The organism is Clostridium sp. SHJSY1 (assembly GCF_031626875.1).
In the GTDB taxonomy this organism is placed as follows: domain Bacteria; phylum Bacillota; class Clostridia; order Clostridiales; family Clostridiaceae; genus Clostridium.
The window spans coordinates 1-96,038 of record NZ_JANDMF010000017.1; the positions used below are offsets into that span (position 1 = coordinate 1).

Below are 96,038 nucleotides of genomic sequence, written 5' to 3' on the forward strand. Positions count from 1 at the left end.
TCTTTGTTAACATTTTTATCACCCAAGAATATTTTATTATAAAAACGAAAGAGTGTCGACTTTGTCGACACTCTGAGCCTTGATATATTTATCAAGGCCAATTTTTATCTTATCTTTATAACTTCATCACTATTAGTTTCAGCAACTATAAAATGAGGTCTTTTTTTGGTTTCCATGTATGTCTTTGCTATATACTGTCCCATAATTCCCATACAAAATAATTGGACACCACCTATAAAAGTGATTATACAAACTAAAGATGTCCAGCCAGTTACTTCATCACCAAACAATATTTTACGAATAATAATAAATATTATCATTATAAATGATATTCCTGTTAAGCTTATACCTCCCCATGAAGCAAGCTTAAGTGGAAATTGAGAAAAATTAATAATTCCCTCTATACTATATTGGAACAACTTCCAAAAGCTCCATTTAGTATTACCTGCAACTCTTTCAACATTCTCATATGGTAGCCAATATGTCTTAAATCCTATCCAACCAAAAATACCTTTTGAAAATCGATTATATTCACTCATACTAATAATAGATTGGACCATTTCTCTCTTCATTAATCTAAAATCTCTAGCACCATCCATCACTGAAGCATCAGAAATTTTATTAATAATTTTATAAAATAATTTTGCAAAAAAAGATCTGATTGGAGGTTCCCCATCTCTATCTAAACGTCTTGTAGCTACGCTGTCATATTCTCTACTTTCTAAGATTTTTATCATTTTAGGTAACAGTGAAGGTGGATCTTGCATATCTGCATCCATAACTGCAATATAATCTCCATGAGCATTACAAAAGCCAGCATACATTGCAGCTTCTTTTCCAAAATTTCTAGACAAAGATAAATATGTAATCCTATCATCATCTTTAGATATTTCTCTTAGACTATGAAGAGTTCCATCATTTGAACCATCATTAACAAATATAATTTCAAATTGGTATTCTGTAAGACTATTCGCTATATCTATGACAGCCGAATAGAAATACGGAAGAGATTCTTGCTCATTATAGCAAGGTATAATTAAAGTAACACATTTTGATTGCATTTATATTCCCCCTCAGTTCTACTCAATAACTTCAACACTAATTGAATTTACATCATAATATTTAGCCATCCAACAATTAAACCAGCAATCTCTTTCTGCAAGATTTGCTGAACCATTAAACGCACTATACTTATTAGTAGTATCATCAAATCTAGTCACAACAACATCTCTTATTCCTTGTTTCTTTTGTTCATTAATTTGATTAATTTCATTAACAATTTGTAAATCTGTTTTCTTTATATCAGCATGCGCTTCACCAAATGTATTAATACATATAATAGACATACAAACAAATAATAATATTCTTTCGAATCTTAGTATCCAATGCTTAAATGAAAGTTTTACCATAATATTTCCTATAGCAATAGTTAAATAACAAACCTCCCATATCCATGATCTTCCTGAAACTGTTGGTGACACAATCAATACAACTACACTTGCCACCCCTGCTATTAAATACATAGAAGGAAAAATCAATTTTTTAGCACTTTCTTTTATAGAAAGATTATTTTGAACAATATACATTGTTGTGAAGACAATTAAAGGAATAAATAGAATTATATTATTATCATAAAAAACTTTTAAAAGCAAATCTAACTGCTGTTTTAGAGCTTCTAACCCTATTACTACCTGTCCTCTTTTACCATTACCAGGAGCAACAATCAGAAAACCAAAACCTATACAAGCAGAAATTATTCCAGTTATGCTCCAAAGAGGAACTTTGATTTTTTTTATATACCAATAAATAATATAAAAGCATACTAATAAAATCATTGCTCCTCCACTATTTTCATTTGTGCAACCTACCAAAATTCCAAAAGGTATAATAATAAGTGCCTTTACAAATTTATTTTTATTTCTATTTTTACTGTACTCATAATGCCTAAAAGGTATTAAAAAAAGTAAAATTCCTACTGTCATCCAAAGATAATTGCAAGCTCCAGATATCCATAATATAGATAGCCCAAATTCAGGTATAAATATCCACATTACCATATATATACCTCCTAAATACAGAGCTTTCCATTTTGAAAGATTCGGTTCAATATGATAATAAATTAATCCTCCAAGAATAACATATATAAAAGAGTTAATTACATTAAATAAACTTTTATCAAACAACATAAAGAACTGAACTATACTATGTGCAACTATTCGTCCTCCCCATAAATTATAATGATTCCACATTGATGAAAATATTTCAAAAACTCCTTTTAATTCATGTGTATATTCATTTGGCATATATGAATCATAAAAAAAATGATATCTATAATCATCACTTGTATATTCTGTATTTGAATTCAATATAAGCATTAAAATAAACACAGATAACATTATAATTATATTTAAAATAGCATTAAAATTTATATGCATGTCTTTCTTTTGTATTCCTTTAGAATTTAAATTTATACGTTTGTCCTTATTTTGTATTTTTTTATAATCTCTCTCTGTCTTAAGATTGTCCATAATGCCCTCCTTATTAGTTAATAGCTTAAATTTTCTTTTTACACAATTTTCAATTATTAATTTTAAATCGTATTAAAAACTATTTTTTACATTTATAACGACTATTGCATTTTACACCATTTTATTTCTAAAAACTATATATCTACAATAATTTTTTTACTTTATTTAATATTTCAGTGATTTATAGAAAATATATGGCTAAAAAATTATCTATAAAATGAAAGGTAAATAATAAAAAACAAACCTTTATGTGAGTAATAAAAACTACTCATATAAAGGTTTGTTTTCATTTTTGCTTTAATCCTAAGTTAAGTTATCTATAAAACTTTTACAATTTCAAACATATTTATTAAAAATTAAACTCTTCCATTCTTAATTTCTTTATTGTTATTGGATCTGTAGTTATTGCTGCTATCTCATCTATTGTTTCATTTTTATCTCCATCAAATAATAAGAAATTATAACTACCTATCATTGCAAATTTGTTGTCACAAATTAATATTTTACTATGGGTTTCTCCTTTTTTGATTTTAAAATTATACCCATATCCTTGAAAATCTCTTTTTAATCTCTGTTCAATTTTCTCTAAATTTTTTCTTATAAGGCTAGCTCTTTCACTATTATTCTTTTCCTTTTCATCTATTCCATATAAAATTTTTACACTAATCCCCTTTCTAATTACATTTTCTATAAAGTTATGAATTCCAGTTTTGTATAATACATGATTATTTATATCTGGTCCAATTATATCAATCTCATTTTCTGCAAGATTAAATGCCTCTTCAAATTTCATCCTTACTTCATTATTTTTAACTATTTGGTAATTTACAATATTAAACTTATTTAACTCTCTTGCAATTTCTAGTGTTCCATCAATACTCTTTTGTAATGAATTATCATATATTTCTTTAAAATCATCTAAAGTTTTTTCTGGTTCTTTATTGATTTCTCCATTATTCACATCTTGTTTTAACTTTTCAAAACCACTGGAAATATTATCAAAAAACATATTTACTTGCTTTTTATTTTGTATTACAAAGTCATTCATAATTTCATTTGTATACTTTTTCAATTTTTTTTCTAAAACTACAATGTTTATATTATTAGCTTCAAACTCTTTATTAGTTAAAACCAATTGTCCACCTATGCTTTTGTCTATTTCCATTTTCAATTCCTTAACTTGATTATACATAAGTTCTTTAATGCTTTTGTAATATATTGACATAGATTTATTCATTGCTTTACTAATTTCATCATTTTCATTTTTATTTATATGAATGGAATCTTTAATCATATTTGATATACTTGTAATAAATTCTTTATTGTTTTTAATTATCCAATCTTTGTTTTCTCTGAGCATATCCTTATAAGCATTGTTAACAAACCAACTTAATGCATTAACAACTTGCTCTTCAGTTATTTTTTCATTTTCTTTCATTAATTTATAAATAATATCATATATATATTTCCTAATAGTACTGCTTTCAATATATTGAAATTCTTTTTTTAATTGTTTTACTTGATAAACCATTTCCTCTTCAATATCTTTTTCAGTAGTAACTATACTATCTAATATATCATCATTTAAATTATTATAATTCATTTTTGTCTCTTTTAAAATTTTCTTTCTCCCTAATTTACAACATATAAAATCAATAAAATCCTTACCCACAAATTCCACCTCAAACACTTCAACAATTTGTAATTTTAGTTACTTACATATTTTACCAGTTTTTACTTAGCTTTATTATTAATAAATTGTAAATTTATTAATAATACAAAAATCTGTACTATGAGTATCACAAAACAATTAGCTTAAATATATGTTTTTATAACTAAAACAAAAATTTAAATTTCTTAAAATTATAAATAAACTTTAACTTAACAATAAATTTAAGATAAACTTAAGATATATTTTAGATTTATAAATTGATTACATGGTATATAATGTTTTAAGAAAGTAATTTATGGTTAAAATACAGAAACATAAGAGGAGAAAATAATGAAAAAATTAGTAAAATACAAAAGAAGGGCACGCTACAAAAAGAAATCCATTGTACTCTATACTTCAATTATAGTATTTATTTTATTAGGCGGACTTATAACTAGTTTAAAATTTAAAGTTGATTATGAAAAAATAACTGCAGCTACAGGAAAAAAAGCTGAAGTTATACAAGCAGAGCAATCAAAAACAGATAACCCAACATCAACTGAAAATCAACTATCAGAAGATAGTCAATCAAAAAGTGATGATAAAGTAACAGAAAATAGCCAATCAGAAACTGATACCGAAGAAGTAAAAGATAATCAAACAAAAACTGATGATTATACAACTAAAAATAATGAAACAAAAAAAGATACTAAATCAACAGAAAATGTTCAATCAGACCTTGAAGAAAATGATTCAGAAACAAAAGAAAAATCTTCAGACCAAGGTGACTACCCTACATTAAATAAAGATCCTAACGCTGATGATGTAATTGAATTATTTAATACTACAGAAAAATTAATTAAAGGCCAATTAAAGTATCCTGTGCGAAAAGATGGTAAAAAAGTTGTATATTTAACATTTGATGATGGCCCATCTACAACAAACACTCCTAAAGTATTGGATACATTAAAAGCTAATAATGTAAAAGCTACATTTTTTATTATGGGTAAACAAATACATAGTTCAAAAGCATCAAGTGAAATATTAAAAAGAACTGTAGCTGAAGGACATGCTATAGGTAATCATACATATAGTCATGATTATAAATACCTATATCCACATAACACGGTAAATGTTGATAACTTTATGGCAGATGTGGAGAAATGTGATAAAGAATTAAAAAGTGTTTTAGGTGAAAACTTTTCTACTAGAACTATTAGATTTCCTGGTGGTTTTTGGTCATGGAAAGGTAGAGATAATATACGAGCTACTCTTGTTTCAAAAAACTATGGAATTATAGATTGGAATACATTATCAGAAGATGCTGAAGGTAAACCAAACAAAACTGCTGAAGAATTAACTCAAATAACAAGAAAAAATTTAAATCTTCTAGGACCAAATGCAGATAGTGTAGTAATATTAATGCATGACACATATGGTAAAGAACAAACTGCAAAATCTCTGCAAGGAATAATAGATATTTTTAAAGAAAAAGGATTTGAATTTAGAACAATGAAATAGAGATATATAATATTTTTAAGGAACTTAGTAAGATAATCACTTTCATAAGTTCCTTATTTTTCTACAGCTAAATTGTTTCTCATGAAATACCCCACTATTATTAAATAAATATGAAAGAACTAATACAAATCTATATCTATATAATCCCTAGGGTTATCTATTGTAAAAATTTCCTCATTAAACTCTACCTCTTGTAAACATTCTATTAATGTTTCAAAAACTCTATATGAAGAATCAAAATTTCTGCTTCTTGCAACCATTATGACTGTTTCTAATAACTCTTTAAATTCACATACCCATTCACTTTGACTATAATCTTCAAATTTTTCTTCATCTTCATAAAGGTAATAATCATGTTCTAATTCAATACAATACTGTCTATCTATGCATTCCTTACAGAGTACTTCCACACTTTTAATAAAAGCCTCTTTATCATATATCCCCACTTCCATAAGTGTTTCCTTAGCATTTATCCAATTTAAAGCAAACTCTAACCTCTCCTTTTCAGGCAATTTATTCATTAATTCTTTAGTTAAATTAATCATTTCTTCTTTTGAACAATTAGTTAAATTGTATTTCATTCTAACCTCCTGGATTTTAATAATTTTATCATTGGCTTAACACAATAACTTTCTTTCCTTCATGAAGATTTTTAAACATCCCCGCTCTACCTTCTATAACCATTTTAGACTTTTTCTGTGGTATTATAATCTTTCCTGGTTTAAGGTTATCTATTTTTTTAACTATTTCCATGTTTTCATTCACAAATAGCACATCAATAGGAAATTTCATAAAATATGTATGAATGCTGTTGCAAGGCTTAATTAAAATGGATTCATAATGTGGTTTTTTACGAAACATAAATCCTAAAAATCTTTTCTTAAAACTATCTGCTATAAAAATTTCTCCTATAACCTCTGATTCATATACTAAAGTTTTAACCATTTTATCACCCTTCCCCAAATATCTTAATCATCCTAATAACAGCTGGTCCAAGTATAATTATAAAAATAGAAGGAAATATAAAAAAGACTAATGGAAATAGCATCTTAATAGGAGCCTTCATCGCTTTTTCTCTAGATACTTGTTTCCTATGTTCTCTCAAATTTGCTGATTCAATTCTTAAAATTCTGCTTAAACTTACACCTAATTCATCTGCCTGAATTAAAGAAGTAACAAACATAGAGAGCTCTTTTACATCACAACGCTCACTCATATTCTTAAGAGCAACCTTACGTTCTATTCCCATTTTAATTTCTTTTAAACTCTTTGCAAATTCATCACAAAGCTCTCCACTTATATTTCCAATAACTCTAGCCATAGCTCCATCAAATGATAAACCTGCCTCAACACTAACTGTAATTAAGTCTAAAGTATATGGTAGTTCCTTTAAAATTTTTTTCTTTCTATTTTCTATTTTCCTTGATAGATAGAAACTAAAAAAAGTATTTATAGCAATTATAATAATCAATACAAGAGTAATAGCTTTAATAACATTAGGTTCAACCATAAAGGACAGTAATCCTATCATAGAGGAAAATGCTAAAATGATTATTATCTTATTAAATAACCATTTTTCCATATTACTATTTTTTAATACTCCTGCTCTTTCCAATCTTTTATTAAGCATTTGAAGTTTTTTTTGTGGAGTTATTTTTATTAATCCTTCACTAAAGCTCTGATATAAAGGTTTTATCAACCTCTCTGAAAAAGATTTATTTTCAATTGCTTCTTCATTTTCTACATGAATTTCTTTTAAATAACTAAGCCTCTTTTCGATTTTCATTTTATCTTTACTTATAATAATTAGCCCACCATACACGAAAGAAAATATGACTATAAAAAAGATAAAAGATACAATATATAGCATAGCTTCTCCTCCTTCCTCTATATATCTATATTAATAATTTTTTTTATCATTAAAAATCCAAACATCTCACTTATAATAGCTGCTCCAACCATAGCTATACCAGTAGAAGTTGTAAACAGCAACATCATATAATCTCTATTAAAAAGATATATTGTCATTCCTAAAAAAATTGGAATAAGCATTAAAATCACACCTGATAATTTTCCTTGTGCAATTAATGTCTTAAGTTCATTTTTTATCTTTTGTCTTTCTCTTATGGTTTCTGATATATTGTCCAATATTTCAGATAGATTTCCACCTATGTCCTTTTGTATTAAAATAGCATTCATTATAAGCCTAAGATCCTCTGATTCCATTCTACTTAACAAGTTTCTCAAAGAATCCTCCTCTGAAATTCCAAGACTCATCTCTTTAAGAAGTTTCTTAAATTCCTTTGAGAAGGGATCATTTGTTTCCTCTGATACCACAGATATGGCTTGTAAAAATGAATATCCAGCTTTTAAAGAATTTGAAATTATGGTTATGCCTTCGTTTAATTGACTGTCAAAGAGTTTGACTCTTTCTTTTTTTCTCTTATTTATAATAAATTTAGGTATATTCCATATTAAGATGAAAGTAAAAATGGTTATTAAATAGTCTTTGAAAACAGCAAATGTTAAAAAAGAAAAAGCAGAAGATGAAAGTATTTTTATAACCAATAGTTCTTCTACAGTAATAGGTAAATCTGCTTTAATAAGTTCAATCTCAAGATTTTTATTTTTCTTTTCACTTAATCTAAACTTAGGGACCAAACTTGATAAATTCTTTATTATGCTTGTACTGTTTCTCTTATCATTTTTGTATTTTTCCTTAATTGCATAATCATCATCAAAATATTTAAGCTTATCAATAGCTTTTTCTCTACTAAATAGAAAAATTAGTAGAGAACTACTAACCATCCATGTTAATAAAAACGTGAATATTACTGTAGCATATATCAAATTTCTCCACCTCCTATAATCTTAATTTAAAATATCTTGTGGGATATTTATCCCTTTCTCCTTAAGTTTTTGTACAAATTTAGGCATTATTCCTGTGGAAACAAACTCTCCTTTTACCTTTCCTTTGTTATCAACACCTTTTTGTTCAAATTTAAATATATCCTGAAGGATAATCACATCTCCTTCCATACCTTGCACCTCTGTTATATGAGTAATTTTTCTGCTTCCATCCATAAGTCGTGATTGTTGAACAATTATATCAATAGCTGAAGCCACTTGATCCCTGATTGCTTTAATAGGGAGATTCATACCTGACATAAGTACCATGGTTTCAATTCTTGATAACATATCTCTTGGTGAATTAGCATGACCTGTTGTTAGAGAACCATCATGTCCAGTATTCATAGCTTGAAGCATGTCCAAAGCTTCACCTGAACGAACTTCCCCTACAATAATTCTATCTGGACGCATTCTTAAACTGTTTTTAACTAAATCTCTTATAGTTACTTCCCCTTTTCCTTCTACATTGGCTGGTCTTGTTTCAAGTCTTACCACATGTTCTTGAGACAATTGAAGTTCTGCTGCATCTTCAATGGTTACTATCCGTTCATCTTCAGGTATAAAAGAAGAAAGAACATTTAATGTAGTGGTTTTTCCACTTCCTGTTCCACCTGAGACAACTATATTTAATCTTCCCTCTACACAATACTTTATAATTTCAGCCATCTTTGAAGTCATTGTTCCAAATCCAACTAAATCTTCTACCTTAAATGGATCTTCTGCAAATTTTCTAATAGTTATTGAAGGTCCGTCTATAGCTAATGGAGATATTACAGCATTAACTCTAGAACCATTAGGCAATCTGGCATCTACCATTGGTGAACTCTCATCTATTCTTCTCCCAATTGGTGCTACAATCTTTTTAATAACATGAAGTACATGATTATCATTTTTAAACTTAGCATCTGTAAGAACTAATTTCCCATTTTTCTCAATATACACATGATCTGCACCATTAACCATAATTTCAGTCACATTATTATCTAAAAGCAATCCTGTAATTGGGCCAAATCCTATAATCTCATCTAACAGCTCTTCTTTAATTTTTTTCTTATCATTGTTAGTCATATTTAATGATTCTTTCTCAATATTATTACTAACAATATAATCAATCTTTTGTTTCAAATCATCATTATGCTCAGAAATTTCATTAAAATCTATATCCAGTTCCTCAATTACTTTATTTTGAATTCTCATCTTCAATTCATAATATGGATCCACTTCTTTTTCATTAGGTTTATTAGTTTTTTTATCTACATTTATTTCTTCTAATCTTTTTATTAGAGACATATCCCTCCCTCCTATCCAATCAAATCTTTGCACATATTATCTATTGCTTTTCCTATTTTTAACTTATAATATTTGTTTGTATCACATAAAGGCAAACCTTTATTTACTGAAATAGCAACATTCTTTTCTTCATCTGGTATGAAAGCAAAGACACCACCTTTAAATGCTTCTTCTACTTCTTTCTTGCTTATTCCATAGTTTGTGTTAAATCTATTTATAACAAGCTTAACCTTGTCTTTGTCATATTCAAGAGAATCCATAACCCCAAGTCCTAATTTTGTATTTTTTAGAGCTACGATTTCCATAGTTGATATCATAAGTATATTTTGTGCTATATCTAAAATATAAAGTGTATTATCATTAAAATTAATGCCTGTATCCACAATTACTACATCATATTGATTTTTAGCTAAATTCATTATATTTTCAATAGCTTCCTTTGTTATATACTCTGCTGACTCTGGTTTTCCTGGAGCAAAGAGTATATCAAAATTCTCATTATATTTGTATAAATAAGGTTTCATATTTTCATAAGAATCTATTTGCCCATCCTCCACTGCATGAAGAATAGTCTTCTGATTATATTGATTTACTAATATAGAGATATCGCCAAACTGCAAATCCATATCTATAAGAAGTACTTTTTTGTCATATTCTTTACTTAAAACTATAGCTGTATTAAGTGATAAAACAGACTTACCTACACCACCTTTTGAACTAAAGAAGGCTATAACCTTTGTATCTCTCATAACATCTAAATTATGTGTAAATTTCACTTGCCTTTCTTTATATTTTTCATAAGTTGTTATTATAGTATTAATTAAAACATCGTGATCAAATGGCTTTATTATATATTCCTTAGCTCCATGAAACATTGCTTTTTTTAAATATTCATTTTCAGCCTGGACTGACATAATTATAACCATTACAGAAGGATACTCCATTGTTATCTTCTCTGTTGCTTCTAAGCCATTTAATATAGGCATATTTATATCCATTAAAACTACATCTGGCTTTACATTTGGTATAAGCTTAAGTACTTCTTCCCCATTACCTGCCTCTCCAACAACTTCAAAGGTCTCCTTATCCAAGCTTAATATTTTTTTTATTACATTTATAGTTTCTTTAATATCATCTGCAATTAATATTCTAATTTTATTCATTGTTTCACTTCCCTATGGTCACAGTGTTGGAATTTTAATTACTTCTCCAATTAATATCAAATTCTCATTCTCTATATTGTTTGCTTCCTTTAAAATTGTATACTTATTTTTATCTCCATAAAATTCTTCACTAATACTTTTCAATGTATCTTTAGCTTTTATTGTATAATTAATGTACTTTTCACCCTTTATATTAATTGAATCATTTTCCTTATTAAAAGGTATCCCATTACTAGTATTAACACTTACAGATAAATCTTCTCTTGTAACTCCATTTGTTTCAGTAATATTTTTATCTTCCAATGCTCTAAGTGCTAATTTAATACTTCCTATACTTTGAGCAAGAACTAATTTTTCTATTTCTGACGTTGGAACTGATAAAGTTACTAAAAAATTTGTTAATGTTTTTTCTTTTACTTCCTCTTTATTATTTACTTTTTCCTCTCTATTAATCTGTTTATCAACTGCTATAAGTTCAATATTTTGCATTATAATCTTTGCTTTATCTGAACTTATTATCTTTGCGCCATCTTTTCTTTCAGCTATATAAGAAATTATGTCAACATAATCTCCTGGTTTTAACAAATCTGAAACTCCAGAATCACCTGTAACACTAATAGAAATTGCTCTATGATTATTATCTATATTTAAGCTAAGTTCATCTCCACCATTCTCTAGAAGTTTGTCAACATGAAAACCTTCATCTTTTAAAACATTTTCCTTGGTATACTTCCCAATAATCTCTGAAGAATCCTTAATATAATTGCTAAATATAGAATCATCTGTTACTTGTACCTCTTTAATCATTTTCTTATCTATACGAGTTCTTGCAGGTATATTTTCAACTGCTACAATTATATTTGATTTTTTAGCTACTTCAACTGATGATTTCAAAGATTTTAAATATGAAAAAACTGTTACTGAAGCAATTAATGCTAAAATTAAAGATAATAATATTAATTTTTGTCCCATACTTTTCATTGTCCCACCACCTTTATTTTGACAACTTTGCACCATATGCACCTGTGTCATTTAAGTTCTCATCAACAGTTCCATTTAACACAAACTTAGTAAATCGTCCACTAATCTCTATCTTCCCAGATCTTTGAGTTACATCCTCTACATAAAAAACGGCAAAACCTACTACTAACACTGATTTTTGTCCATTTACATTTAATGAATCTATTAAAGGTATTGTCCATAACCTTATTGAGTCCCTTGGGAAATTCTCAAAAGTACTATGTTCAGCACTAATATAATTTTTTATATCATTAGAAGTTCCTGCTATATTACCTGTTTCAGTATTTATATAATCGCCTACTGATATCCTTCCGCTATATCCATATAATGCATTTCCTCTAAAAACATTTGCACCACTTCCACCAAGTGCAACTGCACCATAGTTCCCATTATATCCATCTCCTGCCCCTTGTTTAAGAGTTACTAATTGTCCATAAGAAAAATTGTATTTCTCAACAGCAAATGGCTTTACTCCTCCATTTATTGATTTTATAGGTGCAATTATTGCTTTTGTCTTAGCCTGTACATTACTACTATTTATACCTATTATTTGTGCTAATAAGTGATCAACTTTTTTTCCTCCGTCTATTTGAATACTTTTACTATCTGTCCCAATAATTATGTTAGTCTGATTTGAATTTGTACTATTTTTTTCAAGATAATCTATGGCTACATTTTTGGCTTTTGTATCATCTCCAGGTAATTCAAGTGTTGCTGCTAAAGCTGCTGAATCAATTGCATTTGATAATTTTATTTTTTCTACATAAATCATTCCTATATCAATTACGTAAGATGAAAAACCTAATAAAACAGTGATTAATATACATAAAATAATTGCAGCATTTCCTTTATTATTCAATCTATTCATATTTTAATTCCTCACTCAATTCTCATTGATGTTTGGCCATTTAATACTATTACATTATTAAAAAGACTACTTATAATTGGAACAGTAAGTTCATAGTTATAAGTTATTTTCACAACAAGGGTGTCCCCAGATTTTCTACTATTCTCGGTAGGATTTATAGTTATTACAATATTTTGAGGATCTAGGCTGGGAGACATAGCTATAATCATATTTTTAATTTCAAAATCTGATTTTCCTACAATCCCTGCTCTTGCCCCTTCTCTTGTAGCATTTTCAATAGCAAGATAAGAATTTAACATCATTCCAAACTGTAATATCCCCATTACTAAAATAAGAAGTATTGGAAGAATTATTGCAAATTCAACTAAAGCTTGACCATTTTGATTTTTTAAACTCTTCATCGTAACCACTTCCCTTTAATTAGTAATTGAATTCTCTACTTATATGAAAAAACACTAATTCCCCTTTTGAAATTAGTGTTCTTTCAGAAAAACTTTAGGAGAACTTTTTCTATTATTAGTTAAGTGCATCTATTATTTCTTGGAATTTTGCTGATATTGCTGGTCCAAGTAGCACTAATACTGCAATTACTACTATTGCTACTAGCCCTATAATTAATGCATACTCTACCATACCTTGTCCTTTTTCCTCTTTTAATTTTCCTAAAATGTACCCTTTAAATATTTGTAACATTGTTTGTTCCTCCTCTTTGGTTTAATTTTGTTTTCTTATTGATTTAATTATAGTCCCATCCAAGTTAGTTTGGCAGATTACAAATGTCCCATTATATAGGGACAAATGCCCTCAAAAAAATAGGGACAAATGTCCCTACTAAACTTAAGACTAATATTTATTTATATAGTACTCATCAATATTATTTTCTATTGCAAAAATCGTAGCATGAACTCTATCTTCTACATCTATCTTTCTAAATAGATTTGTAGCATAATTTCTAACTGTTTTTTCTGAAAGATACAATTGCTCTCCAATTTCCTTGTTACTAAGCCCTTTTGATATTTTAATTAGTACCTCAACCTCTCTCTTTGAAAGCAACTCTAAAAGGTTAGATTCTTTCTTAGGCTTAATTTTTATACCTGAAAAAAGTAATGAAACTAAGGATTTATCAATATATTTTTCACCATTATGTACTAATCTAACTGCATTTGCGATCTCTGTTCCTACTGAATCTTTAAGCATATAACCATCTGCCCCAATATTTATTGCTTTATTTATAGTCTTTATATCATCTTCAATAGTAAACATTATAACTTTAATTTTATCTCCATTTTCTTTTATATTTGCAAGAACTTCAATTCCATTCATAATAGGCATATTACAATCTAACAATGCAATATCTAATTCATTCTCATTCAAAAGTTTTAAGGCATCCTTACCATTTGCTGCCTCTACAACAATCTCCATATCCTCTTCAAAACCTATAATTCGCTTTAAGCCTTGTCTTATTATATCTTGATCATCAGCGATTAATATCCTAATTACCTTGCTTTTCATCCTTAATCACCTCTCTGTTAATTGGAAGCTTAACTTTGTAAGTTGTCCCTACTCCCTTAGAGGATTCTATTTCAACTTTTCCCTGAAGCTGATTCACCCTATCAAAAATTCCAATAAGCCCATACGAAGTCCCACTAATTTTTACTCTATTTAAAGTTTCTTCTACATCAAATCCAATGCCATCATCAGTTATAATTAATATTAAATATTTTGTTCCAAAATCCATCTTTACATTTGCATGCTTTGCCTCAGAATGTTTCCTAATATTATTAAATATTTCTTGAATGATTCTATATACAGCAACTTGAATAATTGGTTCTATTTCTGTTTCCGTTTGAATTGGTTTTAATTTTATATTTATATCAATGTTAGATTCCCTTGAAATAATATTTAATGTTTGGTGTATAGTTTCACTAAGTCCTAAATCATCTAAAGACATTGGCCTTAAATCAAATATAATTCCTCTTACTTCCTTTAAGGCTACCTTAACACTTTCCTTTAAATCTGCTAATTCTTTAAGTCCTTCTTCCATATTCTTTTGAATAACAACCTTACAAATATCAACCTTCATAACTACGTTAGACATATGTTGTGCAGGTCCATCATGAATATCTCTTGCGATTCTCTTTCTTTCATTTTCTTGAGCTTCTAAAATTTTTATACCAATAAACATTTCTGAATTTTTATCTACTCCATCTAAAGCAGAGACAATATCTCCCTCTAAATAGCTCATAGCAACACTTATTTGATTAACTAACTTTTCACCTGATTCAATATTCATCATAGTTTTCTTTAGTGATATTTCTAGATTAGTTCTTCTTTCTCTTAATGTTTTTTCTTCATTTTTCTTTGCAGAAAATTTAACTTTTATATCAGATGCTTTTTCATAAGCCTCTTTAATATCATATTCATTATACTTTTTGAAATTTGCTGAAACTTCAGCCAATCTTTTTCTACTAGACTTATCTTTCTTTTCAAGTTCATCAACTTCATATATAATCCTAGCTATATCATCCCTAATTTTCTTTAATTCATGTTTCAAATTTTCCTGATCAGTTCTTATGTTATCTACAATATTAAATATTTGATCTTTGCAAGAACTTATTTCTACCATTATATTTTTAATTATCTTATTGATAGCATTAACATCTAGGTCCATATTATTCATCATGTTTTCACCTTCATTTGTAATTTTATATAAAAATCACTAGTGCAAAAAAACTTCCTAGTGATAGAAATGGACCAAATGGAATATAATCTTTAATGCTTTTTACCCTGAACAATATTAGAATAATGCTAACAATTGAAGACATAATAAAGGCTAAAAGGAGCGCCCATAAAACCCTATTAAACCCCAAAAATGATCCAATGGCAAATATAAGCTTTATGTCTCCACCACCCATTACATTTGGAATAAGAGCTAACATGAACAAGATTCCTCCACCAGCCAGCATCCCTAATACAGCATCTATAATTGAAGCTTTAACTAGGAATGTAAATATTAATCCACTAATTAAAGTTATAACAACTAAAAAATCAGGTATAATTCTATGCCATAGATCAATAAATGAGATTACTATTAAAATTATTGTCATAACTATTGCCTTAGCTAATATAGCAGTAAACCCTAATCGTAAAAATAGTATTTCAAAAGATGTTGCACAAGTAATCGGTATAAAAATATTTCCAATCTTTTTCTTACTTTTATTTATTTTTGAAGATATGCCATCTGCTACAAACTTTAATATAATTCCTATGATTAACCCTATAATAAAAATAAATGCATCCATAATTTACCTCATAAACAACTTTATATTCATTTGCCTAACTGTTCTTTCATATCATTATTAAAAATACTATTTTATATAGTGCTCATTTATCCCATATTTAACCATTATGTCATATAAGGTTCCATCATTCTTCATTTCTTGTAATTTTTCATTTATTGCATCTTTTAAGATAGTATCTTCTTTCTTTAAAGGATATCCAACATCATAAATCAAATCAGGTTTATATTGATTTGCAGATAATAATTTAAATTTTAACTCTGGATATTTTAAAACAATATTTTGCCCAATTATAGAATCAGTCAAAAAAGCATCTATAACCTTATTATTTAATGCTATCCTTGAAGATTCTCTATCAAAAAATGTAACATAATCTTTTACCTTACCTTCATTTTTCCATTCCTTAACTAAGGGAGCATATACTTCACCTTGAACAGCTCCAGCAACTACATTCTTTAAATCATCTTTACTATTTATATTTGAATCTTTTCTTGTTAATATACTGCTCCAATCCCTATAAATTGGAATAGTGAAATCTACTAACTGTTTTCGACTATCTGTTATAAATACTCCATCTATTATTAAATCAATCTCTGGATTCTTATTAAATTCTTCAAATAGATTTCCAAAGTAGGTATATTTTGCCTTTACTTCTTTGATACCTAAACGTCTAGCCACTTCTTTTATAATGTTTGCATCAATTCCACTAAATTCACCAGTTCTAGGATTCTTATAGGAATATGGTTCATTATTAGATGATAGTATTGTTAATACTCCTTTATTTTTTATTTTTTGTAATCTATCCACTTCTCGTTCTGATATATTATTCTGAGATGATGGTTCTATTGTTGTACATTGAGCATTAGTTGCAAAAATAAGTATAACAACTAAAATAACCAAAAACTTAAACCGCGTCTTCACTTAGCCAGCCTCCCTATTATAAATAAGTTTATTAACTTCAAAATTATCAATAGCTAAAAACAAACTATATATATGTTTCCTCTTGCTTTAATTAATTATTCTGTTTAACCTAACTATGTGAAATTCTCCAGTCTTCTATAAGTAGTGACAGTTAACTTGAAAATACATATTATAAATATAGAAAACAATATTTTTTATATGAGGAGGAACTTATGAGAGGAATTGATATCTCTAATCACAATGGTAATATAGATTTTACTAAAGTTAAGAGTGATGGTATAGAATTGGTATATATTAAAGCTACAGAAGGAACAACTTATCAAAATCCTTATATAGACATTTATTATAATAGTGCCACAGGTGTAGGATTATCCACTGGATTTTATCATTATTTAGTTGGCAGCAGTGCCCCTGAAACTCAAGCTGAAAATTTTTATAATTCTATCAAAGACAAAACTAACACCTTACGACCTTGCTTGGATTTGGAAGCAACAGGCTTTGATGTAATGGATTATTCATTAAGATTTATATCAAAATTTACTTCATTATCAGGACTTCCTATAGTAATATATTCATATCCCTATTTTATTAACGCAAATTTAGATAGTAGACTCGCAATTTATCCATTATGGATTGCTCATTATGGTGTTAGTACTCCTATGAGTAATAATGTTTGGGGTGACAGTTATGTTGGACATCAATATACAGCTACTGGAAGTGTAAATGGTATAACCGGCTATGTTGATTTAAATAATTTTTATGATGGAATATTTTCATCCTCAAAGCCAATCAATCCAATAGCACCCTCTCAAACACCTGAGCAGATAGCTATTGAGAAAGGTAAAAATTATATAGGATCAAGATGCACAGAATTACAGCAAAAATTAATTGCCAAAGGTTATGATTGTGGAGGCTATGGTGCTGATGGCGTATTTGGACAAGCCACCTATTATTCCTTATTACAATTTCAAAGAGATAATGGTCTTGTAGCAGATGGTTTAGCAGGCACTCAAACTTTTCAAAAACTTGATAGTAATTTAAAAGATAGTGTTGTAGTTGCATTGCAAACTGAAATAAATAAACAAGGTTTTGGAAATATTGCAGTTGATGGGATAGCTGGAAACGCAACAATAAGTGCTGCTCCAACATTAAGATTTGGTGCCCAAGGTGAAATAACTAGAAATATGCAAAAACTTTTAAATAGAAAAGGAAATAATATAAGCTTAGATGGAATCTTTGGACAAGCTACACTTGATGCAGTTAAGGCTTTTCAAAAAAGAAAGGGACTTACAGCTGATGGTATAGTTGGTAAGCAAACATGGACTAAACTTTTAGCAATCCCTTAATAGAATCACTTTAAATCTTTCTTTATAAGATTATTCAGTATAGTATATTATCAAATTCATATACTATACTGAATATTTAAGAAACTACTGGACCCAGTAATTTTAACCAAGTAATTTTTCTAGTTCAATTAAATTACTCTTTTGTCTTTTTAGACCCATTGTAAATTTATTAACATTAAATTTAATCTTAGTATTATCCATAAAAGTAATATGTATAACTTTTCCCATTCCAAAAAACCAACTAGTAACTTTTGTAGATTTAATACTATTTACAGGAATAGCTGCTCCATTTACTGGCTTTCCTAGTAGATTAAGCCCAACTATAATAAATTCTTTTCCATTAAATCCAATTACACAGTACTTGTACGCAAACGAGGCTAAAGGCCCCAACAGCATAACTGTTGCAAATGAAGCTTTTTTAACAGCATAAACCCCATAAAATTCATTAGGCTCTGTTGTTGAATAGGTTAACATCATTTCTTTAATTGCATCATCATTCATCATAAGTAAATTGCTCCTTCTTCATCTGGTAGTTAAAATTTTCCCACATTATATAATTTAAATTATAACATATATACTTAATAAAATAATTACTTAAGCCCTAATATTTAGCTAAAACTCTATTTATATTACACAAAGATATATGCTATTTAAAATTTATTATTACAGCTAAAATTTAAAAAGAAATAAGGAAATTCCGCCCTTTATGTTGTCATACATTTATGCTACACTTATCTAGAGGTGTATAATCATGAAGAAATTGGTAAAAGTTGTTGGTGCAATTATTGAAAATGAACATAATGAAATATTATGTGCCCTTCGTTCACCTGAGATGTCCCTTCCAAACAACTGGGAATTTCCTGGTGGAAAAATTGAACCAAATGAAACAATAGGTCAGGCTATAGAAAGAGAAATCAAAGAAGAGTTAGCTTGTGATATAAAATTTATTGATATATTCCACGATAATACTCATGAATATGATAATTTTATAGTGAACTTAATTACTGTTAAGTGTAAATTAATCTCTAAAACACCTACAGCAAATGAACATTCAAAACTAATATGGTTACATAGAGAAAATTTATCTTCCCTAAAATGGGCTCCAGCAGATGTTCCTGCTGTAGAACAATTAATTTCAGAAAAGGTATAGCAAATTTTTGCTATACCTTTTTAATAAACTCAGTATATATACTTGTTGGCACTTCATTTTTAAGTTTCATTTTAACAGTTATAGGCTTTTCTCCTTCAAATTCAACTGCATCACCTTTACCTATATAAATATAAGGTTCTACCACACCATCAATTTCTTTATACTTTCTTATAAAAATATGTAAATTAATATTTCTATCCACATTAGAAATAATATTTTTCCCTCTTTCAGAGCTTTGAGAAGTACTATTTGGACTTTGCCATTGGAAGTATTTTTTATCTATAAATTTATCTTTATAATTGATACTTTCCTTAATCCCCTCTTCCTTATGTAAATCTACAAAGATGAAATATTCATTTCCATTTGTAATAAGTCCACTTCCTCTAAAAGAACTATGAATCTTAGTATAATTTGAAAGTAATGCAGCATCTACCATTCGATATTGCTCATATAATTTAAAGAAAGGTACTCCATAGTACTCATTTCCAAATCTTTTTTCATATGAAATAAGTCCATAATTAATTATATCTTCTATATACTTTTTATACTTTTTATCATAAACAACCTTTTTAAAATCCCATGTACTATTTAAAGTATCATCTATTAAGTCAAAACATTTAATATTATTTTTAACTTGAGCTGAATCATAATAATTTTGATTTAAGCATTGAAAAGAATGAACTATACTCTCCTCATCTATATTATCTATATATTTCAATATTTCATTTTTAGCTTGAGTTAAATTTATATTTTCATGATTTAAAAGATATCTCACTATACTAAATTCATATGGTCTTTTTATAGGCAACTTATCTGTAAGTTCCTTTAGTATTTTAAAGAAACCATCTTCCTCTAATAAAGTTTTAAGTTCATCATCATTTTCAACTTTGGCTACAAAATTAGTATAAGTTTTTTCCTTATTTAAGAACTTCAAAGGATTTGGTGCTCCTTCATATTTCATATAATCCATAAGAAAATATGGCACTTTACCACCATTCATCTTCTTAAATTCCATATACTCTTCTTTTAAATATCTCATAGTATTAAAATTTTCTTCATTTAATTGCTCTAATATTCTCTCTTGAACTATTCTATCCATCTGAATATTTGTGCATCCTGGTATATTTCCAAAAGCAGTTGCCACAGCTACCTTTATACTATCCTTATCATAAAATCTTGAACCATTTAAAGCTATAGCTATTAAAAAAGCTTTCTTATGATTGCCTATAAAATCTAATACAGTAAGAAAAGTTTTATCTTTATGCTTTCTAAGGCCTCTACCAAGTTGTTGTATAAATATTATAGGTGAGCTAGTTGGTCTAAGCATAAGAACTAAATTAATGGCTGGAATATCCACACCTTCATTAAAAATATCCACAGTAAAAATAACTTCTAAATCATCCTCATCAGATTCCAGTTTCTTAATATAATTCTCTCTTTCATCAGCTGAATTCTTACCTGTTAATGCTATACTATTTATTCCTCTTTTATTAAATTCATCTGCCATATACTCAGCATGTTCAATGCTAGCACAAAATCCTACACACTTTAGATTTTCTCCATCATATCCATAGAAGTTCATTTTCTCTATTATAAAATCTACTCTTTCATTAACTTTTAATCTTTTAACTATTTCATCTACATCATTTATCTTCACATCACTTAAATCAATTCCATCCACATCTGTGATTCCAAAATAATGAAATGGTATAACTAGATCTAATTCTAATGCTTCCCTAAGCCTTACTTCTAAAGCTACATTATTATTAAACACCTGAAAAATATCGCCACTATCACATCTTTCTGGTGTAGCTGTCATTCCCAATAAAAATTTAGGACTAAAATAATCAATAATTTTTTCATAAGAAGGACTTGCAGCATGATGGGCTTCATCTATTATAATGTAGTCAAATTCATCTCTTTTAAAACTTTCTAGATTATTATTAATTGATTGTATTGTTGAAAACAAATAATCTGAACTAAATTCTTTACTTGAACCTGTTAATAATCCTGTTGTTTTATTTTTATTTTTCACTAATCTTTTAAAAGTTTTCTCAGCTGTTCTTAAAATTTCCTCTCTGTGAACTATAAATAATATTTTATTAGGATTATAGTTCATAACATCAAAAGCAGACATATAGGTCTTTCCTGTACCTGTTGCAGCTATAACTAGTGCTCTTTTTTCACCAGAAGCCCTTAATCTATTTAAATTTTCTATAGCTCTCTTCTGCATATCATTTGGAGATATAATCTCATAATCACTAAATTCTAAAGTATTATTGGATTTTGACTTTTTAATCTCTTTTAAAAAACTACTATATCTATTAAGAAACTCATCATCTACCAAATTAGTAGTTTCCCATATATTTAAATATTCCTCTAATACTTCTCTAGTAAAACTATCATCCTTTTTAGAAATAACTTTAACATTCCATTCTATATTACTTTTTAATGCTCTTTGAGTTATGTTGGAAGATCCTATAATTATCTTGTACTCTTCCTTATTTTCAAAAATATAGGCCTTGGTATGAAATCCCTTATTTTTATCAGCAATAAAGACTTTTAAATCTATGTTGTTAAATTTTCTTATCCTTTCAAGAGCTTTTGGTTCTGTAAAGTTAAGATAAGTTGATGTTACTATCTTTCCTGAAGCACCTCTTTCTTCAACTTTTTTAAAAGAATCTAATAAAAGTTGGAGGCCACTAAAATTAATAAAAGCTACACTAAAATAAAATTTTTCACACTCACTTAAACATTTTTTAAGCTCATTTAATAAATTTCTATTTTCATCATTAACTATTAGCTTGTTATTAATTAAAAATTCAATTTGATTTATTTCTTTGTGACTTATATGTTCTAAATGATTTTCTATATTTTCTTTAGTCTCTATATTCTTAAACACCACTTTTATATTTCTCCTATTTTTTCATTTCCCTAAAATTATATCATATCCTGAATCTGCAAAAATGTTAACTAAAATAATAAAATTAAAGCTGAAGTTTATTATTTTATAAAACTCAGCTTTAATATGTATCTCTATTTTGTTATATTTATTAACTCACCAGTATCATAGCTTTCTAAGACTTCTTTCTCTTTATCATTAGATGTGTCCTCTTGCTCTTTTGATACTTTTGTCAGTTTGTTTAACTTTTTAAATTCACTACCAAACTTAGAATTAATATTTGCAATACTTTCTTTTATGTTGTCTAACTTATCTTCTTTTTTTGTCGTATCCACACCACGCATTTTATCTAATTTTACTTCACCTTCTAATACCCTCGCACTACCTTCTAAGTTCTTTTTAGTTTTATAATTACCTTTGATATTATTATTATTTTTATCAAGGGAAATTATTTTGTCAGAAATATTTTTAGGTGATTGAATTTCATCTTGTTTTGGATTAATTTTATCACTAATTTTCTCTGATTGAGCTTTAGATATTTGTGCATTAATATCTTCAATTTGTTTTTGTAATTCCTTAATCTGACTTTGTGTAGACTCTGCTGTCATTCCATTAGAACTTTTCTGTAAATCCTTAACTTGCTTTTCCAAGTTTTCTTTTTGCTTCATTAAAGAGCTAATTAAAGAATCTTGGCTTGTCTTAATTGAAAGTGATTTATTTTGATTAGTGACATTACCGCTTCCTACACCTCCATTAATTAACATAAATATTCCTCCTATATTTTTCGTTCTCTCATATTACATAATATTGAAATTTTATCCATAGATTATATTTCGTTAATTTTTTTTTAAACTTTAATTTTCCTTAATTTATTAATAAGAAGGATATTATTATAAATCTGGTTCAGTTGGATTGACAACTTCACCATCATCTAAAACTATACTTTTAGGTTCATCTCCATTATTAAGAGATTAGATGTTGCTAGTAGTGATAGTATTAATCTGAAAAATACTCTTGTAGATTAACACATAAAAAAATGCAACCTAAATCTTAAGTTGCGTTCTTTTTTATCATACAAATATTCTAATATATCTTGCCATTTTATCTACCAGCTTTGAATTAAAAAGCCTAAAAATAGATCCTAATTCTTTTAATGTGTACTTTCTCCTAATTTAACTTGAACTCCATTTTTATTGAAATTCCAGCCTAAAACTTCATATTCACTATATATAGTTTCAACATCAGCTTTTACAAAGAACTTAACATCTAAATGCTTATGATCCTCATAAAACTTTTGCCCATCCTCAAGATTACCAATACATATCTCAGCTCTATTTTCTTTCCAATATATCTTACTTATAAGTTTTTTATCATCATTTCTTTCTTTTTCATTAATAAACAGCCTAATTTCATTATCTACTACTCTAAACCATTTCCTATAACCTTTAGATAAAGCTATTTCTTCCTTTTTTAAATTACTTCTTAATTTTTTCATTCCAACCTCCATGCATTACCATCGGTAATTGCTTTATATTGAGCATTATTTAGCTCAAACTTAAATTTTAAAAATAATTCAGCTATACTTTCACTTAAGTTTAATTTAAAATTAACTTTATTAAACCTTGTAAAAGTTTTTGCCCTTTATCATTAGCAACTTTATCATAAGTTTTATAATATCATAAGCTTCTAAAGGAACTCCCTATAGTTTATGAATAGCTTCATGTACAGTGTGAATTAGGTTAACCACCGTAATTATTCGCTCCTTTTTGGATGCATAAATATACTTAAATTTATTAAGTATATGTTTATCAACATCTATCAACACATATTCACTCTGCTCTAATTCTATTTTTTATTAAATTCCCTATATTCTTATTATACCCCTATATAACTAAAAAACCTAATTTTAAATTATACCAACCTGCTTTAAGCCTTTTGGAATTTAATATATACAATCAGAAGTATTTCTTAAAACTAAATCTATTTTCAATATCAATGTCATCCTAATAAAAATACATTTTTTCTCTCCACTACTTTACAATGCAACCTAGTAGGATTATAATGAAATCACTAGGTTGTATTATAAGGTAGGTGAACATATGGCAAATACTTCACAATTATTAAAGGGTGTATTAGAAGGTTGCATCCTAAAAGTTATTAAAAATAGAGAAACTTACGGTTATGAGCTTTACAATATAATGAAAGATTATGGCTTTGAAAATATATCAGAAGGAACTCTTCATCCTTTACTAATTAGACTTGAAAAGAATGGATTACTCAAGTCTGAATTAAGGGACTCCCCTTTTGGTCCTAAACGAAAATATTTTTCTCTAACAGAAAAAGGTAAAACTGAACTTAAAGAATTTGATACTTCTTGGAATGACATAGTGACCACAGTAAAAAATATATGGGAGGATAACAGAAATGAGTAATATGAAAGAATTAATTATGGGGCTGAACAAAGCAAAAGAAAATTTATCTGAAGAGAACAGAAAAATATTTGATGGAATAATAATTTATATTAGAAGCTCTAACATAAAAACAAGAGATGCAGAAGAATTTCTTCAACAAACACTAGATAATTTTATTTCTGCTGAACATCAAAATATTTCTATAGAAACTTATTTGGGTACAAGTGATATAAAAGGTTATTGCAAAGAAATTGTAGATACTTATAAATCTACTTATAGCAAATTTAGTCTTATAGGACAATATGTATACTATGGTGCTTTAGGACTAACAATACTTTTTTCAATAGCATATCTTTCACAAAATCTCCAATCTATATTAAAGAATGGTTTATCTAATTTTAGCTTAAATATGTTTATTACTCCTATTATAGTTCTAGAATTAATTCTAGTTATTCCTCTAACACTAGCTGCATTCACATGGACAAGACTCCAAAGTTTTAAGGAATATACAAAAAAGCAATCTGTTATTGAATTTTTGGTAATGTGGGTTATTATGATGCTATTTATAGGTTCTTTAGTACTAATTGGATTATTATTTAAAAATGTAATACTTTTTTCAGTTCCAATATATATTTTGCTTCCAATTTTTCTAATACTTTATTTTGCAAGTAAACATCTTGTAGAAGCATAATCATAGTTTAACATAAATAAAGTGGTGCATTTGATCTTATTATAACTAAATGCACCACTTCATTTTTACTACTTTAGCAACTCCACAAAATCTGAAAACACCGTTATCTTTTTGTTTAACTCAAAAAAATCTCTAAATTCTGCTCCATCACCATCTTTAATTTCATTTTTAAAAGATTCAAATTTATCCACAGATTCTTTAAGACATAATAAGAAAATTTTTATATCATCTGTATATCCATTTTTAATAGCTTTCTCATAATAATTGAGAGCTTTCAATAGATTTTTTTCTACTCCAATACCTATATAATAACAGTTTGCAAGACGATAGGTTCCTATAGGCTCAGCAAGTTTATGTGCTTTCTTAAAGTACTCATAAGCTTTTTTTCTATTCTTCTTTTTCACACCATTTCCTTCAAGATATGCTAATCCTAGGCACACATATGCTAAAGGATTTTTATTTTCTTTAGCCATCGTAAATAATTCTACCGCTTTATTATAATCTCTTTCTAATTTCTCTCCATTATAATAACATGCCCCCAAATGACATTGAGCTTCTCCATGTCCATTTTCAGCAGCTATATTAAGCCACTTAATTCCTTCTTCATAATTAACTTCAACGCCATCTCCATTAAAATACATTTTCGCATACATATATTGTATTTCTACATTGTCAGCATTAACTTTTTTTGCATCATATTTTAAATCTTTTCTTCTAATTAAATCTATAACATTCTCCATAAGCTACCCCATTTAACTTTTTAGTTACCTATAATTTTTTATCGAAACTTTTTATAATTAATTCATAGCTAAATAAATTCATCTTAAGTAAGTATTTTACATGCATAATTTATACTTACTTTAGCACCTTTTCACATATTAATTTTTTAACCTAAAAAAAGATAGATTTTCCTTGTAACAACAAGAATTCTATCTTTTTTATTATAAAAATTTATAAATACTAACCAAAAAATCCACTTTTTATCCCTTACAAACAACTTAAAACTATGAAGTTATTATCTTAGGTAAAACTTAGTAAATTAATTAACAAAAAATCGCTATTAAAATGATTACGAGATTTAGATCTTTTAGTTAATATTTATCTTTAGTAAAAATACTCTTAATATTCCTAAACTCCTTATAAATCATATAACTTCCTATTAATTCTTATTCTTCTCAGTTTTCCAATACCATCTAGGAAAAGCTATAGAAATTGCTATAAGGGCAGGAGTAGAAATATTGCTGTAAAGAGTATTAATTGTATAGTATGAACTCATAGATACTGAATGTAATAACACTATTCTTACTGCGGCTTGACTTATATTTAAGACACCCCAAGCAATACTAAGTATTATCCAAGTTTTTTTGTATTTAGCTGTCATTTTAAACTCTTCTGGCAAGTTTCTCAAGTAAGATTGTTCTACTATTACTTGAAGTAATATAAAGGAGTAGCGTATATAATTATACGCTGCCTCTGATACTTTATAATCTTTTATTTCTTCTAAGTTTTTTAATGTTTCTTCACACCACTTTATCTTTGCTTCCTCAGCATGCTTTCCATAACTAAGTGTAGTAGTCCATAATACTAAAGTTTTTTTAGATACTTCTTGATTTTTAGTCTTTATTAAATTCTCAATGTTTGAATATTGGGAAATTCTTTCTTCACTTTCTTTTTTTATTCTTTGAAGTTTTTCAATAAGATTTGCAGCTGGTATATTTTCAGACCAAAATATCTTTAGTAGTAATTCAGATCTGACTGGTTCAGATTCTATAGGGGCTAATAGCCATTCTTCTAATTCTACTCTCCCTTTTTCTGTAATAGAATACACATTTTTGCTGGTCTTCCTTCAGTTTGCTCTACTTGCTTTGTTATCAATTCTTCCTGTTCCATTTTTTGTAGTACAGGATATATATGGCCATAATTTTCATTCCAGAAATGTCCTATAGAAGAATCACAAAACTTTTTTATATCATATCCAGATCCAGACATTAAACTTAATGCACCTAACAAAGCATATTTTGTTTTATTTGTTTTTGCCAATTTAAATTCACTCCATTTCATTTGTATATATATCGCTCTGATATATAGTCAATACATTTTTTGATTTTTTTTACAAATGAATTGTACAAAGAAAAAAGTGCTCCCCCCTCCAAAAAGTAGCACTTTTTTTAATTAATATTCAATTAATTTAATCTGAATCTAGTATTGACTAGGCGACTTACCTTTTTCTTCTATAACTGTAGGTTTTAACAATAAAGGAGATTCTTCATCTATATTTATAAGTTCTAAATCAAATTTCCATTGATCTCCAAAATCATAAAGGTATACCATTATCTCACCTTCGTATAAATCTAAAGAAGCTATTGTTGTATTCTCTGCTACCTCCTCATCTTCATCATCTTCATAACTAAAATTTCTTGCATATTCACAATATACTGGCATTCCTGTTCTTCTGTTACCACCTATATAAAAGACATAAAGATGATCATTATCAAAACTAAATGCTTGTTGAATGGAATTATGTAAATCTCCTAAAGTATGAGTATGTGACAAACTTATTTTTCTCCATACTGTTTTTGATAAACTTACCTTAAAAGTATAAACACCCTTTGCATCCATCATATAATTATCATCTACTGTATTATTTACAGGCTCATCAACGAAAAGATATTGAAATCTTTCAAAAGCCTCATCTTTATTTGCTCTCATTTTAAATCCTATTTTATTCAAAAGTAACTCCAAGTCATCAATTCCCCAAAGGATTAATGCCTCTTCCACTAAAAAACTAATTACTTCTATTCCAAATTCATTAGGTAAAAATGCTTTTACAGAATCTTCATACTTGCCCTTTGCACCATCAATTAATTCTATTTCACCAAATCCAAAGAATTTTAGGTGATGAAAAAACTCTGCTCCTTCTGAAAACATTATATCAGTAGCATTTTCGTTTATAATTCTCTCGCCTTCCTCAGACTCAGATATATTATCTAAAGTGTTATAGAAATTAAGAACATTTATCCATCTACCAAATTTATCTTTAAACTTATATTTAGTCCAAAATGTTTGCAATAAGAAAACATACTTTTCATATTTATTTAAGCTTTTATAACTTTCCATTCTATCAGTCTCAATGAGCCTTAACTTTCCTTTTTCATCTCCACCTTTTATATACAGCTTACTGTCTAGAGCTAAAGTGAACATAAATTCTATAACTGGATATTTATCTTGATTAAGAGTTGGAGCCTCTACATCTTTTTTGTATATAAGACGTTCATTTAGCTTAAAAGAATCCTTTTTACCTAATACTTCTTTTTGAGCTGTTAGTATTGGTTTTTCAATTTCATTAAATTCTATAAATTTTTCAAAATCATTTAATGTATTTTCAATATTATATTTCATTTCTCACATTCCTATCTTATATATAATCAAAAGCAAAGCTTATTACTCGCCCATAAATTCCTTGTTTCAATATTATACCACCCTTTTACAAATCTATATTATACGAGTTAAGTTTTATAATTAGTATATCATAAATAAAATTAATGCTTAATTTGTTCTTTTCGTTTATTTTTTTATATCCTATCTACATAATTATGGTATAATATTAAAATCACAATAAAAAAGCCGTAGTTGGATGGCTACGGGGGTTTTGAACGTTTTATCCTCCTTGGGCTATTGGTGAATCATTTCACTATAGCTAGGAGGTGGTATTGGATATGTTTGATACTTTTATAAAATGTATATCGATTGTCTATATAATTAGATTAATTCTAAAACATAATCTTTTTATAAATCATTTAAAAATTAAGATTAAATTTATTGGTCTTGATATAGAAGTTAAAAGCAAAGAAAAAAGTGCCCCATCCTGCAAAGAGTAGCACTTTTTCTTAATTAATCTTCAATTAATTTAATCCAATAGCCCTAAACCAAAATAAACGGTTCTAAAGCTTAGCTTAGTGTTGACGCACTAAGCTTTTCTTATTTGCACTCTGTATAAGTGCGATTTGCTAAATCATAGATTTAGAATCTTACTTATATTATATCAAACTTTTATAAAAAATAAACCTAAATAATTATAATTTCTCTTTGCTTCTTTTCCATCTTTATATTCAATCATATATTCTACCTATTTAAAACTTTTCCCTTTTCAATTTCCTTAACCCCAATTTGATGGCTAAAGAGATTGATTCTTTCCTTAAAATAATCACTAAGAGCTTTATCTTCACACCAAACATAACATCCTTTTAGCCCTCTAGTCATAAGGATTCTGTAAGTATTTTTGATTAACTCATCACTAATCTTTAGAGCCTTTTCTTTGTCTTCTTTATATAGCTTCTTAATTCCATTTAAGCTTTTATCTGTTTTTGCTCTTTTAGTGAAATCTGTTACTATCTTTCCATCTTCAAATCTTAAATCATTACCTATTATTACTCCAACATATTCAAACTCAAGACCTTGGGAAGTGTGTATGCAGCCACATTGATTTACAGATTCTTTGTCAATTGCCCATGTTGTGCTATTGCTTAGATTCCACTTCATTTTGAAATCATATTCTGGAAACTCTATATCATATTTATCATAGTTTTGCTTTTTGGTTATCCATTCATAGCAATATCCTGCAAGAAGTCTTGCCTTATTATTGATTTTATTTTTCTCTTCTATTGCCTTTCTCATCTCTGTTGGATTATCAAATACCTTAAAGTCAAAATCAAATTCAAAGCCATCAAAGTTTCCTGTTTCTCTTATTTCTAAAATATCATCAAGCCAAGAGATATATCCATCAGAGCCATTACATCTAAATTGTGATGTAAGCTTTAACTTTCTAGTTTTTACAGCTAGTGCTTTTGCATGTTTTTCTACTTCTTCTATGCTACCTATATCATCCATAGTGACTTTTTGATTATTATCTACAAAGAAAATAGATACTCTTGCTGTATTTATAATTTCTTTGATTTGATTCTCACCTTTATTTTTAAACATACCTGATTTTGCATTAAGTCTATGAGCTTCATCTACTATTAAAACATCTATTTCATTTTCTGTGGTCTCAGTATAAACACCTGAGCCTTTGAATAAGTTATTAATATATTTTTGAGTATAATTCCCCTTAAGCTTTTCTGTATAAACAGCTCTAGGTGCAGCATTTTTAGTTACATACTGACAATTTAAATCCATATTGCATATTTTAACTAGAAGATTTATGGCTAATACTGACTTTCCTGTGCCTGGGCCACCTTCTATAATTATTGTTTTCTTTTCATTATTTTTAATAGCGTTACGAACAGTTCTTATAATGCTTTCATAAGCAACTTTTTGATCATCTATCATTACAAACTCTTCATTTCCATCTAGCATAACTTTAAGAGCATCTTGAAGTGACTTTGATGGACGGATTTTACCACCTTCTATGTAGTAAATACCTTTTCCTTGGTCTGCCTTCTTTACATATTTACAGATGAATTCTCTAAGCTTTATAACATCACCTTTTGTATATGCTGGAGCTTTGTTAATCCAATCAGTGTAAACTTCTGCTTCAAGAGGATCATTTTCTTCTTTCTTTATGTAGTTATGTAAATATGCACAAGGATGTAGTTTTATATTTTCTTTTTCTACTGCATCATTGTAATCTCCTATTAAACTGGCATATGACCATGCTTGGTAGGATGGATGAGCTGTTTTTACTTTACTATTTCTTCTCATTGCAGTTTTTACTATGGCATCTTCATCTTCTACCGCTTCTACTTCATCCCACTGTTTAAGTTCTACAATGATTACATTTTCTTTTTCCTCTTCATCAAGACCAGTTAGGATAAAATCTACTCTTTTTGATGTAGCAGGAATTCTGTATTCTATGGCAACTCCACATTCATCTGGAATATCATCTGTGTTAAGTGCTTTGTACATATAAAGCATTGATCTATCCCATGCTCTGAATTCTGCTTCTCTGGATTTTCCTATTTTATTTTTGTATTCTCTATCTATTAGAATGCTAATTTCATCATTGGTTACGTGATCCATGAAATCTTTTTTGCTTGCTTGATATACAATCACTTTTCTTTTCCCCTTTTTCTGTTCTATGTGTTTTTTTTATTATATCATATAGCTAAAGCTGAGATTCCTTATAAAATAATGAAATCTCAGCTTATATACTTATGTTTATCTGTTAATTTTAATTTCCTAAATTTAGATTTTACATCCCATTTAAATATAATCTTTTACAAGAAATTTAGCTCTCTTAGTTATTTAATTTTTTCACAGCTTGTCTTATTTTAATTGAAAACTAAATTTTATACCAAATAACTTCATTACTATCTCTATTTATTCTTTTTTTATTATTTATAGTTGCTGAAGTTTTAGATTTAATAATCTCTTTTCTCCAACCATTTTCAACAAGGTTATCATATATACTACTATCATAACCACTAATTACTGACTTTCCTTTTAATGTTAGCAACTTATTAATTAACTCTTTATGATTTTTTAATGTAAATTCATTTGAATATACTTTTTTATAAATTCTTTCATCCTGAATATATGGTGGATCAAAATAGAAAACAACATTTTCTTTATCATATTTATCTATGCATTCAAATACATCATAATTAGTAACTTGCATTTCTCTAAACTTTTCCACTACGTCTGGTAAATTTTCATCTATATTTCTCAACCAACTACTAACACATTGAGCCATTCCTCGTCTACTTTTACTTTTACTATTTCTCCAAGTTTGTTTTTTTATCATAGCACCACTAGCATTAATACTTTGCATTGTTGCAACATAGAATTTTGCTGCATTTTCTACCATTCCGCAATTTATATCTAACTGACTTTGTAATAATTCATACTCTCCTTTACTATATAAAGTTAATGACAACCTCCTCACTAACTTTTCGCTTAGCTCATAGTCTCTCAATACATTAAAAAAATTAATTAGTTTTTTATTTATATCATTATAAATTATAATTGGTTTTTCTACATTTAATGATACTATTCCACTCCCTGCAAATATATCCACAAAAATATTACTATTTGCTTGTTCTATATAATATATTATCTTATTCAGAAGTTTCCTTTGAACATCTCCACCTTTTCCACCATACCAATTTATTGGTGAATCTAATATAAATTTTTTACTACTCATAAAAATAATACACCTAATATTAATTAATTCCCTAATTAATATTAAGTGTATTGCAAAATTATTCATAAAATTAAGTAATACTTATAATTGACATTGTTAATATACAATTTATGCTCACTTGTCATTTTTAAATATTCCTCTGAAAATTCTTCTGAAAAGTTTTTGATAATTCTCACTTTTGGTTTTGTAAGTAAGTCATTTACTAATATTATAAAATACTTATCAGAACTTTTTTTCATCTCAATAAGCTCATTTCTTGTTAATACAACTTCATTTACTTTATTCTTACTACTTTTAACCTCAAACTTGTATTTAACTTTTTCCATATCAACTTCAATATCATATCCCTTTCCTACAGACTTATCCTCTTCATTATCATTCCTTATCTCTAAATCATGATTGAACCAAATTATTTCTATATTTTTATCTTTATTTATCTTTAAAATTTTTAATATATTCTTAAATTCTCTTTTTAAAAAAATATAAGCCGCCTTTTCACCTGTTAATCCATCAATTTTTGATGAACTATATGAATTGATTTTATTATTTATTGGTTTACTACCTTTTTCTAAATTTTGTTCTTTTCTGTTTATATTACTAGTATCCCATTCAATCTCTATTTCATCACTTGAGCACTCCCAATACTTTTTAATCAATTTTTCATCATCATTTTTTTTATTATGTATAGCTGAATAATATCTTAAAATATATTTTAATCTCTCTTCTTTTTCATCTCTTAATAATGTTATCCCACACAATCTATCATAATCTAAAACATTTAATATTTCTTGTTTACTAATTTTAACTTTTTCTATTTTTTCTATAAGTATTGTACATTCATAATCACTCTTTGAACTATCACCCCATATTTGTTCAGGAAAATGTTTTCCAATAATCTTATTTTTTACAACTCCATAATATAAATTATTATCAGACTTGTTATCAGTAGCATATATAGCTATTACATCACCTTTTTTAATATCATTTGAATACTTTTTACATTTATTCTTAGTTGATATTGCCCATGCATATATATACTTAGATTTATCATTAATATCTAAATAATTTTTATTAATTGGATTAAGAATTGATTGTTCAATATTTCTATAATTTCCTGGTGCTAAATAATAACTCATTAAATCAACTCCATTAATTAATAAATTACTATTTATTTTTCCCTTTTATATAGAAAATATAATTTTCTTATTATAGTTAATTCTTATAAACAAATCATTAATTCTTGTATAATTAATTAGAAATATACATATCTATTATTATATAAATTAATTATGCTCATAAGTATAAAAGTTAACTATATGTAACTATACTAATTTTTCATATAAAATTTTATAATCAAAAAACAGTAGTTAATTCTGTCTATCAAACAAAATTGACTACTGTTTTACTCATACTTCATTACTATAATTAATTTGCTTAACTACTTCTCTTGTTTTACTATCTCATGTAATTTCTTTCCCATATGCTCTATTAAATTTACAACTAGTGCATTCCCCATACAAAAGTATCTAAATGATTGCGTCATTGCAGTATCAGTCCAATTATCTGGGAAACCATTTATTCTCTCACATTCTAATGGAGTTAATATTCTTAAATTACCAGTTGAAATATCTTTAACAACATGAGTACTTCTGTTTTTACTACCTTCACTTGTAAGCATAGTTCGTGCTGGCTTATCTAGTGGATCAGGAAAGGATATTCCACCTTCTCTAAATACGTATTTATGTCCATCTTTAGACGTTCTATTAATAGCTTTTGGGCCTTTCATATACGTCCACTTTTCTAAATCATCACCAGATAAAATATACTTTTCGTCAACCTGTTTTTCCAATATATCATTTAATGTTAACTGCTTCTCTGTTATTATATCTCCTGGTATAGTTTCAATTGTAGATATAATTCCATCTCTATACACACCAGAATTTTTAAATTCAAACTTAAACTCATCAGAAACTTTAAGTGTATCTAAATCATATAGCTTTTTAATATCTATGCTACTAATTAATTCCTCAGAAAAAGTTTCTACATTAAATATAGACCCAAAGAAACCTTTATTTTGAAGTTGATTATAAACACTTTGTTCTTTTAAACTTTTATAATAATTTGTTGTATTATGTACCGCAAAAATAAAAATACGTCTTCTTCTTTGCTGAAAACCATACTCTGCTGCATTTATAACTCTCCACTCAACTGAATATCCTAGTTTAGCTAGACAATTTATTATAATTCCAAAATCACGACCACGTTGTTTTGTTGGAGATTTAAGTAATCTATCCACATTCTCCAAAAGCACAAAAGGAGGTCTCTTTTCTTTTAAAATTCTTTCAATTTCCCACCATAATACACCTTTTTTGCCCTGTATTCCTTTTGCTCCAGTGCTAGCCACTGAATAATCTTGGCACGGGAATCCCCCAACCAATATAGTATGATTTGGAATATGTCCTGCTGGAACTTGTGATATATCTGTATTGCTTAACTCATCTACTCCCCCAAAGGCTTCAAAATGACTCCTATAACATTCAAACGCATGTTGAACTTTTTTGCTAGGCTCCCATTGATTGAACCAAACTGTTTTCCAATCAGATGAACTTTTTTCAAAGCCTACTCTAAATCCGCCAACCCCAGCAAATAATTCACAAATTGTATATTTCATGTTTTAGCCTCCTCATATGACTTTTTGATTATACTATATTTTAGAGAAAATAAAAATTACTCTAGTATAAAATTCTATACTATTATCAAAGTTACTTCTCGAACATTCGTTCTTAATCTCTTTTAATATTATTACTACAAATCTAACTATTATTCAAGCATTATTTTACTTTTGAAAGTATAAAATAATAAATTGCCCATTTATTTCTATATAGCATAATTACAAAAGCATATTTTCTTCATAGGCAAGAATACTTGTCCTATTTTATAGGATATTATTTTTTATCTGTTCTAGTATAAATTCTCTATTAAACCAAAAGCATTGTTTAGTCATATATCTTCCTGATGGTAATAAATCTCCATAAGGACTATCTGCTGTATATCCTGATTTACTTGTATGAGGTCTCATGTGTGAAACTCTATTTTCACTTGCTTTAGGCAAATCATTTTCCATTCTAGTTCTATTCCCCCAAGTTTTTTCTCTTAACCCAGCACCCTCTTTAATAACTTCTCTTGCTTTTTCCCATACCTTCTTTACTTCAGCAGCATCACTTTCTGATACCTGCCACAACATTATATTGTTAAAAAACAGATGATTTTGAGTATATTCTTTATTGTTTTTATCCTTATTATACATTTCATCCTTCTTAAAGATTACAAGCATATATTTTTGCTCAATCATATTCTCTTTTGTACTAGATTCTTCCCATTCTTCATTTATTAAATCCATAAACTTAACATAAGGAAATGACATATGTTGTTCAATTTTATTCCCATCATGTTCAACTCTTATTGTTTTTATTTTTATTCCAGCTTTTTTAAACTCTGAACTATTTTCTACATCTGTAATATTTAGAGCTTTTGATATCAACAATTGATTTAACGATTTCGAATTGCTACTAATTCCTAATTCTTTTTTCATTTCTGCTTGACTTTTGCCAAAGTATGGCTTTAGCTTATTCCTTAAATATTCTTCTAAATCTATATTATCAATATTTTCAGTATCTTTAATAATATTTTCATCAATTTCTTCTCCATATATATATGAATTAAGAATATATGTCATGTATGAAGGTTTTAATGAGTATGCTCTTTCTCTTGCTTTAACAGCATTAACATCACGTTGTTTTCTTAATGATTTTTCTGCAGTAGACCCCTTTGTACATGCAGCTAAATACATAGTATCACTTTCTGATAGTTCATGGGCATTATTATTTTTTATTTTATCTGCTATAATCATCCAATCATTTTTTATAATTTTTAAATCTTTTTCAGGAATTTTAAATAATGCTACTTCCTCTATTGTAAACTGTTTTTTTAATTCATACTTCTCTTCAGCTGATAAACTATTCTTTTTCTCTTTTTTTCTTTGAGCATTAATTTCAGGTGATACATCATGGTATGACATTAATAATGTTGTTTCATTCTTTTTCCAATAGCTACTTTTATAAAAATCATCTAAATTCTCTTTTTCATAATTAATTATATTGCAAACTAATCTTTCTTTAGCTCTTATCCCTTTTGAATTAATAAAATAAGGTGTTACTTTCAATTCAACTCCAGCTTCTACAAAATCTGGTTCAGACTCACTATTATTTTCGATGCTAAACCAATCTTGTTCAATCATTTTCCCAGCACCACCTTTTACTTCCTTAAGCTTGTCCGACTTATCTATATCCTTAAACGGAACACCTATTACTTCCCTTCCCCTTACTAGCACTTCTTCTTTTGTTTTATATATACTTGATGGCATTTTATTTTCTCCTCCTTTTAATTAATATCTTAAGCTAAAAATGCTATTCTAAGTTTCTCTTAATTACATATGCTTTAAATAAATTATAATCTAATTCATATGAATTTAAAATTATAGAACTTGATTTTATACATACCCAAAATAAAAGTTCTATTTAACATTTAACTCTAGATTTCTCTCATCATAATACTTCTGAACCCTAAACCAAATAGCATCCCTCATATGCTCCACAAACTTCTCATCAGAAACAATCCCCCTAAGCTCTTCATCCAAAACCATAACAACTCCCTCAAAAGTCCTAAAGAATTCCCCCTCACTCTTAAGAAGAAACTTAACAGGATTATCCTTAGCAAGCTTCACAAACTTCGCCTTATCCCAATTTTCAAAATCAGCTGTGCTTTTGTGTCTTAGCATATCCACCTTATTAGACCCTTTATGGTAGAATTCATAGAAGCTCTTATAAATATCATCTTCATCAATTTCCATCTTCACATTACCTTCATTATAAAAAGCAAGTAAAATAGGCATCTTATAACTTTTGCTCATACTAGTATTTTCGAGCATTTTTATAAAATTATAACCCTTACTACTAACTAAAGTTTGTTCCTCTTCAAACAATTCTCTATTATTCTTTAAGAATCCTAAATAATCATTAAAAGGATTTAGGGAACTTTTCACTTTCTTAATAGCTGTATAAATTTCATCATCTATATTATTGAAGAATTCCACTCTACTTGGTCTATGCTTCAATTCTTCTTTAACTCTAAAGTACTCTTCCTTTATACGATCTTCTATCTTCATTTCCTTTGCAGCTAATTTTTTGAATATGTCCATAATTCTAAAGTCAAAATCTACTCTGCAATCTTCTGGATATTCTTCTTCATTAAATATTCCTTTTTTAGCTTCTAATTTTGAATATTGTTTCCCACTTAGCAAAAATGGCATAAGATCTGCTTTTTTGAAGTTTCCTATGAAATCTAATACATTTAGATATTTCTTATCTTTATATTTTCTAAGACCTCTTCCTAGCTGTTGTAAAAATACTGTTGGTGATTCTGTTGGTCTTAAAAACATTACCATATCTATTGATGGAATATCTAAGCCTTCATTAAACATATCTACAGAAAATATTACTTGAATATCGCCTTTAGCAAGTTTACTTATTGCCTCTTTTCTATCTGCTGAGTATTCTCCCTCTTCTCCACTATATACAGCTACTGCCTTTATCCCATTTTCCATAAAGAATTTTGCCATATAATCAGCATGTCTTCTTGAAGTACAAAAACCTAAAGCTCTTTGAGAATTGTATTTTCTATAATGATTTAAAATTAAGTCACCTCTTTTATTAATCATTAAAGCATCTTCTAATTCTTTCTCATTATATTTTCCTCTTTGAATTTGAACATTATTATAATTCACTGTTTCATCATAAACTCCATAATATCTAAAGGGTACTAAATAACCTTTGTTTATAGCTTCACTAAGTCTAATTTCATAGACAGTGTTATAATCACAAAGTGAAAATACATCTTTTGAATCTAGTCTTTCTGGTGTTGCTGTTAATCCAAGTAAAAACTTTGGTGTAAAGTAATCTATTATTTTTCTGTAATTACTTGAAACTGCATGATGGAACTCATCTATTATTATGTAATCAAAATAATCTTTATTAAAATATTCTTCATTTAAATATTCTTCTTTACCTAAAGTTTGAACTAATGCAAAAACCATTTCTTTATCTTTTTCTTTAATGCTGTTATAAAAGAAACCTATATTTTCAGTCTTTCTAACATTTTTAAAACTTATAGCTGCTTGTTTTATTATTTCTTCTCTATGAGCAACAAATAGAATTCTATTAGCTTTTATTGAATCAAAAGCAGCTAAATATGTTTTCCCTATACCTGTTGCTGCAACTACTAATGCTTTATCAAAACCCTCTTCTCTAGTTTTTTCCAATGCATACAAAGCTTCTATTTGTGCTCCTTTAGGCTCAAATAGTTCTATTACCTTATTTCCTTCAATGTCTTTCACATCAACATTTATCTTTTCATTTTCTTTAGCCTTTTTAATATCTTTATAAACCTGTGGTCTTTTCCAGTTCTTTGAATACTCTTTCATTACATTGTCATCTATAATATCTGAATAATTGTTAAAAAGATTTTCAAATTCATTATAGAAAGCATTAAAATCTTCTGTGTTTTGAGATTTTAAAAATCTGTAATTCCATTCTATTGAATTTGTTAATGCTCCTTTTGAAAGGTTTGATGAGCCTATGTAGATTTCACTGTCTTCATCATTATGGAATATGTATGATTTGGGGTGGAATGATTTATTTGGTACATTGTAAAATCTTAAATCTACTTTATCTTTAAGTTCTCTTTTTAACATATATAAAGCAGTTGGGGATGTGATGTTTAGATAGCTTCCTGTTAATATTCTAATGCTAACATTTCTATCTATTGCTTCCTTTAGATCATCTAGAATCATTTTTACTCCAGAATCCATCAAGAAAGAAACTATTATATCTATTGCTTTTGCATTTTTAATACTTTCTTTTAGCTTTTTATATAAATGATTTTCTTCTCCAGTACTAACATTTCTATTTATGTACTTAAAATCAACAATTGATTCATGCTCTACTATATCTATTAATTCTTCTTTAATACTTTTCATAAATATCTCCTTATCTTTATAATTATTATTCTACCATAATTAAGTTTCTATTTTGAAATTTACTAAATGAACCTTACTGTTTTTATCTATACAAAAAAATAGAGTAACTTCATTTTTATAAAGCTACTCCATATTTTAATTTGTTTTTACACATTTAAGTACTATTCCTTCTTTAAATCCACCACGTTCTTCTTTTTTCTTTTCTCTCATTTTTAGAAGATCTTCTTCACTGTATCCTAAATTATTAGCAAGACCAAATAGCACTTCCATTATATCTGCTAATTCTTCTAAGTTTTTATCTTCTAAAAATTCCTCTACTTCTTCTTTAAGCTTTGCTTCTAGAAATTCATATCTTCTTTCTTTAGGTGCAATTATAAATTCGCACTCTTTTCCAGTTCTTTTTATTATTTCTGGAATTTTATCTCTTACAAGCTTATTATACTTTTTCATTTCATTTCACCTTCTCCTCAAACCTTTTTAAGTTAACAGAAAAAGTTTATCATGAATATTTTTTTATTACAAACTTGAAAACTCTCTTCTCAATTGAATATTTCATTTATAACATATAATTAAAACTCAAAATAATCTGAACGTTTGAAATCCTCTTCACTTAAAACTTCCTTCTCCTCAATCATCCTTAGAAAATACTCAATTGTAGCATTAGCTGCTTGTCCTACAGTTTTTCCATAGCCAATGCCTGGTGCCACAGATCCATCTTCATTTTTGAACAAAAGGTTTGTATATCCTACGTATCTCCCACTTTGTCTTTCATAAACTTTAATTTTAAATTTACCATATGGTGTCTTTAGTGTTTCAGTAATATTAAACTCTCCAACACATTTTTCAATATTACTTATTCCTTCAAATTTTATGTTTTTCCATTCCACTTTCTCCTACCCCTTCCTAAGTAATTCCACATCCATGTGCTTTCTATTGTTACTGAATCTATATGACTTATTACAAGTAACATATTTAAAAGTGTCATACTTAAATATCGATTCATTTTATCTTTTTCTTTAATTCTTTCACTTATAAATCAAGAAACATGTAAGTTTTCTCTCAATAAAAATAGATGGAGCAACTCATTTTTAACAGAGTTACTCCATCTCTAAACTTCTTATCTACATCAGTTTATCAACATAATCCTTTGCTTCCTTTAACCCAACACCACTAATCTCTCTATACTTTTTAATTGCTGGAATCTTTTTCCCTCTTGAAACAAGATCTTTTATCTCATCATCTACTTTTGGTTCTGGAACTCCTACTTGTTTTGCAATTTTCTCTAAGATTGAATTAGTTCTTTTTATCTCATTGCTCAATTTACCAATTGAACTTGATATGCTCATTAATGCTCCTAAGCAAAAAATTATCCAAATAATATTACTTTCCATATGCTCCTCCAGTCATACTATCTACTGATTTCAACATTCTAACTAGTATAAGCTTTTGTGATTCTATTGGCATCTTAGTTTTCTTAACAAGTTTAGTAAATTCATCAAATATATTTTTTTCTATTTCATCAAAGGTATATATACTTTTTTCATCATCTATTAAATAATAAATCTTTATGTAACAATTAGTATTTGATTTATTTTCTATAAACTTATTATTCCATTTTCTTTTTCATCTCGTCCTGTAGTGCTGGTCTTCTCTTATTTTGGCTCAAAATATCTTTATAATATTCTTCAAATTCTTCTCTCTTACCTAAATAATAAAGAATGTCTTTAACTACACTACAATAATAAGCAGCTCTTTGATATCTTGATCTATTGGCAGCATCAATATGAAATTTAACCATTTCTTTTAGTATATCTACTGCTGACTCCAGATAATACGCTCTATTACTAAAATCTTCTTCAAGCTCTACTAAATCTATAACGCCATCTAGTTTTTCCAGCTGTATAGTATTTATGTAATCTTTAATATTATCCAAATTTAATTTTTCATTATGCAATGCTCTATAAATCAATGCTTTAGATATATACTTTTTGTCACTATGTTCATATCCTTTTTGATTGTTTAAAAACTCTAAAAGTTCTTTTATTAATCCTTCATGAGATAAAACATAACTTAGTATATTGGGATAATAATATACTCTTTTAGACTTTAAGAAGTTTATTGTTTTACGAATAAATTCATCTAAATTGTTTGTTTTTTCTGCAAAGGTTCTAGTTCTAATATATAATTTATAGGATGTTTTTTCTTTAAATAAATCAAAGGCTTCATTATAAGCTTTTTCAAATTCACTTAATTTTTCATAACAATTTATACGTATATTCTTTAAATTATCACATTGAGTTACTTTTCTTAAACCCTCATTAGTTGTATCTATAGCATCTTCAAAACATCCAATTTCAAAATATTCCTCTGCTACATCATTATAAAAATTTACATCATATTTTAAAAAACTTTTAGCTAACTGAACTTTATCAAATTCAGGATTATATCTTTCATTAAATCCTTTAAGAAGCTCATAATATAAGTGTTGTAAGTCCCACTCCATATCTCTTTCATCTATTTTTTCTCTTATATTTTTTTCTATAATATCTATTTCTTCTATAGCATTGATAATAGCCTCTGTACATCCACTACCCCTATGAAGCTCCCAAAAACCTAATGCTTTCTCTATCATTTTTGTTTTATCTGGTATACAATTTTTAATGGACAAATAATACTCGTTGAAGATATCTTCATAATCTACCTCTATATATGGATAAGGTTCATCTGTTCCTAAAATTTCAAAATCATCTTCTACCTTCTTAATGCAATTGAATAATATTTCAAAGGCTTTAAACGCTATATCATATTCTTTATTCCTAGAATACATCATAGCAATATTCAAATATTTTTTAAAGCCTTCAGCCCATTCACAACCTTCAAAATCGTCTTGGGGATAACTCCCCCAATAATCCTCATAATTATCTTCTACATAATATTCTCCATCAAGGCACTCTTTACAAAACTTTTCTACATCTATTAGAAAGCTTTCCCCATCACCTTCTTCTATATTATCTAAAGCTAACTTAGCATCTATGTTTTTTGATATAAATTCATTTTTCTCAAATTCATTAAGTTTATTTAATAACTCAATTACTAAGTCTGTAAGCTTTTCTTTTTCAAAACTTAATAACTTTTCTCTTTGTAAATCCATAATTCACTCCTAGCTATTTTCATATATTATTACCTCAAAGAATATCTTAAATTCATATTTGTATGTCCTAATTCAAACTTCCTATATCCTTGTGAATCTCCCCAGCGTTTCATCTCTCCATACTCTGGATGATTTGAGTTTTCTATAATTTCAAGAAAATCTTCATACCCTGGTGCACCACCAACATCTTCAGGAGGAGCGTCCCCTGAACCTTTCAAGCAAACTGGATAATTTTTATCATAGTCAGTCACTATTTTTTTTATCTTGATCTCATGCTCCCATCCATCTCCATAATCATAGTTGTAAACTATTTTAAATCCTTTTTTCATATAATCTCTAACTAAAACTTTGCTATCCACCTCAATTTTTACTCCATTAAAAATCACTTCATCCTCATGTTCACTTATAACATTTAATACGTATTCACATTTTTCATTAAAAATATTAAAGTCATATAGATGATATTCTTGCCACTCAAAAGCTTTTTGAAGTATTTTATGAAACTCCTTAAAATTTATATTCATTGGAATCATTATCTCTCTTTTTGCAGTATAAGCTCCTAATTTTAATTTTACTAATATTTGTGCTGCTTCACCTTTAATTATAGAATCACCATATATGGCTTTAAAATCTTCTAAAAGTAAATCATATGGATGCTCATAGTTAGATTTGTTTACCATTATATAATCACCATTAATCTTTTTTGTTAATTGAACTTGATAAATCTCTTCTGAATCTATTAGCTCTTCAAAAAACGTTACACATTCACAAGCTTTATTTAATCTTGAAACATATTTAGGCCCCTTTGTTTTTGAATAAGTTACTTTTCCAGCATCATTTATGTAATTTTCTATAAGCTCTTCTTTTATGTTCTCATCTTTAAGGCATCTTTTAATACCTTCAACTATTAATTCATCTATTTTCTTAAAATCCTTTGCCTTTAGCCCAAATAGGATAAAACCAAATCTACTACTGTCATTTACTACTACAACTGCTTTTTTTCTTTTTAACTTAATTAGATTTACACTCCATGAAAATATATCATTTTCTTCATTGTACTCTTTAATTTTTATTTCCATCTCATCTTGCAATTTTTTTGTACAGCAAATATTCATTTTAAATCCTCCATATTACACAGACTTTAGTTTGGAAATAGTTTTATTTATCATAACTCTTACTTTTTTCACTTCACCAGTTTCCCACTTTTCTAGGAATCTTATAAAGCCAATATTTTTGCTTTCTCCTATTTTAGGCAGGAGTATTTTAACCACTTGTCTATTAGTTATCTTCATCCTTTCTATAAGTTCATCACATTTGTCTTTATCTACATTGAGAATAAGATTATATAATTCATCAGCATAGAAAGGCTTATATGTTTCCCAACCTTTTTCTGAAAATACTATCATAGGAAGCTTCCAATTATATTGAATGTCCAAATAATCATTTACAATCATCCAGTCTACAATTTTTGTTATGTCTTCAATTGTTAGCTGACTGTAATAGCCATAACTAGGACAAGTATTAAGTTCTTTTTCTAATAGTTTTTTATCTTTTGAGCCTTTAAGTATTTTTGCTAACATTGTTCTTCCTGCTGAAGCAATAATTTCATCTGCTGCCCTTAAAATATTATTTATGTCATCTTGTGATGGAGCTTCCTGACCTTTTAGATCACTTAATTGATATCTTACCTTACTTTGTCTTGCCATTTTATATCGACCTTTCATGATAATAATTCTATTTCTTCATTAATTTTACCTATATTTTATCATAAATTTATACAAAAAACTCTCAAGCTGGCATTTTATCAGCATATTCTAAAGAATATTACCATATAAGAATATATATTCTTTAGAATATTACCATATTTATGGAGAAGAATATTACCATAAACAAGCCTCCAAATCTATGATTTGGCAAGGCAAACTTATGTGAGTGGATTTTCCTTATTTATTCTCTAAATCTACCTCTCTTTATTGGTTATAAAGATAATGAGTACTTTAATCATTACAAACATGGCATCCAAAACATGTAAGCAAAACTTTATGTTCTTCACAAATAGGAAAATTATTAAACATTGGTTCTTTATTATCACTTGATTCTAACCATGCCTCTATTTCTTCTTCATCTATATATTCACTTTTGAATTTCTTAATCATTTCATAAAACTTATCTAATACAGGTCATATTTATGTTTTCATCACTATTATCTAGAAGATATTAGGCTAATCAAATCTATCTATTTTTATAATTCTTGTAGAGTTATTTGAAGTTACCTTTAAAATCAAATTCCATTCACTATCTTTACTAAATCCTATTCCACAAGCACTTGCATTCTCAATATCTTCTATTTGTGTTGTTGCTGTATATGCTTCTAATGTCTTTCTTATTTCCCTTAATTCAGATTTTAATGATTCATTAAAGAATCCTCTTCCTTTTCCTTCAGTTAAGTCTTTACATTCATCTAATATGAAGAATGTATGATTTCCTGAATGGTTAACTGGATTATCTCCCCATAAATTAGGTGAATTTGTAATACCTTTTACAGTTATAAATCCATTTGCTAGATTCCACTCACTAGTCTTAGACAAATTAGAACTTGAATTGTTCACTATATTAGGTTCTTCTCCTTTTACATAGTCAAATTCAAATACAGTTACTTCTTGTCTATTTTCTAATGGTTTTCCTTCATAAGAATAAACTTTTCCATTTACATCTAATTCAACTTTAAACGGAGTAGCTCCACTTCCTCTTTCACAAAAATTATGAACAACAAATCTATAATGTCCTTCTCTTGCAAGGCCTAAGCTCCATCTTATATTTTCTACTGGTGTAGTAGTATGTCCACCTCCAGCATTCATATCTATATCTAACCATCCACCACATTTGGATCTTTTATCTCTGTAATAGATGTGTTCCTTTGAAGGTGTTATACAATGTAAATCTAAATCAGTATAGTTTTCCCAGATTAAAGAACATCTAATTTCATTATTTTCATACTGTCCACCTGCATTTTCAACTCTTCTTCTTATTTCTGCATCTATTCCACCATGATAATACCAACTAAATGTATTGTTCCATAATAAAATATTTTCTGCTTCTGGATCTGCAGCTGTAACTAATGCCATTAATCTATCTGTATTATCAATTCTAACTTCAATTTTTTCTGCTGTTTCTAATATTGTCCTTTGAAACTTTTCCCAGGTCATAACTGTAGATGGCAAGTCCATCATATTTGAAATAACTTTTGGAGCTTTAGCTTTTATATTACTAAATATTCCAACTTTTTTAGATGGATTTTCTTTAGGTATATAATTGTTTTTCCATATGAAATAAGGCATTTCCTCAAATATAGCATATCTTCTCCTTAGAGAATTAGCTATTCCCATTTTTTCAATTATTCTTTCAGCTTGTTCAATATTACCTTGTGATGGAGCAACTTGTGCTCTCATATAATTAGAAGGATTCATTTTTTCTGCAAATCTTCTACTTATTAACTCAAAATCCATGCCACTTGATATATAATCTAAAAGAGTTCCTATCATAGATGATTTTATGTGACAATAGCCTACTGGTGCTTTAGCAATATAGAACCATATCATATTTTCTTTTATTTTATTGTTTTTAACATTTAGGATATCTTCATGTAATTCTTTAAACCATTCTGCAACTCCTAAACACTTATCTGATCTATATAAAGTTTCTGTTTTAAGTAATTCAACTGCTTGATTAATAGTTTCTAAAGAATACTCTTCTAAAGCCCTATTTATCATTCCATAGTCTTCTAACTTTTCAGCCATAACTTGTCTTGCATTTTTTAACCTTGATTTATTAATTTTTTCTTCTGACAACTTAACAGATAGGTGTGTCCATATTCCCGCTTTTGGTGTTCCTAATATTTCAGTATCTGATATGAATACTCCTGTTATTCTTGATTCATTAACAGCTCTTCTTAATTCTAATACTGATTTCCTAAAGAATACTGGTACATCTTCTGCCCATAATACAGATTCAATAGTACCCTCTTCAGTAACCATTACAAGATTTCCATATTTTTCAATGAAATGCCTACATCCACTGCAATTGTAGTATTGTTGTGATTCACTTGGAAGGTTATTTATGTATACTTCCCATAAATTTTCTGCAGCTGTAGTAAATAGAGATGTATCTTTATTTACTAATAAATTGAATTTGTCTTTTATGATTTGCTCAAACTTTGGATAATCATCCTCTTTTTCTCTAATCTTAATATCTTCATTATGATTTAAATCTTTTTTCGTTGGTTCTTCTTTCATTTTTACTTACCTCCATGCTATGATAGGTGTCTTTTCATTTGTTTATATTACTATAATATCTGCAAGTTAATTTGTAAAGAATAACTAAACTCATTTTTCGAAAAATTCTTTCACTTATGTTCTAACCTGTTTACTTAAATTTCAGTTGATTCAATTAACACTTATACCAACGTATATTGTTCTCCAATCATAATCTATTCCACTTTCATCTAACATATATATACTTATAATCATAATTTATCACCTTTCTTCTTTCATGTTCTTACAATTAATCTATATTAATTGGTTCCTTTTCAACAAATCTTTCATACCATTCTCTTAATGGATAATATCCAGCATTCACTATCTCTAACTCCTTTATTCTAAGAACAAACATACCTCCTTGTTCAAGAAGTTTGATTAATGGCTCATATACACTTATATATTTAGCAGCATCTGGATTTTTATCAATATACCTAGCTAATTGTATATAATACTGAATTATGTTTTTTTTATATATGTTTTCGCCTAAAAATTCCACAACTTCTGAATTACAGTAATCAGAAACAACTACTTCTTTCTCACTATCACCTAATAATTTTGCTATATTACCAACTAGAGGAACTATTGGTTTTATTGATTCTTCCTTGAAAAATTTAGCCAATCTTCTTAAAAATTCATAGCCTAAGTCAGCTTCAGCTTCTGATGCCTTTTTACCAACTTCATTCCATCTTATATTATTTATTCTTTCTATTGCTTCATCCATATACATTTTAGTTATCATTCCCCACTTTCTTTGATTATTTCATTTCTAAATTCTTCTGGAGTTGATGGATAATCAATTTCACCTAAAAAACCACAATTACAATTATATTCAATAAAAAGTAAAACTTCTCTTCTTTGTATTCCTTGATTATATTTAGCCTTTGTATTTTTATTACACATTGGACATTCACAATTTATAAAAGGCATTTTATCATCTCCACCATTCTACTATAGATTACTCTTATTTATATAGACAAGCTTTTAAAAGCCCAATAGTACATTTTATAAAAATTATTATATATATCTTTAATAGACTTAATTATTAAAAGTCAAGTATTTTTATAATAAACAATAATGAATCAACCTACTTAAATTTCAGCTGATTCATTTCATCTTTTCACTGTATTATATTTATGATGTTTTTACTTTTACCTTTATCAATCTTCCTAGAAACAAACATTATTTATTAATCATGGATATAAACTTCCAAGTATTGTATAGAGAGTTTAGTTTATAGTGGTGCTCTCAGCTACTCTTCTGACTTATAAAGCCAACTTTCATAATCAGTTTCATTAACTATATCATCGCAATTGAAAAAGCCTCCATACTCATTACATATGATACTATCTTTCCACCTTTCCATAAACTCTTTACACACATATAATAATAAATATCCACTTTCACGTTCTCCTGAAGTATTTGCCTCTAATCCATATGTATATTCCATACTCAAGTTATATCTTTTCTCAATGATATTTTTCTCTTGTTCAAAAAAGTCTACATCATCATACCCATTAAATAAAACAATGCCATTATACTTTTTAATATAACCTATACATTTATTTCTATCTTTTAAAACACCACCAATCCCTTCTATAAACTCACTATATTCTTTTGGACTAATATATTTTGTCGTAAAAATTTCTAATGCTTTACCTGCCACCAATCTTCACCTCTTAATAACTTTAATAATTTTTCTCTATCATTTACAACTATTAACTTATCTCCAAACTTATTCTGCAATTTACTTATTTTTAATTCATCATTAAAATTAGGGGCAAATAAAATTATCTTTTTATTATCAGGATTTAAGATTTTCGCCGAATCTGGACTAAACTCTTCAAAATATTTCAAAAATGTTTTTACAGTCTTACCACTACCAGTCCCAACATAGCAATCAATTATATAATCTAATGTTACAATATCAAGTTGACCTATTTCTCCAAAATCTACATCATTGCATTAACTTTCAAGTGGAATTATTAAGCCTAGGTTTTTCTAGCCTATCAGGGTACATATCCCTTCTATGCTCGTTTTACTTGCTCCTAAAGGGTACTATTATTGATTACATAGGAACTTCTCCTTTATCAGATGCTTATACTTGAGATATTGCTAAAAAGATTTTAATAAACTATCAATTTTTATTAAATCAGATGTTTTAGCCTTTATTCCTCACTTTTTAAATTCAATGCCACTCTTATTCACAGTCATTTAAAACTCTGTTTTATTATGTGTTATCCTTGCTTTTTAATATAGTTATTTTGAAAAATGCATTTATGACATATGTTAGTTGCTTAAAAATAATGAACCAGCCTACTTGATTTCAGCTGATTCATTTCATCTTTTTCACTGCATTATTAATATTATGCAGTTATTTTCATCAAAAAACCTTAGTCTATAATGAGCAGTTTAATAGATTCACTCTTAGATATTAATATCCTGTGCTTTATTGCAGCGAGAAAACACTAAATTTTGCAGTTAAACTAAGAATGCTGGAAATATGAATTAGTAGTACCTTTTTTCTTTATTCAGCATACTACAAAATGGTACTGAATAAGAATTATTTTCTACCTACTTTCATGAATTATTATATCGCACTCATTTTCATGAATTATAAGTCCTTCATTCTCCTCATAGTATATGTCTTTGTACACTTCATCTATTTTGTTTGTGAGACTTTCTATTGAAGGTAAATTATTAACATACAAATACAGTTTATGAAGTATCAATGGCTTATCACTACTTATCTTCTTTATATCCATTTCAATTTTGTCAATATCACTTCGTTGTATTTTGTGAAAGTCTTTTTTTGTAATATCTCCGCTACTTATTTCTTCAACACTTTCAAAGCCAAACAATATTGCTAACTGACTATAACTAGGACTTCCACCTCTGAAAATATCTATTAACTCTATTATCAGTTCATGAAAATCGCACTGTCTTATTTTTTTTTCTAGAATTTCTCTTGAATCATCAAGAAACCAAGAGGACATTTCATCTTCCTCACTATCGTCTATGAACCCTAAAGTATACACCTTTTTATACAAAAACTTTTTATTCATCTCTTCCTCCTAATTTATTACTGTATATTCTCCTCCTATAGTCTTGGCAATTTTCTCAAACAACATATTCCACACTTCCTCCTGGTTACCTTCTTGGAATAACTGCCTCGCAATAGGGTCATTACTTAACTCACTTTGTGCCATTGTTTGTGCCATCCTTATAGCATCTGGGTCTGTAACCTTCCATCCGTCAATTCCTCGTTTCATACTATATATCTTTCCTCTAGGTGTTACAGCTCTGACTTCAGCCATAATGCTCTTTTCAAAATTGCTAGTTTTAGCAATAGCTTCAACTGCCCCCTGGTATGATAAGCTTGTTAATATTAATCAACAGCTCCTATATAAACTTTATTTATAATTTCTTCTATAATTCTAAAGTTACTTCAAATATCTGTTGTTTAATAACTCTAATTTGGAGACAATATTCTCGTATAGATAGAGGTTTACATACGCCCCCTTGAGGCTTCTTTGACCTCGTGACTAAGACTGTTACCTCATCTCTGCGAAATATTGCGTATAAGCTGGATGTTGGTTATATTAATGTAATTCTTCGTATATCGAACCAGGATGTAACTCGCATTGTTCTGAGGATTCTATCTAAAATACAGGGAGATGTTTTTATGTATATTGTAGGTATTGATATTGGTAAAAATAATCACGAAACTACTATTATTGATGAAACTGGCGTTATCATCGCTAAATCATTGAGGTTTTCTAACTCACATAATGGTGCAAATAAACTAATAGAATACATAACTAAGAATATTGGAGATTCTAAAGTAACTTTTGGATTGGAAGCTACTGGGCATTATTGGCTTTCTCTATATTCTTTTTTATTAGAAAAAAATTACACAATTAATGTTATTAATCCTATTCAATCTGATAGCTTTAGAAATCTTTATATCCACCAAACTAAAAATGATACTAAAGATTCTTTTATTATCGCTGAAGTTATAAGATTTGGTAGATTCACAACAACTCAACTTGCCGATGATAAATTACTTTCTTTAAGGCAACTTTGTAGATATAGGTTATCATTAATTGATAGTGTTTCTGAACTTAAATGTAGAATTATTACAGTTTTAGATTAAGTTTTTCCTGAATATGAAAAGCTCTTTTCTGATACTTGGGGAGCTAGTTCCAAAGCTCTACTTGAAAAATATCAAACACCAGAAGAAATACTAAACCTTGATATTAATGAATTAAGCAAATTATTAAAGATAAACAGTCGTGGACAACTTGGACTTGTCAAAGCAGAATAAATTCAAGATGCAGCAAAAAATACTTTTGGAATTAAAATTGCTCAAGATGCTTTTAAATTTCAACTTAAACAACAAATAGATCAAGTCCTATTTATAGAAGATCAAGTTAGAAGCTTAGATGAAGAAATTGAATTCTACTATAATCAATTTGACTGTCATCTTACTTCTGTTCCAGGAATCGGATCTGTAACTGCTGCTATTATATTAAGTGAAGTTGGAGACATTCATAGATTTAAAAATACTTCTAGCCTAGTAGCTTATGCTGGTATTGATCCTACAGTAAAGCAATCTGGTGAATTTTTATCTAACAAAAACAGGATGTCAAAGCGTGGCTCTCCATACCTACGCCGTGCCTTATTTCTTGCTGCTTCAACCTGCACTTTACATGAAAGTCCTCTTAATGATTATTATAACAAAAAACGAATTGAAGGAAAGCACCATCACACTGCCGTTGGAGCGGTAGCACATAAGCTCACACATATTGTTTTTGCTATTATGAGAGACAATAAGGACTATGAACCTATGTCATAATCCTTATTATGTCTGTACCCCCATTAGAAAATATCTATTTGTAAAGCTATTGAAAATTTTACATCTTTGATAGCTCTATTTCTCATTGTCTTTTTTAATATTATCTAAATTTTTAAACATAAACTAGTATTATATTTTATTTAGTTAAATCAAATTTTTCATTTGCTTATAACTATTCATAGTTCTCTTTGGGTAATAATTACAGTTCATCTATATTGATAGGTTCCTTTACAACAAAATCTTCATACCATCCTCTTAACGGATAGCATGAAATATTCACTATCTCTAACTCATTTATACTTAGAACATACTTTCCCCCTCTTTCAAGAAGTTTAATTAATGGATCATATATACTTAAATATTTACCAACATTCGAATTTTTATCAGCATATCTAGCTAACTGAAGATAATACTTTATTATATTTTTAGACATACCTTCACCTATAAATTTCACAGCTTTTGGATTAAGATAGTCAGAAATAACTACTTCTTCCTCTACATCCCCCAATAACCTTGCTATATTTGCCATTACAGGTTTTATTGGCATAATTGATTCATCTTTGAAAAATTTAGCTAATCTTCTTAAATATTCATAACCAAAATAAGGATCCAATTTTGACGAGTTTCTGCCAACCTCATCCCAATTTATGTTATTCATTCTCTCTATTAATTCATTCATATACATCTTTATCACCTCAAAATTAATAATCATTGCTATCATTCATATAATTTTTATTCCATTCCCTACTAGCAATATCAGGATAACCTGGAAAGTCATCAGGCGCCTTTGCTGTTAAATTCGCTTTATCATGTGCGTTTTTTGAAGGATTAATCATTTGTCCTTCAACTGGATCCCAAGTAGACTGATCAGTTAATGGCATTCCTTCGTCCATATATTTTTTTTCTGTTAATTCATGATTCCTAAGTTGCTTAAACCACTCTTTTTCTAAATCTGTAAGTTCTCCATTCTGTGCTTTTCCCCAACCATAAGCAATATTAGCATTTCCTTGAAAATATAATTTTTCAGGAGGTTTGCCTTTTACTGATAAATCATGAGTATTTAAAAACAAGTGTTCTTTCATATCTATAACATCTTGCTCTGATAACCCTGTATTTTTTGAAACTGTTGAAACATCATCAAAACTTGCTTTTCTAATTTCGATATATCTTCTCTCAATTAATGCATCAAATCCATCCTCTGGAGGAATAATATATTTTCTCATTTCATCAGTATATTTTTCTATTGACTTCACATAGCTGGTCTCAGTAACATCAATTGTCTTTTCAGAATCCCCAACAACATCCTTTACCTTCTTTGATTCCTCTACCTTAACAGATAAATCACCAACATCATTTTTAATGTTCTTTATATCATGAACACTTTTATTAATTTCTTTAGCTCTCTCTAGAGGATTTGTTTTCAAAATACTCTCAGAAAGTTCCTTTTCCTTCTTAATCTTATTCGCTAAGGCCGACTCTTTCATGGCATCAGTTCCTTCTAACCCCTTAGCATTTTTAAGAACTTTTTCACTTTCAACTGCTTTTTCAACTTTACTTCCCTTATTTACCCCATTAATACCCTTATTAATTTCTTTAAATCTCTCAAAAGGATCAGTTTTTAAAATAATCTCAGAAAGCTCTTTTTCTTTCCCAAACTTAGTTGCTAAAATTACATCTTTCATAGCCTCAATTTCTTTTTTTATCTTAGCTAATTTATTAGCATCACTAGCAACATCAATTCCCTCTAACACCTTAACATTTTTAAGAATCTTTTCAGATTCAATTACCTTTTCAACTTTACTTGTACTACTTAATGCTTTAACTTCTCCTCCACCAGCAAATAATGCAGCTATATTTAATATCATATCAGTAACATATTTAGTTCTAGTATAAGAATCTCCCTTTGCTACTTCTTTATCAAAATTTTTCTTAACATTTTCCCAAATAGAATTAGCTACATCTTCTTGTATCTTATGCTGTTCAGGTGTTATAGGTTGTAATACTGAAATTAAAGTGTATATACTTTCACCATTACCTTTTAATGTTTTTATTGGATCATTCAGTAATCCATTAACTTCACTACTTATAAAATTAAGAGTATCAGATGCTAAACCTATAGTCATTTCTTTTCCAAACTTTAACTTTGCATCCTCTATTCCATTTACTGACTTCACAAAAATACTAAATGGATTATTTTCATCAATCCCCTTATTAACTTGTTCTCTTATTTCTAATTCTTCATCAACCTTCTTATCAAGCCAGTTAAATACATTTTTAAAGAATTCAATATTATCTAAGTTTAGTATAGAAGGTCCAGCAAAAAAATTCCAAGCATCTCTAGCATGTTTTCTATACTTTTCAAGATTTCCTTCTTTTTCATCTTCAGTTTCACTCTGATTATCTGTATCTATTAATGCTTCCATCCCTGGAATTGGAACTAAACCTAAAGTTCCAAAACTTCCTTTAAACATAGCTTGAAGGGAGTTTGCTAATCGTTCTTCTGTTTCCTCATAGGTCTTAGCTACATGATATAGATTATAAGAAAAATCATCAAGATTCCTTGATATTGATTGCGCAAAAGATATTGTTTCATCAATCTTTTTCCTTTGATCATATGTATTAACATCCCTTATTAAATTTAAGTTATCTTCTATACCTTCTATATCTCTTATAACAAAATCTAATTCATATTGCAAATCACGCATTTGATTTGCAAATTCTAGAAGCTTTCCAGTATCAACTTTTATATTCCCCATCTATCCTCCTCATTAGTTACTTATTTTGCTTCTAGTTTCCCACCTTAAATTTTCTCTTAAAAAATATTATACTATCGATTAAATTGCAGATTATTAAATAAAAATGACCTAGCCAAATTTATTTATTTCTTTTCACTAAGTTTCTTCTCTTCTTCTAATTTTTCTTTTCTCTTTTCTTCATTTATTATATCAATAGACAACTTAAATAAACTGTTCTTTGACTCTTGAAAATCCATTTCTAAATCATAGGAATCATTTATAATTTTATTTATTCTTTCAACTAATTCAAACTGCATACTTCCTTCAAAGTTATCTGATGCTGACTTCTTAATCTCATTTAATTTATCTATTATTTTATCTACTTTATCTTTATCTACATTGATTTTATTAATATCATCAATCACATTACAATTTGGATTCAAATTTACTCCTCCTCTTTTCATCTCTTGTTAAATCAAATTTCATTATACTATAAACTTTCTATTAATTTAACAAAAATAAGCCACCTCATTAGCAATTTGAATTTAACAGCTTGGAGAATTTTATAAAAAAACTTCCTTAGAGTTATAAATTTTGATCTCTTAACTTAAGATCTTATTTATCATCTCCAGGAAGTTTTTTATTTCAATTTAGGATTTATAATTTAAATTTACCAACTGTATTCTTTAGTTTTAACACTAATTCATCTAATTTATGTATTGTTTCACCAATTTCTTGTATGTTAGAATTTTGTTCTTCTGTTGTTGCTGAAACTTCTTCTGTAGCTGCCGAATTTTCTTCTGTTATAGCAGCTACCTCACTAATTGCTTCTACTGCTGCATCAGCCTTATTTGCCATATTATTAGTAGCATATGTTACCTTTTGCACCATATCATTTATTTCATTAAATACTTTTTCAATTTCATCAAAATTTGTTCCTGCTGCAACTGCAATATCTACCCCATTTACTATTTCTTCAGTACCATTATTCATTGTGTTTGATATAGTTTCAACTTGATTCTGAACTTTACCAATAAGATCTGTAATTTGCTTTGCAGCTCCTTCTGATTGTTCAGCAAGATTTCTAACTTCATCAGCAACTACTGCAAAACCTTTTCCTTGTTCTCCAGCCCTTGCAGCTTCTATTGCTGCATTAAGAGCTAATAGATTAGTTTGCTCTGCTATGTTACTTATTACATCTACTATTTGTCCAATTTCTTTTGATTGCTCTAATAGTGCATTTGCTTCTTTAACATTTTTACCATTAGCCTTTGCTATATTTTCCATACTTTTTACTGCCTTTTGGATACCTTTTGCCCCTACACTACTCACATTCTTTGAATCTTCTACAACTTTTAGCATGTATTTGAAGTGTTCACGAACTATATTAATATCTTCAACTAATTGGCTTGTAATTTCTGAAGCTTTACTTGCATTTTCTGCTTGCTGACAAGCACCTTCAGATATTTGTTGCATACTAAGCATAACTTCTTCTGTTCCCTTAGTAGATTCCTTTGTTACTATGGTTAATTTATTTGAAAACAAACTAACTTCATTAGCTGAATCCACAATATTTCCTACAATTTCTTTTAATCCACTTACTGTATTATTTAAACTATTTGCCATTTGTCCAATTTCATCATTTCTATTCACATCTAATTTCAAACTTAAATCCCCTGATGCCACCTGTTCAGAAAATGCAGATAACTTACTTACTGGATCTGCCATACGCTTTGAAATAATTATAATTATAACTGCAAGAATAATTGAAATTAATGTAGTAATTATTAGTAAAGTACTAATAAGCTTTTGAGCTGAAGCAAATAGCTCCGATTCAGACATTACACTTGCTACAACCCATCCTGATGAAGGAATCTTATTGTAAAAAACAATATTATTTCCAGTTGAATCACTAAATCTAAATATTCCTGAATCTTGATTAGACATTTCTTTTCCTAAAGACTGCATATTTGTATCTTCTAACTCTGATATTTTCTTTTTCATTACTAATTCTTCATCTGGATGAACTACAAATGTTCCATCACTTCCAAGTAACATGGCATATCCATTTTCTCCAACCTTAAATTCTTGAACTTTAGTTTGAATATATGAAAGATTTACAGCTGCCATCATTAATCCTATAGATTTATCTGAGTTATCTTTTATAGGTGCTCCAATTACAGTTATTGTTTTTCCTGTTCCCTTTGATACTACTGGATTGGATATATGATAATTAGCTCCCTTCATTAAAGCCTGATACCAAGCTTTTTCAGAAACATTTCCTATTACATTTGTTCCATTAGCATATTGTGCTCTAGATTTTCCATCATTATTATATAAAGCTGCTGCAGCATTATCATACTCACCAGGATAATTCTTGTTAAAAAATTGTATCCTTTCAACATTAAATTTATCTACAGCTTCAATATTAGTATCAATGGATTTAGCAATAGATGTATTTGCAGAACTTTTAACTTCTAAAAGCTTACTTTCTAACCATCCATTAATGTTTTCTGATAATCCTGTCATATTTTGCTTTGTATCATTGATAATTTGATTCTCCATTGTTTTTTTGAACTGGAAAAAAGCTATGTAGCTTAAAATAAGCATTCCTACTATTACTGATGGTAAAATACTAAATAAAAATTTATTTTTAAAAGATGACTTTTTTTTCATGATTTTATCCTCTCTAATAAAATATTTTTTGAATACATATAATTTTCGTCAAACTTTTTAAATACTTAATTATTTTTTTAATTTTATTCGATACAAACAAAAAAATCTAAGAAAAAGCCAAATATTGCTTTCTACTTAGATTTAAATTATATATAATAATACCACTACTAATCTAATCTATTAACAGTAATTTTTAAAAATGCAAATCACACCCTGTGTTATATTTAAATTCACCACAAATTTTATCAATCAGCTCCTTATTTTCACTTACATCAAAATCAGTTTTAATAGTAACAGAAAAGTTTGCTGGATTGTATGATGGATTCTTTTTAATGCTTATATTATTTTCCATGCAATACCTTAATGCAAGATTAGTAAGTTCATTTTGATTTACTGAACTTGCTATACTCATATTCCATCCTATATGTTCTGCTATCTCTCTTATCTTTTCTTCATATCTCTCCCCTAAAAATGGTGATATAAATACTAGCTCTATTAATTTATTTGGCTTTAAACTCTTTTTATAAGGTTTAAACTCTTCATATTTAAAAGCTTCATCAATATATAAAAATGCCTGATTTTGTTCTATTGACTCTTTTTTACTACTAAATACTTTAGAATTTCCATTATCCTTTTCTTTTGAATTTTTTGATTGAACACTTAACTCTATTCCAGTAGTATTTTTAAATATTTCTTTTTCATTTTCAAAACTTAAGTTTTCATTATCTATTAAAACTATATATTTGTTTTCTACTGCATATAAAGATATTTTTCTTATATCCACATCTTTTAATAACGTTCTAATTAAAGTTTCAGCTGCTGTATAATTTGCTTGTTCATTTATATCAATATCCCAACCACTAGTTTCTTTAAATTTTTCTGTTTTAGATTTGATTGTTTCTGGTACTGATTTAGGAAAATCAAAATTTAGAAGGACTTTTTTCTCTTCTATTTTTAAACTAATTTTCTTATAATTATAATCTTTAAAGTATTCAACTACTAAATCATTAACCTCATTTTGCTTTAATTCTTTTGGCATTAAATCTTCATTAACCTGATCTTCACTTCTAGCTTTAAACATGAAAAATCTTCTTAGGTCATTTTCAAAATAGATTGATTTGCTGATCAAATTTTGCACTTTCTCTATTTCTTCATTATCTAATTTATATGTACCACTCCAGATTGTTAATATCTGCTCTATAGTAAAAAATCTATTTTCATAATTTATATTTATAAAATTCCATAGCTTAGGAATATTATTTTCATCTAATGATTCTTTTTCATTCATGATGTAATAGAATTTGAAATTACTCTGCTTTCTAGGATTATTTATTTCTAAATTTATTGTATCTCCTGAAATAGGTACATAAACCTTTTTAAATAGTTCTTCACTAATTTCTTTTCCTATTGAATTTATTACTGAAGCTTCACCATGAACTAATATGGTGTGTTTTGGCGAGAGTAATGAGGTTAATGCTTTTATTTCTGTTTTATCTGCATGTGCTGATAATCCTACTTTATCAAACTTACATTTTACAGGTATAATTTTATTGTTAATTTCTAATACTCTTTTATCTTCACTCTCTTCAACTAAATTTAAAAGTTTGCGTCCTGGTGATTCTTCATCTTGATATCCTGAAAGCACTATATATCCATTTTCCATCATAGCTATTTTTTCTGCATAGCTTTGACTTGGACCTCCTGTAAGCATTCCTGAACTTGAAATAATTATGGATGCTTCTTTGCTTTTTAATATCTCTTCTCTTTCTTCATTTTGGGTAATAGCTTTTATGTGCTCATCATAGAAAGGCTCTACCCCTCTTAAAACTTTTTTCCCTAATGAGGATTTTAAGTATAATGGATTTAATTTATAGACTCTGTTTATATCCTTAATCATTCCATCTATATAAACATTTACTTTTTTTATTCTTCCTTTATTCATAGCTTTCTTTAAGATAAGTATTATTTCTTGAGATCTTCCTAATGCAAAGGCTGGAATTAGCATTTTTCCTTTATCTTCTATGCACTTTTCTACAAGTTCTATTAATCTTTCTTCTTCAACTTGTCTATTACTGTGAAGTTTATCTCCATATGTACTCTCAAATATGGCTACATCTGGTCTTAACTTAGGTATTTTAGCTCCTTCTATTGAATTTTGAGCAAAAATTGAAAAATCTCCCGAATAGAATAAGCTTCCTTCCTCAGAAATTATATTTACACAGCTTGCACCTGCTATATGACCAGCTGAATAAAAAGCTATTTTTATTCCTTCTAGTATTTCAAACTCTCTCTGATAATTTATTGCAAAAATCCTATTTAGCATATTTTCAACATCTTGAACTGCATATAATGGTATATCTGACTCTCTATTATTCATTACTTTTATGCTATCGTATAACAAAACTTTTATTAAGTCTTTTGTCATGATGTTCATGTAAATTCTAGCTAATGGATATTCTTTACTAATTAAAGGTAATGATCCTGAATGGTCCATATGTGCATGACTTAAAATTATAGCATCTACACCACCATTTTCTTGAATTAATCTTAAATCTGGTAATGGGTCTTTATTTGCTCCTTGTCTAATTCCACAATCTAATAATATGTTTTTATTATTTATATTTACTAATATGCAGCTAGCTCCAACTTCTCCTGCTCCACCTAAAAAAGTAACTTTCATTTTTTCACCTACATCCTATGGATTTGATTTATTAATTTTAACCTTAATTTAGTTGATTGTAAATTTAAATACAAGAAAAAATCCCCCCAAACCTTAGTTTGAGAGAATAAGTAATATTATTGTTTATTATATACTTTTTGAGTTGTAGTATAAGTTTCACCATCATCATCAACTGCTATAACAGTGAATTCTATATAATCTACATTAGTAAATATTAGTGCATTCTTTGCCACTCTTTTAGGTAAAAGCTCTCCTACATTTATCTTGATAGTCCCATCACCCATCATATTACCTGATGTATCATAAACATTAATCTCATATCTTAACTCTTTTAAAGTTTTTGCACCTTGATTAATTGTTTTTATATCTATCAGTTCACCATCAAATTTTATAATAGTTTGCGCATGTTTATGGATTTTAATATTATGATTATTTCCCTTATTACCTTGCCCTTGACCTTGACCATTTCCCTTGCCATTACCATTATTTCCATTTCCATTTCCTTTAACTAAATAAGTGGTATCAATATTACTATTTTTTTCACTTGCAAATGTATTTGTAGCAAAACTTCCTAAAAACACAGTGCTTACAACTAAACTTAATGATAAAATTCTTTTCATTTTCATAATAGAAACCTTCTTTCTCTTAAAAACACATCTTTTAAACGGATACTTATTAATTTTGGACTAAGGTTAAAGGCTGGTTATTTACTGAATCAGCCACTTTTGAAGTAGAGCAGGTTGCATCAGCTATTGTAGCTTTTCTGTTTACAACTTTTAATAAACTACCATCTTCAAATTGAACTTTTGATACTTGAACAAAGCAATAAGAATTTGTAATTGGTATATAACTTTGTCCTACAGCTTTAAGTTCCCCTCTTAATCTATAATTTTTTTGACCCATATCATGTAAATATTTCAACAACTGTTTATTTTTATCCTCTGTAGTAGTTACTTGCTTTGCATTTACATTAGTATAAGTTCTCCAATAATTACTAGAATTAGATGCAAACTTTAATCCTAAAATTCCATTTAAAAGAGTTGCTGTTGAATATCCATTTTTATATTCTTCACTTCTAGTTATTTTGTTATATTCTTCTGCTGTAAATAAGTTTTTATTATTTTCAATAAATTCTACTAATTCATCTTGAGTTATGCATTTAACTTTAACATCAACATCTATATCAGTCATAGCTCCTTTGGTTAAACACACACTAGTTTTTGCAACAGCTCCATATCCATTAGTTATTTTGAATTCTGAATAATCTTTAAGATTATTTTCAGTTTGTTCTGGTGCTAAAGGTATTTTATTGAGAGTTGAGACTTTAGCTGAAGCTTTTACTGAGCCTAGTGTAAAAATCATACTAGCTACAACTAGACAATTGATTACTTTTTTTATTGATTTCCTTAACATTACTTGCCCCCTATTAAATTGTTAATCAATTCTATAAGACCTTTTACAACAAACATATTATATTATGCATCCTGTCAGTATCAAAAAAATAAGTAATTTTATAAAATATATGTTTCAGATAGAATTATAAACATAAAATTCAATTGAAATAGTAAAGGTCTATATTTTTTTAACATAAATAAGACTGTTAAAAAGAAATGTTATTATTCTTTTTAACAGTCTTTTGTTCTTCCAAAAGTAATAAAATTATCAGAATATATTATTTTTTAAAGTTCGTTTAATATTAAAGGCCCATTATCAGAAGATCCTGATACCTTTGAAGTAGATGCATTTGCATCACCAACATTTGCCTTTGTATTCACAACCTTTAATATATTACCATCTTGGAATTGTACTCTTGATACTTCTACAAAGCAATATGCTACAGTTGGTATGTAACTTTGTCCAACAGCTGTAAGCTTACCACTTAATTCGTAGCTATGTTGAGTAAGATCATGTAAAGATTTTACAAGTTGTTGATTTTGTTTGTCACTAGTGCTTACTTGTTTACCATTTACATTAGTGTATGCTCCCCAAGCGTTATTAGCATCAAACTTTAATCCTAAAATTCCATTTAAAAGAGTTGCAGCAGAGCAACCATTTTGGTATGCAGCACTTTGAGTTATTTGGCTATATTGTTCTGTTGTGAAAGAGCTTTTATTGTTTTCAATAAATTCTACTAAGTCATCTTGAGTTACACATGTAACTTTAACTTTTACATCAATGTTTGCAGTAGCTCCCTTAGTTAAACTTATTCCTGTCTTTCCCACAGCACCATAACCATTAGTAATTTTGAATGATGAATAATCTTCAAGGTTTGTATCAGTTTGTTCTGATGTTAAAGCTGGTTGATTTGATTCTGCAGCTTTAGCTGAAACTGGCGCAAATCCTATTGCGAAAACCATTGCAGCTGCTAATAAACAGTTAATTACTCTTTTTGTTGATTTGTTCAACATAAATTTTCCCCCCCAGTTAATTAAAATTTTTAATATTTATGTGAATTACTTCACACTCAACATATTATATTATACTTTTTTGTCAAAAACAAGTAATTATGTGAGAATTTTAGTGCTTATATCTAAAATGTATTTTTATACAATATATAGTTGAACTATAAATTATAATTATATTCTTTTCAATAATTAAAGCTGTCAAAAAAATTTGACAGCCTTGCAAATTATAAATATATTAAATTCTAAAGTTCATTTAAAATTAAAGGTGGATTATCTGATGATCCTGATACATTTGAAGTTGATCCATTTGAATCCCCTACATTAGCTGTTGTATTTACAACTTTTAATGTAGTTCCATCTTGAAATTGAATCCTTGACACTTCAACAAAACAATAAGCTATAGTTGGCACACGACTTTGACCTACAGCTGTAATTCTACCACTTAATTCATAAGTTTGTTGAGTTAGATCATGTAAAGATTTTAAGAATTCTTTATCTCCATCATTTGCAGTAGTTACTTGTTTAGCATTAGCATTTTTATAAGTACCCCAAGCATTACCTGAATTTTTGCTAAATTTCAATCCTAACATACCATTTAAAATGCTTGCCGCAGAATTACCTTTTTTATATGTAGCATTTTGAGTTATCTGGCTATATTGGTCTGTTGTAAATGAATTTTTATTATTTTGAACAAAATCCAATAGTTGATCTTCAGTTATACATGTAACTTTAATATTAACTTTTATATCTGCTGAAGCTCCTTTAGTTAAAACAACACCAGCTTTACCAACTACTCCATACCCATTAGTAATCTTAAATGATGAATAGTCTTCAAGAGTCTTTTCATTTATTGCTGATTCTAAGGATGCTTTGCTATAATCTAAAGATTTAGCTGAAGCCGGTGCATGTCCCACTGCTAGAACCATAGCTGCTATTAATATACAATTAATAGTTCTTCTAATTGTTTTTTTTAACATAATTGTTTCCCCCTTAAGAAAATATTTTTTTACTACTTATGTAAATTTTCTCAATAAGTATATTATAAATTTTTCCTAAAATCAACAAATAGTGAAATTGTTAACTTTCGCCATTTATTAAGATTCTTCATAAATTATTCCTATTACTTTTTATTAATGTTATACTATATTTGATTACCTAAATTTTTAAAATAGAAATTTAGATGTAAATATTAACTAATGAGGAGAAGGTTTATGAAATTATTAAAGAAATTTTTAACTATTATTTGTTCACTTATTTTAATGCTATCCTTATTTGGTTGTGATAAATCTTCATCAAGTCAGGATACTGCTCAATCTGAATCATCAACTGATTCCACTTCTAAAGATGATAAAGATACAACTTCAAATGATTACATTTTCCCAGATAGTGATAGAGTTTTACTAACAGAAGATAAGTTAACTGATTTACCACTTAAAACCCTTGAACTAGGACGTAATGAAATATTTGCAAGGCATGGATATGTTTTTAAAACAGACGAGTTAAAAAAATATTTCACAGAGAAATCTTGGTACAAGGAAAATCCTAACTTTAAATCAGAAAATGATTTAACTGGTACTGAAACTAAAAATATCGCCTTAATAAAATCAATTGAAGATAAAAAAATTAATGGTGATAATAAAACTATTAATAAAAAAGTTGCTGGTAAAACTTATGGAAAAATAAAGCAAGTTACTTTAGAGAATGGTACAAAATATATTTCATTTGATAAAGTTGAATGGCTAGTCTATGATGATATAAAAAATCGTCAAGATGTTAAAGATTATTTAGTAAAACAATATGGAAGTTTACCAACTGAATTTGAAAATGATTATTATATCTATGATCCAGATGCTAATTTAACAAAACTTCCACTTAGTAATAATGCTACAATAACTAACTGGAAATCTGATAATAGTGGTATCTCAACTTATTCTATATCTTTTGATGATCTTAAAAACAACACAAAACAAAATGAGATGCTACCTCAAGATGGCATTTATTCTATAACAATTGAAAATAATGCTATTACAAAATTAGAAAAAATGTATCAACCATAAAAAAAAGAGGATTCAAATTAATTTTGAGTCCTCATTATTATTCAATTTTAATGTTTTTCAGATGTTCTATTTACCACTACACATCTTCTCTGTCTTGTAAAAGTTCTTGCAGAAGTTATACCTTCTCCTGTAGGTCCAGCAATAGTAAATGTAGTAAATCCTTCACCACCCAAACCTACACCAGCAAAAGATTTAGAATTTTCAACAAAAATAGTTGTATCTATTTCTTTTTCAAATCTATTTAAGTTATCTATATTTTTTGAATACATATAGGCACTATGTTTTCTCCCTTGTTCTGCTTTTTTAGCCAATTCTATTGCTTGGTTAATATTTTGAACTCTTACAATAGGGAGTATGGGCATCATAAGTTCTGTCATAACAAAGGGATGGTTTGCATTGACTTCACATATTATACATTTAATATTATCAGGTGCAGTAATACCTATTTCTTTTAATAATAATTTTGCATCTTTTCCTACCCACTTTTTATTTATCATATATTCTGCTTTAGAATTACTTTCTATATCTCTTTTTTCTAATACTAAATTAATTAGTTTTGATATAGTATTATCATCTATAATCATTGCATTATTCTTAACCATATATGATATTAAATCATCAGCTACATTCTCAAAAACAAATACTTCTTTCTCCGCAATACAAGGTAAATTGTTATCAAAAGAACATCCATCTATAATGTTTTTTGCAGCATTTTCTAAGTCTGCAGTATCATCAACAATTACAGGAGGATTTCCTGCACCTGCACCTACAGCTTTTTTTCCTGAATTTAAAATTGCCTTTACTAATCCAGGTCCTCCAGTTCCACATAAAAGTTTTATATTAGGATTTTTCATAATTATATCTAAAGATTCCATCGTAGGTTCTTTTACCATAGTAACTAAATTTTCTGGTCCACCACATGATAGTATTACTTCATTTATCATATTTACAGCAAAGGCAACACATCTTTTTGCACTTGGATGGGCATTAAATACTACAGAATTTCCAGCAGCTATCATACCTATACTATTGCATATAACAGTTTCTGTAGGATTAGTTGATGGAGTTATTGCCCCTATAACACCATATGGTGACATTTCTACAATAGTAATTCCATTATCACCTTCCCAGGCAGTAGTAGTTAAATCTTCTGTACCTGGAGTATATTTAGCCAACAATTCATGTTTTAGTATCTTATCTTCATAACGTCCCATTTTAGTTTCTTCAAAAACAAGCTTTGCCAAAACTTCTTTATTTTTTAATGTAGCACTTTTAATACAATTAATAAATTTCTCTCTGTCTTTCTTTTTGTATGAATGAATCAATTTTTTTTGAGCTTTAACAGCACTTTCAATAGCATCTTCAACATTCTCAAATACACCAAGAGATATGTTTTCTTTGTCAATATCTTTTATTGAATTTACTAATACATTTTCCATTATAAGTTTCCTCCCAATTTTCTAATATAACTATCATTTCAAATTCAAAGTATTATATTTTACGAATTTTTATACTTAGTTGATTGCTATAATCATTGTTAAACTTTTCACATTTTAATGGTCTAGTATATCAAGTATTTCATCAATTGTCTCTTCAAAATATATAAGTCGTACATAATTAATTCTTATCCGGATAATTTTACTAATTAGTACACTAATATTATAATGATAAAAATCTATAAAAAATCGGTTTTTTTTGAAAAAGTTAGTCACAAAAAAGAAAAGCGTTTACAATTCAGGGAATACTAAAGTTATTTTCTCTTAACAAAAGCTCAAAAGATTAAATCTTTAAATTTGTTAGAATATAAAAAATATTCTTTTGTAAAAAAATAGAATATTTTAAATTGTATCGACCTATTAACGCAATTTTCTATGATAACTTTTTCACACTCCCCTGAATTTGTAAACGCTTAAACAAAAAAAAAGCAAAAAAATACCTTTTAAAGTTTTTTTTGCTTTTGCTATTATTTAAACATTCTTATTTTTTAATTTAATTTTTACTTTATATCCATACTCTTTAAAGAGTTGTACTAAATCTTCTCCCCCTATTAAAATAATAGACTTACCTTTTGAAAATTCTCTTGATTTGTCTCCATAATAACTTGTAGTTATTAATATTCCTTTATTGGCTTTTTCTGATAACATTGTACTATATAAATCTTTAACATTTGCTACATGAACCTCTTCATCATACTGTTTTGCTCTAATTAAAAACTTTCCACCTCTTATTTTATCTTTATCAATAACTATAAGTTCTAACCCACGCTCCCTACTAGATTTTGCAATTTTCACATCACAGTTTTTTCCTGAAAAAACTTTCTTAAATAATTCTTTTATTAGATCTTCAAATACTTCTAAACCCAGTTCTTCTAAATTAATTTCATTATCTAAACCAGCTTGAACTTCTTTTGATTGTATAAATCTTAAATCATTATGATTCAAATCTAATATTGGTTTTACTGGAGTTAAATCATATAATAAGGCTCCACTTATTCCCTTAAGTTTTCTAAAATATTCTTTTGGATTTACTTTACCTAATTCTAATTTAGTAAATTCCTCTCTAGAAGTTTGTACTGACATTATGCATGCTCTAAAATAATTTTCAGTTTTCTTATCTACATCATATATCCATCCATTGAAAACTATTTTCTTTATCTCATCTATCTTTAACGCTTGAAATACTTCATATATATTTCTTAAGCAAATTTTATATAAAACATCCTCATAATATTCTTCAAATTCCTTTTGTTCCATCCTAACTTCAATAATCTCTTTCCTTGCTGCAATATATTTATATTCAGTAATAATTGGGATTTCCTCTTTCATTGGAAGATCATAAGAGATAATCAATATTTTATTTGATGGGTCATATTGAATTTCATATTGCTTTCTAATTTCATAAGGATATATAGATTTCTCCAAAACTAAGTTTACATACCTCTCTATTGCCTTTTCTTCACCTTTTTCTAAATTAATTTTAAACTCATCTATAGAATCATTAAATGATTTAACTCCATTAGTGAAGTTCAATTTTTCCTCCTCATATTTTCTTTTAGCTATTTCCCTTTTTTCTTCATATTCCTTTTTTCTTTCTTTAAATAAACTCTGGGCTTCATTCTCTAATTTAATTCTTTTCTTTTTTACTGATTTAAATAAGAATTCTTTTGTTGAGTTTTTTATAGGAACTCCTACTTCAATATTTATTTCTTTTAAGGTTGGAGGTTCTTCTCTGAATATAAACTCTTTAAATTCGTATGTCTTTTTTAATGAATCTAGCTCTATAGAATGATCTATTTTTAATGAATCCAGTAGTATATCTTTATATTTCTCTATTTTTTGAATTGATTCTATGGTGTCTTGTTCTGTTTGATATTCTAAATCTTCACTTCTTTGTTTCTTTCGTTTTTTCTCTTCTTTTTCTCTCCAACTTGCTAATTGTTCTCTAATCTTTCTATTTAACTCCCAAGAAGTCTCTGCCTTTATTACTTTACTTACATCTAAAAATTCATTATATACTCTCTCTGAATAAAGATATTTCACTGGCATAATTTCCCCCTTAAAATAGTAATTCATTTTTTTAACACTACCTTAATTTATTTTTAAATATGGAAAATTATAACCTTTATTTTTTTATGTCCAGCTTTGCATATAACAGGATTCTATGCCTCATCTATACAGATTTTGTGTATCAGCTATATTTATAATATATAATTCTTATAACCTTTATATTTATTTTTATGTTTAATCAGTCATTTTCTTTAATTACAATTAATTATGAGAATTTTCTTATATTTTATCTCTTTAGGAAAACGGTTAATTTAGCCATAACTAACTTTATTATACAAAGTTGTAACTTTATTAATGATTAGTGTTATAATAAATATATACTAGTTAATAATCATTATCCGGATAAAGAAATAATATTACTTTGGAGGTGCTCATGAATAAATTATTTACTCTTAATGATATAAAAACTATTTTTAAAGATGGAATGAGCATTATGATTGGTGGTTTTCTAGACTGTGGGACTCCTGATAATATAGTCGACTTACTTGTTGACTTAAAGGTAAAAGATTTAACACTAATTTGTAATGATACCAGCTTCCCAGATAGAGGAATAGGAAAATTAATTGTAAACAATCAAGTAAAAAAAGTAATTGCTTCACATATAGGAACAAATTCAGAAACGGGTAAAAAAATGTTATCCAATGAAATTGAAGTTGAACTTTCTCCTCAAGGCACATTAATCGAAAGAATACGTGCAGCTGGTTCTGGCCTTGGTGGAGTTTTAACACAAACAGGTCTTGGAACAATTGTTGAAGAAGGAAAAGAAAAAATTTTGGTTAATGGAAAAGAATATTTATTAGAAATTCCCTTAAAAGCAGATTTAGCTTTAATAAAAGGAAGTATAGTAGATGAAAGTGGAAATACCTTCTATAGAGGTACAACAAAAAATTTTAACCCTTATATTGCAATGGCTTGTGACATAGTAGTTGTTGAAGCTGAAAAACTTGTTAAAAATGGTGAATTAGGCCCTGAAATTATTATGACTCCAGCTCCATTAGTTGATTATATTGTTAAAAAGGAGGAACTCTAAATGATTAATAATAGAAATTTAATAAAAGAAACTATTGCAAAAAGAGTAGCCCAAGAATTAGAATCAGGACAACTTGTAAATCTAGGTATTGGTATTCCTACTTTAGTAACTAACTATATACCAGATGATAAAGAAATCTTTATTCAATCAGAAAATGGAATAGTTGGAATGGGATCAGCTCCAATACCAGGAAATGAAGACCATGATGTTACAGATGCTGGAGGCCAATATACAACTATAGCAAGGTCTGGTTCATTTATAGACAGCTCAACTTCTTTTTCTTTAATTAGAGGTGGTCATGTTGATGTTACTGTACTTGGCGCTTTGGAAGTTGATGAGCATGGAAACTTATCTAATTGGATTATCCCAGGCAAGCTAGTTCCTGGAATGGGAGGTGCAATGGATCTTGTAACAGGAGCAAAAAAAGTAATTGTTGCAATGCAACATACTGGGAAAGGAAAGCCAAAAATATTGAAAGATTGCAAGCTTCCACTTACTGCAAAGTCAAAGGTTAATTTAATAGTTACTGAACTTTGTGTAATTGAAGTTACAGATAAAGGTCTTGTCTTAAGAGAAATTAATAAAGATACTACTATTGAAGAAATTCAAGCTTTAACAGAAGCAGAGTTAATAATTCCAAAATACGTAAAGATTATGCTAACTGAATATTATGTTTATACAGCTGAAGAAAAAACAGCTTTACTTCATTAATTAAAGAGAGGATGGATTAAAAAATGTTAGAATCTGAAGTATTAAAACAAATTACTACTCCAATTGGGGCTCCTGCATTTCCTAGGGGTCCATACAAATTTTACAATCGTGAATATTTAAATATTATATATCGTACTGATTTAGAAGCTTTAAAAAAGATAGTACCAGAACCACTTAAGATAGAAGAACCATTAGTAAAATTCGAGATGATGGCAATGCCAGATACTACTGGACTTGGTTCATATACAGAATGTGGCCAGGCAATTCCAGTAACATTTAATGGACAAAAAGGTGATTATCTTCATTGTATGTATTTAGACAATGAACCTGCAATTGCTGTAGGTAGAGAAATGAGTGCTTACCCAAAGAAACTTGGCTCACCAAAATTATTTGTTGATTCAGATACATTAGTAGGCTCATTAAAATATGGCTCACTACAAATTGCAACGGCTACAATGGGATATAAGCATATACCACTTGACTTTGAAGAAGCAAGAAAACAAATCTGTAAGCCAAATTATATGCTAAAAATTATCCCTGATTATGATGGAAAGCCAAGAATTTGCGAACTTGTTTCTGCAGAAGTTACTGACATTAAAATTAAAGAAGCATGGACTGGTCCTGGACGTTTGCAACTATTTGAACATGCTTTAGCACCAATGGCAGATTTACCTGTTCGAGAGATTATATCAGTATCTCATATTCTTACTGATTTAACCCTTCCATCAGCTAAACTAATTTATAACTATCTTGATAAAAAATAAACATGTCTTATGCTTTAATTCTTTACAAATCGCTTTAACTATTTACATAGGCTAAAATATAATAAAGTTTCTACATAATAAACTTACTTAATATAAGTAGTATGTAGAAACTTTATTATAGTGTAAAAAATATTATTTCATTTCTCATTTTTGAGTAATTTAATTTTGCAATCATTCTTTTTCTATTGCAAGTTTCTTTCTTTCTCTTGACCTTTTTAAATATAAGAGACATGCTGCTATAAATGCCCCTCCTTCAATAAAATATACTCCTACAATAACTAATGATTTTCCTTCAATAAAATTTTTAAAAATCGTTGTTCTAAGTAAATCAATGAAAAAGTATGAAAAAAATAATATAGTATATGCTTCTCTATTCTTTCTCTTTACAAAATAATAAATACACATACCAATAAAATATAGAGTTAATATATTTTCTACTAACAGATTTATTATATTTCTTATCATATGATACTCTCCTTAATGTCCCTTTTTATAACATAAAAGAAGTATATCATCAAAGATGCTTTTTGTAAATTTTTCTATTAGTAATCAAATTTTACATACTCAAAAATTTCTTAAACCTAATTATATCTATACTAATTTTATTCTATATTAAGTTTTTTCTTGTTTTCTTCAAATTTTCTCTGGCGATAAATTTGTATTTTTTCATATCCTTCACCTTCTCTATAAGTCAAAAATTCATTTAATATTCTATCAAATTCATCATCACTATTTGCTATCAACAAACTTTTCAATGTGTTTTTCCACTTATGTTGTATTTTAGAATAAGCTTTACCTTCTTCAATATCTCCATATGGAGCTGTTTTATCATATATAGAAAAATTATAAGTTTTTCCTCTTGGCCAATCTTCTAATATTTTTAAAGCTTCTGACTCAGTATTTGCCCATTTATTTATTAAATTAGTATCCATAAGCATCCAATAAGTTTTTTCTGCTCCATATTTTTCGTAGAAGATTTTTCTATTATCATTCAATAAATTTCGTAATTCTGGTTTAAATTGTTCTCTTCCCTTGATATATTTCCATGTAATATCCTTTTCTCCTAAATATAAATCTTTATTTCCTTCTTCACTTATTAAATAGCTTAAAAATTTTATTGCCCTCTCTGGATTTTTACAACCTTTTGAAATAAGTGTAACTTTCCATCCAGATATACTATTAGACGCTAGCTTGGGTTCATCAAGTTTTGAATTAGCTGGTCCATCAACTGGTATGTAAATTTTATTTTTATCAGTCTTATATAATTCTAATTGTTCTTCAATTATATCAGTCCTTTGATAAAGCATTGAGAAATATCTTCCTTTAGCAATTTTTTCTCCCATTTGGGTTCTTTTATCTTGAAATATATCTTTTGAAATTAAACCAAGTTCATTAGCTTTCCTTAAAGTTCTTAACCATTTTATATATTCAGGATCAGTTATTCTCTCATAAATTTTTCCTTCCTTTTCAAAAGGTATTGCTAAAAAGTTAGGAAGAATACTATCTAAGGATAAATTCCCTGAATTATTAAACTCATCTAATCCTAGGGGAATAAGTGGTTCCTTATTTATATTAGAAAACTTTTCTTTTGCCTTTTCTAATGCATTCAAAAAGCCTTCAGGAGTTCTCATATCTGGTTTTCCTATAGCTTCATATATATCCTTTCTTACTAAAAAGGTTTGATTAGATGGATTTTCTTCTTTATAATCTTTAGTATCTTTTATATCTAAAGAAAAATTAGGATAACAATATGTATATCCATCACTTTCTTTATACCATTCTAACTTTTGTTTATCAGTAACCTTAAAAAAATATGTATCATATTGTTCTGCTAACCTATCTAATGGTAAGGCTAGGTTCTCTTTTATGATACTTCTATATTCATCATTCCAAGAACTTAAAGTTACAAAATCCGGCAACTCATTTTTCTGTATCATATCTTTTAGTTTTTCTTCCTCATCCTCACTAGGAGCTATAAATTTTATACTTACTCCAGTTTTTTTTGTAACATAATTAGATACAACATTATTTCCCCACTTAGTCATAAACCCTGGATAATCAATATACCAATCAAAAGTTATTGGTGAGATATCTGCTTTCCAACCTTCCTCACTATCTGTACTTTTTTCTCCACTAACTTCTTCATGATTTTTTTTTAATACATTAAATGAAATAAATAATCCAGATACTATAATTGCAATAATAATGATTTTTGAAGCTATTCTATTTTGCATCCACATGAATTACACCTCCATAACTTGGATTATAATTTATAAAAATAAGTGTATTTTTTATCTATTAATTTGTATTCAATTCATTTCTAGTTTGCTCATCTAAAAGTTAATTATGAATAAAAAGGTAGATTCCATGCCAAAGACACGAAATCTGCCTTTAAATCTAATCTCAAAAAAATATATTATTTAACAACGCTAAAAAATTCTTATTATTCTTAAGCTAATATTGCAAAAAAAATTAATATTGCATACAAAATATATCAAAATACAATTTATTTGTATAATTTACATTTTTATATTACATTTTCGCCTCTACTTATTTACATATTGTTTCATTTTTAGTAAAATAAACGTATAAAAGGATTTGTTTGATGATCCTTTTTGTATTGTATTCATAAAAGCAGCTTTAATTAGCTGCTTCACCCTGTTTGTAATAAATTCTAAACTCTTAATTTTCTATAACAACTTATACATAATTTAGATTCAATATTTTTTTGTCGTAATACATATACTTATAGATGGAACCAAATTTAAATTATTTAAGGAGGATTCCTTTATGGGAAAAATAATAAGAAATAAATATGCAATGGAATATAGGAAAGATAAAGATTTATTCTTCTTAAAAGTTTGGGATGTTTTCCCTCAAGAAGAAGCTAAAAATTTTTTAACTGATTATAAATATGAAACGAAAAAGTTTGATGCAGACGATACTTCATTTGTAATTGATTTTAGAAGTTTAGCCTCCATTAAACCAGACTTTAAACCAATGTTGGTTAAATTCATAAAACTGTATATGACTTTACCTTATAAATACATAATCTTCTTAAAAAGCAATTCTTCTACTTGTAATGACACTATAAAGTCGGCTATGAAAGAAGGCGGTATGGTTTATGGTAAAGATGCTATATTCTTAGATGATATGAATGCTGTAAATCAACTAATTACAATGTATGTATAATATTTAAAACTCTCTCTATTTCTTGTTAAAAATTTGCCTCTTAGTTATATTGAGAAGTTAGTTAGCAATATTTTGTATATTACCTAGAATATGTTGACACCTAGTTAGCTTGTCTGTTAAAATATGTTTATGAAAAGGATTACTGTCCAAATAATTCTTTTTGTATTCTATTCATAAAGCAGCTTTAATTAGCTGCTTCACCCTTTTTATGAGAATTTTTTCTCATATCATCTTTATTCTATCACTTTAATGAAATTCAGTTGCTCTTTTTATTGTAAACAATTTATATGTATTTCATTTTCTTAATATCAAAATATTAGAAGTAGCTAAAAAGTGTTTTTTGATGATATACTATTATTTAACAAGACCTTTATGATAATCATTAAAAAAATATATTACAAAAGGATAAAGGATGATAACATGAAAAAGAAACACTTAGCAGTAATTTTAGGTACAATAATTTTAATTGTAGGTTCCCTAACTGTAGTTTTTACTAAGACAAATAATAATGATATGGAAACAAACAAAAAAACATATTCAGAAAATCATGAAGATAAAATGACAATAGAGGCAAATGCTGAAATAACCAATGCTGACGATGCATATAAGACAGCAATATTTTATAAAGAAGATTTTATTAATTCAAACAAAGATAAAATATCAGCAGAGAATTCTGACAAAATCCAAGTCATTATAAAAGGAAAATATAAAAGTTGGTTGTACGATGGGGCAGGCAGTGTTAAAGAAATAGATACTAAATAGGAAAATGAAATAATTATATAACATAATTATCATAGGTGGCTTTAATAGTCACCTATCTCCTTTTTTAAAATATTTTTTTTGGAATACTATGTAATTATTAAAATTTGATGTTGACAAATTAAATTGTGTGCAATATAATTTTATCATACCTAACAAACCAGTTTAAAAATTAATCTGAAGTACCATAAAGGTACTACAATTATTATCAATCAAATAAATATTTATATGGATATAAATAAAATAATATATTGGAGGAATAAATTATGAAAATTTTTGCTTTAGAATTTTATAAAAATGGAAAAATGAAAGAATCATTTGCTTTAGGAGGCTCTCTTGAAAAAGAAAAAATTAATACTAATAAAGAATATCCTGCAAGTTTACAAAACTATCTAATAGATACAGGAAAAGAAGTTATATTAGTAGATACAGGCCTTCCTGTTGAAACACCTGATATTGAATATAAACCAGACCAACCTTTATATATGGGAGAAAAAGTTGCAACATTTACAGATGCATTAAAAAATATCGGATACAAGATAGAAGATGTTAATAAAATTATTTTAACTCATAAACATCCAGACCATTCTGGTGAATTAAGATTATTTAATCAAGCTCAAATTTATATTTCTCAGATTGAAGCTGATTCTATGAATATAGAAGGAGAAAATATAAATAAAGTTAATTTCACTGATGGCTCATATAAAAATTTTGAAAAATCTCAAATTATAAGTGAAGGTATTATTATGATACCAGCCTATGGACATACTGCTGGTAATTCTATCATTATTGCAGAAAATAATGGAGTTAATTATATGTTCCATGGTGATGTAACTTATACTGATGAAGCTTTGAAACGAAACCAATTATCTGTGGTCTTTGAAGATAAAGTTTTGGCAAAAGAAACATTAGAAAAAGTTAGAACTTTCATCAATGAAAATGATACAGTTTATTTAGGAACTCATACTCCTGAGGCTTTAACTTCATTACAAAATAATATTATCATGAAATTATAAAGAAAAAACACAGGTTTAATATATTTAAATTAACCTGTGTTTTTTCATTTGAATTAAGTACATTTTTCTAAACTACTGGATAGCTTTTAAGCACTACTACTTGTCCATTTATTTTATAACTTCCAAGTGATGCTGGTATTAGATAACTATCCCCCATTTTTATCTTTTCTGAGTATCCAATACCTTCTATTGTTCCTTCCCCATCTACACAAGTTAGAATATAAAATTTTTCTTTATCACTATTATCTTCTATAGATGTTTCAATATTTAATTTTTCTATTCCAAAATACTCATTCTCACATAACAGCCCCTTCTTATAACCATCAAATGAGTTTTCTTGCCCATTAAGATTTTCACATTGAAGGTCAAAGTTTATAACTTGTAATGCTTTCTCTACATGAATTTCTCTTGGTCTTCCATAATCATAAACCCTATAAGTTACATCACTATTTTGTTGAATTTCTGCAATAATAACACCTTCACATATAGCATGAACAAGTCCACTCTTTATTAGGAAGCAATCCCCTTTTTTTACTTCTATCTTATTTAAGTATTTTTCTACTTCACCTGATTTTATAGCTACTTCAAACTCTTCCTTTGTACAGTCTTTAGTTCCTACTATTAGGCTTGCACCTGGTTTAGCATCCATAACATACCATGCTTCTGTCTTACCAAAATCCCCTTCATATTTAGCTGCATATTCATCTCCTGGATGTACTTGTACTGAAAGTTTTTCTCTTGAATTTATTAATTTTACTAGTAAAGGAAGCTTTTCTAAACTTACTTTAGTTCCTACCATATTAGACCTATATTCCTCTATTAACTTATCAAAACTTAATCCTTTATATTCTCCATTTGCTACAATTCCAGTTCCATTTGGATGGCAAGCTATATCCCAACTTTCACCTATGTTACCTTTTGGAAGGTTATCTCTAAAACTCTCTAGATCTCTTCCTCCCCATATTTTTTCATAATATAAATTTTCAAATCTTATTGGATACAAATTAATTCCCCCTCAACAATCTATGTTATGTCTTTTATGATATTTATTATATCTTATATTTGACTATCTATGCTACATATTCCTATAAATTTATATAACCCAGTAGAAAATCTTTGGATATCTATTGGGTTAAATCCTTTAATAAATTAATTTGTATAATTCTAAAATTTCTGCAACGCTTGTATCTCTTGGATTACCAGGTGTGCATGCATCCGATATTGCTGATTCAGCTAAAGCCTGTAAATCTTCTTCCTTTACTCCAATTTCTCTTAATTTCTTTGGAATTCCAACATCTTCTGAAAGTTTCTTAACAGCATTAACAGCTGCCTTTCTATATTCATCTTGTGACATATTGTCTACACCACTAACTCCCATTGCTCTAGCAATTTCTTTATACTTTTCTCCAGTAGCACATGCATTATATTTCATAACATATGGTAATATTACTGCATTTGCTATTCCATGTGGTGTGTCATAAAATGCTCCAAGTGGATGGGCCATTCCATGAACTATACCTAATCCTACATTGCTAAATCCCATACCTGCAACATATTGCCCAAGAGCCATATCTTCTCTTCCTTTTGAATCATTATTTACTGCACTTCTAAGTGAACGTGATATAATTTCTATAGCTTTTAAATGTAATGCATCAGTTAATTCCCATGCACCTTTTGTAATGTAACCTTCAATAGCATGAGTTAAAGCATCCATTCCTGTTGCTGCTGTTAATCCTTTTGGCATTGATGACATCATTTCTGAATCAACAACTGCAATTACTGGAATATCATGTGGGTCAACACAAACAAACTTACGTTTCTTTTCCTCATCTGTTATTACATAATTTATTGTAACTTCAGCAGCAGTTCCTGCTGTTGTTGGCACAGCTATAATGTCTACACATTTATTTTTAGTTATAACGGCTCCTTCAAGGCTTCTAACATCTGAAAATTCAGGATTATTAATTATTATACCAACAGCTTTCGCAGTATCAATTGATGAACCTCCCCCAATAGCTATTAAATAATCTGCTTCAGTTTCTTTGAATTTCTTTATACCAGCCAAAACTACATTTATAGTTGGATTGGCTTTTACTTTATCAAAAATTTCAAATTCTAAATTATTTTCTTTTAATAAGTCAGTTATCTTGCTAGCTACATTAAATTTGATTAAATCTTTATCTGTTACAACTAATGCTTTTTTATAACCTCTTATTTTAGCTTCTGTAACAATATTATTAATTGCTCCTGCTCCTATGTAGCTCATTTCATTTAATACCATTCTATTTGCCATAAAAATTAAACTTCCTTTCTACTTTGTCTTATTTTTCTTTTCTATAACGTTTAAATCCTGGATGTTTTCCTGTAACTCCATAGGACTTTCTCATATCAATTAATCTATCTATATTATTCCTTGAGATTTCTTTTTCACCCCCAAGTAAATGTGCTGTTAAACTAATCTTTGCATATAATTCTAAAGTCTCCATCCTATAATAAGCTGTTAATAAATCAGCACCAACTGTTAATGCACCATGATTCTCTAAAAGTAATACATCATGTTCCTCAAGGTATGGAGCTATAGCCTCTGGAACTTCATAAGTAGATGGTGTTCCATAAGGGGTTACAGGTACAGCGCCAATAGCTATAACAGTTTCTATCATAGTATATCTATCTAAGTCTATATGAGCTACTGCATAACCTGTTGCTGTAGGTGGATGTGCATGTACAACTGCTCCCACATCTTCTCTTTCCTTATAACATCGTAAATGCATCTTTATCTCTGATGATGGTCTATATCCATCTAATGCATCTATTATTTCTCCATTTTCATCTATATGAACTAATTTTTCTGGAGTAATAAAACTTTTACTAATTCCTGTTGGAGTAGCTAGAACTGTTCCATCTTCAAGCTTTACTGATACATTCCCATCATTTGCTGCTACCCAACCTAATTGCCACATCTTATGACAAACATCACAAATCTGTTCTCTTATTTCCATGTATTTCATATCAATTATCTCCTACTCTTTTATATTTAATCTTCAACTACTACTCCTTTTTGAAGCATAATGTTAGCATAGAGTGCCTTTTCACTTGTTGCTATAATTGCATAAGCTTTCTTTGACTCTTCATAAAAAGTAAAACGTTCCAAATTTCCTATAACACTTTTTCCTTTATTCTCATATTTTGATACTATTTTTTCATATTCTCTCCAAATAGGAGTTTCCACTTTGTCTCCTGGCATAACTTCCATTAGGTTCACTGGCTTTTCTACATAACTATCTAAAGGAAATAGCTTCAAAATAGCATCAAGAATTTCGGGTACTCCATGTCCATCACATCTAATTACTATTGCATCTTTTCCCATAGTTTCAGCTGGAAAGTTTCCATCTGAAATTACTAATCTATCACTATGTCCCATTTCACATAATACTTTTAATAATTCTGGTGATAAAATTTGTGGTATTCCTTTTAACACTTTATTAATACCTCCTTAAATTTTTCATATGATTCATTCCAAAAAGCTGTATTTTCCGGGTTATATTCTTTAATATCCTGTGATTTTGCTACAATGCTCTTAGCTTCATCTACTCCTTTAATTGAACCTGATGCAACTAACTGCAAGATAACATTTCCTAAAACTGTTGCTTCTACAGGGCCTGCTGTAACTTTTGAGTTGCATGCATTTGCAGTCATTTGACAAAGTAATTCACTTTGAATGCCACCACCTACCATATAAATATTTTTATATTTTTTCCCTGTACATTCTTCTATTTTTTCAAGTTCATATCTATACTTAAAGGCAAGACTTTCATCTATACACCTAACTATTTCTCCCTTTGTCTTTGGAATCTCTTGACCTGTTTCTTTGCAATATTCACGAATATGTTCTGGAATATTACCAGCTGGCACAAACCTCAGATCATCAGGGTCAATGAAACATTTAAAATGCTGTGCTGAAGCTGCCATTTTTTCTAAATCCCCAAAGTCATATTCTTGACCTTCTTTAATCCACTGTCTTCTACTTTCTTGAATTAACCATAATCCAATTATGTTTTTTAAAAAGGAAACTTTTCCTCCATATCCTCCTTCATTTGTTATATTATATTCACTTGATTTTTTATTAATTAATGGTTTTTCTAATTCTGTTCCAAATAATGACCATGTACCACAGCTTATAAATATAAAATCTGATTCTTGATTTGGTACTGATACTATTGCACTTTGAGTATCATGTCCTGCTACTGCAACAACATCACATTTTTCTATTTCTAACTCTTTACAAAGTTCATCTGAAATTTGTCCAATTTTTGTGCCACTAGGAATGATTTCTGTAAATAATTTTTTAGGCAAATCAAGCTTTTCTATTAATCTATCAGACCATGTACCTCTTCTTGCATCTAATAACTGAGTAGTGGATGCAATAGAGTATTCAGTTGATTTCATGCCTGTAAGCATATAATTTAATAAGTCTGGCATGAGTAAAATTTTATCTGCCTTTTCTAGAATATATGGTCTTTTTTCAGCTAATGATAGTAATTGAAAAACTGTGTTAATCTCCATAAATTGATTTCCTGTTATATTATAAAATTCATCTTTAGAAATCTTTTCAAAGCTCTTTTTTAACATTCCATTTGTTCTATCATCTCTATAATGAACTGGATTTTCTACTAAATCTCCATGCTCATCTATAATTCCAAAATCGACTCCCCAGGTATCTATGCCAATACTTTCAAATCCTCCATGATGTTTTGCTTTTAAAATTCCTTGCTTTATTTCATGAATCAGCCTAAGTATGTCCCAATACATAGTTCCATTAACCAAAACTGGATCATTTGAAAATCTATGAATTTCCTCTAGCTTAATTGAACTTCTATCATATATACCAAGTACTGCTCTTCCACTTGATGCACCAAAATCAAATGCTAACACTCTCTTTTCTCTACTCATATTTCACCTTGATTTATTTGTATAGTGGTCCATACGTAGCACAAGCTCTATAATCTTGTCCTTCTTTGTTTTGTCCAAAGGCATTCCAAGCTGCTGGTCTAAATATTTTTTCTTCTGGAACATTATGCATAGAAACTGGAATTCTTAAAATAGAAGCTAAAGTTATTAAATCTGCTCCAATATGTCCATAACTTATAGCCCCATGATTAGCTCCCCAGTTATTCATAACATCATAAGCTGACTTACATGAACCTTCCTTTGTTACTCTTGGAGCGAACCAAGTACAAGGCCATGTATAATCTGTCCTCTTCCATAAAGTTTCATTAACATCATCAGGAAGCGCTACAGTATACCCCTCTACTAGTTGAAGTACAGGACCTAATCCCTTAACTATATTAAGTCTAGCCATAGTACAAGGCATAACATCTTTTGTCAAAAATCTTGATGAAAATCCACCGCCTCTAAAATAGCCTTGGTCTGCTGGATTCCAGGTTGTAGCTGCAAGAATTCTAGTTTGATCCTCTTCAGTAATTTCAAAGAAAGGTTTCATAACTGCATTCCCTTTTGAATCTTTTGCTCCACCACTAGCATCTAGACATGCTGCACCTGAATTTATTAGATGTATGAAGCCTCCTGCTTCCTTTGAAGCTCCTTCAACTTCATATCCTGTTGCTTTCTTAACTGCCTCAGCACTCCAATAGGTACGAACATCTGCAAATATTTGAGCTCTATTGGTTAATAGCTTGTTAAATAGCATAGTTGCACCATTTAATGTATCATTTTCGGTAGCTAATATATAAGGTTCTCTAGCACCATTCCAGTCAAAGGAAGTATTTAATATAGCCTCTGCAAAATCACAGTTTGGATAAAAATCTGTCCATTGCCTTTGCCCTTGGAATCCTGCTGCAATAGCATTATGTCCTACTTTTTCCTCTTCACATCCTTTAGGAAGATTTTCATTTCCATTCATTAAATCTTTTATAATGCATGCCATCTTAACAGTAAATTCCCAGTCTTTATCTTTTTCTTCTCTTGTCTTTTGAGCCTTCTCTGGATTTTTATCAAAGCCTTCCTTGCAATATTTTTTTGTCCATTCAAATGCTTTTTTAACTTCTGCCTCATCATATATGCCTTCTGTCATTCTTCTTATAATTTCTACTTCATCAACAGATTCAATTCTCATACCAAGATATTCTTCAAAAAACTCTGGACTTATTATAGAACCACCAATTCCCATGCAAATAGATCCAATTTGAAGATATGATTTTCCTCTCATTGTGGTTGCTGCAACTGCTGACCTTGCAAATCTTAATAACTTTTCTTTAACATCTTCAGGAATTTCTGTATCATCTGCATCTTGAACATCATGACCATATATTCCAAAAGCAGGCAAACCTTTTTGTGCATGTGTTGCAAGTACTGATGCTAAATATACAGCACCTGGTCTTTCGGTTCCATTGAATCCCCAAACACCTTTTATTGTCATTGGATCCATATCCATGGTTTCTGCTCCATAGCACCAACATGGAGTAACAGTAAGAGTAATATCTACTCCTTCTCTTTTAAATTTTGATGCACAAGCTGCTGATTCTGCTACTCTTCCTATTGTTGTATCAGCTATAACAACCTTTACTGGTTCACCATTAGAATACTTAAGATTTGATTTAAATAGATTAGCTGCTGCATTTGCCATTCCCATGGTTTGTTCTTCAAGAGACCCTCTTACATCTAACATTCCTCTTCTTCCATCAATAGTTGGTCTTATACCGATTACAGGATATTCTCCTATTAATCTATTTTTAGTCATATAAATATCCTCCTCATTTTTTAATTATTTAATATTAAAGCTTTCAATCAAAACATTTCTCAGTTTTTTCCTTGTTTACGATTTCATTATACCTTTGAAATATAATCAATACTTGTGCTATAATGGCAAAAAATATAATAATATTCACCTTTATTTGGGAGGGATTTATGAGATATTCTGAATACAATGAAATCAAACAAAGAGGTACTTTTGATTTTCCACTAGAATTTTATTATGTAGATAAAATGCATCCTAGATATATGATGTCCTATCACTGGCATGTAGAATATGAAATAATAAGAGTTCTAAAAGGTTCTCTTACTGTTTATTTAAATCAAAAGGAAATTTCAGCAAGTGAGGGAGATATAATTTTTATAAGAGATGGTATATTACACTCTGCAGTACCTAAAGACTGCATATATGAATGTGTTGTTTTTAACATGAATATGTTATTGAAAGAGATTTTTTCTGGAGCCAAATATATTCAAAATATAATAGACCACACTATAATTATCCATGACTACTTTCCTAAATCCGATTTGGAACTTAATAAAATTATATTTTATTTATTTGAAGTTCTACACTCTAAAAAAGCTGGCTATGAATTAATGATTTTAGGCCTTTTATATCAAATCTTTAGTATTATATATAGCAACAAAATGTACTCTCAACATTCTCTAAATACTCAAAAAGATAGCAAGAAAATTGTACAACTAAAAAAAATTCTAACTATAATAGAAGATTCATATTCCTCTAAACTAACATTAGAAGATTTATCAAAAGCAGTTGGAATGTCTTCAAAATATTTTTGTAAGTTCTTTTATGAAATGACCCATAGAACTCCTATAGATTATCTAAATTATTACAGAATAGAATGTGCCAGCTATGAACTTATAACTACAGATTTTTCTATAACAGATATTGCATATAACTGTGGATTTAATGACTTAAGCTACTTTATTAAATCCTTTAAGAAATATAAAGGGCTCACACCTAGTAAATATTCAAAGATAGAAAAATCTCAAGTTAAAAAATTATCACCTATAATTGTAGATTTGTAAATAAAAAAATAAAACACCAAGTCTAAGTTAATTATTGTTCTTACCTAGAATTGGTGTTTTTATTACTTTAAATTAAGTTCTACTTTTTGAGTTCATTATAGAATAAGCTAGTATTATTACTAAACATACTATTGGAGCAAAATAACAAGATCTTACTGCTGCTTCAACGCCACTATACATTGGAGTTAATGCTGATAATGTACCTAAATCAATTAACTTTCCCATGAATGTAGGAAATACAGCGCCCCCTAGTATTGCCATTATAAGTCCTGCTGCTCCTAGTTTTGATTCTTCACCTAATCCTCCAAGTGCTATACCATAGATTGTGGGAAACATCAATGACATACAGCCTGATATTGCTATAAGACATATTATTGATAGACCTGCTGGCAAGTATATTGCCCCTAAAGTAAATATAATCCCTGCTATTGCCATAACTGCCATCATTCTTGCTGGCATAAATTTTTTCATCAATCCTGTACAGATCCATCTCATTGCAATAAATAATACTGTTGCTATTATAAATGGTTCAACTGCTTTTGCTTCATTCACTCCTAAAAGAATCATTGTATATTTTGTCATCCATGTCCATACAGCAACCTGCATGCCAACATAGAAGAATTGAGCTATTACCCCATATACATATCTTTTAGTAGAAAGTAGGGACTTAACTGATTTCTTAAAGTTAACAGCTCCCCCTACATCCTTAATAGCGCTTTTATTTTTAAAGAAAGCACTCCATATAAATGCTGCTATTATTATTAAAACCATGTATGGCATACATAACCAGATTAACTCAGTATGTCTAATTTCCGCTAATTTATCTACTGACATTTTTATTCTATCCTCATAAGTTGCTGAATTTAAATTTCCTAGTATAACAAACTTAGCTACTATTAGTCCCATAAAAGATCCTACTGGATTAAAGGCTTGGGCATAGTTCAATCTCCTTACACTAGTTTCTTCACTACCTAATGATAAAACAAATGGATTACAAGTGGTTTCAAGCATAGACAACCCACTTGCCAATATAAATATTGACACTACAAAAATATTATAATTCTGAACTATAGATGCTGGTATATATCCTAGAGCACCTATTATAAATAATCCTAAACCTATTAATACTCCTGTCCTATAGGACCATTTCTTGATTATTAATGCTGCTGGTATTGCTAATAAGGCATATGCACTATAAAATGCCACTTGAATTATTGAAGAATTAACAGCATTCATCATAAATATCTTCCCGAATGCTGGAACTAATGTATCATTCATGTTATTTAACATTCCCCAAACAACAAAACATGACACTAACATAATGAATATAATTTTATTGTGTGCTGGAATTACTGGTTCAGATAATTTCTTTGCTTTTTTTTCTACAGTCTTTGGTGAACTTACATCCATATTAATCTCCCCTTTTTAAATGTTGTATAATTTCATCTAGAAAAATTTTCTGTTTACGATTTCATTATACATTCGTAACTTCACCAATACTTGTATTATCTTATCCAAAAAATGTAATTATATTCAGATTTAATTTTAATCCTTACTTTTAATTAGAACTAATTGTATATGGTTTAAATACTAAAGGAACTATAATTTCTTTATCATTCAATTTAAGATTTGTTCCTTCAATAGGAATTTCATCTGCAACCAAATTTCTTCCCACATCATAAATAGCTTTTGCTATAGGCTGAGGGTCCTGAAAAATTGACCCTGCCATATATCCCTTTTTTATTAAATCCTTTGCTTCTGGAATTGCATCGATTCCAAAAACAGGAATAGTCTTAGATTTATCCCCTTTATTATATCCATATTGCTGAAGTGCCTCAATTGCACCAATTGCCATAGCATCATTATTTGCAATTATAGCTTCAATTTTATTTCCATATTTTAAAAATAGCGAAGAAATTGTATTCTTAGCTAACTCCCTACTCCAATCTGATACTACTGATACAAGTTCTTGAGTTTTAATCCCTGAGTTATTAATTGCATCAATTGAATACTTGCTTCTTGTAGTTGTATATATACTATCAGTTCTTCCTTTTATTAAAATGTATTGCAATATATCATCTTTATTTTTATCCATACTTTTTTTATTAAGATTCCATTCATCTACAATCAATTTTCCTTGCATGGTACCTTGCTCTATTGGATCCGTATTAAGTATAAATGCCTTATTATTTGTAATAAAGGAATTTGTCTGTGGAATGTTGGAAGCCAAAAAAATCACTGGTATATTTTTCTGTTTGAGTCTTATTAGACTATCATCTATCACGTCTTTTTTCACAGTAAACATACTTAATACTAAAAAATCATAATTTCCTTGAATAACTCTATCTACATTCTCTAATTGTATTGCTGAGTTTGATTTTGCATCAAAAAAGGTAAAGTTGATTTGACTTTCATTTTCTCTTTGAATATCCTCTAAATTTTTTTTAATTAAAGAAAGAAATATATCATCAAAAGAATATAATAACACTCCTACATTAAGTGGTCTTACAGCTCTTATATTAAGACTATTCTCTATGGCTTTGGGAGCAAAACATATTGATTGAATTGTTAATATATTAAAAATTATAATAAAAGCTAGTATGCTCTTAAAATTTTTCATTATATACCTCCATTGTTAGTCCAATTCATTATTTATTATTTGCCTTAATTCATATTTATATGAATTAAAAAATAGCATTGAATTTACTCAATGCCATTTTTATACACTTATCTATTAATTAGTAGCTGTTGTATAAGGTTGATATGCTAAAGGAACAATTATTTCTTTGCCATTAATCTTATAATTCGTTCCATAGGTGGGTATTTTATCTGATAGCAAATTATTTCCAACAATATAAATTGCTTTAGCTATAATAGCAGGATCTTGAAAAACAGTGCCTATCATATATCCTTTTTTAACAAACTCTTTTCCTTCTTCTATTCCATCAAACCCAAATATAGGAATAGTTTTCAAATTATTTCCTTTATTATAACCATATTGTTGAAGGGCTTCAATAGCGCCAATTGCCATAGTATCATTATTCGAAATTATTGCTTCTATTTTATTTCCATACTTAAGAAAAAGAGATAATATTGAATTTCTTGCTAGTTCTCTATTCCAATCAGCTCCTATTGATATAAGTTCTTGTGTTTTTATTCCTAAATCATTAATTGTATCAATAGAATACTTACTTCTTATAGTTGTATACTTGCTACTACTTTTTCCCTTTATTAAAATATATTGCATTGTATCATCTTTATTTTTATCCATGACTTCTTTATTTACATTCCATGTATCTGCAATAAGTTTACCTTGTATAATTCCTGATTCTATTGGATCTGAACCAATAAAAAATGCTTTTGAATATGTATTAAATGCATTTGTAATTGGAATATTAGGGCCAATGAGAATTATTGGAACATTCTTCTTTCTGAATTTTGTAAATACATCCTCTATTACTTCTTTTTTATTTTCTACCATATTTAATAATATAAGATCAAAATCTTCTTCAATTGACTTATCAATGTTTTCAGATTGTATAGTAGGGTTTGATTTTGAATCAAAAAATGTTAATTCAAATTTACCTTCATTTTCTTTTTGAATATCCTCTAAACTTTTTTTAATTAAAGAAATAAATATATCATCAAATGTATAAACTATACCCACTACTTTAATTGGCCTTCCTTCTGGAATGATCATTGCTTTTGAAATTGAAGCTGTTAATTCAATAATTACTATACTAAAAACTATGATAAAAGCTAATATTTTCTTAATCCTTCTCATTTTCTCCTCCACTTACTAAAATATAATATTTATTATGTGCTTTAATTCATACTTATATTTGTTTAACTTTACAATATATATAAAACAACTATTTTACTTCACTTGAAAGTTTTTTTGAAAAAATATATACTTTAATGTAACATTTTTATTTGTAAAAAAATTAATATCAAATTTTATATTATTCCTAATATAAATTTATAAATAGAGGTAAAAAATGAATATTGAAAAAATTAAATATTATATTGATTTAGTTGAATGTCGAAACTTTACAGAAACAGCACGTAAAAATTATGTTTCTCAAACCACAATTAGCCAACAAATTGCATCACTTGAAAGGGAATTTGAAATTGAATTAATCGATAGAAAACAAATTCCAATTGAACCTACAAAAGCTGGCTGGCTTTTTTATGAAGAAGCAATTGTACTTTGGAAACAATATAATCATATGAAATCAAAAATGATTAATTTTCAAAATAATTCTACTCAAATTTTAAGTATAGAGTATGTTACAGTGACAGATATTAATAGCTTATTAAAAATAATTCCTTCATTCAAAGAAAACTATAAAAATATAAAACTTGAATTAAATAGAGTATTATTGAAAGATGTTTCAGAATTTCTTCAAAAAGGAATATATGATGTTGCAATAGCATTTGATTCTGAATTAACCGAAAAAAATAATATTCATACATATACCTTATATGAAGGACAATATTGTGCAGTTGTTAATAATAAACATCCTCTTTTCCACAATAAATTCATATCAAAAAATGAACTTTATAAATATCCACTTGTAATGCTTAATCCAACTGTACTTGGAAGTTCTTATTATTTGATGATTAAAAATGCTTTAGAAGATGGGTTCACGCCTAAAATTATTCAAACAGTTGATGATGTAGAAACAGAATTATTTTATATAATTACTGAAAATTTAATAGGCTTTTTTCCTGACAACTATGATGTTTCCTACTTAAAAGATAGTGTACGATTAATTCCAATTGAAAAATCTCATCACACATTCAAAATACAGCTAGGCTATTTGAAAGAAAATAAAAATCAAGCTTTACAAATATTTCTTAATTACATACAAAATTCGTTTTTCCAATAGCTCATCATTTTTTGTTATTGGATTTTGTTTAAAGTTTAACATAATATAAAATTATAAACTACCTAACAAGAGGAGTGTTGTATATTATGGGTAAATTATTATTAACTGGTGTAGATGGAAACCTAGGAAAACAAGCTGCTGAATGCTTATTAGAATTAGTTGATAAAAATGAAATAATCTTTTGTGGATATAATGAAGAATCCTTAAGAGAATATGCAAATCAAGGTATTGAAACACATGTTACTAACTTCAATTCAATTGATGGACTTTCTGAAGCTTTTGCTAATGCAGAAAAAATTGCTTTGATTTCTATGCCTTTCGTTGGTGCAAAACGTCAAAATGCTCATAAAAATGTTGTGGATGCAGCTAAAGCTGCTGGAGTAAAACAAATTATATATACATCATTAGTTAATGCAACTGATGAAACAAATCCAAGTATTGAAAAAATAGACCATGCCTACACTGAAAATTATATAAAAAATCTTGGACTTGATTATATATTCCTTCGTAACTCTCAATATGCAGAAGCCATGATTACAAATTACTTTACATATGCAAAAACTGATGGAATATTAAAAAACAGTCAAGGTGATGGAAAAATGGCTTATATTTCACGTAAAGATTGTGCTAAAGCTGTAGCCTATTCCTTAGCCGCAAATGATTATCATAAAGCTATTTTAAATATAAATGGATCAGAACTTATGACTATTATAGATTTTATAGCTATTGGTAATGTAATAACTGGTAATAACGTTATTTATAAAGAAATTACTGATGAAGAAAATTATGCTATATTTGATACTATGGGAGTTCCTAGAACAACAGATGGTAACTTTAAAAAGGATTCCGAAGCTCCATTTTCTTCTGAAGGAATGGTTACTTTTGCTCAAGCTATACGTTTAGGAAAGATGGATTCATTTACTAATGATTTTGAAAAACTTACTGGTGACAATCCACTTTCTGTAAAATATATGTTTGAGCATTTTGATGATTTTCAAGTTGGTGAACGTCATTCAAAAGATAACTAATAATTAAATTAGTTGCTATATAAAAATCCTCCTCAATATAATCTGAGGAGGATTTTTAATTATCACATACTCATATAAATTTTCTAGTCTTAAATGTTCCTGCTGTAAATAGCACCACTGCAAACAATCCAACTATAAATGCTAAGGAATAATTTCCTGTATTAATTGATTCAAGTGCCCAATATTGAGGAGTAAATCTTGAAAAATGCTGTACTGTTTCAGGTAAAAACTCTAAAGGTGCAAAACTTCCTCCTATAAAACAAGTTATCCATGAAATCATCTGTACCACTATACTTATAGTATTTTCATTTTTACATATTCTTGCTGCGAGTATTCCTAAACTTAATGATACTAATACCAAAAATATCATATTTAATACAACTATTGGCCATTTATCTAGCATAACTGACATTCTTACCTTTGATTCTATTAAAAATGTGCTAGAGTAAACCACAACTAAAAATATAAACATAGCTCCAAGAATCCCCAATAATATCTTCCAAGGCTTGTTTGCTGTAGAGAAGCTTCTTTCCAAAATATTTTGCTTTTTTAATGCAAATAATTCCTCAGCTATAGTTATAGCCCCAAAGAAAATGAAACTAACTATAACATTTAAAATTATTGTATCACTCATACTTGCCTTTTCATTTCCTATTACTTCTATATTTGCTTTTGTTATATTTTCATCCACTACTCCTGAATCCACTCCATTTATTTGCAAAGTATTTTTCAATATAATATTATTAATAACACTATTTAAATTAAATTCAAAATCTCCACTTGCCATAATAGATTCATATTTATGTGCTATAACTTCTGGTTTCTCTCCTTTTTTAATAAGCTCTGAAAAATTTTCTGGTATTTCATAGCATACAGGCATTGACTTCTTCTTTACTTTTTCTAATCCATCTTCCTTTGTATATACTTTTATCTCATTTGTTTTTTGCAATTCTTCTATAACATCTGTTGCTAATGTTCCACTATCACTATTTATTACTACTATTTCACCTGAAACATCATCTGTATTATCATATATAGTCCCTAATATTAGTGAAATAGCAAGTGGTAGTACAAATGATATAATTACAAAAGTTTTTATCTTTAAAATTCTCTTTAAATTGCTTTTTAGTATAATAAAAAAATTCATCTTAATCCTCCCATCTAGCACTTACTTTTATTGCACTAACTACTATAAGGCCTATCAAAATAGCTCCCATACATAAAATATACCCTGAAGCATCACTTATATTATTAGAAATTGATATAGTCTTATAAGCATTTAACAATAATGAGTTTGGTGAAAAATTTGATAGTACCTTTAACACTTTTATATCAGAGTTTTCAAAATTATAAAAAACTCCACCTACAGTTGCTGGTAATATCATAAAAATAGCCATAATTAAATTCACAATATTTTTATTTCTAATAAATGCCACCATTGTCCCTGCCATAGCCCCTTGAAGCAAACTTTGAATAAAAAGGATTATAATAATTCCAAAAAAGTTTCCTTTAAAGGATAATGATGATACTCTACAAATAATCACATAGACTAAATTAATAAAAAAGGCCAAAAGACTTGATGAAATTATATAGCCTATTAAATAATTTAATTTACTCATGGGTGCAGCAAAACTTCTATTAACTATTCCTTGTTTCTTATCATTAAAGAATTTATTGATAAGTGTCAATAATAATGTCATGGAAGTAAAAGTAAAAATTGAAATTCCATAGTACTCATAAGAACTTAAAGTTTTATAGCCATCTAATATCTTTTCCTCTACAGATGGTTTTTCTTGAATTTCTTGTATCTTTTCTAAAATATTATTAACTAATTTTTCTCTCTCTTCAGGATTTATCTGAGTAACAGCTACTTTTCTTACAACTTCATATTGATTCACACTGCTGGTAAAATTTTTTATAAAATTTGTTAATACATTCATCTCCATAGCACTACACTTTATATTTTTAATCTTTATATCATTAAAGTTATCTTCTATAGTCACTTCACACCCTGCTCCATCTGAAGTAGACTCTATAAAGTTTTTAACCTGTTCTTCCTGAAGTACTGAAGATAATATTTTTCCTGTACTACCATCTTCATCATATATAAAATTAACCTTTATTGATTCTATATTACTCTTTCCATTAAATGTTTTAGAATTCATTGTTCCATATATTAATGTCATTATTAAAGGCAATGCTATAAATGCAATAAAGGTAATCTTATCTTCTCTAAAAAATGATTTGATAGATTTCCTGATTTGAGATATAACTCCATCCATTCTTATACCTCCTTATCTCTAAGACTTTTCCCTGTTAATGTTAAGAAAACTTCCTCTAATGAAATTTCTTCTACTGAAATATTTCTAATTTTCACATCATGTTTAGATATTTCAATTAATAATTGATTTAAATTCATTTTGTCATTACAAACTATATTTACTACTTCTTCATCTATATGAACTTTTCTAATGTTATTTAACTTTCTAAGCTCAAGCTCTAGAATATCTAGGTTCCCTGAAGCTTTTATATTAATTATTTTATCACTTTGAACCATTCTTTTTAGTTCTTCCTTTGTTCCATAAGCCACTTCTTTTCCTAAATCCATAATAAATATATTATTACAAAGTAGTTCTACTTCCTCCATATAGTGAGATGTATATATTATTGTAGTCTTTCTTTCCTTATTGATTTTTTGAATCATTTCAAAAATATAATTTCTTGATTGTGGATCAATTCCTACTGTTGGTTCATCCATTATAATTATTTCTGGATGATGAAGCACTGCAGCTGCAATATTTAATCTTCTTTTCATTCCTCCAGAATACTTTTTAACAGTTTTCTTTACTTGATCTTCTAGCCCTACCATCTTTAATGCTTCTTCTATTCTTTCTTTCAATAGTTTTCCTTTAAGACCATAAAGACCACCCCAATACTCTAAATTATCCCTAGCATTAAGACCTTCAAATAATGCAATATCTTGTGGAACTAAACCTATCATCCTTCTTGCTTTTAATGGTTCTTTATTTATATCATGTTGTCCTACTAATATTTCTCCTTTATCCATTTTTACAAGACCAACTATTGTATTCATTAATGTAGATTTTCCTGCCCCATTAGGTCCAAGTAGTCCAAATATCTCTCCCTTTTCTATGCTAAATGAAACATTGTCTAAAACTAATTTATCATTAAATCTCTTTGTAATATTTTTAACTTCTATCATGTTCATAGTTTCATCTCCTCTTACTTTATACATTAATAATAACTCTTTTTCATAAGTTTCAACATTAGCTTAGGTCATTAGATAAAATGACTTAAGTCATTTATATATATGCTTATGTTATAACTAATTCATAATTGAACATCAAAATATAATTGTATTTTTAGGAATTTAACACAAAACAAATAAAGGGTATATTTTGAATATCTCTACTCAAAATATACCCTTTGCTGATTACAATATTCTAATATTTATCAATAGAACTTATAAGCCATTTGTCATTCTCTTTAATAAAATATAATGTATTCATTTGGTCAGCCTCTGTACCCTCTATTGTATACATAATACGTAACTTAGCATGACTACTATCTCCTATTTCTGTTTCCTTTTCAACAGCTATCTTATCTCCTATAAACTTATATCTTTTGTCTGTATTAGAAGCAAGTGAATTTATGCTAGTTGCTACATTAGCAGTGCTACTAAAAAACTTTTCATAATTTTTTCCTTCATTATAATAAGCTTTAAAAAGATCTTTTGTTTGATTTATTAATTGTTCTGTAAATTCTTTACTTATTTTAGTCTGTATAAGAACCTTATCCCCTGCTTGCACATCATTTTTTACTATTTCATCTGCTCCATTTAATTTAAATGATATGTCATATTTTCCTTTGAAAATATTATCTATACTGTATGTACTAACTTGTGTCTTATAAGGTCCTTGATTATCTTTTATTGTATCTTCACTTTTTATCATATCATCATTAATTTTCTTATCATTTATAAAAATCTCTGTTCCTGTCGGTGCAAAAAATTTCCATTCTTTAGCTGCTATACTCTTTGCATCAATTTTGTAATTAGGGAACATAAAAAATTTCTTCCCGTTTTCTGATACTTCTGCATTATATGTATCACCATTTACTTGTATTTCATAGTTAAACCCATTATTTTCATGATCTTTTATACTATAACTACTAAAATCTACATCACTATATGTTCCTTCAAATGTTTCTTCACTTAAAAAGTCCTCATCTGTGTTATAAAGCATTTTATAAGCATTTTTATACTTCTTATCAGCTAAATAATTGCAATACTTTTTTAATGCATTTTCAGGAGTAAAATGAGCTTGAAGAGCTTTATATCCACCTAGTAATGCTATAGTGCCTATTAATATAATCATTATTACTATACTTATTTTATTTATAGATTTTTTATCTTGTCCTTTTTCATATTTACTCAACATAATATTTCTCCATTATTACTTTTTATAGGTGAATTATTTAACTTTTTTATATTGTATTGTAACATCTGACTTTGGTGTACTTTCAGTAATTACATCATCTTTTAATGTATATATCACATCTGCTGAAGTGCTTCCATTAACTAATCTTCCAGTAATTACTTTGTTTTTATATTCCCCAACAACAATATAATCATTATCTGTTCTTTCAACTGTATATACCTTTTTAGCTTCTTGCACTATAATTAATTTTTCTGGATCACTGCTCTTATCATCAACTCTTTCCCAAACTCCTACATAATCATTTCCAGCATTATTTATAACACTATTAGTAACTTTTCCTATTAAAAATCCTCCTAGCAAAATCCCTACTGCTATACCAATTAAAATTTCTCTTTTGTTTTTCATTTATTTTCTCTCTCCATTTCTATTTAAATTACTTTTCCCAATTTTCATTACCACCACAAATATCCCATTTATCATTATCTTTTCTAAAATAGAATGTACATTTTTTAGTAACAATTTTATTAGTTGTTAAATATGGTGGCTTTTCTTTCAACTTATATGTTATACATATTCTGGCATGATTGATATCATCTAAAGCAGTTTCTCTTTCTATCAACTCTATTTTATCTCCTATAAAATTATGTAGAGAGCTATTTAAACTCATATAATTAGAAGTGTATTCATTCATATTAAATATATCATTATCACTAGTTAAATATTGTTTGTAATCACCTTCAGTATAAACAGATTTTAAAAAGTCTATAGTATGTGTTTTTAATTGTTCTTTAACTTCACTCTTCATATTTAAATTCTGATTTATCTGACTTCCTGCTTCTACATTGCTATTTACTATATCTTCAGCCCCATCTAATTTAAATGTGACATCATAATTCCCCTTGAAAATATAATTTATACTGTATCTATTAACTTCTGGATAATAAACATTTCCTAAAGATTTAACATTATCCCCATAACCAATTATCATATTGACCTTTTTATTATTTATATAAACTTCTGAACCCTTTGGAAGATTAAAGTCCCAATTTTTAACTACCAAGTTATCTGCATTAATCTTATAATCTGGAAATAAGAAAAACTTCTTTCCCCTTTCTCTAATTTCAGCTTTATAAGTTTGTCCATTAACTTGTATTTCATAAGTATTTTCATTAGTTTGCTTTATAAAGTAACCATTAAAATCTACATTTTTAAGTGAACCTTCAAATATTTCTTCACTTAAAAAGTCATTATCTGTATTAAAGAGAATTTTATAGGCTTTTGGATATTCCTTGTTAGCTAAATAATTACAGTATTCTTTTACAGCATTTTCAGGAGTATAATGCTTTTTTAGCGTAGTATATCCAAAAAATAAAATTATTCCAATTACTATTAAGCTTATTATGCTTGCTATTGCTTTCATATTTTTCATAATTATTTAGCCTTTCTATACTGTACTGCCCCTTTTGCAGTTTTTTCGATAAGAACATCATCCTTTATATTATAAAGAAAATCATATGTTCCTCCATTCACATTTGCATTTCCAATAATTATGCCATCTTTAAATTTCCCACTAACATTAACTCTCCCTTGTATTGTGTTAATCAAATATGTATCGTCTGCTCCCCTTACTACAGTTAACTTATCTGAACTACTACTTTTATCTTTAATATTTACCCAAATGCCTTCATAGTCTTTTGCACTATTTCCTGAACCACCACTACTAAATCCTATTAAAAGTCCTACTAAAAAAATTGCTGCTACTATACCAATAATCACTTTTTTATTCTTCATACGTTTTTCTCCCCTATTTCATCTTTTTTGATTTTTTTTATTACATAATAATAAAATATGTACTTATCAATATTATCTAAATACATATTTTTATATTGCTCTGCTTGTCTCTATCTTCTTTGTTTTTTCTCTTGTTGTCTTGCTATATTTATTGACAACTTCTCTTTGATTATTTTTTAATTGATCTATCTCCTTCTTCTTTTTAGATAAATCATCTGAATTTAATATCTT

The 96,038-nt window shown here is 28.0% G+C and carries 93 protein-coding genes; 18 read left to right on the plus strand and 75 right to left on the minus strand.

All coding sequences use genetic code 11. The features are described 5' to 3' along the window. Positions 1 to 104 precede the first annotated feature (104 nt). From NNC19_RS09355 to NNC19_RS09365, 3 genes are all read right to left on the minus strand, one after another. Positions 105 to 1,061 carry a glycosyltransferase family 2 protein gene (locus tag NNC19_RS09355; protein ID WP_310938374.1) on the minus strand — a complete coding sequence of 319 codons (957 nt, stop codon included), beginning with the start codon at positions 1,059 to 1,061 and terminating at the stop codon, positions 105 to 107. A gap of 18 nt (positions 1,062 to 1,079) precedes the next feature. Further along, positions 1,080 to 2,528 carry a DUF6056 family protein gene (locus NNC19_RS09360; protein ID WP_310938375.1) on the minus strand — a complete coding sequence of 483 codons (1,449 nt, stop codon included), beginning with the start codon at positions 2,526 to 2,528 and terminating at the stop codon, positions 1,080 to 1,082. Between the two features lie 349 nt (positions 2,529 to 2,877). Continuing rightward, complete coding sequence (locus NNC19_RS09365) at positions 2,878 to 4,200, minus strand: phospholipase D-like domain-containing protein (protein ID WP_310938376.1); 1,323 nt, start codon at positions 4,198 to 4,200, stop codon at positions 2,878 to 2,880. Between the two features lie 330 nt (positions 4,201 to 4,530). On the opposite strand from NNC19_RS09365, the gene NNC19_RS09370 reads away from it, so the two are divergent. Further along, positions 4,531 to 5,700 (plus strand): polysaccharide deacetylase family protein, encoded by a 1,170-nt coding sequence (locus NNC19_RS09370; RefSeq protein ID WP_310938377.1) that lies wholly within the window; start codon positions 4,531 to 4,533, stop codon positions 5,698 to 5,700. 119 nt (positions 5,701 to 5,819) lie between these two features. On the opposite strand, the gene NNC19_RS09375 is transcribed toward NNC19_RS09370, so the two are convergent. From NNC19_RS09375 to NNC19_RS09440, 14 genes are all read right to left on the minus strand, one after another. Continuing rightward, entirely contained in the window at positions 5,820 to 6,281 is a 462-nt protein-coding gene (locus tag NNC19_RS09375) for a hypothetical protein (RefSeq protein WP_310938378.1), read from the minus strand. Positions 6,282 to 6,309: 28 nt separating this feature from the next. Next, entirely contained in the window at positions 6,310 to 6,645 is a 336-nt protein-coding gene (locus NNC19_RS09380; protein ID WP_310938379.1) for a DUF192 domain-containing protein, read from the minus strand. A 4-nt stretch (positions 6,646 to 6,649) separates the two neighbouring features. Further along, entirely contained in the window at positions 6,650 to 7,570 is a 921-nt protein-coding gene (locus tag NNC19_RS09385; RefSeq protein WP_310938380.1) for a type II secretion system F family protein, read from the minus strand. 17 nt (positions 7,571 to 7,587) lie between these two features. Next, positions 7,588 to 8,550 (minus strand): type II secretion system F family protein, encoded by a 963-nt coding sequence (locus NNC19_RS09390; RefSeq protein WP_310938381.1) that lies wholly within the window; start codon positions 8,548 to 8,550, stop codon positions 7,588 to 7,590. A 21-nt stretch (positions 8,551 to 8,571) separates the two neighbouring features. Next, on the minus strand, positions 8,572 to 9,900 hold the full coding sequence (locus NNC19_RS09395; RefSeq protein ID WP_310938382.1) for a CpaF family protein: 1,329 nt from the start codon (positions 9,898 to 9,900) through the stop codon (positions 8,572 to 8,574). Positions 9,901 to 9,911: 11 nt separating this feature from the next. Beyond that, entirely contained in the window at positions 9,912 to 11,063 is a 1,152-nt protein-coding gene (locus tag NNC19_RS09400; RefSeq protein WP_310938383.1) for a response regulator, read from the minus strand. A gap of 18 nt (positions 11,064 to 11,081) precedes the next feature. After that, positions 11,082 to 12,080 (minus strand): Flp pilus assembly protein CpaB, encoded by a 999-nt coding sequence (gene cpaB, locus NNC19_RS09405; protein WP_310938384.1) that lies wholly within the window; start codon positions 12,078 to 12,080, stop codon positions 11,082 to 11,084. Then, positions 12,058 to 12,951, minus strand: a complete 894-nt coding sequence (locus NNC19_RS09410; RefSeq protein WP_310938385.1) for a Tad domain-containing protein — start codon at positions 12,949 to 12,951, stop codon at positions 12,058 to 12,060. Before NNC19_RS09410 ends, cpaB begins: the two co-directional genes overlap by 23 nt. An 11-nt stretch (positions 12,952 to 12,962) precedes the next feature. Next, on the minus strand, positions 12,963 to 13,352 hold the full coding sequence (locus NNC19_RS09415) for a pilus assembly protein (RefSeq protein WP_310938386.1): 390 nt from the start codon (positions 13,350 to 13,352) through the stop codon (positions 12,963 to 12,965). A gap of 115 nt (positions 13,353 to 13,467) precedes the next feature. Further along, a complete protein-coding gene (locus NNC19_RS09420) occupies positions 13,468 to 13,644 on the minus strand; it encodes a Flp family type IVb pilin (RefSeq protein ID WP_310938387.1) in 177 nt (58 codons plus the stop codon). 150 nt (positions 13,645 to 13,794) lie between these two features. After that, complete coding sequence (locus NNC19_RS09425) at positions 13,795 to 14,463, minus strand: response regulator transcription factor (RefSeq protein ID WP_310938388.1); 669 nt, start codon at positions 14,461 to 14,463, stop codon at positions 13,795 to 13,797. Continuing rightward, complete coding sequence (locus NNC19_RS09430; RefSeq protein ID WP_310938389.1) at positions 14,444 to 15,631, minus strand: sensor histidine kinase; 1,188 nt, start codon at positions 15,629 to 15,631, stop codon at positions 14,444 to 14,446. The genes NNC19_RS09425 and NNC19_RS09430 overlap by 20 nt, the downstream gene beginning before the upstream one ends. A gap of 25 nt (positions 15,632 to 15,656) precedes the next feature. Then, positions 15,657 to 16,253: an A24 family peptidase gene (locus NNC19_RS09435; RefSeq protein ID WP_310938390.1), complete on the minus strand. Its 597-nt coding sequence runs from the start codon at positions 16,251 to 16,253 to the stop codon at positions 15,657 to 15,659. A gap of 66 nt (positions 16,254 to 16,319) precedes the next feature. Continuing rightward, positions 16,320 to 17,171 carry a transporter substrate-binding domain-containing protein gene (locus tag NNC19_RS09440; protein WP_310938391.1) on the minus strand — a complete coding sequence of 284 codons (852 nt, stop codon included), beginning with the start codon at positions 17,169 to 17,171 and terminating at the stop codon, positions 16,320 to 16,322. A gap of 212 nt (positions 17,172 to 17,383) precedes the next feature. Here NNC19_RS09440 and NNC19_RS09445 point away from each other — a divergent pair, with 212 nt between their 5' ends. Next, entirely contained in the window at positions 17,384 to 18,517 is a 1,134-nt protein-coding gene (locus tag NNC19_RS09445) for a GH25 family lysozyme (protein WP_310938392.1), read from the plus strand. A 102-nt stretch (positions 18,518 to 18,619) separates the two neighbouring features. On the opposite strand, the gene NNC19_RS09450 is transcribed toward NNC19_RS09445, so the two are convergent. Beyond that, positions 18,620 to 19,021, minus strand: a complete 402-nt coding sequence (locus NNC19_RS09450) for a hypothetical protein (RefSeq protein WP_310938393.1) — start codon at positions 19,019 to 19,021, stop codon at positions 18,620 to 18,622. Positions 19,022 to 19,268: 247 nt separating this feature from the next. On the opposite strand from NNC19_RS09450, the gene NNC19_RS09455 reads away from it, so the two are divergent. Continuing rightward, entirely contained in the window at positions 19,269 to 19,667 is a 399-nt protein-coding gene (locus NNC19_RS09455; RefSeq protein WP_310938394.1) for a (deoxy)nucleoside triphosphate pyrophosphohydrolase, read from the plus strand. A gap of 10 nt (positions 19,668 to 19,677) precedes the next feature. Here the strand turns inward: NNC19_RS09455 and NNC19_RS09460 are convergent, their stop codons facing one another. The 3 genes from NNC19_RS09460 to NNC19_RS09470 all read right to left on the minus strand — a co-directional run bounded on the left by NNC19_RS09460 (position 19,678) and on the right by NNC19_RS09470 (position 24,064). Next, positions 19,678 to 22,578 carry a DEAD/DEAH box helicase gene (locus tag NNC19_RS09460; RefSeq protein WP_396136408.1) on the minus strand — a complete coding sequence of 967 codons (2,901 nt, stop codon included), beginning with the start codon at positions 22,576 to 22,578 and terminating at the stop codon, positions 19,678 to 19,680. Between the two features lie 125 nt (positions 22,579 to 22,703). Further along, positions 22,704 to 23,333 (minus strand): FlxA-like family protein, encoded by a 630-nt coding sequence (locus NNC19_RS09465; protein ID WP_310938396.1) that lies wholly within the window; start codon positions 23,331 to 23,333, stop codon positions 22,704 to 22,706. 386 nt (positions 23,334 to 23,719) lie between these two features. Then, entirely contained in the window at positions 23,720 to 24,064 is a 345-nt protein-coding gene (locus NNC19_RS09470) for a hypothetical protein (RefSeq protein ID WP_310938397.1), read from the minus strand. A gap of 604 nt (positions 24,065 to 24,668) precedes the next feature. On the opposite strand from NNC19_RS09470, the gene NNC19_RS09475 reads away from it, so the two are divergent. Together NNC19_RS09475 and NNC19_RS09480 are read left to right on the plus strand one after the other, a co-directional pair. Further along, positions 24,669 to 25,001: a PadR family transcriptional regulator gene (locus tag NNC19_RS09475; RefSeq protein ID WP_310938398.1), complete on the plus strand. Its 333-nt coding sequence runs from the start codon at positions 24,669 to 24,671 to the stop codon at positions 24,999 to 25,001. Next, positions 24,994 to 25,671 (plus strand): hypothetical protein, encoded by a 678-nt coding sequence (locus tag NNC19_RS09480; protein ID WP_310938399.1) that lies wholly within the window; start codon positions 24,994 to 24,996, stop codon positions 25,669 to 25,671. The genes NNC19_RS09475 and NNC19_RS09480 overlap by 8 nt, the downstream gene beginning before the upstream one ends. A gap of 68 nt (positions 25,672 to 25,739) precedes the next feature. Here the strand turns inward: NNC19_RS09480 and NNC19_RS09485 are convergent, their stop codons facing one another. From NNC19_RS09485 to NNC19_RS09500, 4 genes are all read right to left on the minus strand, one after another. Next, entirely contained in the window at positions 25,740 to 26,411 is a 672-nt protein-coding gene (locus NNC19_RS09485) for a tetratricopeptide repeat protein (RefSeq protein WP_310938400.1), read from the minus strand. 419 nt (positions 26,412 to 26,830) lie between these two features. Continuing rightward, positions 26,831 to 27,499 carry a hypothetical protein gene (locus NNC19_RS09490; protein WP_310938401.1) on the minus strand — a complete coding sequence of 223 codons (669 nt, stop codon included), beginning with the start codon at positions 27,497 to 27,499 and terminating at the stop codon, positions 26,831 to 26,833. Next, a complete protein-coding gene (locus NNC19_RS09495) occupies positions 27,469 to 27,711 on the minus strand; it encodes a PadR family transcriptional regulator (protein WP_310938402.1) in 243 nt (80 codons plus the stop codon). The genes NNC19_RS09490 and NNC19_RS09495 overlap by 31 nt, the downstream gene beginning before the upstream one ends. A 159-nt stretch (positions 27,712 to 27,870) precedes the next feature. Next, positions 27,871 to 29,070, minus strand: a complete 1,200-nt coding sequence (locus NNC19_RS09500) for an IS1096 element passenger TnpR family protein (RefSeq protein WP_310938403.1) — start codon at positions 29,068 to 29,070, stop codon at positions 27,871 to 27,873. A gap of 317 nt (positions 29,071 to 29,387) precedes the next feature. On the opposite strand from NNC19_RS09500, the gene NNC19_RS09505 reads away from it, so the two are divergent. Then, positions 29,388 to 29,549, plus strand: a complete 162-nt coding sequence (locus tag NNC19_RS09505; RefSeq protein ID WP_310938466.1) for a hypothetical protein — start codon at positions 29,388 to 29,390, stop codon at positions 29,547 to 29,549. Between the two features lie 244 nt (positions 29,550 to 29,793). Here NNC19_RS09505 and NNC19_RS09510 read toward each other — a convergent pair whose 3' ends face one another. From NNC19_RS09510 to NNC19_RS09610, 21 genes are all read right to left on the minus strand, one after another. Continuing rightward, positions 29,794 to 31,722 (minus strand): DUF2075 domain-containing protein, encoded by a 1,929-nt coding sequence (locus NNC19_RS09510; protein ID WP_310938404.1) that lies wholly within the window; start codon positions 31,720 to 31,722, stop codon positions 29,794 to 29,796. A 229-nt stretch (positions 31,723 to 31,951) separates the two neighbouring features. Continuing rightward, a complete protein-coding gene (locus NNC19_RS09515; RefSeq protein ID WP_310938405.1) occupies positions 31,952 to 32,812 on the minus strand; it encodes a DNA adenine methylase in 861 nt (286 codons plus the stop codon). A 62-nt stretch (positions 32,813 to 32,874) separates the two neighbouring features. Continuing rightward, the gene (locus NNC19_RS09520; protein ID WP_310938406.1) at positions 32,875 to 33,948 is read right to left on the minus strand and encodes a DUF3883 domain-containing protein; all 1,074 of its coding nucleotides are present in this window, start codon (positions 33,946 to 33,948) and stop codon (positions 32,875 to 32,877) included. Between the two features lie 302 nt (positions 33,949 to 34,250). After that, positions 34,251 to 35,483, minus strand: coding sequence for a DNA (cytosine-5-)-methyltransferase (dcm, locus tag NNC19_RS09525; protein WP_310938407.1), 1,233 nt, complete (start codon positions 35,481 to 35,483; stop codon positions 34,251 to 34,253). A 264-nt stretch (positions 35,484 to 35,747) separates the two neighbouring features. Then, the gene (locus NNC19_RS09530) at positions 35,748 to 37,235 is read right to left on the minus strand and encodes a Sau3AI family type II restriction endonuclease (RefSeq protein ID WP_310938408.1); all 1,488 of its coding nucleotides are present in this window, start codon (positions 37,233 to 37,235) and stop codon (positions 35,748 to 35,750) included. A 150-nt stretch (positions 37,236 to 37,385) separates the two neighbouring features. Beyond that, positions 37,386 to 39,905: a DEAD/DEAH box helicase family protein gene (locus tag NNC19_RS09535; protein ID WP_310938409.1), complete on the minus strand. Its 2,520-nt coding sequence runs from the start codon at positions 39,903 to 39,905 to the stop codon at positions 37,386 to 37,388. Positions 39,906 to 40,040: 135 nt separating this feature from the next. Then, complete coding sequence (locus NNC19_RS09540; RefSeq protein WP_310938410.1) at positions 40,041 to 40,355, minus strand: nucleoside triphosphate pyrophosphohydrolase; 315 nt, start codon at positions 40,353 to 40,355, stop codon at positions 40,041 to 40,043. Positions 40,356 to 40,474: 119 nt separating this feature from the next. Continuing rightward, complete coding sequence (locus NNC19_RS09545) at positions 40,475 to 40,792, minus strand: hypothetical protein (protein WP_310938411.1); 318 nt, start codon at positions 40,790 to 40,792, stop codon at positions 40,475 to 40,477. After that, positions 40,774 to 40,908 (minus strand): hypothetical protein, encoded by a 135-nt coding sequence (locus NNC19_RS09550; protein WP_310938412.1) that lies wholly within the window; start codon positions 40,906 to 40,908, stop codon positions 40,774 to 40,776. Before NNC19_RS09550 ends, NNC19_RS09545 begins: the two co-directional genes overlap by 19 nt. A gap of 118 nt (positions 40,909 to 41,026) precedes the next feature. Continuing rightward, complete coding sequence (locus NNC19_RS09555; RefSeq protein ID WP_310938413.1) at positions 41,027 to 41,296, minus strand: ribosomal protein L7/L12; 270 nt, start codon at positions 41,294 to 41,296, stop codon at positions 41,027 to 41,029. 215 nt (positions 41,297 to 41,511) lie between these two features. Next, positions 41,512 to 43,056 (minus strand): hypothetical protein, encoded by a 1,545-nt coding sequence (locus tag NNC19_RS09560; protein WP_310938414.1) that lies wholly within the window; start codon positions 43,054 to 43,056, stop codon positions 41,512 to 41,514. A 29-nt stretch (positions 43,057 to 43,085) separates the two neighbouring features. Further along, positions 43,086 to 44,171, minus strand: coding sequence for a plasmid pRiA4b ORF-3 family protein (locus NNC19_RS09565; RefSeq protein ID WP_310938415.1), 1,086 nt, complete (start codon positions 44,169 to 44,171; stop codon positions 43,086 to 43,088). 15 nt (positions 44,172 to 44,186) lie between these two features. Further along, positions 44,187 to 44,762, minus strand: a complete 576-nt coding sequence (locus NNC19_RS09570) for an RQC-minor-1 family DNA-binding protein (RefSeq protein WP_310938416.1) — start codon at positions 44,760 to 44,762, stop codon at positions 44,187 to 44,189. A gap of 291 nt (positions 44,763 to 45,053) precedes the next feature. Next, the gene (locus NNC19_RS09575) at positions 45,054 to 45,212 is read right to left on the minus strand and encodes a hypothetical protein (protein ID WP_310938417.1); all 159 of its coding nucleotides are present in this window, start codon (positions 45,210 to 45,212) and stop codon (positions 45,054 to 45,056) included. 66 nt (positions 45,213 to 45,278) lie between these two features. After that, complete coding sequence (locus NNC19_RS09580; protein ID WP_310938418.1) at positions 45,279 to 47,348, minus strand: hypothetical protein; 2,070 nt, start codon at positions 47,346 to 47,348, stop codon at positions 45,279 to 45,281. Positions 47,349 to 47,616: 268 nt separating this feature from the next. Beyond that, complete coding sequence (locus tag NNC19_RS09585; RefSeq protein WP_310938419.1) at positions 47,617 to 48,093, minus strand: hypothetical protein; 477 nt, start codon at positions 48,091 to 48,093, stop codon at positions 47,617 to 47,619. A 14-nt stretch (positions 48,094 to 48,107) separates the two neighbouring features. After that, a complete protein-coding gene (locus tag NNC19_RS09590) occupies positions 48,108 to 48,299 on the minus strand; it encodes a hypothetical protein (RefSeq protein WP_310938420.1) in 192 nt (63 codons plus the stop codon). A gap of 322 nt (positions 48,300 to 48,621) precedes the next feature. Beyond that, the gene (locus tag NNC19_RS09595) at positions 48,622 to 49,035 is read right to left on the minus strand and encodes a hypothetical protein (protein WP_310938421.1); all 414 of its coding nucleotides are present in this window, start codon (positions 49,033 to 49,035) and stop codon (positions 48,622 to 48,624) included. Beyond that, entirely contained in the window at positions 49,017 to 49,226 is a 210-nt protein-coding gene (locus tag NNC19_RS09600; protein WP_310938422.1) for a hypothetical protein, read from the minus strand. Before NNC19_RS09600 ends, NNC19_RS09595 begins: the two co-directional genes overlap by 19 nt. Positions 49,227 to 49,939: 713 nt before the next feature. Further along, the gene (locus tag NNC19_RS09605; protein WP_310938423.1) at positions 49,940 to 50,434 is read right to left on the minus strand and encodes a hypothetical protein; all 495 of its coding nucleotides are present in this window, start codon (positions 50,432 to 50,434) and stop codon (positions 49,940 to 49,942) included. A gap of 9 nt (positions 50,435 to 50,443) precedes the next feature. After that, on the minus strand, positions 50,444 to 50,686 hold the full coding sequence (locus NNC19_RS09610) for a hypothetical protein (RefSeq protein WP_310938424.1): 243 nt from the start codon (positions 50,684 to 50,686) through the stop codon (positions 50,444 to 50,446). A 368-nt stretch (positions 50,687 to 51,054) separates the two neighbouring features. Here NNC19_RS09610 and NNC19_RS09615 point away from each other — a divergent pair, with 368 nt between their 5' ends. Next, a complete protein-coding gene (locus NNC19_RS09615) occupies positions 51,055 to 51,525 on the plus strand; it encodes an IS110 family transposase (protein ID WP_310938425.1) in 471 nt (156 codons plus the stop codon). A gap of 372 nt (positions 51,526 to 51,897) precedes the next feature. After that, positions 51,898 to 52,227 (plus strand): transposase, encoded by a 330-nt coding sequence (locus NNC19_RS09620; protein WP_310938464.1) that lies wholly within the window; start codon positions 51,898 to 51,900, stop codon positions 52,225 to 52,227. Positions 52,228 to 52,426: 199 nt separating this feature from the next. Here NNC19_RS09620 and NNC19_RS09625 read toward each other — a convergent pair whose 3' ends face one another. The 9 genes from NNC19_RS09625 to NNC19_RS09665 form a co-directional block, all read right to left on the minus strand. Then, positions 52,427 to 52,948: a hypothetical protein gene (locus tag NNC19_RS09625; protein ID WP_310938426.1), complete on the minus strand. Its 522-nt coding sequence runs from the start codon at positions 52,946 to 52,948 to the stop codon at positions 52,427 to 52,429. After that, a complete protein-coding gene (locus NNC19_RS09630; RefSeq protein ID WP_310938427.1) occupies positions 52,929 to 54,983 on the minus strand; it encodes a hypothetical protein in 2,055 nt (684 codons plus the stop codon). Before NNC19_RS09630 ends, NNC19_RS09625 begins: the two co-directional genes overlap by 20 nt. Positions 54,984 to 55,105: 122 nt before the next feature. After that, complete coding sequence (locus NNC19_RS09635) at positions 55,106 to 55,405, minus strand: hypothetical protein (protein WP_310938428.1); 300 nt, start codon at positions 55,403 to 55,405, stop codon at positions 55,106 to 55,108. Between the two features lie 214 nt (positions 55,406 to 55,619). Beyond that, positions 55,620 to 57,638 carry a methyl-accepting chemotaxis protein gene (locus NNC19_RS09640; RefSeq protein WP_310938429.1) on the minus strand — a complete coding sequence of 673 codons (2,019 nt, stop codon included), beginning with the start codon at positions 57,636 to 57,638 and terminating at the stop codon, positions 55,620 to 55,622. A gap of 193 nt (positions 57,639 to 57,831) precedes the next feature. Further along, positions 57,832 to 60,318 (minus strand): MBL fold metallo-hydrolase, encoded by a 2,487-nt coding sequence (locus NNC19_RS09645; RefSeq protein WP_310938430.1) that lies wholly within the window; start codon positions 60,316 to 60,318, stop codon positions 57,832 to 57,834. A 116-nt stretch (positions 60,319 to 60,434) separates the two neighbouring features. Next, positions 60,435 to 60,944, minus strand: a complete 510-nt coding sequence (locus NNC19_RS09650; RefSeq protein WP_310938431.1) for a hypothetical protein — start codon at positions 60,942 to 60,944, stop codon at positions 60,435 to 60,437. Positions 60,945 to 60,993: 49 nt separating this feature from the next. Further along, a complete protein-coding gene (locus tag NNC19_RS09655; protein ID WP_310938432.1) occupies positions 60,994 to 61,731 on the minus strand; it encodes a hypothetical protein in 738 nt (245 codons plus the stop codon). Positions 61,732 to 61,997: 266 nt separating this feature from the next. Further along, entirely contained in the window at positions 61,998 to 62,726 is a 729-nt protein-coding gene (locus NNC19_RS09660; protein ID WP_310938433.1) for a hypothetical protein, read from the minus strand. A gap of 239 nt (positions 62,727 to 62,965) precedes the next feature. Beyond that, a complete protein-coding gene (locus NNC19_RS09665; protein WP_310938434.1) occupies positions 62,966 to 63,700 on the minus strand; it encodes a hypothetical protein in 735 nt (244 codons plus the stop codon). A gap of 234 nt (positions 63,701 to 63,934) precedes the next feature. Between NNC19_RS09665 and NNC19_RS09670 the strand changes: the two genes are divergently transcribed. Continuing rightward, positions 63,935 to 64,780, plus strand: a complete 846-nt coding sequence (locus NNC19_RS09670; protein WP_310938435.1) for a YARHG domain-containing protein — start codon at positions 63,935 to 63,937, stop codon at positions 64,778 to 64,780. A gap of 47 nt (positions 64,781 to 64,827) precedes the next feature. Here the strand turns inward: NNC19_RS09670 and NNC19_RS09675 are convergent, their stop codons facing one another. Both NNC19_RS09675 and NNC19_RS09680 read right to left on the minus strand, forming a co-directional pair. Beyond that, positions 64,828 to 66,219, minus strand: a complete 1,392-nt coding sequence (locus tag NNC19_RS09675) for an aldehyde dehydrogenase EutE (protein WP_310938436.1) — start codon at positions 66,217 to 66,219, stop codon at positions 64,828 to 64,830. 528 nt (positions 66,220 to 66,747) lie between these two features. Then, positions 66,748 to 68,325 carry a restriction endonuclease gene (locus tag NNC19_RS09680; RefSeq protein WP_310938437.1) on the minus strand — a complete coding sequence of 526 codons (1,578 nt, stop codon included), beginning with the start codon at positions 68,323 to 68,325 and terminating at the stop codon, positions 66,748 to 66,750. A 394-nt stretch (positions 68,326 to 68,719) separates the two neighbouring features. Here NNC19_RS09680 and NNC19_RS09685 point away from each other — a divergent pair, with 394 nt between their 5' ends. The 3 genes from NNC19_RS09685 to NNC19_RS09695 are packed head-to-tail and all read left to right on the plus strand — an operon-like array spanning position 68,720 to position 70,851. Further along, complete coding sequence (locus NNC19_RS09685) at positions 68,720 to 69,376, plus strand: 3-oxoacid CoA-transferase subunit A (protein WP_310938438.1); 657 nt, start codon at positions 68,720 to 68,722, stop codon at positions 69,374 to 69,376. Further along, positions 69,377 to 70,087 (plus strand): 3-oxoacid CoA-transferase subunit B, encoded by a 711-nt coding sequence (locus tag NNC19_RS09690; protein ID WP_310938439.1) that lies wholly within the window; start codon positions 69,377 to 69,379, stop codon positions 70,085 to 70,087. Positions 70,088 to 70,110: 23 nt separating this feature from the next. Next, a complete protein-coding gene (locus NNC19_RS09695; protein ID WP_310938440.1) occupies positions 70,111 to 70,851 on the plus strand; it encodes an acetoacetate decarboxylase in 741 nt (246 codons plus the stop codon). Positions 70,852 to 71,022: 171 nt separating this feature from the next. Here the strand turns inward: NNC19_RS09695 and NNC19_RS09700 are convergent, their stop codons facing one another. Beyond that, on the minus strand, positions 71,023 to 71,316 hold the full coding sequence (locus tag NNC19_RS09700) for a hypothetical protein (protein WP_310938441.1): 294 nt from the start codon (positions 71,314 to 71,316) through the stop codon (positions 71,023 to 71,025). A gap of 137 nt (positions 71,317 to 71,453) precedes the next feature. Beyond that, positions 71,454 to 73,091 (minus strand): extracellular solute-binding protein, encoded by a 1,638-nt coding sequence (locus tag NNC19_RS09705; protein ID WP_310938442.1) that lies wholly within the window; start codon positions 73,089 to 73,091, stop codon positions 71,454 to 71,456. 550 nt (positions 73,092 to 73,641) lie between these two features. On the opposite strand from NNC19_RS09705, the gene NNC19_RS09710 reads away from it, so the two are divergent. The 3 genes from NNC19_RS09710 (at position 73,642) to NNC19_RS09720 (ending at position 75,818) form a co-directional block, all read left to right on the plus strand. Next, positions 73,642 to 74,043 carry a hypothetical protein gene (locus NNC19_RS09710; RefSeq protein ID WP_310938443.1) on the plus strand — a complete coding sequence of 134 codons (402 nt, stop codon included), beginning with the start codon at positions 73,642 to 73,644 and terminating at the stop codon, positions 74,041 to 74,043. A 420-nt stretch (positions 74,044 to 74,463) separates the two neighbouring features. Continuing rightward, positions 74,464 to 74,805, plus strand: coding sequence for a hypothetical protein (locus NNC19_RS09715; protein WP_310938444.1), 342 nt, complete (start codon positions 74,464 to 74,466; stop codon positions 74,803 to 74,805). A 263-nt stretch (positions 74,806 to 75,068) separates the two neighbouring features. Next, positions 75,069 to 75,818 carry an MBL fold metallo-hydrolase gene (locus NNC19_RS09720; protein ID WP_310938445.1) on the plus strand — a complete coding sequence of 250 codons (750 nt, stop codon included), beginning with the start codon at positions 75,069 to 75,071 and terminating at the stop codon, positions 75,816 to 75,818. Between the two features lie 67 nt (positions 75,819 to 75,885). On the opposite strand, the gene NNC19_RS09725 is transcribed toward NNC19_RS09720, so the two are convergent. The 6 genes from NNC19_RS09725 to NNC19_RS09750 form a co-directional block, all read right to left on the minus strand. After that, positions 75,886 to 76,821, minus strand: coding sequence for a type I phosphomannose isomerase catalytic subunit (locus NNC19_RS09725; RefSeq protein ID WP_310938446.1), 936 nt, complete (start codon positions 76,819 to 76,821; stop codon positions 75,886 to 75,888). Positions 76,822 to 76,959: 138 nt separating this feature from the next. Further along, positions 76,960 to 78,111: a lactaldehyde reductase gene (fucO, locus tag NNC19_RS09730; protein ID WP_310938447.1), complete on the minus strand. Its 1,152-nt coding sequence runs from the start codon at positions 78,109 to 78,111 to the stop codon at positions 76,960 to 76,962. 28 nt (positions 78,112 to 78,139) lie between these two features. Further along, on the minus strand, positions 78,140 to 78,826 hold the full coding sequence (locus NNC19_RS09735; protein WP_310938448.1) for a class II aldolase/adducin family protein: 687 nt from the start codon (positions 78,824 to 78,826) through the stop codon (positions 78,140 to 78,142). A 26-nt stretch (positions 78,827 to 78,852) separates the two neighbouring features. Then, positions 78,853 to 79,296, minus strand: coding sequence for an RbsD/FucU domain-containing protein (locus tag NNC19_RS09740; RefSeq protein WP_310938449.1), 444 nt, complete (start codon positions 79,294 to 79,296; stop codon positions 78,853 to 78,855). Further along, positions 79,290 to 80,768, minus strand: a complete 1,479-nt coding sequence (locus tag NNC19_RS09745; RefSeq protein ID WP_310938450.1) for a rhamnulokinase family protein — start codon at positions 80,766 to 80,768, stop codon at positions 79,290 to 79,292. The genes NNC19_RS09740 and NNC19_RS09745 overlap by 7 nt, the downstream gene beginning before the upstream one ends. Before the next feature lie 13 nt (positions 80,769 to 80,781). Next, positions 80,782 to 82,575 (minus strand): L-fucose isomerase, encoded by a 1,794-nt coding sequence (locus NNC19_RS09750; RefSeq protein ID WP_310938451.1) that lies wholly within the window; start codon positions 82,573 to 82,575, stop codon positions 80,782 to 80,784. A 167-nt stretch (positions 82,576 to 82,742) separates the two neighbouring features. Here NNC19_RS09750 and NNC19_RS09755 point away from each other — a divergent pair, with 167 nt between their 5' ends. Then, positions 82,743 to 83,636, plus strand: a complete 894-nt coding sequence (locus NNC19_RS09755) for an AraC family transcriptional regulator (protein ID WP_310938452.1) — start codon at positions 82,743 to 82,745, stop codon at positions 83,634 to 83,636. A 72-nt stretch (positions 83,637 to 83,708) separates the two neighbouring features. Here the strand turns inward: NNC19_RS09755 and fucP are convergent, their stop codons facing one another. The 3 genes from fucP to NNC19_RS09770 form a co-directional block, all read right to left on the minus strand. Further along, positions 83,709 to 85,046, minus strand: a complete 1,338-nt coding sequence (gene fucP, locus NNC19_RS09760; RefSeq protein ID WP_310938453.1) for an L-fucose:H+ symporter permease — start codon at positions 85,044 to 85,046, stop codon at positions 83,709 to 83,711. Positions 85,047 to 85,194: 148 nt separating this feature from the next. Then, a complete protein-coding gene (locus NNC19_RS09765) occupies positions 85,195 to 86,256 on the minus strand; it encodes a galactose ABC transporter substrate-binding protein (protein WP_310938454.1) in 1,062 nt (353 codons plus the stop codon). Between the two features lie 114 nt (positions 86,257 to 86,370). Next, a complete protein-coding gene (locus NNC19_RS09770; protein ID WP_310938455.1) occupies positions 86,371 to 87,420 on the minus strand; it encodes a galactose ABC transporter substrate-binding protein in 1,050 nt (349 codons plus the stop codon). Between the two features lie 214 nt (positions 87,421 to 87,634). On the opposite strand from NNC19_RS09770, the gene NNC19_RS09775 reads away from it, so the two are divergent. Together NNC19_RS09775 and NNC19_RS09780 are read left to right on the plus strand one after the other, a co-directional pair. Beyond that, positions 87,635 to 88,528, plus strand: coding sequence for a LysR family transcriptional regulator (locus tag NNC19_RS09775; RefSeq protein WP_310938456.1), 894 nt, complete (start codon positions 87,635 to 87,637; stop codon positions 88,526 to 88,528). An 86-nt stretch (positions 88,529 to 88,614) separates the two neighbouring features. Then, positions 88,615 to 89,556: an NAD(P)H-binding protein gene (locus tag NNC19_RS09780; protein ID WP_310938457.1), complete on the plus strand. Its 942-nt coding sequence runs from the start codon at positions 88,615 to 88,617 to the stop codon at positions 89,554 to 89,556. Positions 89,557 to 89,626: 70 nt separating this feature from the next. Here NNC19_RS09780 and NNC19_RS09785 read toward each other — a convergent pair whose 3' ends face one another. The 7 genes from NNC19_RS09785 to NNC19_RS09815 form a co-directional block, all read right to left on the minus strand. Further along, a complete protein-coding gene (locus NNC19_RS09785; RefSeq protein ID WP_310938458.1) occupies positions 89,627 to 90,703 on the minus strand; it encodes an ABC transporter permease in 1,077 nt (358 codons plus the stop codon). Position 90,704: 1 nt separating this feature from the next. After that, positions 90,705 to 91,838: an ABC transporter permease gene (locus NNC19_RS09790; protein ID WP_310938459.1), complete on the minus strand. Its 1,134-nt coding sequence runs from the start codon at positions 91,836 to 91,838 to the stop codon at positions 90,705 to 90,707. Positions 91,839 to 91,840: 2 nt separating this feature from the next. Beyond that, positions 91,841 to 92,785: an ABC transporter ATP-binding protein gene (locus NNC19_RS09795; protein ID WP_310938465.1), complete on the minus strand. Its 945-nt coding sequence runs from the start codon at positions 92,783 to 92,785 to the stop codon at positions 91,841 to 91,843. A 235-nt stretch (positions 92,786 to 93,020) separates the two neighbouring features. Further along, entirely contained in the window at positions 93,021 to 94,016 is a 996-nt protein-coding gene (locus NNC19_RS09800; protein WP_310938460.1) for a hypothetical protein, read from the minus strand. Between the two features lie 33 nt (positions 94,017 to 94,049). Further along, positions 94,050 to 94,421: a hypothetical protein gene (locus NNC19_RS09805; protein WP_310938461.1), complete on the minus strand. Its 372-nt coding sequence runs from the start codon at positions 94,419 to 94,421 to the stop codon at positions 94,050 to 94,052. A gap of 28 nt (positions 94,422 to 94,449) precedes the next feature. After that, positions 94,450 to 95,445 carry a hypothetical protein gene (locus tag NNC19_RS09810; RefSeq protein ID WP_310938462.1) on the minus strand — a complete coding sequence of 332 codons (996 nt, stop codon included), beginning with the start codon at positions 95,443 to 95,445 and terminating at the stop codon, positions 94,450 to 94,452. 2 nt (positions 95,446 to 95,447) lie between these two features. Further along, complete coding sequence (locus NNC19_RS09815) at positions 95,448 to 95,807, minus strand: hypothetical protein (protein WP_310938463.1); 360 nt, start codon at positions 95,805 to 95,807, stop codon at positions 95,448 to 95,450. Between the last annotated feature and the right edge of the window lie 231 nt (positions 95,808 to 96,038).

What these genes read in the sequence shown, in the direction of transcription:
- NNC19_RS09355 (WP_310938374.1), bottom strand. Translation starts at nt 1,061, where the DNA reads ATGCAATCAAAATGTGTTACTTTAATTATACCTTGCTATAATGAGCAA.
- NNC19_RS09360 (WP_310938375.1), bottom strand. Translation starts at nt 2,528, where the DNA reads ATGGACAATCTTAAGACAGAGAGAGATTATAAAAAAATACAAAATAAG.
- NNC19_RS09370 (WP_310938377.1), top strand. Translation starts at nt 4,531, where the DNA reads ATGAAAAAATTAGTAAAATACAAAAGAAGGGCACGCTACAAAAAGAAA.
- NNC19_RS09375 (WP_310938378.1), bottom strand. Translation starts at nt 6,281, where the DNA reads ATGAAATACAATTTAACTAATTGTTCAAAAGAAGAAATGATTAATTTA.
- NNC19_RS09380 (WP_310938379.1), bottom strand. Translation starts at nt 6,645, where the DNA reads ATGGTTAAAACTTTAGTATATGAATCAGAGGTTATAGGAGAAATTTTT.
- NNC19_RS09385 (WP_310938380.1), bottom strand. Translation starts at nt 7,570, where the DNA reads ATGCTATATATTGTATCTTTTATCTTTTTTATAGTCATATTTTCTTTC.
- NNC19_RS09395 (WP_310938382.1), bottom strand. Translation starts at nt 9,900, where the DNA reads ATGTCTCTAATAAAAAGATTAGAAGAAATAAATGTAGATAAAAAAACT.
- NNC19_RS09400 (WP_310938383.1), bottom strand. Translation starts at nt 11,063, where the DNA reads ATGAATAAAATTAGAATATTAATTGCAGATGATATTAAAGAAACTATA.
- cpaB (WP_310938384.1), bottom strand. Translation starts at nt 12,080, where the DNA reads ATGGTGCAAAGTTGTCAAAATAAAGGTGGTGGGACAATGAAAAGTATG.
- NNC19_RS09410 (WP_310938385.1), bottom strand. Translation starts at nt 12,951, where the DNA reads ATGAATAGATTGAATAATAAAGGAAATGCTGCAATTATTTTATGTATA.
- NNC19_RS09415 (WP_310938386.1), bottom strand. Translation starts at nt 13,352, where the DNA reads ATGAAGAGTTTAAAAAATCAAAATGGTCAAGCTTTAGTTGAATTTGCA.
- NNC19_RS09420 (WP_310938387.1), bottom strand. Translation starts at nt 13,644, where the DNA reads ATGTTACAAATATTTAAAGGGTACATTTTAGGAAAATTAAAAGAGGAA.
- NNC19_RS09425 (WP_310938388.1), bottom strand. Translation starts at nt 14,463, where the DNA reads ATGAAAAGCAAGGTAATTAGGATATTAATCGCTGATGATCAAGATATA.
- NNC19_RS09430 (WP_310938389.1), bottom strand. Translation starts at nt 15,631, where the DNA reads ATGAATAATATGGACCTAGATGTTAATGCTATCAATAAGATAATTAAA.
- NNC19_RS09435 (WP_310938390.1), bottom strand. Translation starts at nt 16,253, where the DNA reads ATGGATGCATTTATTTTTATTATAGGGTTAATCATAGGAATTATATTA.
- NNC19_RS09445 (WP_310938392.1), top strand. Translation starts at nt 17,384, where the DNA reads ATGAGAGGAATTGATATCTCTAATCACAATGGTAATATAGATTTTACT.
- NNC19_RS09450 (WP_310938393.1), bottom strand. Translation starts at nt 19,021, where the DNA reads ATGATGAATGATGATGCAATTAAAGAAATGATGTTAACCTATTCAACA.
- NNC19_RS09455 (WP_310938394.1), top strand. Translation starts at nt 19,269, where the DNA reads ATGAAGAAATTGGTAAAAGTTGTTGGTGCAATTATTGAAAATGAACAT.
- NNC19_RS09465 (WP_310938396.1), bottom strand. Translation starts at nt 23,333, where the DNA reads ATGTTAATTAATGGAGGTGTAGGAAGCGGTAATGTCACTAATCAAAAT.
- NNC19_RS09470 (WP_310938397.1), bottom strand. Translation starts at nt 24,064, where the DNA reads ATGAAAAAATTAAGAAGTAATTTAAAAAAGGAAGAAATAGCTTTATCT.
- NNC19_RS09475 (WP_310938398.1), top strand. Translation starts at nt 24,669, where the DNA reads ATGGCAAATACTTCACAATTATTAAAGGGTGTATTAGAAGGTTGCATC.
- NNC19_RS09480 (WP_310938399.1), top strand. Translation starts at nt 24,994, where the DNA reads ATGAGTAATATGAAAGAATTAATTATGGGGCTGAACAAAGCAAAAGAA.
- NNC19_RS09485 (WP_310938400.1), bottom strand. Translation starts at nt 26,411, where the DNA reads ATGGAGAATGTTATAGATTTAATTAGAAGAAAAGATTTAAAATATGAT.
- NNC19_RS09500 (WP_310938403.1), bottom strand. Translation starts at nt 29,070, where the DNA reads ATGAAATATAATATTGAAAATACATTAAATGATTTTGAAAAATTTATA.
- NNC19_RS09505 (WP_310938466.1), top strand. Translation starts at nt 29,388, where the DNA reads ATGTTTGATACTTTTATAAAATGTATATCGATTGTCTATATAATTAGA.
- NNC19_RS09515 (WP_310938405.1), bottom strand. Translation starts at nt 32,812, where the DNA reads ATGAGTAGTAAAAAATTTATATTAGATTCACCAATAAATTGGTATGGT.
- NNC19_RS09520 (WP_310938406.1), bottom strand. Translation starts at nt 33,948, where the DNA reads ATGAGTTATTATTTAGCACCAGGAAATTATAGAAATATTGAACAATCA.
- dcm (WP_310938407.1), bottom strand. Translation starts at nt 35,483, where the DNA reads ATGAAATATACAATTTGTGAATTATTTGCTGGGGTTGGCGGATTTAGA.
- NNC19_RS09530 (WP_310938408.1), bottom strand. Translation starts at nt 37,235, where the DNA reads ATGCCATCAAGTATATATAAAACAAAAGAAGAAGTGCTAGTAAGGGGA.
- NNC19_RS09535 (WP_310938409.1), bottom strand. Translation starts at nt 39,905, where the DNA reads ATGAAAAGTATTAAAGAAGAATTAATAGATATAGTAGAGCATGAATCA.
- NNC19_RS09540 (WP_310938410.1), bottom strand. Translation starts at nt 40,355, where the DNA reads ATGAAAAAGTATAATAAGCTTGTAAGAGATAAAATTCCAGAAATAATA.
- NNC19_RS09550 (WP_310938412.1), bottom strand. Translation starts at nt 40,908, where the DNA reads ATGAATCGATATTTAAGTATGACACTTTTAAATATGTTACTTGTAATA.
- NNC19_RS09555 (WP_310938413.1), bottom strand. Translation starts at nt 41,296, where the DNA reads ATGGAAAGTAATATTATTTGGATAATTTTTTGCTTAGGAGCATTAATG.
- NNC19_RS09560 (WP_310938414.1), bottom strand. Translation starts at nt 43,056, where the DNA reads ATGGATTTACAAAGAGAAAAGTTATTAAGTTTTGAAAAAGAAAAGCTT.
- NNC19_RS09565 (WP_310938415.1), bottom strand. Translation starts at nt 44,171, where the DNA reads ATGAATATTTGCTGTACAAAAAAATTGCAAGATGAGATGGAAATAAAA.
- NNC19_RS09570 (WP_310938416.1), bottom strand. Translation starts at nt 44,762, where the DNA reads ATGGCAAGACAAAGTAAGGTAAGATATCAATTAAGTGATCTAAAAGGT.
- NNC19_RS09575 (WP_310938417.1), bottom strand. Translation starts at nt 45,212, where the DNA reads ATGATTAAGAAATTCAAAAGTGAATATATAGATGAAGAAGAAATAGAG.
- NNC19_RS09580 (WP_310938418.1), bottom strand. Translation starts at nt 47,348, where the DNA reads ATGAAAGAAGAACCAACGAAAAAAGATTTAAATCATAATGAAGATATT.
- NNC19_RS09585 (WP_310938419.1), bottom strand. Translation starts at nt 48,093, where the DNA reads ATGGATGAAGCAATAGAAAGAATAAATAATATAAGATGGAATGAAGTT.
- NNC19_RS09590 (WP_310938420.1), bottom strand. Translation starts at nt 48,299, where the DNA reads ATGCCTTTTATAAATTGTGAATGTCCAATGTGTAATAAAAATACAAAG.
- NNC19_RS09605 (WP_310938423.1), bottom strand. Translation starts at nt 50,434, where the DNA reads ATGAATAAAAAGTTTTTGTATAAAAAGGTGTATACTTTAGGGTTCATA.
- NNC19_RS09610 (WP_310938424.1), bottom strand. Translation starts at nt 50,686, where the DNA reads ATGGCTGAAGTCAGAGCTGTAACACCTAGAGGAAAGATATATAGTATG.
- NNC19_RS09615 (WP_310938425.1), top strand. Translation starts at nt 51,055, where the DNA reads ATGTATATTGTAGGTATTGATATTGGTAAAAATAATCACGAAACTACT.
- NNC19_RS09625 (WP_310938426.1), bottom strand. Translation starts at nt 52,948, where the DNA reads ATGATAGCAATGATTATTAATTTTGAGGTGATAAAGATGTATATGAAT.
- NNC19_RS09630 (WP_310938427.1), bottom strand. Translation starts at nt 54,983, where the DNA reads ATGGGGAATATAAAAGTTGATACTGGAAAGCTTCTAGAATTTGCAAAT.
- NNC19_RS09640 (WP_310938429.1), bottom strand. Translation starts at nt 57,638, where the DNA reads ATGAAAAAAAAGTCATCTTTTAAAAATAAATTTTTATTTAGTATTTTA.
- NNC19_RS09645 (WP_310938430.1), bottom strand. Translation starts at nt 60,318, where the DNA reads ATGAAAGTTACTTTTTTAGGTGGAGCAGGAGAAGTTGGAGCTAGCTGC.
- NNC19_RS09650 (WP_310938431.1), bottom strand. Translation starts at nt 60,944, where the DNA reads ATGAAAATGAAAAGAATTTTATCATTAAGTTTAGTTGTAAGCACTGTG.
- NNC19_RS09655 (WP_310938432.1), bottom strand. Translation starts at nt 61,731, where the DNA reads ATGTTAAGGAAATCAATAAAAAAAGTAATCAATTGTCTAGTTGTAGCT.
- NNC19_RS09660 (WP_310938433.1), bottom strand. Translation starts at nt 62,726, where the DNA reads ATGTTGAACAAATCAACAAAAAGAGTAATTAACTGTTTATTAGCAGCT.
- NNC19_RS09665 (WP_310938434.1), bottom strand. Translation starts at nt 63,700, where the DNA reads ATGTTAAAAAAAACAATTAGAAGAACTATTAATTGTATATTAATAGCA.
- NNC19_RS09670 (WP_310938435.1), top strand. Translation starts at nt 63,935, where the DNA reads ATGAAATTATTAAAGAAATTTTTAACTATTATTTGTTCACTTATTTTA.
- NNC19_RS09675 (WP_310938436.1), bottom strand. Translation starts at nt 66,219, where the DNA reads ATGGAAAATGTATTAGTAAATTCAATAAAAGATATTGACAAAGAAAAC.
- NNC19_RS09680 (WP_310938437.1), bottom strand. Translation starts at nt 68,325, where the DNA reads ATGCCAGTGAAATATCTTTATTCAGAGAGAGTATATAATGAATTTTTA.
- NNC19_RS09685 (WP_310938438.1), top strand. Translation starts at nt 68,720, where the DNA reads ATGAATAAATTATTTACTCTTAATGATATAAAAACTATTTTTAAAGAT.
- NNC19_RS09690 (WP_310938439.1), top strand. Translation starts at nt 69,377, where the DNA reads ATGATTAATAATAGAAATTTAATAAAAGAAACTATTGCAAAAAGAGTA.
- NNC19_RS09695 (WP_310938440.1), top strand. Translation starts at nt 70,111, where the DNA reads ATGTTAGAATCTGAAGTATTAAAACAAATTACTACTCCAATTGGGGCT.
- NNC19_RS09700 (WP_310938441.1), bottom strand. Translation starts at nt 71,316, where the DNA reads ATGATAAGAAATATAATAAATCTGTTAGTAGAAAATATATTAACTCTA.
- NNC19_RS09705 (WP_310938442.1), bottom strand. Translation starts at nt 73,091, where the DNA reads ATGTGGATGCAAAATAGAATAGCTTCAAAAATCATTATTATTGCAATT.
- NNC19_RS09710 (WP_310938443.1), top strand. Translation starts at nt 73,642, where the DNA reads ATGGGAAAAATAATAAGAAATAAATATGCAATGGAATATAGGAAAGAT.
- NNC19_RS09715 (WP_310938444.1), top strand. Translation starts at nt 74,464, where the DNA reads ATGAAAAAGAAACACTTAGCAGTAATTTTAGGTACAATAATTTTAATT.
- NNC19_RS09720 (WP_310938445.1), top strand. Translation starts at nt 75,069, where the DNA reads ATGAAAATTTTTGCTTTAGAATTTTATAAAAATGGAAAAATGAAAGAA.
- fucO (WP_310938447.1), bottom strand. Translation starts at nt 78,111, where the DNA reads ATGGCAAATAGAATGGTATTAAATGAAATGAGCTACATAGGAGCAGGA.
- NNC19_RS09735 (WP_310938448.1), bottom strand. Translation starts at nt 78,826, where the DNA reads ATGAAATACATGGAAATAAGAGAACAGATTTGTGATGTTTGTCATAAG.
- NNC19_RS09745 (WP_310938450.1), bottom strand. Translation starts at nt 80,768, where the DNA reads ATGAGTAGAGAAAAGAGAGTGTTAGCATTTGATTTTGGTGCATCAAGT.
- NNC19_RS09750 (WP_310938451.1), bottom strand. Translation starts at nt 82,575, where the DNA reads ATGACTAAAAATAGATTAATAGGAGAATATCCTGTAATCGGTATAAGA.
- NNC19_RS09755 (WP_310938452.1), top strand. Translation starts at nt 82,743, where the DNA reads ATGAGATATTCTGAATACAATGAAATCAAACAAAGAGGTACTTTTGAT.
- fucP (WP_310938453.1), bottom strand. Translation starts at nt 85,046, where the DNA reads ATGGATGTAAGTTCACCAAAGACTGTAGAAAAAAAAGCAAAGAAATTA.
- NNC19_RS09765 (WP_310938454.1), bottom strand. Translation starts at nt 86,256, where the DNA reads ATGAAAAATTTTAAGAGCATACTAGCTTTTATTATAATTTTTAATATA.
- NNC19_RS09770 (WP_310938455.1), bottom strand. Translation starts at nt 87,420, where the DNA reads ATGAGAAGGATTAAGAAAATATTAGCTTTTATCATAGTTTTTAGTATA.
- NNC19_RS09775 (WP_310938456.1), top strand. Translation starts at nt 87,635, where the DNA reads ATGAATATTGAAAAAATTAAATATTATATTGATTTAGTTGAATGTCGA.
- NNC19_RS09780 (WP_310938457.1), top strand. Translation starts at nt 88,615, where the DNA reads ATGGGTAAATTATTATTAACTGGTGTAGATGGAAACCTAGGAAAACAA.
- NNC19_RS09785 (WP_310938458.1), bottom strand. Translation starts at nt 90,703, where the DNA reads ATGAATTTTTTTATTATACTAAAAAGCAATTTAAAGAGAATTTTAAAG.
- NNC19_RS09790 (WP_310938459.1), bottom strand. Translation starts at nt 91,838, where the DNA reads ATGGATGGAGTTATATCTCAAATCAGGAAATCTATCAAATCATTTTTT.
- NNC19_RS09795 (WP_310938465.1), bottom strand. Translation starts at nt 92,785, where the DNA reads ATGAACATGATAGAAGTTAAAAATATTACAAAGAGATTTAATGATAAA.
- NNC19_RS09800 (WP_310938460.1), bottom strand. Translation starts at nt 94,016, where the DNA reads ATGTTGAGTAAATATGAAAAAGGACAAGATAAAAAATCTATAAATAAA.
- NNC19_RS09805 (WP_310938461.1), bottom strand. Translation starts at nt 94,421, where the DNA reads ATGAAAAACAAAAGAGAAATTTTAATTGGTATAGCAGTAGGGATTTTG.
- NNC19_RS09810 (WP_310938462.1), bottom strand. Translation starts at nt 95,445, where the DNA reads ATGAAAAATATGAAAGCAATAGCAAGCATAATAAGCTTAATAGTAATT.
- NNC19_RS09815 (WP_310938463.1), bottom strand. Translation starts at nt 95,807, where the DNA reads ATGAAGAATAAAAAAGTGATTATTGGTATAGTAGCAGCAATTTTTTTA.